This is a genomic window from Acetivibrio cellulolyticus CD2 (genome assembly GCF_000179595.2).
GTDB classification, from domain to species: Bacteria; Bacillota; Clostridia; order Acetivibrionales; family Acetivibrionaceae; genus Acetivibrio; species Acetivibrio cellulolyticus.
The window spans coordinates 795,905-911,247 of the sequence record NZ_JH556659.1; the positions used below are offsets into that span (position 1 = coordinate 795,905).

General features: G+C 35.9%; 104 protein-coding genes, 4 tRNA genes and 2 other annotated features. Of the genes, 96 read left to right on the forward strand and 12 right to left on the reverse strand.

The window, feature by feature from the left end; genetic code table 11:
* Window positions 1-1,956 (forward strand): cellulose binding domain-containing protein (locus ACECE_RS28730; RefSeq protein WP_010251721.1); only part of this gene is annotated, 1,956 nt, incomplete at its 5' end.
* 286 nt (window positions 1,957-2,242) lie between these two features.
* Here the strand turns inward: ACECE_RS28730 and ACECE_RS0223400 are convergent.
* The gene (locus tag ACECE_RS0223400; RefSeq protein WP_010251723.1) at window positions 2,243-3,955 is read right to left on the reverse strand and encodes an IS1634 family transposase; all 1,713 of its coding nucleotides are present in this window, start codon (window positions 3,953-3,955) and stop codon (window positions 2,243-2,245) included.
* A gap of 743 nt (window positions 3,956-4,698) precedes the next feature.
* Between ACECE_RS0223400 and ACECE_RS32010 the strand changes: the two genes are divergently transcribed.
* On the forward strand, window positions 4,699-5,934 hold the full coding sequence (locus ACECE_RS32010; RefSeq protein WP_010251727.1) for a cellulase family glycosylhydrolase: 1,236 nt from the start codon (window positions 4,699-4,701) through the stop codon (window positions 5,932-5,934).
* A gap of 110 nt (window positions 5,935-6,044) precedes the next feature.
* On the opposite strand, the gene ACECE_RS0223410 is transcribed toward ACECE_RS32010, so the two are convergent.
* The gene (locus ACECE_RS0223410) at window positions 6,045-7,142 is read right to left on the reverse strand and encodes a rhomboid family intramembrane serine protease (RefSeq protein WP_205410220.1); all 1,098 of its coding nucleotides are present in this window, start codon (window positions 7,140-7,142) and stop codon (window positions 6,045-6,047) included.
* Window positions 7,143-7,421: 279 nt separating this feature from the next.
* Here ACECE_RS0223410 and ACECE_RS0223415 point away from each other — a divergent pair, with 279 nt between their 5' ends.
* The 6 genes from ACECE_RS0223415 to ACECE_RS0223445 all read left to right on the forward strand — a co-directional run bounded on the left by ACECE_RS0223415 (window position 7,422) and on the right by ACECE_RS0223445 (window position 13,774).
* Entirely contained in the window at window positions 7,422-7,799 is a 378-nt protein-coding gene (locus tag ACECE_RS0223415) for a GntR family transcriptional regulator (protein WP_010251733.1), read from the forward strand.
* A 7-nt stretch (window positions 7,800-7,806) separates the two neighbouring features.
* Window positions 7,807-8,679: an ABC transporter ATP-binding protein gene (locus tag ACECE_RS0223420; RefSeq protein ID WP_026073974.1), complete on the forward strand. Its 873-nt coding sequence runs from the start codon at window positions 7,807-7,809 to the stop codon at window positions 8,677-8,679.
* Window positions 8,680-8,684: 5 nt separating this feature from the next.
* Window positions 8,685-9,743: an ABC-2 transporter permease gene (locus ACECE_RS0223425; protein WP_010251740.1), complete on the forward strand. Its 1,059-nt coding sequence runs from the start codon at window positions 8,685-8,687 to the stop codon at window positions 9,741-9,743.
* 75 nt (window positions 9,744-9,818) lie between these two features.
* Entirely contained in the window at window positions 9,819-10,994 is a 1,176-nt protein-coding gene (locus ACECE_RS0223430; protein ID WP_010251743.1) for an ankyrin repeat domain-containing protein, read from the forward strand.
* A gap of 531 nt (window positions 10,995-11,525) precedes the next feature.
* Window positions 11,526-12,938 carry a group II intron reverse transcriptase/maturase gene (gene ltrA / locus ACECE_RS0223440; RefSeq protein WP_010251745.1) on the forward strand — a complete coding sequence of 471 codons (1,413 nt, stop codon included), beginning with the start codon at window positions 11,526-11,528 and terminating at the stop codon, window positions 12,936-12,938.
* 326 nt (window positions 12,939-13,264) lie between these two features.
* Window positions 13,265-13,774 carry a DUF3189 family protein gene (locus tag ACECE_RS0223445; protein ID WP_010251749.1) on the forward strand — a complete coding sequence of 170 codons (510 nt, stop codon included), beginning with the start codon at window positions 13,265-13,267 and terminating at the stop codon, window positions 13,772-13,774.
* A 174-nt stretch (window positions 13,775-13,948) separates the two neighbouring features.
* On the opposite strand, the gene ACECE_RS0223450 is transcribed toward ACECE_RS0223445, so the two are convergent.
* Window positions 13,949-14,749, reverse strand: coding sequence for a hypothetical protein (locus ACECE_RS0223450; protein ID WP_010251752.1), 801 nt, complete (start codon window positions 14,747-14,749; stop codon window positions 13,949-13,951).
* 240 nt (window positions 14,750-14,989) lie between these two features.
* Here ACECE_RS0223450 and ACECE_RS0223455 point away from each other — a divergent pair, with 240 nt between their 5' ends.
* From ACECE_RS0223455 to recJ, 5 genes are all read left to right on the forward strand, one after another.
* On the forward strand, window positions 14,990-15,286 hold the full coding sequence (locus ACECE_RS0223455) for a DUF1294 domain-containing protein (protein ID WP_010251754.1): 297 nt from the start codon (window positions 14,990-14,992) through the stop codon (window positions 15,284-15,286).
* A gap of 220 nt (window positions 15,287-15,506) precedes the next feature.
* Window positions 15,507-17,522, forward strand: coding sequence for a UvrD-helicase domain-containing protein (locus tag ACECE_RS0223460; RefSeq protein ID WP_456049045.1), 2,016 nt, complete (start codon window positions 15,507-15,509; stop codon window positions 17,520-17,522).
* 82 nt (window positions 17,523-17,604) lie between these two features.
* Window positions 17,605-19,842 carry an ATP-dependent helicase gene (locus tag ACECE_RS0223465; protein ID WP_010251757.1) on the forward strand — a complete coding sequence of 746 codons (2,238 nt, stop codon included), beginning with the start codon at window positions 17,605-17,607 and terminating at the stop codon, window positions 19,840-19,842.
* A 69-nt stretch (window positions 19,843-19,911) separates the two neighbouring features.
* Entirely contained in the window at window positions 19,912-20,736 is an 825-nt protein-coding gene (locus ACECE_RS0223470; RefSeq protein WP_010251760.1) for a PD-(D/E)XK nuclease family protein, read from the forward strand.
* The gene (gene recJ, locus ACECE_RS0223475) at window positions 20,737-23,028 is read left to right on the forward strand and encodes a single-stranded-DNA-specific exonuclease RecJ (protein WP_010251763.1); all 2,292 of its coding nucleotides are present in this window, start codon (window positions 20,737-20,739) and stop codon (window positions 23,026-23,028) included.
* A gap of 6 nt (window positions 23,029-23,034) precedes the next feature.
* Here the strand turns inward: recJ and ACECE_RS0223480 are convergent, their stop codons facing one another.
* A complete protein-coding gene (locus tag ACECE_RS0223480) occupies window positions 23,035-23,874 on the reverse strand; it encodes a PP2C family protein-serine/threonine phosphatase (protein ID WP_010251766.1) in 840 nt (279 codons plus the stop codon).
* Between the two features lie 66 nt (window positions 23,875-23,940).
* On the reverse strand, window positions 23,941-25,872 hold the full coding sequence (locus ACECE_RS0223485) for a DUF5050 domain-containing protein (RefSeq protein ID WP_010251769.1): 1,932 nt from the start codon (window positions 25,870-25,872) through the stop codon (window positions 23,941-23,943).
* A 334-nt stretch (window positions 25,873-26,206) separates the two neighbouring features.
* Between ACECE_RS0223485 and ACECE_RS0223490 the strand changes: the two genes are divergently transcribed.
* The 19 genes from ACECE_RS0223490 (at window position 26,207) to ACECE_RS0223580 (ending at window position 49,530) form a co-directional block, all read left to right on the forward strand.
* A complete protein-coding gene (locus tag ACECE_RS0223490; protein WP_010251771.1) occupies window positions 26,207-27,328 on the forward strand; it encodes an SEC-C metal-binding domain-containing protein in 1,122 nt (373 codons plus the stop codon).
* Between the two features lie 235 nt (window positions 27,329-27,563).
* Complete coding sequence (locus ACECE_RS0223495; RefSeq protein WP_010251774.1) at window positions 27,564-28,205, forward strand: class II aldolase/adducin family protein; 642 nt, start codon at window positions 27,564-27,566, stop codon at window positions 28,203-28,205.
* A gap of 204 nt (window positions 28,206-28,409) precedes the next feature.
* Window positions 28,410-29,861 (forward strand): hypothetical protein, encoded by a 1,452-nt coding sequence (locus tag ACECE_RS0223500; protein ID WP_010251776.1) that lies wholly within the window; start codon window positions 28,410-28,412, stop codon window positions 29,859-29,861.
* Between the two features lie 35 nt (window positions 29,862-29,896).
* Entirely contained in the window at window positions 29,897-30,856 is a 960-nt protein-coding gene (locus tag ACECE_RS0223505) for a tetratricopeptide repeat protein (RefSeq protein WP_010251778.1), read from the forward strand.
* Between the two features lie 53 nt (window positions 30,857-30,909).
* Window positions 30,910-31,182: a binding site (T-box leader), on the forward strand.
* Between the two features lie 116 nt (window positions 31,183-31,298).
* Window positions 31,299-31,562: a hypothetical protein gene (locus ACECE_RS0223510; protein WP_407636678.1), complete on the forward strand. Its 264-nt coding sequence runs from the start codon at window positions 31,299-31,301 to the stop codon at window positions 31,560-31,562.
* Between the two features lie 51 nt (window positions 31,563-31,613).
* Window positions 31,614-34,265 (forward strand): valine--tRNA ligase, encoded by a 2,652-nt coding sequence (locus ACECE_RS0223515; RefSeq protein WP_010251782.1) that lies wholly within the window; start codon window positions 31,614-31,616, stop codon window positions 34,263-34,265.
* Between the two features lie 473 nt (window positions 34,266-34,738).
* A complete protein-coding gene (gene nifH / locus ACECE_RS0223520) occupies window positions 34,739-35,560 on the forward strand; it encodes a nitrogenase iron protein (RefSeq protein ID WP_010251784.1) in 822 nt (273 codons plus the stop codon).
* 48 nt (window positions 35,561-35,608) lie between these two features.
* Complete coding sequence (locus tag ACECE_RS0223525) at window positions 35,609-35,935, forward strand: P-II family nitrogen regulator (RefSeq protein WP_010251787.1); 327 nt, start codon at window positions 35,609-35,611, stop codon at window positions 35,933-35,935.
* Between the two features lie 12 nt (window positions 35,936-35,947).
* Window positions 35,948-36,331 (forward strand): P-II family nitrogen regulator, encoded by a 384-nt coding sequence (locus ACECE_RS0223530; RefSeq protein ID WP_010251790.1) that lies wholly within the window; start codon window positions 35,948-35,950, stop codon window positions 36,329-36,331.
* 31 nt (window positions 36,332-36,362) lie between these two features.
* Window positions 36,363-37,967, forward strand: coding sequence for a nitrogenase molybdenum-iron protein alpha chain (gene nifD, locus ACECE_RS0223535; protein ID WP_010251793.1), 1,605 nt, complete (start codon window positions 36,363-36,365; stop codon window positions 37,965-37,967).
* 1 nt (window position 37,968) lies between these two features.
* A complete protein-coding gene (gene nifK, locus ACECE_RS0223540; RefSeq protein ID WP_010251796.1) occupies window positions 37,969-39,330 on the forward strand; it encodes a nitrogenase molybdenum-iron protein subunit beta in 1,362 nt (453 codons plus the stop codon).
* Window positions 39,331-39,503: 173 nt separating this feature from the next.
* Entirely contained in the window at window positions 39,504-40,859 is a 1,356-nt protein-coding gene (gene nifE / locus ACECE_RS0223545; RefSeq protein ID WP_026073977.1) for a nitrogenase iron-molybdenum cofactor biosynthesis protein NifE, read from the forward strand.
* Window position 40,860: 1 nt separating this feature from the next.
* Window positions 40,861-43,548, forward strand: a complete 2,688-nt coding sequence (gene nifB, locus ACECE_RS0223550) for a nitrogenase cofactor biosynthesis protein NifB (protein WP_010251804.1) — start codon at window positions 40,861-40,863, stop codon at window positions 43,546-43,548.
* An 8-nt stretch (window positions 43,549-43,556) separates the two neighbouring features.
* Window positions 43,557-43,868 (forward strand): 2Fe-2S ferredoxin, encoded by a 312-nt coding sequence (locus ACECE_RS0223555; RefSeq protein WP_010251806.1) that lies wholly within the window; start codon window positions 43,557-43,559, stop codon window positions 43,866-43,868.
* Window positions 43,869-43,906: 38 nt separating this feature from the next.
* Window positions 43,907-44,707 (forward strand): molybdate ABC transporter substrate-binding protein, encoded by an 801-nt coding sequence (modA, locus tag ACECE_RS0223560; RefSeq protein WP_010251808.1) that lies wholly within the window; start codon window positions 43,907-43,909, stop codon window positions 44,705-44,707.
* A 31-nt stretch (window positions 44,708-44,738) separates the two neighbouring features.
* Complete coding sequence (locus ACECE_RS0223565; RefSeq protein ID WP_010251810.1) at window positions 44,739-45,623, forward strand: ABC transporter permease; 885 nt, start codon at window positions 44,739-44,741, stop codon at window positions 45,621-45,623.
* A gap of 4 nt (window positions 45,624-45,627) precedes the next feature.
* Entirely contained in the window at window positions 45,628-46,677 is a 1,050-nt protein-coding gene (locus tag ACECE_RS0223570; RefSeq protein ID WP_010251812.1) for a homocitrate synthase/isopropylmalate synthase family protein, read from the forward strand.
* Window positions 46,678-46,692: 15 nt separating this feature from the next.
* On the forward strand, window positions 46,693-47,511 hold the full coding sequence (locus tag ACECE_RS28740) for a beta/alpha barrel domain-containing protein (protein WP_010251814.1): 819 nt from the start codon (window positions 46,693-46,695) through the stop codon (window positions 47,509-47,511).
* A gap of 96 nt (window positions 47,512-47,607) precedes the next feature.
* Window positions 47,608-49,530, forward strand: a complete 1,923-nt coding sequence (locus ACECE_RS0223580) for an NAD(+) synthase (RefSeq protein ID WP_010251817.1) — start codon at window positions 47,608-47,610, stop codon at window positions 49,528-49,530.
* 61 nt (window positions 49,531-49,591) lie between these two features.
* Here ACECE_RS0223580 and ACECE_RS0223585 read toward each other — a convergent pair whose 3' ends face one another.
* The gene (locus ACECE_RS0223585; RefSeq protein WP_010251820.1) at window positions 49,592-49,798 is read right to left on the reverse strand and encodes a hypothetical protein; all 207 of its coding nucleotides are present in this window, start codon (window positions 49,796-49,798) and stop codon (window positions 49,592-49,594) included.
* A gap of 349 nt (window positions 49,799-50,147) precedes the next feature.
* Between ACECE_RS0223585 and ACECE_RS0223590 the strand changes: the two genes are divergently transcribed.
* The 33 genes from ACECE_RS0223590 (at window position 50,148) to ACECE_RS0223750 (ending at window position 76,854) form a co-directional block, all read left to right on the forward strand.
* Window positions 50,148-50,224 (forward strand) — tRNA-His (locus tag ACECE_RS0223590).
* A gap of 3 nt (window positions 50,225-50,227) precedes the next feature.
* A tRNA-Gln gene (locus ACECE_RS0223595) sits at window positions 50,228-50,304 on the forward strand.
* Window positions 50,305-50,307: 3 nt separating this feature from the next.
* Window positions 50,308-50,383, forward strand: a tRNA-Lys gene (locus tag ACECE_RS0223600).
* A 364-nt stretch (window positions 50,384-50,747) separates the two neighbouring features.
* Window positions 50,748-51,188, forward strand: coding sequence for a MarR family winged helix-turn-helix transcriptional regulator (locus ACECE_RS0223605; RefSeq protein ID WP_010251823.1), 441 nt, complete (start codon window positions 50,748-50,750; stop codon window positions 51,186-51,188).
* Window positions 51,189-51,223: 35 nt separating this feature from the next.
* Complete coding sequence (locus ACECE_RS0223610; RefSeq protein ID WP_010251827.1) at window positions 51,224-52,117, forward strand: permease; 894 nt, start codon at window positions 51,224-51,226, stop codon at window positions 52,115-52,117.
* Window positions 52,118-52,161: 44 nt separating this feature from the next.
* Window positions 52,162-52,335 (forward strand): hypothetical protein, encoded by a 174-nt coding sequence (locus tag ACECE_RS31365; RefSeq protein ID WP_162862627.1) that lies wholly within the window; start codon window positions 52,162-52,164, stop codon window positions 52,333-52,335.
* A gap of 153 nt (window positions 52,336-52,488) precedes the next feature.
* Window positions 52,489-52,794 carry an ArsR/SmtB family transcription factor gene (locus ACECE_RS0223620; RefSeq protein WP_010251830.1) on the forward strand — a complete coding sequence of 102 codons (306 nt, stop codon included), beginning with the start codon at window positions 52,489-52,491 and terminating at the stop codon, window positions 52,792-52,794.
* Window positions 52,795-52,830: 36 nt separating this feature from the next.
* Window positions 52,831-53,835 carry a permease gene (locus tag ACECE_RS0223625; protein WP_010251832.1) on the forward strand — a complete coding sequence of 335 codons (1,005 nt, stop codon included), beginning with the start codon at window positions 52,831-52,833 and terminating at the stop codon, window positions 53,833-53,835.
* A 45-nt stretch (window positions 53,836-53,880) separates the two neighbouring features.
* Window positions 53,881-54,141: a 4Fe-4S dicluster domain-containing protein gene (locus ACECE_RS0223630; protein ID WP_010251835.1), complete on the forward strand. Its 261-nt coding sequence runs from the start codon at window positions 53,881-53,883 to the stop codon at window positions 54,139-54,141.
* Window positions 54,141-54,704, forward strand: coding sequence for a thioredoxin family protein (locus tag ACECE_RS0223635; RefSeq protein WP_010251838.1), 564 nt, complete (start codon window positions 54,141-54,143; stop codon window positions 54,702-54,704). Before ACECE_RS0223630 ends, ACECE_RS0223635 begins: the two co-directional genes overlap by 1 nt.
* Window positions 54,704-55,405, forward strand: a complete 702-nt coding sequence (locus ACECE_RS0223640; RefSeq protein WP_010251842.1) for a cytochrome c biogenesis CcdA family protein — start codon at window positions 54,704-54,706, stop codon at window positions 55,403-55,405. The genes ACECE_RS0223635 and ACECE_RS0223640 overlap by 1 nt, the downstream gene beginning before the upstream one ends.
* A 92-nt stretch (window positions 55,406-55,497) precedes the next feature.
* Complete coding sequence (locus ACECE_RS0223645; RefSeq protein WP_010251846.1) at window positions 55,498-55,737, forward strand: thioredoxin family protein; 240 nt, start codon at window positions 55,498-55,500, stop codon at window positions 55,735-55,737.
* A 216-nt stretch (window positions 55,738-55,953) separates the two neighbouring features.
* A complete protein-coding gene (locus ACECE_RS0223650) occupies window positions 55,954-56,286 on the forward strand; it encodes an ArsR/SmtB family transcription factor (protein WP_010251849.1) in 333 nt (110 codons plus the stop codon).
* 231 nt (window positions 56,287-56,517) lie between these two features.
* Window positions 56,518-57,585 (forward strand): ACR3 family arsenite efflux transporter, encoded by a 1,068-nt coding sequence (arsB, locus tag ACECE_RS0223655; protein ID WP_010251855.1) that lies wholly within the window; start codon window positions 56,518-56,520, stop codon window positions 57,583-57,585.
* A gap of 71 nt (window positions 57,586-57,656) precedes the next feature.
* Complete coding sequence (locus ACECE_RS0223660; protein WP_010251857.1) at window positions 57,657-59,315, forward strand: FAD-dependent oxidoreductase; 1,659 nt, start codon at window positions 57,657-57,659, stop codon at window positions 59,313-59,315.
* A gap of 420 nt (window positions 59,316-59,735) precedes the next feature.
* Window positions 59,736-61,040, forward strand: a complete 1,305-nt coding sequence (locus tag ACECE_RS0223665) for an ATP-binding protein (protein WP_010251859.1) — start codon at window positions 59,736-59,738, stop codon at window positions 61,038-61,040.
* Window positions 61,041-61,481: 441 nt separating this feature from the next.
* Complete coding sequence (gene ymfI / locus ACECE_RS0223670) at window positions 61,482-62,231, forward strand: elongation factor P 5-aminopentanone reductase (protein WP_010251861.1); 750 nt, start codon at window positions 61,482-61,484, stop codon at window positions 62,229-62,231.
* Between the two features lie 102 nt (window positions 62,232-62,333).
* The gene (locus tag ACECE_RS0223675) at window positions 62,334-62,483 is read left to right on the forward strand and encodes a [Fe-Fe] hydrogenase large subunit C-terminal domain-containing protein (protein ID WP_235716013.1); all 150 of its coding nucleotides are present in this window, start codon (window positions 62,334-62,336) and stop codon (window positions 62,481-62,483) included.
* Between the two features lie 128 nt (window positions 62,484-62,611).
* Window positions 62,612-64,243, forward strand: a complete 1,632-nt coding sequence (locus tag ACECE_RS0223680; protein WP_010251867.1) for an ABC transporter substrate-binding protein — start codon at window positions 62,612-62,614, stop codon at window positions 64,241-64,243.
* Between the two features lie 13 nt (window positions 64,244-64,256).
* A complete protein-coding gene (locus ACECE_RS0223685; RefSeq protein ID WP_010251870.1) occupies window positions 64,257-65,246 on the forward strand; it encodes an ABC transporter permease in 990 nt (329 codons plus the stop codon).
* Window positions 65,243-66,115, forward strand: coding sequence for an ABC transporter permease (locus ACECE_RS0223690; protein ID WP_010251872.1), 873 nt, complete (start codon window positions 65,243-65,245; stop codon window positions 66,113-66,115). Before ACECE_RS0223685 ends, ACECE_RS0223690 begins: the two co-directional genes overlap by 4 nt.
* Window positions 66,116-66,130: 15 nt before the next feature.
* Window positions 66,131-67,045, forward strand: a complete 915-nt coding sequence (locus tag ACECE_RS0223695; RefSeq protein ID WP_010251874.1) for an ABC transporter ATP-binding protein — start codon at window positions 66,131-66,133, stop codon at window positions 67,043-67,045.
* Window positions 67,035-67,640, forward strand: a complete 606-nt coding sequence (locus ACECE_RS0223700) for an ABC transporter ATP-binding protein (protein ID WP_010251876.1) — start codon at window positions 67,035-67,037, stop codon at window positions 67,638-67,640. The genes ACECE_RS0223695 and ACECE_RS0223700 overlap by 11 nt, the downstream gene beginning before the upstream one ends.
* Window positions 67,641-67,699: 59 nt before the next feature.
* On the forward strand, window positions 67,700-68,743 hold the full coding sequence (locus tag ACECE_RS0223705) for an NAD-dependent epimerase/dehydratase family protein (protein ID WP_010251877.1): 1,044 nt from the start codon (window positions 67,700-67,702) through the stop codon (window positions 68,741-68,743).
* A 224-nt stretch (window positions 68,744-68,967) separates the two neighbouring features.
* Entirely contained in the window at window positions 68,968-70,026 is a 1,059-nt protein-coding gene (locus ACECE_RS0223710) for an energy-coupling factor ABC transporter permease (protein WP_010251879.1), read from the forward strand.
* Between the two features lie 195 nt (window positions 70,027-70,221).
* Window positions 70,222-71,223, forward strand: a complete 1,002-nt coding sequence (locus ACECE_RS0223715; RefSeq protein ID WP_010251882.1) for a tyrosine-type recombinase/integrase — start codon at window positions 70,222-70,224, stop codon at window positions 71,221-71,223.
* 609 nt (window positions 71,224-71,832) lie between these two features.
* Complete coding sequence (locus ACECE_RS0223720) at window positions 71,833-72,054, forward strand: helix-turn-helix domain-containing protein (RefSeq protein ID WP_010251886.1); 222 nt, start codon at window positions 71,833-71,835, stop codon at window positions 72,052-72,054.
* Window positions 72,041-72,886 carry a KilA-N domain-containing protein gene (locus tag ACECE_RS0223725; protein WP_010251889.1) on the forward strand — a complete coding sequence of 282 codons (846 nt, stop codon included), beginning with the start codon at window positions 72,041-72,043 and terminating at the stop codon, window positions 72,884-72,886. Before ACECE_RS0223720 ends, ACECE_RS0223725 begins: the two co-directional genes overlap by 14 nt.
* A gap of 469 nt (window positions 72,887-73,355) precedes the next feature.
* Window positions 73,356-73,634: a hypothetical protein gene (locus ACECE_RS0223730; RefSeq protein WP_010251892.1), complete on the forward strand. Its 279-nt coding sequence runs from the start codon at window positions 73,356-73,358 to the stop codon at window positions 73,632-73,634.
* Between the two features lie 119 nt (window positions 73,635-73,753).
* The gene (locus tag ACECE_RS0223735) at window positions 73,754-74,857 is read left to right on the forward strand and encodes an RCC1 domain-containing protein (RefSeq protein WP_010251895.1); all 1,104 of its coding nucleotides are present in this window, start codon (window positions 73,754-73,756) and stop codon (window positions 74,855-74,857) included.
* 370 nt (window positions 74,858-75,227) lie between these two features.
* Window positions 75,228-75,422, forward strand: a complete 195-nt coding sequence (locus ACECE_RS0223740) for a DUF4143 domain-containing protein (protein ID WP_010251898.1) — start codon at window positions 75,228-75,230, stop codon at window positions 75,420-75,422.
* Entirely contained in the window at window positions 75,413-75,586 is a 174-nt protein-coding gene (locus ACECE_RS31370; RefSeq protein ID WP_010251900.1) for a hypothetical protein, read from the forward strand. The genes ACECE_RS0223740 and ACECE_RS31370 overlap by 10 nt, the downstream gene beginning before the upstream one ends.
* 422 nt (window positions 75,587-76,008) lie before the next feature.
* Entirely contained in the window at window positions 76,009-76,854 is an 846-nt protein-coding gene (locus ACECE_RS0223750) for a KilA-N domain-containing protein (protein WP_010251902.1), read from the forward strand.
* Window positions 76,855-76,922: 68 nt separating this feature from the next.
* Here the strand turns inward: ACECE_RS0223750 and ACECE_RS31375 are convergent, their stop codons facing one another.
* On the reverse strand, window positions 76,923-77,072 hold the full coding sequence (locus tag ACECE_RS31375) for a hypothetical protein (protein ID WP_162862629.1): 150 nt from the start codon (window positions 77,070-77,072) through the stop codon (window positions 76,923-76,925).
* 119 nt (window positions 77,073-77,191) lie between these two features.
* Here ACECE_RS31375 and ACECE_RS0223760 point away from each other — a divergent pair, with 119 nt between their 5' ends.
* The 3 genes from ACECE_RS0223760 (at window position 77,192) to ACECE_RS0223770 (ending at window position 80,383) form a co-directional block, all read left to right on the forward strand.
* A complete protein-coding gene (locus ACECE_RS0223760; RefSeq protein WP_010251904.1) occupies window positions 77,192-77,662 on the forward strand; it encodes a metal-dependent transcriptional regulator in 471 nt (156 codons plus the stop codon).
* Window positions 77,663-77,885: 223 nt separating this feature from the next.
* A complete protein-coding gene (locus ACECE_RS0223765) occupies window positions 77,886-79,193 on the forward strand; it encodes an Nramp family divalent metal transporter (protein ID WP_010251906.1) in 1,308 nt (435 codons plus the stop codon).
* Window positions 79,194-79,369: 176 nt separating this feature from the next.
* Entirely contained in the window at window positions 79,370-80,383 is a 1,014-nt protein-coding gene (locus ACECE_RS0223770) for a DUF7309 domain-containing protein (RefSeq protein ID WP_010251908.1), read from the forward strand.
* A 178-nt stretch (window positions 80,384-80,561) separates the two neighbouring features.
* Here ACECE_RS0223770 and ACECE_RS0223775 read toward each other — a convergent pair whose 3' ends face one another.
* Window positions 80,562-82,166 (reverse strand): peptide chain release factor 3, encoded by a 1,605-nt coding sequence (locus ACECE_RS0223775; protein ID WP_010251910.1) that lies wholly within the window; start codon window positions 82,164-82,166, stop codon window positions 80,562-80,564.
* Between the two features lie 240 nt (window positions 82,167-82,406).
* Here ACECE_RS0223775 and ACECE_RS0223780 point away from each other — a divergent pair, with 240 nt between their 5' ends.
* The 15 genes from ACECE_RS0223780 to ACECE_RS0223850 all read left to right on the forward strand — a co-directional run bounded on the left by ACECE_RS0223780 (window position 82,407) and on the right by ACECE_RS0223850 (window position 96,413).
* A complete protein-coding gene (locus ACECE_RS0223780; protein ID WP_010251912.1) occupies window positions 82,407-84,080 on the forward strand; it encodes a nucleoside kinase in 1,674 nt (557 codons plus the stop codon).
* Between the two features lie 115 nt (window positions 84,081-84,195).
* Window positions 84,196-84,549 carry a DRTGG domain-containing protein gene (locus tag ACECE_RS0223785; RefSeq protein ID WP_010251914.1) on the forward strand — a complete coding sequence of 118 codons (354 nt, stop codon included), beginning with the start codon at window positions 84,196-84,198 and terminating at the stop codon, window positions 84,547-84,549.
* The gene (locus tag ACECE_RS0223790) at window positions 84,546-84,974 is read left to right on the forward strand and encodes an ATP-binding protein (RefSeq protein ID WP_026073981.1); all 429 of its coding nucleotides are present in this window, start codon (window positions 84,546-84,548) and stop codon (window positions 84,972-84,974) included. Before ACECE_RS0223785 ends, ACECE_RS0223790 begins: the two co-directional genes overlap by 4 nt.
* A gap of 103 nt (window positions 84,975-85,077) precedes the next feature.
* Window positions 85,078-86,418, forward strand: a complete 1,341-nt coding sequence (locus ACECE_RS0223795; protein WP_010251919.1) for a [Fe-Fe] hydrogenase large subunit C-terminal domain-containing protein — start codon at window positions 85,078-85,080, stop codon at window positions 86,416-86,418.
* A gap of 10 nt (window positions 86,419-86,428) precedes the next feature.
* Window positions 86,429-86,770: a DRTGG domain-containing protein gene (locus ACECE_RS0223800; RefSeq protein WP_010251921.1), complete on the forward strand. Its 342-nt coding sequence runs from the start codon at window positions 86,429-86,431 to the stop codon at window positions 86,768-86,770.
* Entirely contained in the window at window positions 86,767-87,477 is a 711-nt protein-coding gene (locus ACECE_RS0223805; RefSeq protein WP_010251925.1) for a PHP domain-containing protein, read from the forward strand. The genes ACECE_RS0223800 and ACECE_RS0223805 overlap by 4 nt, the downstream gene beginning before the upstream one ends.
* A 236-nt stretch (window positions 87,478-87,713) precedes the next feature.
* Window positions 87,714-88,724, forward strand: a complete 1,011-nt coding sequence (locus tag ACECE_RS0223810) for an SPFH domain-containing protein (protein WP_010251927.1) — start codon at window positions 87,714-87,716, stop codon at window positions 88,722-88,724.
* Window positions 88,725-88,730: 6 nt separating this feature from the next.
* Window positions 88,731-89,669, forward strand: coding sequence for a diacylglycerol kinase catalytic domain-containing protein (locus ACECE_RS0223815; RefSeq protein WP_010251929.1), 939 nt, complete (start codon window positions 88,731-88,733; stop codon window positions 89,667-89,669).
* A 499-nt stretch (window positions 89,670-90,168) separates the two neighbouring features.
* Complete coding sequence (nuoE, locus tag ACECE_RS0223820) at window positions 90,169-90,663, forward strand: NADH-quinone oxidoreductase subunit NuoE (RefSeq protein WP_010251933.1); 495 nt, start codon at window positions 90,169-90,171, stop codon at window positions 90,661-90,663.
* Window positions 90,663-91,229: an ATP-binding protein gene (locus ACECE_RS0223825; protein WP_010251937.1), complete on the forward strand. Its 567-nt coding sequence runs from the start codon at window positions 90,663-90,665 to the stop codon at window positions 91,227-91,229. The genes nuoE and ACECE_RS0223825 overlap by 1 nt, the downstream gene beginning before the upstream one ends.
* Window positions 91,213-91,581, forward strand: a complete 369-nt coding sequence (locus tag ACECE_RS0223830; protein ID WP_010251940.1) for a (2Fe-2S) ferredoxin domain-containing protein — start codon at window positions 91,213-91,215, stop codon at window positions 91,579-91,581. Before ACECE_RS0223825 ends, ACECE_RS0223830 begins: the two co-directional genes overlap by 17 nt.
* 46 nt (window positions 91,582-91,627) lie before the next feature.
* Window positions 91,628-93,424, forward strand: a complete 1,797-nt coding sequence (locus tag ACECE_RS0223835) for an NADH-ubiquinone oxidoreductase-F iron-sulfur binding region domain-containing protein (protein WP_010251942.1) — start codon at window positions 91,628-91,630, stop codon at window positions 93,422-93,424.
* A 20-nt stretch (window positions 93,425-93,444) separates the two neighbouring features.
* Window positions 93,445-95,193: an NADH-dependent [FeFe] hydrogenase, group A6 gene (locus ACECE_RS0223840; RefSeq protein ID WP_010251944.1), complete on the forward strand. Its 1,749-nt coding sequence runs from the start codon at window positions 93,445-93,447 to the stop codon at window positions 95,191-95,193.
* Window positions 95,194-95,291: 98 nt separating this feature from the next.
* Complete coding sequence (locus ACECE_RS0223845) at window positions 95,292-95,687, forward strand: (deoxy)nucleoside triphosphate pyrophosphohydrolase (protein ID WP_010251946.1); 396 nt, start codon at window positions 95,292-95,294, stop codon at window positions 95,685-95,687.
* A gap of 120 nt (window positions 95,688-95,807) precedes the next feature.
* Entirely contained in the window at window positions 95,808-96,413 is a 606-nt protein-coding gene (locus tag ACECE_RS0223850) for a flavin reductase family protein (protein WP_010251949.1), read from the forward strand.
* 141 nt (window positions 96,414-96,554) lie between these two features.
* Here ACECE_RS0223850 and ACECE_RS0223855 read toward each other — a convergent pair whose 3' ends face one another.
* The gene (locus tag ACECE_RS0223855) at window positions 96,555-97,895 is read right to left on the reverse strand and encodes a GH1 family beta-glucosidase (protein ID WP_010251951.1); all 1,341 of its coding nucleotides are present in this window, start codon (window positions 97,893-97,895) and stop codon (window positions 96,555-96,557) included.
* Between the two features lie 369 nt (window positions 97,896-98,264).
* Here ACECE_RS0223855 and ACECE_RS0223860 point away from each other — a divergent pair, with 369 nt between their 5' ends.
* Both ACECE_RS0223860 and ACECE_RS0223865 read left to right on the forward strand, forming a co-directional pair.
* On the forward strand, window positions 98,265-99,035 hold the full coding sequence (locus ACECE_RS0223860) for an AraC family transcriptional regulator (RefSeq protein ID WP_235716000.1): 771 nt from the start codon (window positions 98,265-98,267) through the stop codon (window positions 99,033-99,035).
* A 94-nt stretch (window positions 99,036-99,129) separates the two neighbouring features.
* A complete protein-coding gene (locus tag ACECE_RS0223865) occupies window positions 99,130-100,290 on the forward strand; it encodes an LL-diaminopimelate aminotransferase (protein ID WP_010251954.1) in 1,161 nt (386 codons plus the stop codon).
* A gap of 133 nt (window positions 100,291-100,423) precedes the next feature.
* Here the strand turns inward: ACECE_RS0223865 and ACECE_RS28745 are convergent, their stop codons facing one another.
* Complete coding sequence (locus ACECE_RS28745) at window positions 100,424-100,933, reverse strand: hypothetical protein (RefSeq protein WP_010251955.1); 510 nt, start codon at window positions 100,931-100,933, stop codon at window positions 100,424-100,426.
* Window positions 100,934-101,062: 129 nt separating this feature from the next.
* On the opposite strand from ACECE_RS28745, the gene ACECE_RS0223875 reads away from it, so the two are divergent.
* From ACECE_RS0223875 to pheT, 6 genes are all read left to right on the forward strand, one after another.
* Complete coding sequence (locus ACECE_RS0223875) at window positions 101,063-101,803, forward strand: DUF975 family protein (protein ID WP_010251956.1); 741 nt, start codon at window positions 101,063-101,065, stop codon at window positions 101,801-101,803.
* 334 nt (window positions 101,804-102,137) lie between these two features.
* On the forward strand, window positions 102,138-104,093 hold the full coding sequence (locus ACECE_RS0223880; protein ID WP_010251957.1) for a hypothetical protein: 1,956 nt from the start codon (window positions 102,138-102,140) through the stop codon (window positions 104,091-104,093).
* Between the two features lie 95 nt (window positions 104,094-104,188).
* Window positions 104,189-104,695 carry a hypothetical protein gene (locus ACECE_RS0223885; protein WP_010251958.1) on the forward strand — a complete coding sequence of 169 codons (507 nt, stop codon included), beginning with the start codon at window positions 104,189-104,191 and terminating at the stop codon, window positions 104,693-104,695.
* 17 nt (window positions 104,696-104,712) lie between these two features.
* Window positions 104,713-105,747, forward strand: a complete 1,035-nt coding sequence (locus ACECE_RS0223890; RefSeq protein WP_010251959.1) for a metallophosphoesterase family protein — start codon at window positions 104,713-104,715, stop codon at window positions 105,745-105,747.
* 82 nt (window positions 105,748-105,829) lie between these two features.
* Window positions 105,830-106,081: a binding site (T-box leader), on the forward strand.
* 125 nt (window positions 106,082-106,206) lie between these two features.
* Window positions 106,207-107,226: a phenylalanine--tRNA ligase subunit alpha gene (pheS, locus tag ACECE_RS0223900; RefSeq protein ID WP_010251962.1), complete on the forward strand. Its 1,020-nt coding sequence runs from the start codon at window positions 106,207-106,209 to the stop codon at window positions 107,224-107,226.
* Window positions 107,227-107,263: 37 nt separating this feature from the next.
* Entirely contained in the window at window positions 107,264-109,651 is a 2,388-nt protein-coding gene (gene pheT / locus ACECE_RS0223905) for a phenylalanine--tRNA ligase subunit beta (RefSeq protein WP_010251965.1), read from the forward strand.
* Window positions 109,652-109,820: 169 nt separating this feature from the next.
* Here pheT and ACECE_RS0223910 read toward each other — a convergent pair whose 3' ends face one another.
* Window positions 109,821-110,042 carry an alpha/beta-type small acid-soluble spore protein gene (locus ACECE_RS0223910; RefSeq protein ID WP_010251967.1) on the reverse strand — a complete coding sequence of 74 codons (222 nt, stop codon included), beginning with the start codon at window positions 110,040-110,042 and terminating at the stop codon, window positions 109,821-109,823.
* Between the two features lie 250 nt (window positions 110,043-110,292).
* Here ACECE_RS0223910 and ACECE_RS0223915 point away from each other — a divergent pair, with 250 nt between their 5' ends.
* On the forward strand, window positions 110,293-110,883 hold the full coding sequence (locus ACECE_RS0223915; RefSeq protein WP_010251970.1) for a protein-L-isoaspartate(D-aspartate) O-methyltransferase: 591 nt from the start codon (window positions 110,293-110,295) through the stop codon (window positions 110,881-110,883).
* Window positions 110,884-110,994: 111 nt separating this feature from the next.
* The gene (locus tag ACECE_RS0223920) at window positions 110,995-112,347 is read left to right on the forward strand and encodes a glucose-6-phosphate isomerase (RefSeq protein ID WP_010251971.1); all 1,353 of its coding nucleotides are present in this window, start codon (window positions 110,995-110,997) and stop codon (window positions 112,345-112,347) included.
* Between the two features lie 68 nt (window positions 112,348-112,415).
* Here the strand turns inward: ACECE_RS0223920 and ACECE_RS0223925 are convergent, their stop codons facing one another.
* Window positions 112,416-113,171, reverse strand: coding sequence for a metallophosphoesterase (locus ACECE_RS0223925; RefSeq protein WP_456049046.1), 756 nt, complete (start codon window positions 113,169-113,171; stop codon window positions 112,416-112,418).
* Between the two features lie 197 nt (window positions 113,172-113,368).
* On the opposite strand from ACECE_RS0223925, the gene ACECE_RS31380 reads away from it, so the two are divergent.
* The 3 genes from ACECE_RS31380 to ACECE_RS0223940 all read left to right on the forward strand — a co-directional run bounded on the left by ACECE_RS31380 (window position 113,369) and on the right by ACECE_RS0223940 (window position 115,287).
* A complete protein-coding gene (locus ACECE_RS31380) occupies window positions 113,369-113,530 on the forward strand; it encodes a hypothetical protein (protein WP_010251976.1) in 162 nt (53 codons plus the stop codon).
* Window positions 113,531-113,854: 324 nt separating this feature from the next.
* On the forward strand, window positions 113,855-115,114 hold the full coding sequence (locus tag ACECE_RS0223935) for a methyl-accepting chemotaxis protein (RefSeq protein WP_010251978.1): 1,260 nt from the start codon (window positions 113,855-113,857) through the stop codon (window positions 115,112-115,114).
* A gap of 89 nt (window positions 115,115-115,203) precedes the next feature.
* Window positions 115,204-115,287: transfer RNA gene (locus ACECE_RS0223940), tRNA-Leu, on the forward strand.
* Window positions 115,288-115,343 lie beyond the last annotated feature (56 nt).

Consider the following 115,343-nt stretch of genomic DNA (forward strand, 5'->3'; position numbering starts at 1 on the left):
GATACAAAAGTAATTACAATAGGCAAAAAGGTAAGTGCTTCAGCAACACAGAATACCTATGTTGCTGCCCCATACAACAAGGCATATCTTACTTTTGAACCTGGTTCTGTTAGTGAAGATATTGTTGTTACTATTGATTCGATAAAACTTGCAGATACACAAGTTCAATATAATCCTGATATGCCGATGCCTATAGGGCCACTTTACAGCATGAAGAAGACTCCTGAAAATGTTGAGTTCAATGATAACCACCATCCGAAACTTACTATTAACTTTACAGAAAATGAATTGATCGGAATTGATCCGGGTATGCTTTCGGTATATCATGTAAAAGATAATGGAGAAATAGAAGCTGTTACAGTTACAAATATTGATACCAATGCAACAGACCTTATGGGAAATAAAATTGTAAAAATTGAATGTGATGTTCCTGGATTCTCAAGCTATATGATAGTGCCTAAAATAGGAATTCCCGAGTTTGACACTCCTATAGACAGTATTGTATCAAGCTCTGTTGTAACACTAAACGGTAAAGCAGAGGCAGGTACAACTGTGACAATTTACAACGGTCAGGCAAAAGCGGGTGAAACAAAAGCAGATCAAAGCGGCAGATTTAGTATACAAATCTCACTTGCAGAAGGAATTAATAATATTACGGCTACAGAGACAAGATGGCTTAATGGCAATGCATTTACTGGTGCAAGTACTCAGGCTGTGTATATTGAATTGGACACATACGCACCGGAAGTTAAGAGCCTTATGGTTTCACCATCTGTAATAACACCTGATAATGACGGAATAGACGACTATACTAATATTTCTTTTGCGTTATCCGAAGAAGTTCATGTATTTGTAAGCATAATCGATGTAAATGGAAACACCGTAAAAGTATTGGAAAATGGTATTAAAAAACCCGCCGGAGCTTACAGTGTAAACTGGGATGGAAAAGACAGTAATACCAGAATTGTAAATAACGGAACATATGATATTTTTATTAAAATTGTCGATATGCTTGGAAATGTAGGAGTAGAAAAAACTCAAATAATTGTCGGGGACTTGATCCCACCTGTACTGACTATACCTCAGGATATGACAGTTGAAGCGAATGCAATACTTTCAACTGTTGATATCGGTACAGCCACAGCTACAGATAAAAGCAGCGTAACAATTACCAACGATGCACCTGTTGGATTCCCTCTAGGAACTACTATAGTTACATGGATAGCGACTGATGCAAACGGCAATAAAGCGACGGCAACACAGAAGATAACTGTGGTAGATACTACCAGTCCTGTATTGCTGATACCGGCAGACATTATTGCTGATGCAAATGGAATAACCAGCATAATTAGTCTTGGAGATGCAAATGCAACAGATATTTTCCCTGTAACAATAACAAACGATGCTCCGGGAACATTCCCTGATGGAATTACATTTGTGACATGGACAGCAACAGATGCAAATGGAAATGTTACAACAGCTGTTCAAAAAGTAACAGTCATCGAAAGGTTACGGGTTGAAATGTGGAATGTCCATAGAGATGCGCTTTCAAGCAATGTTTCCCCTAGGTTTATTATTACTAATAAGGGGACGACACCGGTTGATCTTTCTGGATTAAAGATAAGGTACTGCTATACAATAGATCAGGAAAAAACTCAGAATTTCTGGTGTGACTATGCAACTGTGGGGGAATACAACATTAATCACAATTTTGTGAAAATCGGCACACCTTCAAATTCTGCAGACTATTACCTTGAAGTAGGGTTTAAGACAGGTAGCGGAACTTTGGAGCCGGGAGCATTCACGGAAGTAGTAGTCAGATTTGCAACTCCTGATTGGTCAATATATAATCAATTAAATGATTACTCCTTTAACGGTGTATCAACAAGTTATGGTGAATGGGATAAGGTAAATGTTTATCAAAATAACAGCTTGATTTGGGGAGTAGAACCGTAAGTAAAGGTGATTATTAAATAAAATAAAAAAGTTACCAAGTCCAATCGGAGAAATATCAAAACAATCACTCTATCATATGTATGTTAGGGTGATTGTTTTATATATTTACCAAACACACTTTAATTTGTATTAAAAGTTTTATAATAGTATAAAAATATTTATTGAATATTTTAATAAAACTTAATATAATCTCATCTTTGACAGTTGAAGAGAAGAAAAAGCTTGAAACCTCTTGAATTTGGGCGGGTTCAAGCTTTTCTTGTTCTTTAAAAAATTGAGTACTTTTTTAGTTTTTTGTGTCTTTAAAAATTTTTTTAAGTTGTCTCATGTTAACGATTTGATAGTCTGTTCGGAAACCAAATTTTTCATGTAAATCATCGGTGAAATCCGTTCTTGTGTACGTCGGAACATAACCTTCGCCTTTGATTTCAATAAAATTCATACTTCTTAGCCCAGATATTATCTCTCCACAGGTATATTTTTCCGAAAGCTTTTTCTCTAACAGCCTGTATATCATTAGCGAAATGAAGCAAGTCGTAAAATGTGCCTTAATTCTATCATCCCTCTGCAAATAAACGGGTCTTGCCTTAAACTCTGACTTCATAATACGGAAGGACTCTTCAATTTCCCAACGTCTTCTATTAACTTTAATAATAGCTGAGGCGTCATCTTCGAGATTGGTGCATACCGCGTAGAAACCATCAAAAGCAGCCTCTTTTGTAATTAGATTTGTATCAATACCGATTAATTCTTTATCAGCTAATTCTCCATCGGATGTACAGTAGGACTTTGAGATAAAGCGTTTGTAATCATTGGCATTACATTTTTTAAGCTTTTTAGGATTTGTTTTAATAACTTTCTCTGCTCGCTCTACTTGACGATTTCGGATAGTCTGCTGATAATTTTTGTATTTAAGCGAGAAGGTCACAACAAGATTTTGCTCTAAGCCATCTTCGCTGAGCCAGCGCTGCTTGTAAAAAATCTTATCCATATCAGCTTTTTCATCAAGTTCAGTAATGTCATAAACCTTTTTAGAACCGGTAAGATACCATCCTTTTGTATCTAAAGCCCATTCCCTCAAATGAGCTTTCAACTTTTTAATGGACTGTGTAGTGATGAAAGCACGGTTTTGTATATTGTTGAATTTACGGTTAGCAGTAGATGCAAGACCAGCATCTGTGCAAACAATAAATTTTGAAAGACCGAAATCAGAAATGATTTTTTGCTCTAGAGGCTTCAATGTGGTTTGCTCATTGCTATTTCCTTTGTTAATGCAAAATGCAAGGGGTAAGCCGTCACCATCCATAAAAAGCCCCATCTGAACAATTGGGTTTGGCCTGTGCTCTTTTGATACGCCATACTGTTTAAGACCCTCTTCCTGCTCAATTTCAAAGAAGTAGTTTGTGCAATCATAATAGAGAATTCCTTTGTTGCGGCTACAAATACCGAGACTGTTCTTATATAACTCCGACTGTATATAGTCCGTTTCATCTGAAATAACCTCCAAAGCTCTGTAAACATGCTGGAGCTCAAAGTCTGGTTGTTCCAAAAAGTCTTTTGATAATTCACAAGTAGCAAGTTTGGAAGACGGGAAAATTATTCTTCCATAGACTAATCTGGAAAGAATAGAATTCAGGTTAAAGGAAAATTTATGCCTATCAGAAACTACCTTACAAATTTTGTGCAAGCCAAGAGAGTGATAAATTTGCTGAAGGAATAGATAACCGCCATTAAAAAAACGCTGTTCGTCCTTTACAATTTGTTTCGCAGGAGAGTATTTAACTAACACTTCTCGTTTTTCTTCTTTTTCTTTCTGATTAAGTTCTTCAATATATTTGTTTGCCCATTCAATAGGATCCTGACCGTTTAGTTGCTTCTGTAAATCAGCATAGGTCCCCAATTTTTCAACTATTTTAGTAGAATGGATACCATTAATCCAAGTTGATTTAATTATATAAAGAGATGCAGAATTCTTAGAACGTGATATTTTAAGTCTCATAAAATCCCTCCAATCTCTTATATTATAACATATGGCTCAATAGTACTCAATACATATATTGAAAAATTGACAAAAAAATAAGCCTATATCTTGGCTTTCAAGGATTTTTTATTTATTCAACTGTCAAAGACACGGGTGATTGTTTTATATATTTACCAAACACACTTTAATTTGTATTAAAAGTTTTATAATAGTATAAAAATATTTATTGAATATTTTAATAAAACTTAATATAATGTAAGAAATTCCTATTTACATTGAAATACTATGAACTGAAAAGAAGAGTTGTTCATTGTTTACAGCGAATCAGGGGATGGTAGAAGCCATACATGGTTTACTAACGAAACAATGAATAAAGAAAATTGAATATTAGTCTCAGTATTTTAACATGGTTTGCAAAATCGGATACAACATTTCATTTACCTCAAGATGTATCAAAGCCTTTTAAATATAGAATATATGTTCTATGGCTTATAGAATCGTTTATTACTTATCATTTATCTAATCATTATATTCATTTTAAAATTAATCATCCTCAAATTTTTTGTTAATATTTGAAGTATTTAAAGAAAGCCTTAAAAATTCAACATTTTCGGGCAAAATAGCAGCAAGTATGACTCATTTATTATGTAAATGCATGTTAATGCATAGTTTGTAAGCATAATATTAATTTCAAGATTCAGAGTTGCATTCTTAACTACAAGAGTTTGAACTAAAAAATTTAAATAAAAGGAGAGTTAAGTATGAAAAGAAAGCTATCAGTTGGTCTAGTTGTTTTGGTCCTAGTGATGACAGTGGTATCGTCATTAAACTTCCAGGCTTTGTATGCAGATACTCCGCAGACGTTTGTAGGCTACCATGGGCAGCTTAAGGTTCAAGGTAACCAAATTGTCGATGCCAGAGATCAGGTAATTACTTTGCGTGGTATGTCGTTGTATGCATGGAATACAAACGGACTTCAATTCTACAATGAAACAACAGTTAAACGCCTTGTAGAGGAATGGAAATGTACGGTTATACGTATTCCGATTCTCCCAAAACAGGTCTCATCTCAGGAAAGTTTGGTAAAAAAGGTTGTTGATGCTTGTATAGCCAATGGGGTATATGCCATTATTGATTGGCACTCAATGACTGGCGCTAATGCAGAAGCATGCTCAGACTTCATGAAGAGGATGGCAACTGCTTACGGAAATACTCCCAATGTTATGTATGAAACTTGGAATGAACCGGAGAGCAAGGATACCTGGTCAAATGTTAAGACTTACCATCAAAATGTAATAACAGCTATTAGATCTATTGATACAGATAATATCATTATATGCGGTACTCCACAATGGGCTCAAAAGCCACAGGAGGCAGCTGCAGATCCAATAACTACTTCCACCAATATTGCTTATTCAATGCATTTTTATGCTGCAACGCATAAGCAATGGTTGCGTGATGATACTACGACAGCATTGAACAAAGGGATTGCTATCTTTGCCTCAGAGTATGGTACAGGTGCAGCAGACGGCAATGGTTCTTTGGATGCTGCATCAACACAAGAATGGTGGAACTACATGGATGCTAACAACATTGGTTCCGCTAACTGGTCGATATCGGCACTTAGTGAAACAACTGCTGCATTTAATTCCGGCACAAGCGGGACGGACTGGAATGATTCTAACTTAAAACCATCCGGTATTTTAGTAAAAAATTATCTTGTAAAGATGAATACTCCTTTATGGGATGAAATAAATAATGTACAGCCGACCAGTATGCCTACACCAACTGGAACTCTGATTGTTAAGGGGGATATTGATGAGAACGGAAGCTTTAACTCAATAGATTTTGGTTATCTGAGAACACACTTGTTGGGTTCGAAAACTTTGTCAGAAACCCAACTCAAAGCTGCTGATGTTGATGGCAACAGTGCAGTTAATTCAATTGACTTTGGAATTATGAGACAGGTACTGCTTGGAATTAAAGCTGGTTTTTAAAATATAGTATTTATGTGGTTTGAGATTACAGTTTAATATAGATAGCCATATGTATTTGAAATCCGTATGGCTATTTTTTTAATGCCTAAGAAAGTGCATTCTTTCTGGCATCAAAAAAGTCTACCGAAGGGCTGTTTGCTGCAGAGAAATACTTTAAAACACAATACCAAAACACAAATCAAAAGAATAGTGTAAAGTTTCTTTTTTATTTTAGAGTCTGCGATATCGCTATCGAAACCTAAAATGCCGGAAACGCAAAAGCCTGGGATTATTCCCGTTATTGGAATTAAATAAAAAACGTTTCCAGCGAATAGATTATAACTGACTATAAATAAAAGATATAATAAAAGAATAGGTTTTGTAAATTTTGCCTTATCAAGTGTCTCGGGAATTCTATATCTCATATACATTAAAGCTCCAATGAGAGGAATAATAAAGGAATAAACAATGAAATAACCGAGGAAGATAGTGCTAAAAATTCCTCCAACCAGCATTATTGCTATCACTTTTCTGTTTCCGAAATTGTACTCCACCAAAATTCCTATGGTTAATAGAAAGACCGAATTGACTATTAAAAATAACGTATTGCTGTCAAAAAATTTAATATAACCACTAGTAAAAATATTAATAAGGCTTATCGCCATAAAAACCATAATATAAAAATATACTATCTTGAAAGAAAAAGTATCAAGTGTATTTATTCCTTCATTTTCAACGATAATTTGCGGTTTATTTCTAGCCTCATTTTCTGCTAATATCTTTATAATATCAAATTCAGCGTTTTTATCATCCACATCAAAGCAATTAGCAAAAACATCGTATATCATATGATTAGGATATACAATTCCTTTGGAAAAGAATATAGTCCTCTTTTTCTGACATAAGGCCATGCATGCAAAATTGTTTTTTTTTCTAGTTCTCTCATCATATGCATTTTTAAAAATACTCATTATTGTTTCAGGCGGCATTTCAGAAAAGATGAATACTTTTATATAGAATATATCGATATTTTTAGTCTTTGATTCATCGATTTCGTATGGATAAGAGAGCAACATTGATTTTATATCTTCAGTAGATAGTAAATCACTGTTATAAATCTCAAGCAGTTTTATTTTATTACCTGTAACCTTCTTTAGAATGCTATACTTTTCGTCAATTATAAATTCACCTTTATCGCTATCTTTTATTGGAATAAAATCGTTTTCCACAATTAACATTTCTATTGCGCTGTAAAGGTAACTTGACATTATTTTAAAATCCTTTCCCTATTTTCATAAGATATAGATTATGATTTTTAAATATATAATACCAGAATTTACACAAAGCAACAATACATATTAGTCTTTAGCATATTTTTATAGATGAGTGGATCTAAATTTTGTAAAAATCTTAGCATCCTATTTACAAATTTTATATAGTGTGATATTGTATTAAGTGTACTATAGTGAATAGTACACTTAATACAAAGAAAATGAGTTGATATTATTATGATTAATATTGATGCAAGGAGTAGTAAACCTATATTTGAACAAGTAGTTGACAAAATTAAAGAAAGTATAATAATTGGAGGGTTAAAGCCAGGAGAAAAAATGCCTTCCATAAGGGAGTTGTCAAAGATGCTTACAATCAATCCGAACACTGTCAGCAAAGCATATGCAGAACTTGAACGTCAAAGGCTTATCGAGACAATATCGGGAAAGGGAACTTTTGTATCGGCAAATTACAAGCCTAAGGTGGATGAAGATAGACTTCAGAAGCTTTTAGGAGTTTTAAGGGATGCAGTAATTGAGGCTCACTACATGGGGATTGATAAAAACAAAATAACCGAAATTATCAATGGGATATATAACGATATTGAAAGGTAGTGAAAATATGATTAACGTTTGTGGGGTTTATAAAGAAATAGAAGGCACGAAAATACTTAAAGATATAAATCTCAGTATTAAGAAGGGCACTATTTTAGGACTTATAGGTCCTAATGGTGCAGGCAAGACAACTCTTATAAAGATTCTTACAGGGATATGGCAGGCCGACGAGGGAAGTGTAACTTATAATGATTCTTCTATCTTTGACAACAAGGAGGTTAAAAGAAATATAGGCTATGTGCCTGATTTTTGCCATTATTATGAAAACTTCAAAGTTAAAGAACTTATAGAATTTTATAAATTAGCTTATGTAAGGTTTGATGAAAAAAGATTTGATGAATTAAACAATTTATTGGAAATCTCAAAAGCTAAAAGAGTAAGCAGCCTTTCAAAGGGAACAAAGGCAAAACTTATGCTTGCACTTAACCTTTCTATAAATCCAGAATACCTGATATTAGATGAGCCAACTTCCGGACTTGATCCTATTGCGAAAAGAAAATTTGTTGAAATAATATTAGATGAAGTATCCGAAAGGAATACTACGGTTTTGATATCTACTCATAATCTTGCAGATGTAGAGCAAATATGCGACAGTATAGCCATTATAAATAGCGGGCAGATAAAGTATAATGGAACGGTTGATGACATCAAGCAAAAGGTAACAAAGCTGCAGGTTGTATTTTTAAATGGGTTCTCGAGGGAAGCGTTTGGAGATGAAATTCTTGATGTAAAAAACGTAGGAAGTGTTTATTATATTGTAACTAAAGAACACTCAAAAGAATTTGAAGAGAAATTGAGAGCTAATGGTGCTACTTTGGTGGAAGAAGTAGATTTAAGCCTTGAAGAAATTTTTATATATTCTTATGGTAGGGGGGAATAATTATAATGAAATTAATTAACAAAGCACTTCTTTATAGGGATTGGAAATATTCAAAGTGGTTTATTCCAATACTCTTTTTAGAAATATTCAGGATTATTATTCCGAGTTTTTCTCGGGATGAATATGGAAGAATTGTGCTGGATATTTTTATGAATAAAAGTAATGGACTTGGTGGAACAGTCTTGACAGCTTTAACACTAGCGGTTATGGCTTCGGTTTTATTCTCCTTTGACAGAAATTTTACCAGTTACTCTTTTTCAGCAAGTATGCCTTTTAGTAGAAGAGAAATTGTAATTAGCAAATGGTTGGTAGGATTCTATAATGTGTTTTTTCCCAGTTTTTCTGTTTATGTGATAGAGAATATAATTTTAATACTTAATCATAATTGGGGCGAACATTTTTTAACTATTACATATAGCTATATTGCCTATTTGCTGTTTTTATTTTGTATACTTGGTTTTATTTTAATGGTTCAGTCTATGAATGGAACAGTATTTGTGGGAGGACTTATAAGTATTGTTTTTGCAGCTATTCCAATTACTATCATGCATATTATAGAAAATATTTACATGCGCTATAATGAAATGTTTATAGTACCTTCATTTATAAAAAATACACGTGAGCCAGTCTGGTTGATGCTTGATTTTTTGAAGAGCCTTTTTGGACTGGATATTACAACGGATGAGTCGGCGCTTCAATTTTTAGATGGAAGTGTAATTGCTGAAGTGGAGAATTATATGAGTTATATGCGTTATTGGGCTCCAGCAAAAATAATTATATACCTGGCGGCTATTGTTTTAATGTTTATATTTTCATTAAAGCTATTTAATAAGTCGAGGCTTGAACTAACCGGAAGAATAACAACGGTTGAAAGCTGCAATAAGTTATATAAAGCGATCATGGCATTTTACTTCGGTTTTCTATTACATACATTATACCTTGCAATAGCCGGGAGTATTGCTTTCAGGCTGGATATTGTAATTATATTCTGTGTTATAATTCCTATTCCGCTATACATTCTGATAGGCAGGGTTATAAAGATATATAATAGACGTTTTTCATAGTTGGGTTATTTTCTTAGATAAAAAGTCAGTGCCTTTAAAAATTGCGGGTTTTATATAAATTAGGAGATGATGAATGTGAAGAAGTTTGCTTTTGTTTTAACTATAATATATTTTATAGCTATCTCAAGTTCTATAGTGTATCCCTCTTTATCAACGGAAATAATAAGCATCGTAAAATCTGAAAATATAGAAAAACTTAAGTATCAGTTGCAAATAAACAAAGATAAAGAGTTAGTACGTACATCATTGTTCTATGCAATAGATAATCAAAAAGTTAATGCAGTTAAAATACTTATTGATCATGTGGATAACATTGATTATGAAGCTACTTTTGGCAGGTTGGGGACTCTTCTTGATGCGGCAATATCTGTTGGCAATATGGAAATTGTAAATATGTTAATTGATAAAGGGGCAAATATAAATAAAGTAGATAGTATGAAGGTGACTCCACTGCAAAAAGCGATTGCGGTAAGGAATTATACTTTGGCTTGTGAATTGGTTGACAGAGGTGCAGACCTTACTAAGGGAGAGTACAAATTTGAAGGAGTAAGTGACGTCTGGGAAAAGGAGGATAAAGAAAAGGCAGAGAGACTTGTAAGAATAGCTGTAGAAAATACAGATGTGAATAAAAGTGAAAACATAATAGGCTTTTACCAAATGGCAGTTTATATTAAGAACTATGAACTTCTTGATGTTCTCATTGAGAAATATCATGAACAAAGCTATTTGGAGAAAGCATTGAAGACAGCTGTAATTGGAAAGGATATTGAAATGATGGATTATATTATCGGTAAAGGAGGAAATGTAAATTCTGAAGAAATTTACAGTCTTTCATCCTGGTTGAGTAATACAGAAAATTTTGATATGTTAAAACATCTTATTATAAGATATGGTTATATTGACAATAAGATAGCTTCCCAAGTATTTATGAGAGCGTTGTGGAGTGATGATATAGATGCGGCCAGATTCCTTTTGGAAAATGGGCTTGATGTAAAAGAGTTACCTGTTGAAGGTCATTCACCTATTTTAGTTGCAATAAATAAATGTAAGCCTGAAGTTGTGAAACTTCTTCTTGAGTATAATGTTCCTATAGAGGTTAAGAGGGATGATGGAAAGGATGTATTTGAAGTTTTGAGTGAAATAAGGGAAAAAAATGTTGATTGGTTTGATTTTGAAAATAAGAAAAATATGGATAGTATTTACAATATGTTAAAGGAATACAGTGAAAACAAAAAGGAAAATTTGCTATAATGTTTCAAAAAAATTTTATTTGGTTGTTATATTTAATCAGTAAACGGTCAATAATTTAAATGACCTCACAAAATACATTTTAACCCCCTAAATAAACACCCCGGCAATGGCGCTGGGGTGTTTGCTTTTTGGTGTGCCCGGTGGGCACACGTTCTAACGGGTGAAAGTCCCCAATCCGCCCGACAGTGGGAAGGATACAGCCGAAGCCAAGGGTGTCCATCGTGAGATGGAATCTGAAGAAAGGATTAGGCAAAACTCTGGCTTGTTACATCTGAGGCTAACTGCATGGACTAGGTTGCCAAACAAACCAAAATCCGATAACTGTACAGAAATGTAGTTAGTAGTTATGGAATGAGTATAAGAGGGAAAGAGCGTGTGAGTACCCGGGGATATCTCATGGACATAGCCAATGCAATAAAATATTTGCGGCTATGGTTGAAAAAGATTTATCATGAGAAGTCAGCAGAAGTCATAGTACCACAAGGGCTTAAGACTGGGTGGGAAGGACTGAACTTTAGGAGATGTGAGTAAATGAAAGTAACCGATGATAGATTTAAGAACAGACAACTTCATATAGAAGACTATCTGCAAATGGTATCTGCGGAACAGAAAGAGAATGCAGGAGTGTTCACCTATCAGAGGATTGCTGAAAGCAACGACATCATTACAGATTTTTGGACGAACAATCTACTGGAATTGATTTTACGAAGAGATAATCTTAATAAAGCATATAAGAAAGTAAAATCAAATAAAGGAACAGGTGGAATTGATGGTATGCAGGTAGATGAAATTTTACCCTTCCTAAGAGAAAACCAAGATGAACTTATCCAGAAGATAAGAATGGGGAAGTACAAACCAAACCCAGTTCGAAGGGTAGAAATACCAAAAGAGGAAAAAGGCAAGGTTAGGAAACTAGGAATACCGACGGTGGTAGACCGTGTTATTCAACAAGCGATTGCACAGGAATTGACACTGATATATGAATGCCAGTTTTCGGAGAGCAGCTTCGGGTTTAGACCAAAGAGAAGCCAGCACGATGCATTGAAAAGATGTAAGGAATATGTTGATGAGGGATATGTGTATGTGGTAAGTATGGACTTAGAAAAATTCTTTGACACGGTGAACCACAGTAAGCTGATAGAAATACTATCAAGATCAATTAAAGATGGCAAAGTAATATCGCTGATACACAAATATCTAAATGCAGGTATAGCTGGGAAAGGATTCTTTGAGAGAACAGAAGAGGGTGTTCCACAAGGCGGACCACTGAGTCCACTTTTGGGGAATATAATGTTGAACGAACTGGATAAGGAACTGGAACGCAGAGGTCACAGATTTGTGAGATTTGCGGATGATGCAATCATTTTCTGCAAAAGTAGGAAAAGTGCAGAAAGAACATTGAAGAATATAGTGCCATACATAGAAGGGAAACTATTTCTGAAAATAAACCGAGCAAAGACAACAGTTTCGCATGTCAGCAAAATAAAGTATCTAGGATACGCATTTTACAGATACAAAGGTAAATGCAGGCTTAGAGTACATCCAAAGTCGGTAAAGAAAATGAAAGACAAACTTCGTCTACTAACCAACAGGAATAATGGATGGGGAAATGACTACCGAATACAAAAACTTAAAGAGTTTGCTAGAGGGTGGATTAACTACTTTAGTAAGGCGGAGATGAAGAAATTGATGGAAGAAACAGACGAATGGCTACGAAGAAGAATTAGGGCTATCTATTGGAAACAATGGAAGAAGGTCAAAACAAGATATCGTATGCTGAAAGCCTTAAAACTGCCTGAATGGAAGGTGCACGAAATGGCAAACTGTCGCAAGGGCTGTTGGAGAGCGGCAGTGATGCTAAACAGTGCACTAACAAACAAAATAATAGCCAGACTAGGATATATCTCCATGTCTGACTATTATCTAAAAATCTGTGAAAACTAAAGAACCGCCGTATACCGAACGGTACGTACGTGCGGTGTGGGAGGTCGGCTAATCAATTAATGGTTAGCCTCCTACCCGATTTCGAATTTGATGTAACCGGAGTATAAAATATTTTTTATTAAAAAATTTTTTAGTTAAGGTATATTTAATCAGTAAACGGTTAATAATTTAAATGACCTCACAAAATACATTTTAACCCCCTAATAAATGCCCCGGCAATTAAGCCGGGGTGTTTATTTATGCAGTGAATAATGAACAACGTAAAAGGTAAATACTAAGGAATAGCCGAAGTTATATTTTTAGCATTCTAAAATTGAGGTGAAGTTATGATTTATTTATACAACTGCTATGGCGGTACGCATTCTTCATCAATTGCTTCAGCAGTTCATTTAAACAAGTTACCTAAAGACCGTATTCCAACTAAAGAAGAAATATTAAATGTAGATTATTTTAATACATTAACGACTAAAGACTTTGGAAGAATAATTTTTCGTGGCATTGATGAAGATGGAAACAAGGTATATACTGTTGGAAGAGGTTCATCAAAGGTTTTGCTGCCTTGTATGGGCAACCTGCTGAGGCTTGCACATGATGAAATGGGCTTAAATCAAAGGATAATATTGTCAAATACGTCTCCTACCGTACCTTTTGCAATGACCATGGGAGGGTTATTTTCAAGAAGAATGGGAATAGACTTTTTAGGGGTTCCGCTATTGGTGAAAGGTGTCAAGCAATCATATGCGAAAGTAGTTGAACTTGTTGAAAAGACGAGAAAAAAAGCTCAAGAATCAAATGATCCGATTATGATTATCTATAATAAAGATAGCGAACACTAAAATTAACTCTATATAGCACTTAATGTTATCTACTATAGATGAAAAAACACCCTTAAATTCAGTTATTGAGTTTTTCGTCTATAGTAACTGATTATTTAGGATGTTAATTAATTCTATGCTTGGGCATATTCTTATGGGGCCAGGAAAAGCGGTAAATTAATCGCTAATTTCTATTTATTCCTCAGTTGAATATTCTATACCATTAGCGTCTAGTAAGCGAATAAATGAAAAAATTCCATAAACGCCACAATCGTTTATATATGTTTCATAATAATCTATAAAGCTTTCAAAATCACCTGAAAATGGTAGTGTGTCGAGACTACCCAGTACTTCTGTTATGCTGGCTGATATGAAAGGGTAATCTTCTAGTCTGTTAAGTTCGATTTCTGGACGATGGAACTTACTATACTTAAATGTTAGAAGCTTTTGGTCTGTTAAGGCGGCTACTTCATCGAATATCAGCAAAGTTTTTACCATAAACTTAATACCACGATCATCATTTTTATTACCTGTAAAATCGTAGTTGATTTTTGATTTTAGCTTATTTGTTAAAGTATGTGGTATTTCTACTCCATCAAATCCCGAATCTATTACAGACCAAAGACAGTATTGAGCTTTTGGAGTATAATCTAGGTAAGTAATTAATATTTTATTTAATTGCTTTACATCTTTTTTGGATTTCCATTTGCCATCTAAAAGGCATGAAAGGTTTTTTGATGTTTCAGATATGCTATCTTCAGTGCAGTTAGAAAGTTCTATGGCGATATCTTCATTATTTTTGCTATCCATGGCATCTAAAATAAAACTTTGCATAGGATTTATTGTTTTATTAGGCTTGGTTGTTTCTTTAAATGAATTTCCAAAAAAGAAGGAATCTTTACCGCTTGCTAATACAGCATTCGCAGACGATACGAAAACAAGGCTAAAACACAAAACAAAGCATGCTAATCTTCTAATAATATTATTCTTTCTCATAACGACCTCCCAAAGTCGGAATTATTAAACTTGCAACTTTCGAAGCTTATCCCGGCCCGCATAAAAAAATTGGACAAATTTCTCTGTCAAACATATTTTAACATAAAAAGTAAATAAAATACAACAAAAACGTAAATGTTTTTACAAAATTTTAGCAGAAGTTTTGGTTGTAATTTGGATTTTATATAATTTATAATTAGAAAAGAATTAAGCTGACTAAAGAATAGGGGGAAAAGTAAGTTGATCGATTTGGCAATAAAGTTGGATTTTTTTTATTTAGTATTAGGTTTGGTTTCAATAGTAAATATTATTGGTTTTAGTATAGTGGGAGCAGATAAATATAAGGCGAAAAAGAATTTATGGAGAATTCCTGAGAAGACATTTTTTTTAATTGCTGTCTTTGGAGGTGCAATTGGTGTATATGCCGGGATGCTTTTTTTTAGGCATAAGACCAGGCACTGGTATTTTATGTTTGGGATACCTGCAATATTAGTAACTGAAGCTATAATAGCATTCCTTCTGCTGAAGAATAGCTGAAGCATTGCTCCGGGTTTTTACACAGGCTCTTTGGAACAAAAGGGCAAGATAGTGAAAATACAGCCGAAGTTATATTTCAGCATCCCTATTCGCCGAAAATAAATTAAAACAGTGGATTATAAATTTTCATTAATATTCCCATAATGGTATAATATACTCAAGAAACTTTTTGGAGGGATATACCATTATTTTTGATGATTTTGCCAGAAAGATAATCGAAATGCCTTCACAAAACTCCAAATTTATAGTAAAAGGCCCGACAGGAAGTGGAAAGTCGACAATCCTCCTGGAAAGATACAGGTATATGGTAGACAAGCTCAGTGTGCCAAGTGAAAAGATCCTGATATTGCTCCTAAACAGGACGCAGTCATTAGAATGGAGGACGAAAACTGTACTTGTAGGTTCTGGTGCGGTTTTGAGAACTTCGTACTATGGGTTTATTCAAAGTGAAATCAAAACTTATTATCCTATTATTTCGAAGAAGTGTAATGAAATAGTTAACAAGGATATAAAGCCTGTGTTTCTTACCTTTGAAGCTGCACAGTTTCTTGTTGCTACTGTAATTGATTGGAGAAGGCAGAACCAGGGAGCGTTTGCAGGTGTTACTTCATATACTGACAGGCTTGCAATTGATCTTACCGGTAACCTTGTAAAGGCGGCTATATCTGATATTCCATATAACCAAATTGGGGACAGGCTTTATAACGCATTGGAAAAGAAGGATGATTTGAGAAGGCAGATATATAGGGAAGCTGATGATATTGTTTCTGCATACAGGAAAAAGTGTCTGGAGCTTGGAATATTTGATTTTGGAATGGCGGTTGACCTTTACAATAATTGCCTTCTGAATGATAAGTTATATAGAGAAAAGCTGTTTGGAAGGATTGAACATTTGATTGTAGATAATATTGAGGAGTGTGTTCCTACTGAAGCGGACTTTATTGACTTCCTTCTTCCGAATCTTAAAACCTGCCTTTTGGCGTATAACCATGAGGGAGGGTATGGGGAAGCTTTTGGTAGTAATCACAATTATGTAAAATCGGTATTAATCGATAAAGTTGATAAAATTGAGATGGATAAATCCTATACATGTCAGGATTTTATGTTTGAGTTCTCTGACATGTTATTTGATAATATTGAAAACCTTAACGTCAACAAGTGTGATAAGGGGCCCCATATAGAGAGGGTTGCTCCTTTTGAATTAAGAAGTGAGATGCTTGAAAATGTTGGTGAGAGAATAGTCAAGCTAATAAGCGAGGATGGCTATAAACCTTCGGATATAGTTGTAATATCCAGTTATGGAGATCCGGTAACTGAATTTGTAATTGCTAGAATACTTGAGAAGTATGGATATGAGGTCAAAAATCTTGCAAGAAAGAGCAGACTGATTGACAACCCATTTTCCCAGGCACTTATAACGTTGGCACAGCTCTGTCACCCGACATATGGGTCAATGCCCAATAGGGATGATGTAAGGGCATTGCTTAGAATGGTACTTAAAGTTGACCCTGTCAGAAGCTCAATTCTAGCAGGTGAGATTGTAAGCCAGAGGCCATTTGCACAATTTCCGGATATAGAATTCCCAGGACTGGTTGAACGAATAGGCTATTATAATATTGAAAAGTATGAATACATAAGAAACTGGATAAGTGATTATAAATCGAGGGAGAAGCCACTTAAAATAAATGAATTTTTTCAGAAGGTTTTTTTGGAAATCCTTATTTCAAAGGAAGTATCTGAAAAGGATATTCTTGAAGCTAAAAATCTTATTGATAGTGCGCAGACCTTTGTTGAGGTAGTATCAAGGTATAAAAGGAATGCTAGTAAAGATTTTCTGGAAGTTGTAAGAAGGGGGATTAAATCTGCTGAGAGCATTTTTGAACTCGAGGAGAAGCTGAGTGGAGATTTTGTTCTCATATCCACTCCGGTAGCATATCTTGCCAGTTCACTAAAGAGCAAGGTGACTATAATTACAAGCCTTAGCAGTAACAATTGGACACCTAGAAGTATTAAGGAGATAACAAACCTGCATGTACTTACGAAGACCTGGGACGAAAATGATATTTATACCGAAGAGCTTGAGGAGAAAAACCAAAAACATTATCTGGCTACTCTAATGAGAGCTGTTTTTAAAAGATGTGGAGAGAAGCTGATAACTTTTGAGTCTATGCTATCTGCCAATGGATATGAGAATGATGGGATTTTAGCGGACTACTTTGATGAAATATTGACATAGATTGTGCTTTGGGAATTTGCGAAGCAAATGTTCTAAAATCGGGTGCTGATTAATGCACCTGTGATTTTTCGTGGAGGCTTAAATGGGGCTTAGAAAAGGTCAAAGAGAACTTGTAGAACAATATAGAGGTGGATACTGTGCTATTCCTGCAATTCCGGGAGGTGGAAAAACTCACTGTTTGTCTTTATGGGCGGCAGAGATGATTGCCAATGGACTTCACAAACCGGGAAAGATTCTTATTGTAACTTATATGAATAGTGCGGTAAATAATTTCAAACAGCGTATAGCCTCAGAACTAAAAAACAGGGGCATAATAAGCGGTAAAGATTATTTTGTATCTACCATACATGGGTTATGCCTCCAGATAATAAAGGAAAAACCTGATCTTGTTATAACTAATGAAGAGTTTGAAATTATTGATGGTGTATCGAAAATTCACCTGATTTCTAGCAGCATTGATGAATGGAAAAGGCACAATGAGAAGAAATTCAGGCTCTACATTGATGATTCGAATTTAAACGCCAATAAAATCAGTGACACATATAAGAATTGGCAGGACAAACTCTGTAATATAATGCTTTCGGCAATTGGTGATTTCAAATGCAGGGGTATTAATTCCAAAGAGGCAATGGAACGCTGCAGGGGACTTGGGGAGGATTCCATATTGTCCTGGGCAAGCGAGATATATGAGATATACGATAAGAAGCTTAAAATTGGTGGTTTTCTCGATTTTGACGATATGTTGTACAATGCAAAGAAGATGCTTAAGGAAGATCAACTATTGCTGGAAAAGTATCAAAAAAAATATTCTTTTGTATGTGAGGATGAAGCACAGGACTCAAACCTTATACAGAGTGAAATACTTGACCTGATATCAAACGGAAATCTCCTGAGGGTTGGGGATAGTAACCAGGCAATATGCGGGAGCTTTAGTAATAGTGACTTTACACTATTTAAGAATTTTTGCGACAACCCATCAACTACTGTATATAAGATTACACAGTCCAGCAGAAACACTGTTGACATAATTAACCTTGCTAACTATTTTGTGAAATATGTAAGGGAAAGCCACCCCGTGGCTGAATGCAGGGATAGTCTTTTAGCTCAGTTTATTGAGCCTGTTGGTGAGGATGACTCAAGGCCAAATCCTAAAATTGATAAGTATGGCATAAAGGCTGGGATATTCACATCGTGGGAAGATGAAGCCAGGTCAGTTGTGGTCAAGGCTCAGGAAATGATAAGGAAATATCCTGGAAAGACTATAGCTATACTTGTTCCTACCTCATGGAGAATGAATGTGGTTTTGAACTTTCTGGAAGCGAGAAAAATCCCATATGAACTCCTTGACAATACTTCAGGTGAAAAGAACAAGACAATAAGAAAGCTGGGAAGGATTATTGATTTTATTGCGCAGCCTGAGAGTGGTCTGAAGTTCTATGATATGATGAATGAGTGCTTTCTTCTGGATTCTTACGATAGTGAATCTGCTGACGAGGAACAGAATGAAGAGAAGAAAACCGTAGGTCAAAGAGTGATTTTGTGTGAGTTCCTAAAGCTGTATCCGGTTGAAAAGCTCCTCTACCCAATTGGGGGAGAGATTGAGAGAGTTGACATACCAAAGGACTTGCTTGCAAGTGATATATGGTCTGATTTTACGGAAAAATTAGAACTTGTGAGGGAGCTTTTAGAGTTTCCTAGTACTATAGTTGAAAAGCTGATCTTGTTTATTTCTGAAAAATTGGGATTTGAAAGGGAAGAAAGGGCTATAGCGCAGAAAGTGGCAGGGGATGTGAGATATTTGATGAGTCAGGATCCTCATTGGAAACTTGCCGATTTGGCGTTAGAACTTTTAAGTCCCAAAAATATATTCAACTTTTTTGCGGGTATAGTATGGGATTTGAAGGGCTATGAACCAAAACCCGGAGTAGTCACACTAGCTACATATCACAAGTCAAAAGGACTTGAGTGGGATATTGTTTTTTTGACAAGTTTAACCAGCACTGATTTTCCGGTGAGTCTTGATGATAAATTCATAGGAGAGTACTGGTTTTTGAAGGAAGAGTATAAAAATCCCCAGGCTATAGTAAAGGCCGATTTGGAAAAGTTATTGGACGGAAAAAGCACTGGGAATTCAATAGTGAGGTCGAAGATTGAGACGATATCAGAGAGGGCAAGGCTTTTATACGTGGGAATAACAAGGGCGAAAGAGTATCTCTTTTTAACTTCTTTTGAAACAAACAGAGGAAAAAAGAACGAAACTTTGGCTTCAAAATATATCTTGGAATTTAGAAAATATATTGAAGCATCGAAGCATAATTAACCTTAAAATATGAAGTGCATTATTGTAGATAGTTGGTAATGTTAAAAAGCACCAGGAGGCATCAAAAGAATGAGCGATTTACGATTTGCTGAATATTTTTTATTCACACAGCAGTCACTGGCGACCTTTGACAGGTGCCCTTTGAAGTTTAAGAAAAGATATCTTGAAAACCTCAAGTGGGATAATTTCCCTGATGAAGAGATAAAGAAAAGACTTGAAATGGGGAATGATTTTCACCTTCTTGCATATAGGTATTTTCTGGGAGTTGAGACTGGATTAAGTGAGAAGACAGAAGGATTTGAAGAACTAAACAGCTGGATGAAAAGCCTTGAGAGCAAGTTCCAGAAGAAGGAGACCCGAAAGTACCTTCCGGAGTATAAGTTGCGAATGGCAAAAGGGCCTTTAAGGTTGGAGGCTAATTTTGACCTTTTAATAGTTGATGGAGACAAACTGGAAATATGGGATTGGAAAACCCATGGTAAGGAAAATAAACCGGACAGAAAAGGCAGTAAGGGGAACAAGTATAAGAAAAGTCTCCAGTCAATGGTTTATCTGTTTGTGCTCAAGGAGCAATGTGAGAAAATAACCGGGAAACAGGTTAGAGCTGAAAACATAAGTATGTTTTATTGGCAGCCTGAACCTCCGGAAGTACTGACAGATATAAGGTATAGTGATGAAATGCACAATACCTATAGAGAAATTTTACAAAACAAGATAAACGGCATACTTGAATATGACTTTTCAAAATTCGAAAAGTCTTTATATGAGAAAAACTGTAAGTACTGCGAATTTAACTGGTTTTGCAACAACCAGAGGATTGATTTCAATGTAATTGAGGAAGATGAGGATTTTTTAGACGAGCTTGAATGGGAGAGCATTGAGGAGTTGACATAGGTGAAGGTTAAGTTAAATATTTTAAATGGAGATGTCCAGATTCCGAAGGAAATTATTGAGGCAACAGACGGAGATGAATTGGTTGCCAGAATATTTTATAACAGAGGATATAAAAATCCTTTAACCATTCGTCAGATGCTGAAGGATGAATTTTACACTCCAACTGATGTAAATGAATTTACTAATATTAAGAAGGCCGTTGACAGGATTTTAAATGCTGCTGACAGAGATGAGAAAATCTGCGTTTATGGTGACTATGATGTTGATGGTGTGACTAGTACAGTTACGCTTGTGGAGTGTTTGAGTCTATTTATAGATAAAGTGGTATACCATGTCCCGGACCGTTTCACAGAAGGCTATGGAATGAATATTGAGGTGATAGAGAAACTTGCCGGTGAAGGAGTGTCTTTGGTTATTACCTGCGACTGCGGAATATCAAATATTAATGAGATAAAACGTGCAAAAGAATTGGGGATGGATGTAATACTTACTGACCACCATAATATTCCATCAGAGCTTCCGAATGCAGATGTGATCCTAAATCCAAAGCTTCTTGAAGAGGGGCATAAGGCCAGAAATTTGTCGGGTTGTGCAATGGCATTTTTTCTGTGTCTGGCTTTGCTGAAACATAAAGGTATGGAGGAAAAAGCTGAAGATTATCTGGATATGCTTGCCTTATCCCTGATTGCAGATGTTGTAAGCCTTAACGGAGAAAACAGATATCTTCTAAAAAAAGCCCTTCCCAAACTGTTTAATACAAAAAGAGAGGGGCTTATAAAACTTCTGGGGATAGCAAGTAAGACCAGCGAACTCAGCACAGAAGAGAATATAGCCTTTCAAATAGCACCAAGGATTAATGCAGCAGGTAGAATGGAATCTGCAAGGCTTCCTGTAGAATTGTTATTGTGCAAAGACCCATATATGGCAGATGAGATGGCTCAAAAGATTGATTTTCTAAATACTGAGAGGAAAAGAGTTCAGCAGGAAATAATCGACCAGGCTATAGAACAGGTTGAGACAAAAAAGAAAAATAAGACGGTACTGGTGCTTTACAACGACTTCTGGCATCATGGAATAATTGGAATTGCGGCAGGCAGAATATGCGAATTGTATAGAAAACCTGCAATACTTCTTTCTTTAAAGGAGGATGGAAAAACTGTTGTAGGTTCGGCAAGGTCTGTTGATGATATTAATATCTATGAGTTAATCAAGGAGTGTAGCGAAAGACTATTGAAATTTGGAGGACATTCTCAGGCGGCTGGGCTTTCACTTTTGAAAGATGATCTTCAGGGGTTTGTGGGTGAAATTGAACTTCTTGCAGAGAAGAAACACTTTATCAATGAAACCATTAAAGTTGATATTGATATGGAGCTTGAGGTTGATAATGTAACAGATGAACTCTATGACAGGCTTCAGTTGGCTGGTCCTTACGGAGAAGGTTTTGAAGCGCCAATGTTTGTATCATACGGGTTAAAGGTTTTAAGTGATAGAAAGACCGAAAAAAATCACCATATAATGGTGCTGGAAGGAAAAAATAATACCAGAATATCTGCTGTCAAGTGGTTTGGCAGTGGCAAGTCTCTTCAGGGCAAGGTTTTTGATCTGACGTATAAGATAAGCAAAAATACCTATAAGGGCAACTCCAGCATTCAGCTAACTCTAGGCCATACAGTTGAAAGTGAGGGAGAAGTACAGAAAGTCTTTAACGGCAGTATAATAGATGAAAGAGGCAGTGATATTAATTTATTGGCAGATAAATATGCACAACCTTTGTTTTTCTATGAGGGTTTGAATTCAACATGCCCTGTGGCTTCAGCTGTAGATCGCTTCGGAATTAGAAAAACGGATAATGTGGTGTTTTTGTCTCCTCCTGCTAATACATCAATTTTCAGGGAAATTATAGCTTTAAGCAATCCACAGAATATCATTATCAACTTCAATGTTTTGCAGGATTACTCTTTCAAAGGTTTTGTTATAAATCTTTTAGGACTAATCAAGCATATTGTGAGTCAAGATAAGGGAAGGGGTTATATTGAAGCTATTTCGATAAAGCTAGGTGTAGAGGAGGCGGTTGTTAAATCAGGGCTTAGATTTTTAAAAGCTGCAGGCAAGGTTAATTACCTCTTGAGTGAAGATGACAGAAGAGTTTTTATATTGAAAGGTGATGGTTCGCAAACCATAGATATGGTTTCGGCAGAAAAACGCTTAAGGAATGCACTCATGGAAAAGATGGCGTATCAGCAGTTTATATTAAAAACGGAAGTAGATAATTTCAGAGAATATTTGAAATAATTCAATTTACGTCGTTTTTATAAAATCATTTATATCGGTAATTCTAATAATCATAGCAGTAACGTTGTCTATTCCTTTTTTTTCGAAAGCCAAATCAACGAGATTTTTGCTTAGTGCAGCACTGTCATTTGAGCTTGAAAGGGAATTTTTAAGTTCTTCGTAAGTGATAGTATTTGAAAGTCCGTCACTGCAGATAAGATAGGTATCTCCCTTGAGGACATTAAACTCATCAGAATAATCAGCTTCCATCCTGCCTTTTTGAGGGTCTATGCCAAGATGCCTTGTCAGGATATTATTGCTTTTGTGAAATCTGGCGACCTCTTTATCTAAAAGCCCGAGCCGGATAAGCCTTTCTGACTCGGTATGGTCGTTTGTTAACTTTATAAGATTTGAGTCTCTGAAAAGGTATACTCTGCTATCACCGATGTTTAGGGCTATTGCTTTGTTCTCGAAGAATAAAATAGATGCAAGAGTTGTACCCATTCTTTTGCCGGCAGATAAAGAGTTCTCAAAAATTAAGGCATTGGACTTTTCAATATAGCTGCTCATAAAATCCCTCAAATCAGCTATGTTGCTAAGTATTTTTGATTCTGAAGATTTAAGCATTAGGGAGAGTGATTGAACTGCCAGAAAGGAAGCTTCTTCGCCAAGTTCTTCACCACCCATACCGTCACAAACAGCAAAAACAAACTGATGGCCAAGAGAGTTCAATGAATGTTTACAGAAATCACTATTATCAGACTTTTGCATAAAAAGGCCGTCTAAAAAGAAATTATCCTCGTTTTTCGTTCGGACATTACCTTTTTCTGTTATTACAGAAGCATCGATTTTTAACATTTTATCCATAAGTTCTACCTCTTGTGGCTTGAAATCGTATTCTAGTGAAATTCTATATGAATAATTTATGGTGCATTAAATGTATATCCATTCATCATCAATATCTTCTGGAATAGATATTTCAGTTCTGTTAAGGCCATTGGGGCAAATTTTGAAAATTTTATTTCCAGCACTTTTATTACAATAATAAATCCAGTTATAAACTATATTGATATAATCTGAATAGTCATCATTGAGTTTAGTCTTTTCAGAACCGTCAATACGGATTCTATATAGCTTACTGATATCACTTTTGTTGCAGTAATAAACCCATCCGTCATAAATATTTATATTAGTTGATATATCGTTATTGAGTTTTTCCACTATTGTTCCATCAAGGTTGGTTTTATAAAGTTTCATGCCATCGTTCTTGTTGCTAAAGTAGATCCATCCGTCAGCGATACAAAAATAGCTTGCTTCATCATAGGACACTCTGATTTTTTCATTTCCATCTGTATCTATCTTGTATATTTTTCCTCCATCACTTTTGTTGGAGTAATAAATCCAACCTTCATATAAGCTGATATTAAAAGATTTATCGTTATTTAGCTTTGTCTTGCTATTCCCATCTGTGCTGATTTTATAGAGCTTATAATCATCAGTTTCGTTGCTATAATAGATCCAATCTTTAGAAACATTGAGATACCAGCAACTGTCGTTGGAGATTTTTTCTTTTTTGGTACCGTCAATACTCAAACGGTATATGTTTTCTCTAGAAGCGGAATTGCTGTAGTAAATCCAATTTTCTACAATGTTGATAAACCAGGACTCATCGGAATTTAGTTTTATTACCTGATTTTCATCAGTATTGATCTTATAGATATTGTTATGGTGGTTTGGACTGGATAGATATATCCATGCTCCCTGAACACAGGTTAGTCCTCCATTTATTATGTTGCCAGCTGTATTACCATTACTATTCACATAATTATTACATAAAAGGACTGTATCTGGAATGATGTTTAAGGAGTCCAAACATACTTTTTTGCTTACTGCCCTGTTGTTTGATAAAACAATTTGATTCCTGTCTTCGCAAGACATTTGGTGATATGTTTCAATTAAAGCTTCTTTTGCAACTGCGGGCGAAGTAAATCTATTTTCCGGTTTGTATTGGCACATTTTTAGGATGATCTCGCCAAGTGTCTGATTTGCATTACATGGAGGAGGGATAGCATTACCTAAAAAACGCTTTTCTACAGCAGATTCACTGTCTTTAATTCGAAGTTCCATAGGAGATGGAGGCATAAAAGGAAATCTTCCGTTATTAAGAAGCTTATAGAGCAAAATACCCAGAGAATAGAGATCTGCTCTGGTGTCATATGCTTCGCCTTTATATACTTCAGGAGCCATATAGAGTGGGGTGCCGCGAATAGACGCAGAGAGACCTTTTGCGAGTTCCCGTGCAATTCCGAAATCACCTAATTTAAAGCATTTGTCTTTAGATACAAAGATATTTTCATCCTTTATATCTCTGTGAACTATGCTCTTTTTTGAACAGAGCTCCAGTGCGGTGCATATATCAAGGCCGATATTTACTATATCATCTATGGAAATGTCCTTTTCAGTCAGATATTTATTTAGCGGTGTCAAATATTCCATTCTGATTAAGATGTCCCACGCGAGTTTTCCATCATGTTTTTCTACCTTGTGATCTTCATAGCTTACTATATTACTGTTCCCACGGAGGTTGTACAACATTATAATTTCATTTATGATGTTTTTTACCGCATCTTCAAAATATAGTTTTAGAAGTTTTTCATCATTTCCTAAAGTAGCTATTGCTTCACGATACTGGTCATTTGAAGGAAGGCTAATGACTTTCAAAGCGGATTCATATTTGTAGCCCCATTCTTCTTTGGAGAGTTTATAAACTTTTCCAAAGCTGCCCTGGCCTAAAAATTTTTCTATATACCAACTTTCCCAGAAAGGTTCATATCTTTTTACATAATCATCATTTTGGTAATTCATTTTAGAAACATACCTCCAAATATGCTTATAGATAAGCTCTGAGATTGTTTAATAAAGTCATCTGATGTTTAGTTATTATGGATTGTCAAAATAAAATCGGAGAGTTCTTGGGCGGTTTACAAAATATATACATGACATATATATTTTAGCATATCCGCTTTGTTTGCGTCAATTATAGTTAAAAAGAGCTTTTTTTTAGCTTATATTAAAAACAATGCTTTTGTTTTGTGATTTTTTTTTGTATAATAACATGTGTACATGATTTGTCTTTAACGTCTTACGACTTAAAAAGAATAGTTGTAAGAACTGAATTTGATTTAAAGGAGAAATATTGATGGACAGAATAACTTTGTTCGATTGTTTTGAAGGTGAGCCAAAGAGAGGCTTAGGAGAATGCTTGCAATATTATTGGGGATATAGGCTGCTCGAACTTGCTCAAGCGCACGGTTTGCAAGTTGTTGAAGAAACCCCGGATGCTGAGATTATGGACAAATTAATACCACAGATGCTGAAAAACTTTGCAAACGATTTAGTATATTTGAACGAAGATGAACTGTTATTTTTGAATAAAGTAAAAGAAAACCCCAATAAGGAAATGGACGATGCTGAAAACGGACAGTATACTACTTTGAAATGGTTGGGTTATGTCTATTTGTTTAATTTTGACGGTCATATATACCCAGTGATTCCAAACGAGTTATTGCAATTGATTCCGGATATGAATGCTGAAGAATTTAAACATAAGGTTGAGCGCAACCAAAAGCTGCTTTCATATACATTGGCTTTAACAAACATATATGGGGTTTATAGAGTTGAACAGTTGGTAGATGTATGGAATATGCTCAACAAGGAGAAAATGGATGTCGATGAGGTTAGAGAATATATTGACATAATGTCTGCTCGACAGACCAATTTTTGGTGTGACAGAGGGCATATTGTTTCAACCTTATTGGGAGATGTTAACGAATACTATGATTTAATGAAAAAAGCTTCACGCAGCCCTTATTTCGTACCTACAAAAACTGATATTGGATTTTATTCCGATAGTAAGAATGTATATTCATCAACTTACTGCAAGAAAATTGAAGATTTTATAAGGAACAAGAATGTTATTGATGAAAGTCAATTAGGCGATTTAATTTCAGAAATAGCAGATGCTTGTAAAATGGACAAGCATCCAAATGAGATTATTGCTATGGTAAATGAAGGTGGAATTGAATTTAGTGATGAAGAAGAAACAAGCGAATTTTTGAGGTTGCTAATGACCCTGTCAAATAGTACTAGAAAATGGGTGTTGCGTGGGTACATGCCTTCAGAATTAGTCCAAAACCCTTCAAGACCGGCTGTAAGACCATTGCCAAACAAACCTGTGCAGAGTGTACAGAAAAAAGTTGGACGAAATGATCCATGTGTTTGTGGTAGCGGAAAGAAATACAAGCACTGCTGCGGTAAGTAGTAATACTGAATTGATTTTCAGGTATTTGTATAGAAGTCAAACAACTTTGTGGTTAATAGAACACAAAGTCGTTTGACTTTTGTGTTATTGTTGGGGGGTGACATCTGTTATTTAGAACTTTGCAGATTATAAAATTTATACAATGATAGTTTGCCTAGTTTGCTTTTATATGTTAAAATTTAGTATACATATAAGAAATATATAGGATTCAATACATTTCATGGGGGTATTTAGTATGGAGGATTTGATAAGAAAGAATATTGTAAAAGTGTCAAAGCTTATGTATGATAAAGAATTGGTAAATCCGTATGAAGGTAATGTATCGATACTGCATGAAGAACAGGTATACATTACTCCCGCTGGGATTTGCAAAGGCTATTTAACTGAAGATATGATAGTTGTTACCGATTTAAATGGGAATGTGTTGGAAGGTATGTATAAACCATCTTCAGAAATTAAACTGCATCTTGCTTCATACAAGCTAAGAAGCGATATAAGATCTGTAGTACATGCTCATCCACCATTTTCGACTGCATATGCTGTTGCAAACAAGCCCATCGAGACAAAAGCATATACCGAAATGATAGCGTTATTTGATAAAATCCCTGTGGCTAAATACGGAACACCATCTACTGATCAAATAACTGATGGTATCAAAGACTATATAGATAATTATGACATTATTCTTCTTGCCAATCATGGCATAATTTCTGTAGGTACAGACATTTTTAATGCTTTTTTTAAGCTTGAGGCGGCAGAGAGTATGGCAAAAACCCTTCTTTTAACAAAGATGCTAGGAGGGGAGAAAGAACTGCCGGACGTTGAGTTGGAAAAATTATATGAAATGAATAAAAAGCATAGTGCAATTAAATTGTGATTTTATGTAAAGTGATCCATTGGCAAAAAATCTTTCTATTTTTCACTGGAAATGTATGTTTTATATATGTTTTTTATAGAATATATGATATTCTATAAATAGGGTTGGACCTTGATTTCTAAGTCCTTCTGTTTTGCTCGCCAATTAAGTTTTTTATAATTAACTGAAAGTAAATAAATATTAAAAACTGGGAGTGGTATTTTTATGCATTTAGCATTAGGTATTGTAGACGGAGCTGCTGCGTTCTGGGGTGTAATAGAGAGTTTTCTTTTAGTAGTTCTTGTTATTTCTGTCTTAGCAGTTCTTTTAGTTCTATTAAAGAAACGTCCAGAGCAGAAGGAACCGGAAAATAACTACACTATGATGAGTAAGATCTTACAGGATACTTTAAGTGAATTTGGGGATAAGATAGAAAATTCACTAAAGGATACAATTGATTCCTTTGGAAACAAGCTGACCGGTGTAGTTATGGAAGTCAATTTGTCTTCTAAGGTATTGGATGATACTGTGGATAAATTCGATCAAACTATTAAGAATTTTGCTGAGAATGTAAAAAATATTACCGAGTTTAACAGTAAACTGGGCGATAACATTGAAAAGATGGACTCCAGTTATAAAAATTTAACAGAGACATTAGCTTCAACATCTAAAACTGTTGTTGATAATTATGGTTCGGTTGAGACTCTATCAAAAGATATAAAATATGCAGCTGATGAAATGACTTCATACAGCAAGCAGGTTGTACAGGATTTAGGAAGCATAGTCGCCGAAGTCAAAGGATCAGTTTCATCAATAAAAGATTTGGGTGAAGTGTTAAAGAATGATTTAAGTGCCCGCAGTCAGGAAGCTAAGGATTATCAGGAAAATATAAACCAGCTTATAGAAAAAGTAAGCGGAGATATATCAATATTAGGACATACTACTGTCACTGCTTTTTCAAAGAGTATTGACGAAAGCGTGCAGGCTACTTCCCAGAAAGTTGCACAGGATTTTGGTAAAATAGCAGGCGAAGTTGAAGGTGCAGTTACGTCAATAAAAGACTTGAGTGAAGTTTTAAAGAATGATTTTAGTGTACGCAGTCAGGAAGCAAAGGAATATCAAGAAAATATAAAGAAGCTTATGGAAAAGATGAATGATGAAATATCAATTTTAGGACAAAAAACTGTAACTGCTTTCTCACAGGGTATAGAGGAAGGTGTACAGGCTACATCACAAAAAGCTGTACAGGATTTCACTAAAATAGCAGCTGAAATCGAAGCATCAGTTACGTCAATAAAAGATTTGAGTGAAGTATTGAAAAATGATTTGGGTGTGCGCAGTAAGGAAGCAAAGGAATATCAGGAAAATATAACTAAACTGATGCTAAAGGTAAGTGGTGAAATGTCAGTTTTAGGACAAAACACTACCAATGCTTTTTCACAGAGTTTAGAGGACAGTGGGCAGGCTATATCACAGAAAGTTGCACAGAGTATGGATGATGTATTTAAGGGAATATTTACTCTGCTTGATGACTTAAAGGAAAATGAAAAACTACTTGCCAAGACTATTGTAATGCTGCCAAATCAGGTCATAACATATAATGAAACTGCCGCAAATAAGGTTGGAATACAGCTTGATGAGATCAAGAGACTTTTTCGCAACAATAACGGATTTTAATTAAGTTATGTAAAATTGCTGATAGGGTGAATTTGATGAATAAAGATTTAGAAAAGTTAAATATCTTTGTTTCAAAATATGAGAATTATGTAAAGAAAAATCCTAAACAGGCGCATGGATATTACTGTCTTGGCTGGCTTAACTTGAATTTGGCTAAATATAAGGATGCCCAGGAGCATTTTGAAAAGGCTATTTCAATTGATTCAACTCATACTCTGTCTAAAGTGGGACTGATTGTGACAAATGTGTTCAGAAGAAAGTTTGTTCAGGCAGTAAATTTGTATAGCCAGTATCGTAACGATATAAACAGAAAAAATATATTCAAGATAAAAATGATCCGTGGAGTTAGCGAATTTTATTCTAAGGATAGTTTTTTTAGCAAGAAGAGTAAAGAGACATCTAATCCATTATTCTATAAGCTTACAATACAGCCTTTACTGGCCAGGCTAACAGAGGAAACGGATAATTTTGTGCTTATTTTGTTACTTGCCATGTATTATATGAGTGTGGATGAAAGAAGCCTTGATATTATGTACATTTTAAAGGTTTGTGTATATGTTGAGGCTATTGATGACAATATGAGATGGGCACTGATTAGGGCTATAGCTGACTGTGGTGAGAAGCTTTACTATGACTTGGATATAGCATCAAAATTTACAAGTATACCTGAAACTGATTGTCCTGATGAATATGTAAAAACCATATACAATACCGCTCTATTAGGCAGGAATAAGTATAAAGTCAAAAATATAATTAATTCCATGAACAAATCAGGGAAGGATATGACTTTGAGTATGGCGTGGAAATATGTTGATTGGTCGTGGAATGTTGAACTGTACGATTTATCGGTATATGAGTGCTGCAACAGGCTTTTGATGTCAGGTTGGGTCGATATAGTGTTACTTGAGATGATGGCAAAGTTGGAAAAGCAAAATATCATCACATTCACTGATGAAGAACTAAGTGTGTTGAAAATTTATGATTATTGTACATGATACCTTGACAACAGCCGGTGATTACATTATCATTTAACTTAACTGTAATGATGTAAAAAGTGATGATCAAGAGGAGTAGGCAGTAAGTCTTGATAGAGATGGGAAACCGTTGGCTGAAAGTTTCCCTTAAGATCAAACTGTTGAAGGTAGCTTGGGAATTCTGCAGTTGAAAACACATTATATATCGTGTGTGAGTAAGTTGCGGCGGCAAAGGACCGTTATTTCCGGATCTTTTGATGAGCTGTATGGCTTTTAAAGGAGTTAAGCTGCCCTGTATATTGAGGGAATTTTGGTGGTACCGCGAAATAATGCCTTTCGTCCAATTGTGGATGAAAGGCTTTTTTATTTGGGGATTTGCGTAGCAAATGATTCTAAAATGAATGGGGCTTTATTTTAAGTATCATTTGGATTGTATGCATGTGAGGGAATTTATTATTTAGGAGTGAGCAATTTGTTATATTTAAAAGTACTTGCGTTAATATTTATGATATCTGGTTTTGCTTCTGTTTATCTGGCAAAGTATATTGTGAATAAATATAATCTAAAAGAAAGAGCAGTTTGTTCTTTTGAAGCTGATCTGACAGAGGAAGAACTAGAGGAATACAAGTATAATAAGGCAATCGTAAACGTTAAGATATTTGGTGCGCTGGTTGCATTACCAGGAGTGATTTTGATCCTTATTGTTTTTAGCAAGGGAATGAGTTAAAGAGTGGTTTTTTATTATTCAAAATGAATTTATTAAATGGAGGTTATATAAATGAGTGAAGAAAAGAATATTGCAAAAACCTATGACCCCAAACAGGTTGAGGACAGGCTTTACAAGGAGTGGATGGATAAAGATTACTTTCATGCAGTTGTAGATAAGAATAAGACGCCGTATACCATTGTTATCCCTCCGCCAAATATCACAGGTCAGCTCCATATGGGACATGCATTAGACAACACCCTTCAGGATATTTTAATCAGGTGGAAAAGGATGCAGGGCTTTTCTGCTCTGTGGCTGCCAGGTACAGACCATGCCAGCATAGCTACCGAAGCTAAAATTGTTGAAGCAATGGCTAAGGAAGGTATAAAGAAGGAAGATCTCGGAAGAGAGAAGTTTTTAGATAGAGCATGGGACTGGAAGAAGGTTTATGGAGGAAGAATAGTTGAACAGCTTAAAAAACTTGGAAGCTCCTGTGACTGGAAACGTGAACGTTTTACCATGGACGAAGGTCTTTCTGAGGCTGTTAAAGAGGTATTTATAAGACTTTACAAAAAGGACCTGATATATAGGGGTGAAAGAATTATCAACTGGTGCCCTAAATGTAATACGTCCATTTCCGATGCAGAAGTTGAGTACGAAGAAAAGGCAGGGCACTTCTGGCATATAAAATATCCTATTAAGGACAGCAATGAATACGTTGTGGTAGCTACAACAAGACCAGAAACAATGCTCGGAGACACAGCTGTTGCAGTACATCCAGATGATGAGAGATACCAGCATCTCATAGGGAAGATGGTAATTCTGCCTTTGGTGAACAGAGAAATTCCTGTAATTGCGGATGAGTATGTTGAAAAGGATTTTGGTACAGGTGTTGTTAAAATTACTCCTGCTCACGATCCAAATGACTTTGAAGTAGGGTTAAGGCATAATCTACCCCAGATCAGGGTTATGGATGATAAGGCTTCAATGAACGAATATGCAGGCCAGTATCAGGGAATGGATAGATATGAGGCTAGAAAGCAGATTATAGATGACTTAAAGAATCTGGATCTTTTGGTTAAAATTCAGGATCACACACATAATGTAGGTACTTGCTACAGGTGTTCTACTGTTATTGAGCCTATTATTTCAAAACAGTGGTTTGTAAAAATGAAGCCTTTAGCGGAACCGGCTATTGAAGTTGTTAAAAACGGTACAATCAAGTTTGTTCCAGAAAGGTTTTCGAAGATATACTTTAACTGGATGGAGAATATTCAGGACTGGTGTATTTCCAGACAGCTCTGGTGGGGACACAGGATACCGGCATATTACTGCAAAGAGTGCGGTAACATGATGGTAGACAATGATATGCCAGATGTTTGTCCAAAGTGTGGAAGTTCAAGAATTGAACAGGACCCTGATACTTTGGATACATGGTTTAGTTCTGCTCTATGGCCGTTTTCAACTCTTGGCTGGCCTCAGCAGACTGAAGACCTTAAATACTTCTACCCTACAGATGTGTTAGTTACAGGTTATGATATAATATTCTTCTGGGTTGCAAGGATGATCTTCTCCGGTTTGGAGCACATGGAAAAAGAGCCGTTTAAGTATGTTTTCATTCATGGAATTGTAAGGGATTCTCAAGGAAGAAAGATGAGTAAGTCATTAGGAAACGGTATTGATCCGCTTGAAGTAATTGAACAATATGGCACTGATGCTTTAAGGTTTGCGCTTACAATCGGTACTTCACCTGGAAATGACTTGAGATTTTCAAGCGAAAAGGTTGAGTCCAGCAGAAATTTTGCCAATAAGATATGGAATGCTTCGAGATTTGTGCTCATGAACTTTGATGAAAACATCGATTTCTCAAAAGTGGATTCAACCAAGTTTAATTCAGCTGACAAATGGATCTTAAGCAGGGTAAACAGCCTTACAAAAGAAGTAACAGAGAATATGGATAAATTTGAGCTGGGGATAGCCCTCCAGAAGATATATGAATTCATATGGGAAGAATTCTGTGATTGGTACATTGAACTTGTAAAACCAAGACTTTATGACAGGGAAGACAGCTCAAGGCTTGAAGCTCAGTATGTGTTGAACTATGTACTGGGATCAGCTATGAAGCTTTTACATCCATATATGCCATTTATTACAGAAGAGATTTACACACATTTAATTAATGATGACGATAGCATCATGATTTCAAAATGGCCGCAATACAAGGAAGAATACTGCTTTACAGCAGAAGAAGAAAAGATGAATCTGATAATGAACGCTATAAAGAATATCAGAAATATTAGAGCAGAAATGAATGTTCCACCTTCAAAGAAGGCAAAAACGATATTTGTTGCTTCAAAGCCTGAGGATCAGGAAATTATTAAAGAGGGTAAGGTGTTCTTTGAAAGATTAGCATCAAGTTCTGAGGTTTTAGTAAAATCCTCAAAAACCGATATTCCTTCAGATGCTGTTGCTTCAATGCTTCCAAGTGTTGAAATCTATATTCCTTTAGAAGACCTGATAGATATTGAAAAAGAGCTGGAAAGGCTTGAAAAGGAAAAGGCAAATCTTCAAAAGGAACTAGACAGGGTTAATGCAAAACTTGGAAATGAAGGATTTGTTGCAAAGGCTCCAGCTAATGTTATTGAAGAGGAAAAGTCTAAAAAAGTAAAATATCAGGAAATGTATGATAAGGTTATTGAAAGGCTTAATGGGTTAAAAAAATAGTTTGATTAGGCAATATGTATAACAATAACGAGATGATGCAAGTTGTAATTGTGAAAATTGCAAAAAGTGATAAAATTTAAATAAAAGTATTGCAATTATGCAAGAAGCATGTTAATATAGTTTCATAAATTAAATATTGAGAAGGAAATATAAAATCTTAAAAGCGAGTTTTATACCTTTAAGGCTTAGGTGCCACAAATTATAGTGATATATAGTTTGTGGCCCTTTTTGAATAATTTTGCTAACTAATGTTCTGGTCTATAGTCAAAGTATTTAAAAGTAGCTTGATAAATATATATTTCCTGTAGTAAATAAAGAATTAGTAGTTTAAAGAATGCAGTAGCGGATATTTAATTCACTGTATGGATTTGATATCGCAAGGCCACGGGTGCTGAAATTGGAAATTTTCGGCGCCCTTTTTATATCAAAAAATCAATACAAAAATCGACACGAAAAGGATGGAGGTAATTATTATGAGACAGGTAGCTATTTATGGAAAAGGTGGAATAGGAAAATCGACAACAACTCAGAATTTAACTGCTGGCCTAGGTGAAATGGGCAAGAAGGTTATGATAGTTGGATGTGATCCTAAAGCAGATTCAACAAGACTTGTTTTAGGTGGATTGGCACAAAAGAGTGTTCTTGATACTTTAAGAGAAGAAGGAGAAGAAGTTGAACTGGAAAACATTATGAAAGATGGTGTGTTTGGAATTAAATGTGTTGAATCAGGAGGGCCTGAACCGGGAGTTGGATGTGCAGGCAGAGGTATTATTACCTCAATAAATATGCTTGAGAGCCTTGGAGCATATACACCTGATTTGGACTATGTTTTCTATGATGTATTGGGAGACGTTGTTTGCGGTGGTTTTGCGATGCCTATAAGAGAAGGAAAAGCTCAGGAAATTTACATTGTTGCAAGCGGAGAGATGATGGCCTTATATGCTGCAAACAACATTTGTAAAGGTATTCAGAAATATGCAACTACCGGTGGATGTCGCCTAGGTGGAATAATTTGCAACAGTAGAAAAGTTGACGGCGAAAAGGAACTTTTGGAGGCCTTTGCAAAAGAATTGGGTAGTCAGTTAATTTACTTTGTACCTAGGGAAAATCAGGTTCAAAGAGCAGAAATCAATAGAAAAACAGTAATTGAATTCAGTCCTGAGCATGAACAGGCAGAAGCATACAGAGGACTTGCAAGAGCAGTAGACAGCAATGAAATGTTTGTTATTCCAAAGCCGATGGTACAGGACAGATTGGAAGAAATTCTTATGGAGCATGGAATATTGGATATCTAGAAATGCCTTGTGAAACCAATAATCAAAAGAATCTGGAGGGTTAAAATTATGTTTATGATAAGAGCTATTTTAAGACCTGAAAAAGTGGGATTAGTATTGTCTGAATTATGTGATGCCGGTTTTCCAGCCGTAACAAAAATGGATGTTATGGGTCGTGGAAAGCAAAGAGGTGTAAAAGTAGGAGAAGTATTCTACGACGAAATACCAAAAGAGATGTTAATGATGGTAGTAAAAGATGAAGATAAGGACGATGTAATCAAAATAGTGGTCAAGAATGCTAAAACCGGTGAAAAGGGAGCATTTGGAGATGGAAAGATATTTGTAAGTCCTGTTGAAGAAGCATACACCATTAGTTCTGGAGAAAACGGGCTATAAGGGGGAATAGAGATGAAGGAAGTACTTGCAGTTATAAGGATGGAAATGATAAGTAAGACAAAAGAAGCTCTGTTAAATGGCGGATTCCCAGCATTAAATTGCCGTAAAGTATTAGGACGCGGTAAGAAAAAGGTTGATTTTTCAATTATAGAAAATATGATTAACGGTGCAGAAATACCTTCTCCGGCTATAGCTCAAGCATTATCCGAAGGTCACAGGCTTGTACCTAAAAGACTTCTGTCATTAGTTGTCAAAGATGATGAAGTATCGAGTGTTGTCGACACAATTATTAAAGTAAACAGTAAGGGTAAAGCTGGAGATGGGAAAATATTTATAATGCCGGTTAGTGAGGTAATAAGAGTTAGGACCGGTGAAAATGGTGAAGAAGCAATTTAGTTTGTGAAACCAATGATGTGGGGTGATTATTATGAATCAAAATTTTGATAAGGTAATTGAAAAATATCCGGCAGCGGTGTTTAAAAATAGGAAAAAACACATTGTAGTGAAGGACGAAACAAGTGCTGAACCTCAAGAAGTAGCATCAAATGTCAGAACCATTCCGGGGATAATAACAAACAGAGGATGCTGTTATGCAGGTTGTAAAGGGGTTGTATTAGGGCCGCTTAGAGATGCAGTTATAATTACTCACGGTCCGATAGGATGTGGGTATTATACTTGGGGAACCAGAAGAAATAAAGGAAGAACAAAGGATGATGAACTCAATCTTTTAGCCTACAGTTTTTCAACAGACCTTCAGGAAAGTGACATAGTATTTGGAGGAGAAAAAAAGCTGGTTCAGGCAATAAAAGAAGCCGTAGAGATTTTTAAACCTAAAACTATTTTTATCTGTTCTACATGTCCTGTTGGTTTGATTGGTGACGATATTCACGCAGTTGCAGCAAAAGCAGAGAAAGAGTATGGAATAAAGGTTACAGCTTTTAGCTGTGAAGGTTACAAGGGTGTTAGCCAATCTGGAGGACACCACATTGCAAACAATGGTTTGATAAAACACATAATAGGTACTGGGGATAAAGTCGTCGGAAAATACTCAATCAATATGCTTGGTGAATACAACATTGGAGGTGACGGATGGGAAATCGAAAGAATTTTAAAAAAGATAGGCTATGATATTGTGGCTACGATACCTGGAAATGGTACTGTGGAGGAAATGAAAAGTGCTCATATGGCAACCTTGAATGTTATCCAATGCCATCGTTCCATCAACTACATTGGAGAGATGATGAAGACTAAGTATGGACAGGATTGGCTTAAGGTAAACTTTATTGGCATAAACAGCACTATAAAGAGCCTTAGAGATTTGGCAAAATATTTCGATGACCCTGAACTTACTGCAAGAACTGAAGCTGTAATAGCTGAAGAACTTGAGGAGATAATGCCTCAGCTTGAAGAATTTAAGGAAGTTTGTAAAGGAAAGACTGCTGCATTGTTTGTTGGAGGTTCAAGAGCCCACCATTATCAACACTTATTAAAAGATATAGGAGTTGAAACAATTCTTGCAGGTTATGAATTCGCACATAGAGATGATTATGAGGGTAGAGAGGTAATACCCAATATTAAGGAAGACGGAGACAGCAAAAATATTGAAAGTATTGAAGTTGAAGCTGATCCTAAGTACTATAAGGTTTTCCTGTCAGAGGAAAGATATGAAAAGCTTAAGGATGAAATACCTCTTAATTATTACTCCGGAATGATAAAAGATATGAAAAATGGAAGTTATATCATTGATGATTTAAACCATTATGAAACTGAAGAATTTCTAAATATTTTGAAACCGGATATTTTCTGTTCAGGAATAAAGGATAAATATGTTTCACATAAAGCCGGAGTCTTTTCAAAGCAGCTGCATTCTTATGATTATAGCGGTCCATATGCAGGGTTTAAAGGAGCAGTAATTTTTGCAAGAGACATTGCTATGGGACTGAAAACACCTTCGTGGAAACTTATTAATCCCCCATGGAAGACGCAGCCGATGCTTGAAGGAAGCTATGCAGAAATTGAAGGAGGGACTTGAAATGTTAGATTTTACACCTAAAGAATATGTTGATAGGAAAGGTTTGGTTATAAATCCTGCGAAAACATGTCAGCCAGTTGGAGCAATGTATGCAGCACTGGGAATACATAAGTGCCTTCCACACAGCCATGGCTCACAAGGGTGTTGTGCATATCACAGAAAGCTTTTAACCAGGAATTTCAGAGATCCTGTAATGGCGTCCACAAGTTCGTTTACTGAAGGAGCAGCTGTTTTTGGTGGTGGCACAAACTTAAAAACCGCAATAAAGAATGTATTTTCAATATATAACCCGGATATTATTGCAATTCATACAACATGTCTCTCAGAGACAATTGGAGATGATATACCTGCATTCGTAATAGATGCACAAGTTCCAGAAGGGAAATATGTAATACACGCAAATACACCAAGTTATGTTGGATCTCATATCACAGGCTTTTCAAATATGGTAAAAGGTATGGTGAAATACCTGTCAAAAAATAGTGGAGAGCCTAATGGTAAGATAAATGTTATACCGGGATTTGTAAATCCTTCCGATATGCGGGAGATGAAGAGGCTTATGAAGGCTATGGGGATAGAGTATATAATGTTCCCGGATACAAGTGGAGTTTTGGATACGGCTATAACAGGCAAGTATGAGATGTACCCAAAGGGTGGTACAAAAATTGAGGATCTGATAGATGCTGGTAATTCAAAAGCAACAATTGCATTAGGAAGCTTTGCCTCAGCAGATGCATCATATGAATTGGATAAAAAATGTAAAGTGCCTTCAAGTGTTCTAAAAACTCCAATTGGCATTGAGGCTACAGATAAGTTCTTAATGGAGTTGTCAAGAATTACTGGAATGGAAATACCCTATGAATTGGAGGAAGAGAGAGGTCAGGTTGTGGATGTAATGGTTGACTGCCATTATCATTATCATGGCAAAAAGGTAGCTATTCATGGCGATCCTGACCTGGTAATTGCACTTACTGAGTTTGTATTAAGTCTTGGAATGATTCCTAAATATGTATTGACAGGAACTCCTGGTGAGTTCTTTGAAAAGGAAGTTAATGCAATGCTTAGAGATGCTCAGGTGGAGGGCAAAGTTAAAGCAGCAGGTGACCTGTTTACTTTGCATCAATGGATTAAGGAAGAGCCTGTAGATCTTATCATTGGTAATACTCATGGAAAGTATATTGCCAGAGCTGAGGATATCCCTTTTGTACGTGTAGGTTTTCCTATATTAGATAGAAGTGTACATTCTTATATGCCTGTCGTTGGCTATAAGGGAGCTTTAAGGCTGATAGAAATGATAAGTAATACCTTGCTTGACAGAAAAGAAAGAGATTCTGCTGATGAAGATGTTGAACTTATAATGTAGTAATTTGTTTAATCCTTAGCTCCATCTGTTTTACACTCCAATGGTGGCTGTAAATGAAAATTGGTTTTTTATCCAGGGGACTGGTTTTCGGGATGGGGCTTCTTTATATAAACCTCTTAGGGTTTTCCTAATGCATTTATGGAAAGCCCTGGAGGATGAAAGGTATGATCAATATGTCAAATAAAGTTCAAAGTGGAGTTCTTGAAGAAAGAAAAGACTTTATCTGTTTTAAATCAAAGGATAAAAGCGGAAATGTGAAATGTGAAAAAGACAGTGTGGCTGGAAGCGTTAGTCAGAGGGCCTGTGTATACTGTGGTGCAAGGGTTGTATTAAATCCTATTACCGATGCTTTTCATATAGTGCATGGACCAATAGGCTGTGCAAGTTATACGTGGGATATAAGAGGAAGCCTTTCAAGTGGCCCTGAAAGTTATAGGAACAGTTTTTCGACAGATCTTAGGGAACATGATGTGGTTTTTGGAGGAGAAAAAAAGCTGGCTTTGGCCATTGATGAAATATATGAGAAGTACTCACCCAAACTGATTTTTGTTTATGCAACATGTATAGTTGGTGTTATTGGTGACGATATTGATGCCGTTTGTAAAAAGGCAGAAGAAAAATATAAAATCCGTGTTATACCTGTGAAGTCAAGCGGGTTTGCAGGAAATAAGTCAATGGGGTATAAGGCGGCCTGCCACGCATTACTTAAGGTTATGGAAGAAAATGACGCACAAAAAAAGAGTAACGGTATAAATATTCTTGGTGATTTTAATCTTGCCGGTGAAATGTGGATTGTGACAGAATACTTAAAGAAAATTGGGGTTAATATTTTAGCCAAGATCACAGGGGATGGACGTTATAAGGAAATAGTAAAAGCACCGGAGGCATCTCTTAATATAGTTCAATGTGCAGGTTCTATGACTTATCTTGCAAAGGAAATGGAGAAAAAGTACAATATTCCGTTTGTAAAGGTTAGTTTCTTTGGAATTGAAGACACAAGTATTTCTATTATGAGAGTTGCAGAAGCGGTTGGAGGTAAAGAGGCTATAGAAAAAGCAAAACAGTTGATTAGTGAAGAAAAGAGTAAGGTGGAACCGTTGCTGGATTATTATAGGAAAAGACTTGAGGGGAAAAAAGCTGCAATTTATGTTGGCGGTGGGTTTAAAGCGATTTCACTAATAAAGCAGTTTAATGCCATCGGAATGAAGACTGTAATGGTTGGGACACAGACTGGTAGGCCTGAGGAGTACGAAGTTTTAAGAAGTATGGCGGATGATGGAACGGTAATATTGGATGATGCGAATCCTGCAGAGCTTGAAAAGTTTATGATGGAAAAGGGTGCGGATATCCTTGTGGGGGGAGTCAAGGAAAGGCCTTTGGCATATAAACTGGGAATAGCATTTTGTGATCATAATCATGAAAGGAAGCATCCGCTATGCGGTTTTGAGGGGGCTTTAAACTTCGCAAAAGAGGTTGATATGTCAATAAATAGTCCAGTATGGAACGTAATACGCCAAGGGGGTGATTAAAGTGGAAAACAGAAACTTTGTAAACTTAAATATAAATCCGTGTAAAATGTGTATGCCATTAGGAGCGGTAATGGCCTTTAAAGGTATCGAAAACAGCATGTTTGTGCTGCATGGTTCTCAAGGATGCAGCACTTATATAAGACGTCATATGTCGAGCCACTTTAATGAACCTATAGATGTGGCATCGTCTTCGCTAAATGAAGAGGGAACTGTATATGGTGGAGCAAGCAATCTGAAAAAGGGTCTTGCAAATGTTATAAAACTTTATGATCCTGATGTTATAGGGGTAGCAACTACATGTCTTGCTGAGACAATTGGAGAGGATATTAAAAGGATTGTACAGGAGTTTTATACGGAGGAAGAAAGCAAGAGGGAAGTAAATATTGACAAAGTTAAGATTGTTCCCATATCCACACCGGGTTATGGAGGTACAAATTCCGAAGGCTATAATGCAGCACTGTTAAGTATTGTAAAGGAATTGTGTACAGACAGTAAAGCCAATAATAAAGTTAATGTTGTAACATGCAGTATGAATCCGGGGGATATAAGAAATGTAAAGAAAATGTTGGAGAGTTTTGGAATAGATTATATTTTGCTTCCTGATGTTTCAAATACTTTAGATGCACCTTACGAGAAGGAGTATAGAAGAATTCCGAAGGGAGGAACGAAAGTCTCCGATATTGTAAAAATGGGGGGAGCAGCTGCAACTATTGAAATCGGGTTGACTGTTTCAGAGGAAGCATCAGTGGGCGAATTGCTTAAGAAAAAGTTTGATATTCCTCTATACAAATGTGCTATGCCTGTTGGAATCTCTAGTACAGATGCTTTTTTGGAAATACTTGAAAAAATTTCGGGAAAAGAGGTTCCAAAGGATCTTAAAGAACAAAGGGGTAGACTTGTAGACGGTATGATTGATTCGCACAAGTTTAATGCAGAAGGTCGGGCTGTTATCTTTGGGGAACCTGAATTAAGTTATGCAATGGGAATGCTTTGCATGGAAAACGGTATAAAGCCGGTTCTCATATCAACAGGAGCAGAAAATAAAAAGCTAAAAGAACTAATAGGAAAAGCTTGTAATGGAGAAAACCCAACAGTTTTGGATGATACGAATTTTGATACGATTAGAGACTATGCAGTTAAGCTTAATGCAAATATATTATTGGGAAATTCCGACGGAAAGGTAATAACTGAAAAAGAGGGCATTCCGTTGGTAAGAGTTGGGTTCCCGGTACATGACAGGGTTGGGGGACAGAGGAAAGTTATCACGGGATATAATGGTTCATTAGAATTGCTGGACAACATTACAAATACACTTCTTGAGGTCAAGTATTCTAATTATAGAGAAAATATGTACAACAACTACTTTAAGGGAAAGGATGTGAGTGCTGTGACTTCCACAGATTTAATTAAAAGCGAGATTAATAATGATAAAGAAAGAAAGCTTCAAAATACAGCAAAAACAGCAGAACATCCTTGTTATTCAGGCGGTGCCTGCAAAATCGCAAGAATGCACATACCTGTAGCACCAGCCTGTAATATTCAGTGCAACTACTGCAACAGAAAATATGATTGTCAGAATGAAAGCCGTCCAGGGGTTACGAGCGAAGTCCTGTCGCCTGAAGAGGCACGGGTAAAGTTCCTTAAAGTAAAAGAAAAGTTGGGTAACCTGAAAGTAGTTGGAATAGCAGGACCGGGTGATGCACTTGCAAATTTTGAAAATACAAAAAAATCAATAGAGCTTATTAAAGGTGAAGACCCTGAGATAATTATTTGTCTTTCAACTAACGGCTTGATGCTTCCGTATTATGCCGATGACATCATTGAGTCAGGAGTATCACATGTGACCATTACAATTAATGCAATTGATCCTGAAATTGGTGCTAAAATATACAAGTATATAAATTTTAGAGGCAAAAAGCTTTCAGGGGTACAAGGTGCTGAAATTCTTATAAGAAATCAGCTTTCAGGACTTAGATATCTTTCTGAAAGAGGAGTGGTCTGCAAGGTTAATATAGTTATGATTAAGGGGATTAATGATGAGCATATTGAGGAAGTTGTAAAAAAGGTAAAGGAAAATGGTGCCTTTATAACCAATATAATGCCGCTTATTCCTGCTGAAGGAAGTGCTTTTGAGGATATGCAGCAGACAAATAATAAAGAACTCAATGAATTAAGAAAAAAGTGCGGTGAACATATCAAACAGATGTACCACTGTAAACAATGCAGGGCGGACGCGATAGGTACTTTGGATCAGGATGTATCACCGGAATTCAGAAGGAGCAACAGTTGCATGAGCTCACAAGCAGAGGCTAAAAAGGAAATTTCCAAGCCGTATACTTTTGCAGTCGCAACTAGTTCAGGGATGTATATTGATCAGCACTTTGGCCATGTTGGAGAATTTTATATTTTTAGTTACTGGCTTAACTCAATTAGTTTTTTAGAAAAGAGAAGTGTAAGTAAATACTGCAACGGTTCAGACGACTGTGAAAATGAAGAATCAAAAATTGAGAGGATTATCAACACAATAGCTGATTGTGATGGAGTTGTGACCTTGAGAATTGGATACAATCCTCAGAAAAAGCTTGAAGATGTGGGGATAAAGGTATTCCAGACTTGTGGGACTATAGAAGAAGGAATACGGTATGCTGTAAAAGAGCTTAGTCAGAATAGAGAAGAGATTAAGGGGTGAATTTAGTTATGAGAAAGCCAAAGTATCATGTATTTGTGTGCACAAGTTCAAGAATTAATGGACAGCAGAAGGGATACTGTTTTTCTAAAGATGCAGTATCCATTATTCAAAGATTTATGGAAGAAATAGAAGCGAATGAACTGACGGATGAGGTTATGGTGACAAACACTGGTTGTTTTGGTATTTGCAGTTCAGGACCAGTAGTTGTAGTTTACCCTGAAGGTGTTTGGTATAAGGAGGTTACACCTGATGATGTTTCTGAGATTGTTGAGTTGCATTTTATAAATGGTAAAAAGGTAGAAAGACTCGAGATAAAGTAGTTTGTGCGTATTTTGTTATTGGGGGAGGAGGGGTTGAAATGAAGAAAATTGTTGTTCTGGCAGCTTTAACTGTTGGACTTCTGCTATGGGTGTTTCTGGAAAGTGGGACCTCGCCTGATAAAGAGGATAAACAAGAGATAACTGTATTCGCAGCATCAAGTCTTACTGAAAGCTTTGAAGAAATAAAAAGTGTATATGAAATGAACAATGAAAGCATCAAAATCAACTTGAATTTTGCAGGAAGTCAAGCTCTTAAAACCTCACTTGAAAATGGCGGGAAAGCTGACATATTTGTTAGTGCAAACCTAAAGTATATGGACGAACTGAGAGACGAGGGTTTTATAAATCAATATAAAGTATTTCTGCGAAACAGACTGATACTTGTGAAAAATATGAACAGCACTTTTTCTGTGGAAGATTTGAAGGATCTATCGAATGATGGTATTAGCTTGGCAGTGGGTGATAAGAGTGTTCCTGTTGGCAGTTACTGGCAAAAAGTATTGGACAGTAGTGTAGAAGATGGATTAATATCACCTGGCATAAAAGCTAAGATAGACTCAAATATCAAAACTAGAGAGCTAAATGTAAAAGATGTGTTAAGCAAAGTACTCCTTGGAGAAGTTGATTTTGGAGTCGTTTATAAAAGTGATATAACAAAGGGAAATGAGGGTAAGCTTGAGGAGATAGATTTGGATGCTTTTTCAAAGTGTGAAGCAGATTATCCTTTGGCAATTTTGAAGAATTCTGAGAAAAATACAGAGGTGCAAAAGTTCTATAACTTTCTCATCTCTAAAGAGGGTAAGGATATTCTGAAAAAATACAAGTTTATAACTGATTAGTTGATTAATGTTAGCTAGAGGAGGTGATAATATGCAAAAGACAGGAGTAGAGACTATAGAACTAAATAGAAATCAAAAGTTTGAAAGAACAATCCTCAATAAAACCATCTCGAAAAAAAAGTACTTCTTCAGTACGGATTCTTTACTCCTGAGTTTTGCTGCAATTGCCGTATTGATATACTTTACACTGATAATTTTACCTATATTTTCGCTATTGAAAGTAACTGGTGTGGTTAGCCTGATTGAGGCAATAACATGTACGGAAAATATTTTTGCACTTAAGTTGAGTTTCTTGACTACTTTAGTATCATTATTTCTTACATTTATTTTTGGTACACCTGTTGTATATTATCTTTCATGTACAAAGAACAACTTTTTTAAAAAAGTTTCAGGTATCATTGTAAGCTTGCCATCAGTTCTTCCTCCAGCAGTAGCAGGTATTGGCCTTTTATTAAGCTTTGGAAGAAATGGTATGCTGGGAATGTTTTTAGCGAAGTTTAATATTGAAGTGGTTTTTACTCCAACAGCAGTTATTTTAGCACAGTTCTTTGTATCGTCAACTTTCTATATTCAGGTTTTGAAAAACGGGGTTGATGGCGTTTGCCCTGAGATATACGAAGCGTCATATGTTTTTGGAGCGGGCAAGGCTGAGACTTTTTTTAGGGTTATAATACCCATGCTGAAGAAAAATGTGATTGCCGGGCTTGTTGTATCATGGACAAGGGCATTAGGAGAGTTTGGAGCAACAATTATGTTTGCTGGTAATGTTTTTTGTAAAACCCGTACTATGCCTTTGCAGATTTATACACTTATGCAAACTGATATAAAGCTGGCAGCATCGGTATCGGTAGTATTATTTATTATATCTTTTGTTATGCTTTGGACTGTTAATTCTTTATTGAAAGATGAGGTGTAATTTTATGGCATTGTCTTTAGGAAAGAATAATAAGGTTACTGTAATTGATAGAACTATTCCTGAAATTCTATCGAAAAAGGGCAGTTTAAAGAGGCTTGAGATAATTTATTTTTGTTGGATGCTGAAGGATATTGGCGTTGACTTAATTGAGATAGATACTGAGTTTTTGAGATCAATTCCAAAGCTTCCGATTGGTTTGGATTTTTTATTGAGGATAAGGTCGAAAGAAGATGTTTCTAAGTGCATCATCAGCAGCGTAAAAAGTTGTGTTTTGACTGAAGAGTTATTGACTGATGATATAGTTGATAGTCTTAAAAACCAGGGCATAAAAATAATGGTTGAGGTCGATATTGAAAGACTTGGACAGATAAAAAAAGTTAGAAAGCTATGTTGCTTAGGTATGATAGATGAAGTGAGACTGACCGGGATGGATTTGCTTTTTTCTCCACTGTGGATTTCAAAGGTAAAGGAAATGAAAAAAGTACTCAATAAAAGCATTAATATATGCCCTAGAAATATGTTTTACAATGCTACTGCTTTGTGTGTAGAAGGAGTTATGAATGGAATGGACTCAATTACGGTATCATTTTTGGGATATGGTCAAAACAACGGATTTGCTGCACTCGAAGAAGTGCTGGCTGCTGTAAAAGTATTACTTAAGGTAGATTTAAAGCTTGACTTGAGTAAACTGCCTGAGGTTGCAGAATATTTTACATCAATTGCAGGAATAAGAATTCCGGATAATAAACCGGTTGTTGGAAAGGGAATATTTAATTATCAGGCAGGTATACATGCAGATGGAATTGAAAAAAATCCTATAACCTATGAACCTTTCGATCCTTCATTGGTAGGCTTAAAAAGAGTATTGACCATTGGAAAGCATTCAGGAAAAAGAGCTGTACAAAAGAAGCTTAAGGAGTTGGGGATTATCTGCAAAATTGACGATGTTGCAAAAATACTCAAATCCATTCGGGAAAAGAGTACACAATGCAAAAGGGACCTATTTGATGAAGAAATACTGGATATCTATAGGAGTTCGGAGTTTAGCAGATAAGGGGATGAGATGCTTATGAAAATAAATATTGTAGATACTACACTTAGGGACGGTGAGCAAAGGCCTGGAATAGCTTTTCGTTCATCTGAAAAGATTTATATAGCTAAAATGTTAAGTAATATCGGGACCTATCAGATTGAGGCAGGTATTCCTGCTATGGGTGGGGATGAAAAGAATTATATCATGAAATTAATGGAGCTTGGTTTAAAAAGCAGAATATCTGCATGGAACAGGATGAACATAAACGATATCAAGGACTCCATAGATTGCACGCCTGACATAATACATATTTCGATTCCGTCATCAGATATTCAGATAAATAAAAAATTGCAAAAGAACAGAATTTGGGTAGAAGAGAATATGAAAAGATGTATATCCTTTGCAAAGGATAAAGGTTATGAAGTGACAATTGGATTGGAAGATGCATCAAGAGCGGATCCGGAGTTTTTGATGAGAATTATTGGAGTGGCATGTGCAATGGGAATTAAGAGGATAAGATATGCCGATACTGTTGGAGTTCTCTACCGGCAGGGCATATATAACCAAATGATTAGAATAAAGCGCCAGTTTAGCAGCATTGAATTGGAAATTCATGCCCATAACGACCTTGGCATGGCTGTATCAAACTCAATTTCAGCTGTAAAGGCAGGAGCATTATATGTTGACTGCACATTGGGAGGTATTGGCGAAAGGGCAGGGAATTGTGACTATTTGAAGTTTGTAACTGCAGCAAAAGCTATTCACGGATTTTGCAGTGATATAAATTTAAAAAAAGTAGCCAGGGTTCAAAAAAGCTTTTTGGGTATGGTCAAAGCGGTAGAGTTTGTTAGTTGATAATAAAATTATACCTATAAATATTTTTTTGTGAAAATTGTACGGATATGTTAAACTTGTTTTATATTTAAGATTCTAATATATTCGGGTGATGATATGAAATATGGTTTTGTAAGGGTAGGTGCTGCAGTTCCAAAGCTCAAAGTAGCAAATTGCGAGTACAATGCAGCTCAGATAGTTGAATTAATTAAAAAAGCAGATAAGGAATATGTAAAGTTTTTGGTTTTCCCGGAGCTTTGCATAACTGCTTACAGCTGTGGTGATCTGTTTCATCAGGATGCACTTTTAAAGGAAGCTTCAAAACAGCTGGAAAATATACTGGAAAATACGAAAAACACGGATTTGGTTGCGATAATTGGAATACCGCTTAGTCTTAACAATCAGTTATTCAATTGTGCTGTTGTAATTCAATCAGGCAAGATCCTTGGAGCAGTACCAAAAACGTTTATTCCAAATTACAGTGAGTTTTATGAAGAGAGATGGTTTGCAACTGGAAATAAAGCATTATCTGATACTATCAATATTTGTGGACACAATGTACCTTTTGGGGTAGATATTCTTTTCGAAAACAGGGAAAATAGTGATTTGTGTTTTGGTATAGAGATATGCGAGGATTTGTGGGTTCCCATTCCCCCAAGCTCATACCAGTGCATGTATGGTTCAACTCTTGTTTTTAATACTTCTGCAAGCAATGAATTGATTGGTAAATATGAATATAGACGGGAGCTTGTGAGACAGCAGTCTGCAAGGTGTATAGCCGGCTATGTGTATACCTCTTCAAACACTAATGAGTCTACAACGGATGTAGTTTTTGGAGGCCACGCTTTAATTTCGGAGTATGGTTCTATTCTCTCTGAGTCTCAAAGATTTGTAGATGATGAACAGCTTATCTATTCAGAGATAGATATTCAAAAGCTGATAAATGACAGGAGAAAGAATACAAGTTTTATGGAAGGCGTTGTAGAGAAAAAGTACAGGAGGATTCTCTTTGAACAAAGTGAAAGCCAGTCGCTTGCACTTGTAAGACATGTACCGCCGCATCCTTTTGTGCCTTCTGATACAGGCAACAGGGATGTTAGGTGTAAAGAAATCTTTTCTATCCAGACCAGTGCCCTCGCAAAAAGGATTAAGCATACAGGACTAAAACATGCTGTTATCGGTATTTCAGGAGGCTTGGATTCTACTTTGGCTCTGCTTGTTACTGCTAAGACCTATGAACTCCTGGGAATACCGGCGGATAATATTATCGCAATTACGATGCCTGGATTTGGAACAACTAACGCTACGTACACCAATGCTATGGAACTTATGAAGGCTATGAATGTCAATATAAGGGAAATAAATATTAACGATGCATGCCTTCAGCATTTTAAGGACATTGGCCATGATGCAAATATACATGATGTTACTTATGAAAATGTTCAGGCAAGAGAGCGTACACAGATTCTTATGGATCTTGCCAACAAGCTTGGAGGTCTGGTTATAGGAACAGGTGATCTTTCAGAGCTTGCTTTGGGATGGTGCACCTATAATGGAGATCATATGTCCATGTACTCGGTAAACTGCAGTATTCCAAAGACACTGGTTAAGTTCCTTGTTAAGTGGGTTGCTGAAAATATGGTTGATAAGAATGTTAAGGAGATTTTAGACAGAATACTTGACACTCCGATTTCACCTGAGTTGCTTCCACCAAGTGCAGAAGGGGAAATTAATCAAAAAACAGAGGATATTGTCGGGCCATATGAGCTTCATGACTTCTTTCTGTATCATATGATAAGATACGGTGCTTCACCAAAAAAGATTGTGTATCTTGCAGAAAAAGCTTTTGATAGCAAGTATTCAAATGAGGAGATTAAACATTGGTTAAAGATTTTTATAAAGAGATTTTTTATCCAACAGTTTAAAAGATCATGTCTTCCAGATGGGCCTAAAGTGGGAACGATAAGTCTATCACCAAGAGGTGACTGGCGTATGCCTAGTGATGCCGAAGCAAATGTATGGCTTAGGGAGCTTGACTGACGATGTAAAAATAATAAAAGAGACCCATTTGAGGTCTCTTTTGTTTTTAGTTGGATTCTTATTAACCTACATCCTTGAATTTAGAATATAAAAAGTTAATATCTTTGGCTAATTTGTTTTCTTCATCCATTTTTTTCTTTTGAAGTTCTTTTCTTTTTAGTATATTTAGCGCACGCAAACCAAGCATTGTTCCAACAATCCCGACTAATAATCCTAGTATTAATCCAATTAGTGTTCCAAGTATTAATGCAAGAATAACATTTAACATATTTATCACCATTTATCGTTAGTATAGTAAATAATTAATAACACAATATTATATATCGGCATTACCGAAGATTATTTTACATTATTTTGTATTTTATTGCAAGTTTATTTTTTACAAGAAAGTGGCGCTTTTTATCCATAATTCAATAATAGTATAAAATGTAAGGATTTAGGTTAAAATATCTCTAAATATGATACAGGATTGTACTGCTTAGTTAAAAAGTGTAAACGTTATTTAACTAAACATGTGATACCATAAAATACATTAAATATTTTTGAAAAATGTGCTTGACTTTTAGCTCTATCTATCTTAAAATAGCGTTGTGCCTTTTTTAAGGGGCATAAATGTGGTGGATGTAGCTCAGTTGGTTAGAGCGCCAGATTGTGGCTCTGGAGGCCGTGGGTTCGACCCCCATCATTCACCCCACGTAGGGATGTAGCCAAGTCGGTAAGGCACCAGACTTTGACTCTGGCATTTCGTAGGTTCGAGTCCTGCCATCCCTGCCATACGGGCCATTAGCTCAGTTGGCAGAGCACTTGACTTTTAATCAAGGTGTCCCGCGTTCGAGTCGCGGATGGCTCACCAAAGTACCTGTAACCGTAAGGTTGCAGGTATTTTTATGTGTGTAGAAATAGATACTATGATTTTTTTACTCCCTAAATTCCTGGGTTATTATACAATACATTGGGTAGTGGGAGCTCTTATCCTGTTGCTGTAGAAAAATTTTATACTGATCAATCATAAGTTATTCTCCATAAAATATATTTCGCTGATAAAGTGGCGGTCTGATATAAATTATTTTTCACTCGCCAATTAAATTAATACCTTTAAAAACATCGCAGGTACAATATAATTTATCTTATATCGCACTTAATAAATAGGAACATATAATTGTGAAGCGAATATAATAGTTGACGTTGGAAACTAAATTTATTAAAGAAGGTGAGTAATGAGTAATAAGAACATCAAAGATATTTATAACCTTATCCAAGAAATATCCTGGCACTTTGGTAGTCATGGATTTAATGGAGAATGTTGTGGTGACCTGTCTCTGGTTGAGTTTATGGCACTAAAAAAGATATATGAGAGGGAAAATATTACGATTCAAGAAGTAGGTAATGCTTTGAACTTTACTAAAAGTGGGGCGAGTAAAATTATTGATCGTATTGAAGCTAAAGGTTATATTTCTCGTATGACTTCCCCGGATGATGGGCGTGTATGCTGTGTTAAGGTAAAAGAAAAAGGCACTGAAGTAATAACAGGTATCATGGAGAGGTATTCAACTTATGTTGATAATATGCTAAAAGAATTTGATTCTGAAATGGTACAGAATATCAAGACAGTTCTTGAGATTTTAGTGAATTCCGCTCACAAGCAAGGAAAGGTATAGCGGAATTAAATAGATTGAAAGTGGGGTTTATATTAATGAACACTCTTGTTGAAACTATCAAGTATTTTCTGTTTATTATGGGAGAGCTCACATTGCTCTTTATTGGAATTAGTACTGCTGTGCAATTAGTATTAATGTACATACCTCAGGACAAATTAAAAAACTGGATGGCAGGCAAGGGCATTCTGGGAAATATTATGGGGGTGCTTTTTGGAGCAGTAACACCATTTTGTGCATGTTCGACAGTTCCTATAACACTAGGACTTATAGAGGCTGGAGTACCATTTGGAACCGTTATTTCATTTGTTATATCATCACCGCTTATGGACCCTTTAGTTTTCTTAATGCTTGGAGCATTTTTAGGTTGGAAGGCAGCAGTTGGATTCTTAATTTTGACATCTGCTTTTGCAGTTATTTTTGGTATCATACTCGATAAACTTGGGTGGGCTGACCAGATTAAAAAGGTGCGGCTTAAAGGAGGCGGACATCTGCAGAATAATGAAGTCCCTCTAGGATTCAAAAAAAGATTAAAACAATCTTTTTTAAAAGCCTTGGGAGATTTCAAGGGAGTATTAGTTTATATGATAATTGGTGTCGGCATAGGTGCAGCCATTTATGGGTATTTACCTGAAGATCTTCTGGCAAAGGTTGCCGGACCTAATAACCCGTTTGCAGTTATTGTAGTTGCTTTAATTGGTATGCCTTTATATATTCGTGTTGAATCAGCTATCCCAATAGGTATGGCATTAATTGATAAAGGTGCGAGTATTGGAGCTGTAATTGCATTGATTATTAGCGGAGCGGGTATAGCAATTCCTGAGTTGACAATGCTTGCAAGTATATTTAAGAAAAAAATAATTGTTGCGTTTATAGTGATAGTATTTGTTACTGCAATTGCATCTGGATTGATTTTCAACATGCTCATATAATAACAATAGTAAAAGCTAATTCAAAATGAAAGGTGGAAAGAATCATGAGTAATGAAAATGAAAAAAAGGGTTTATTTGAACGTTTGACAGGCGGAAAAAAGGAAAAGAAAAAACCATGTTGCTGCGGTTTTGAAGTTGAAGAGATTTCAGAGGAAAATGGTGACAACAAGGAAAAGCAAGAACCAAAAGAAGGAAAAGGGAATTCATGCTGTAAATAAAGAAGAAATGAATAATTCGATTCTTAACTCTCAGTAAAAATCTGAGAGTTTTTTCTTTCTCTAGCATTGACAACTGTATAAGCATATTATATAATCATATTAACATATTAGAAAATTCTAATATTATAAAATCGAGGTGATAATGTGTCTAACATGGGTAATCAACTTATTTCAAATTTATTTAAAGCGTTGGCTCATCCTACTCGGATTCAGATAGTTAAGCTGTTAAGAAATGGTGAGATGTGCGTTTGCGAGATTATGCCTAATCTTGATTCCGAGCAATCCAATACCTCTCAGCATCTCACGGTATTAAAAAATCAGGGTATTGTTGAAAGCAGAAAAGATGGATCTAAGGTCATTTATTCAATAAAAAACAAAGAAGTATATGAAATGATTGATCTTTGCGAAGCAATAATTCTTCGTCAGATAGAAGATACTAAGAGTTCATTGCTAAAATAATAATTAAAATAGACAAGTATCAAGGGAGGTAATCTTTTGTTTATATTTGAATGGTTAAATAATCAATTACTAAAAATGGAGTGGCTTTCGAATTTAATAAAGCTTCTTGTAGAAAACGTTTTTGGACTAAGTGTCCAGGAACAGTTAGGTGGAAGTATACACTTCTTTATTTATGACGTAATAAAAATATTCATATTGCTATCAGTCCTGATATTTACGATTTCATATATTCAAAGCTTTTTTCCACCTGAAAGAACCAGGAAGATATTAGGCGGATATAATGGAATTTCAGCAAATATATTAGGTGCTTTGTTAGGAACGGTTACACCTTTTTGTTCCTGCTCCTCCATTCCGTTGTTTATAGGTTTTACAAGTGCAGGGCTACCAATAGGAGTTACATTTTCATTTTTAATATCCTCACCTCTTGTGGATTTGGCGTCTGTTCTTCTATTGGCCAGCATCTTCAACTGGAAAATTGCAATAGCGTATGTTGTTGTAGGTATCATACTTGCGGTTATTGGAGGAACTATTATTAGCAAATTAAAGCTTGAAAAGTACGTAGAGCCTTTTGTATTTAACAACAAGGTATTTGAATCAGCACAAGAAGAACTGACAATACGTGAAAGAATAGAGTTTTCCAAAGATCAGGTTTTAAGCATAATAAAAAAAGTGTGGCCGTATATTCTTATTGGTGTTGGAATCGGAGCAGGTATCCATAATTGGGTCCCACAATCAATAATATCGGCAGTACTTGGTGTGGATAAATGGTATTCTGTGCCGTTAGCAACAATTGTCGGTGTACCCATGTATGCTGATATTTTTGGAACTCTTCCAATTGCTGAAGCGTTAGTTAGAAAAGGAGTGGGTATTGGTACCGCATTGTCCTTCATGATGGCTGTTACAGCACTATCACTTCCTTCTATGATTATGCTGAAGAAAGTGGTTAAAACAAAGTTGCTTGTAATATTTGCGGGTATCGTAACTATAGGTATTATTATAATAGGTTATATATTTAATGCATTTGGTTATCTTTTAATTTAAGATAAATCTTTTAAAATTATTATTCACTAAAAGGAGGTCAATTTTATGTCAAAAATCTGGTATCCTGTTATTGATTACGAGAAATGTATTGAGTGTGGTGCATGTACACAAAAATGCACGCATGGGGTGTACGATCTTAAGAAAGCCCCTACTCCGGTTGTAGTTAAACCAGAGGAATGTGTCCATGGATGTCATGGGTGCGGAAATCTTTGCCCGTCAGGAGCAATTAGCTATGTGGGGGAGGTAAAACAAAAAAGTGAAAACTGTGGCTGCTCATGTGGTGAGGGTAATGGAGGATGCTGCTAATGAATGATGAGAATGTTGAGTCTAAAAAAGGGATAGCACTCAAGATTATTATACCTGTTTTGATTATATGTGCTATAGCTGGTATATGGATTGTTAAGGATAAGAAATACAAATCAGGCTTAGAAGGAACTGATAAATCAAGTAAAGTTATAACCGATAGCACTGATTTTGAGCTTCATGTAACAGAACAAATAGATCTTGAAAAACTTAAGTCATATAGACTTCCTATAGTCATTGACTTCGGATCTGATTCTTGTATTCCATGTAAAGAAATGGCACCGGTATTAAATGAATTAAACGCTGAACTCCGTGGAAAAGCTATTATAAGATTTGTTGATGTATGGAAGTATCAGCAGTTTGCGGATGGTTATCCTATAAGCGTAATACCTACACAGATTTTTATTGATGCAAATGGCAAGCCATATAATCCTAAAGACCCGCAAGCCATGCAAATGAGGATGTATTCGTCAAAAGATAATGGTGAGCATGTTTTTACTGCACATGAGGGTGGAATGACAAAAGACCAAATGTTAAGCGTATTGAAGGAAATGGGGTTGGAATAATGGACAGTGTTATCAACCAATGGCTTGAAGCACTTTCAGCTGCTATTTCAGCAAATATTTGGCTTGCACCGTTATTAGCATTACTTGCAGGCATACTTACTTCTTTTACACCATGTGCTCTTACAAGTGTACCTCTTGTTATAGGCTATGTAGGTGGCACAGGACAACGTGATACTAAAAGAGCCTTTTGTCTGTCTGCTGTGTTTTCTATAGGTATGGCTGTCACTTTTACCATTTTAGGTACAGCGGCTTCTCTTCTTGGAAGACTTATGCAGGGAACAGGCTCATGGTGGTATATATTGCTTGGAATACTTATGATTTTAATGGCTTTACAGACATGGGAGATATATAACTTTATCCCAGCTTCTTATGCTATTAGTAAAAATACTAAACGTGGTTTTTTAGGTGCATTTTTAGCTGGCGTTTTAGGTGGATTATTTTCTTCCCCTTGTGCAACACCAGTATTGATTGTATTGCTTGCAATGGTGGCGAAGGAAGGAAGCCTGCTGTGGGGAATACTACTTTTAATGTTGTATTCTATAGGCCATAGCTTTCTAGTAATGATTGCAGGAACATCTGTAGGTTTTGTACATAAGCTGTCATCAAGTGAGAAGTATGGCGGGGCAAGTAAAGTGCTAAGAATCGTAATGGGGTCACTTATTATGTTAATAGCCTTCTATATGTTATATTTGGGTTTTTGATGATATTGTTAATATGGGGTCTATTTATTTAACCAATTTGCGTAGTATTAGTTTTTTTAAGGCTTGTAAAATAAAGTTAAGGAGAGATTATTATGGTAATCAAGATTTTAGGTTCCGGATGTAAGAATTGTGTAACCTTAAAGGAAAATACTGAATTAGCACTAAAAGAGACAGGTGTTGAAGCAGAAATTATAAAGGTGACAGATTTTAAGGATATTATGGCATACGGAGTTATGTCAACGCCAGCGTTGGTTATTGACGAGAAGGTTGTTTCTTTTGGAAAGGTTTTAAAGCCAAAAGAAATAGCAAAAATTCTTGAAAACTTGAAGTAAATATTTTGCGGGCAATTGTAAAAATTAAAATGAAAAGCTAAAGTATAACAAGGTATTATAAAACCATCCTAAAGTAAAGACTTGGATGGTTTTGATTTTTTATATAAACTAAGTGCATAAACATATTGACAACTTTCGATATGATTGATAATATTATTTTAGCATATCGAGAACTTTCGATGATATCGAGGCATATAAATATTAGGAGGTAATTTTATGAAGTATTCTCATGCAGAATATGTAGCTGCATTTAAGACATTATCAGATGAAACACGGCTAAAGATAATTGATATGCTGTCATGCGGGGAAATGTGTGCATGTGATATACTTGAAAAGTTTAGTATTTCACAGTCAACTTTAAGTTATCATATGAAAACACTTGTAGATAGTGGACTTGTAAATGGTGTTCGTGATGGAGCATGGATGAGGTATACCCTTAACAAGGAAAGAACAAATTCAGTCCTTTCGTTTTTAACCGAGATAACAAGTGAAAAGGAAGATTGTATTTGCAACAGCATTGAAAAAAAGGATTGTAAACAAGAATCATGACATTAAATTAAAGGAGGAGTTCATTATGAAGACAATTGAAATTTTTGATCCTGCAATGTGCTGTTCCATTAGCAAATTCATAATATAGGGGATTGAAATGGATAATGTAAAAAACAGATTATCATTTTTAGTATGTCGGAAGAAGTAAAAGCGAAAATCAAAGAAAGCTCTTGCGTTTTAAAGTTTTGAATTAAAAATACTTTATGAATTGACTTGAAAGGCTGTGACGATATGGAAAAGGCAAAACCAGCATCAGGCATTGGTTTTTTTGAAAAGTATCTGACAATATGGGTGCTTCTCTGCATGGCAGCAGGAATTCTTATCGGTAAGTTTTTGCCAGGCATCCCTGCGTTTCTAGAACAGTTTGAATATGCAAAAATATCTCTTCCCATTGCAATACTAATATGGATTATGATTTATCCTATGATGATGAAGGTGGATTTTCAATCTATCAAAAATGTACGCAAGAATCCGTTGGGTCTGATTATATCAAGTGGAACAAGCTGGTTGATCAAGCCATTCCTTATGTTTGGCCTTGCAGCGTTTTTCTTTTATGTGGTTTTTAAAGCATTCATTCCAGTTGAATTAGCTAGGGATTATGTCGCAGGTGCTGTACTTTTAGGAGCAGCTCCTTGTACTGCTATGGTTTTTGTCTGGAGTAACCTGACAAAGGGTGATCCAGCCCATACCCTTGTTCAGGTTTCGGTAAATGACCTGATTATCCTTGTTCTTTTTGTGCCGATTGTATCATTCCTGCTGGGTGTTACAAATATACAGGTGCCGTGGGATACACTGTTCCTGTCGATCGTAATGTTTGTTGTGATCCCATTGGTTGCCGGTATACTTACACGTACATTAATGATAAAGAAAAAGGGTGAGGAATATTTCACACAAAAATTTGTATCTAAGTTTGACGGTATAACTACAGTGGGTCTGCTGTTAACACTTGTTATCATTTTTTCATTCCAGGGAAATGCAATACTTAATAGTCCGTTAAACGTTTTGATGATTGCTGTGCCACTTGTTCTCCAAAATGTATTAACCTCTGCTTTTGCATATTGGGCATGTAAAAAGTGTAAGCAGCCTCATAATATAGCCGCTCCTGCAGCACTCATTGGAGCATCGGATTTTTTTGAGTTATCAGTGGCTGTTGCAATTACACTTTTCGGTGCAGATTCACCGGTGGTACTTGTTACAACTGTTGGAGTGCTTACAGAGGTTCCCGTTATGCTTACACTTGTCAAGTTTGTTAATAACACCAGGCATTGGTTTCCGCAGCCAGCATCTGTTAACAAGTAATTATTATTATTGTTAGATATAATGTCAGTATTAAGGAAGGGATATTAGTTCTAATTGGAGGATAAATGTATATGAAAATACTAATAATTGGTGCTGTTGCTGCTGGAACCTCGGCAGCAGCTAAAGCAAGAAGAAACAGTGAAGATGCACAGATAAAAATATTTGAAATGGATTCGGATATTTCATATTCAGGTTGTGGCTTACCCTATTACATAGGGAATGAAATAGAAGGTCGGGATAAGCTAGTTCCAAGGAATGCAGCATTCTTTAAAAGCAAATACAATGTAGATATTTTGACAAAACATAAGGTTTTAGGCATTAATACTGATGAAAAAAGCCTAAAAGTAATAAACCTTGAAACATCTGAAGTCTTCGTAGAAAAGTATGATAAATTAGTTATCGCAACAGGAGCAAGACCTATCTTGCCTCCCATCAAAGGAATTGATAAAGCTAATGTATTTACATTAAGAAATGTTGAAAGTGCAGACAATATAAAAAGCTATATACAGAATAATAATCCAAAAAGGGCTCTAGTTATTGGTTCGGGGTTTATTGGCCTTGAAATGGTTGAAAACTTAGAAAATCTAGGGATTGAGGTATCAGTTGTTGAAATGGAAGACCACCTGATGAAGCCTCTGGATATCGATGTTTCTGTGTATTTAAAGGATGCACTCCTTAAAAAAGGCGTAAAAATATATCTTGATAGCACTGTAGTTGAGCTTCAAGGAGATATGCGTACAAATACAGCACTTCTTAAAGATGGGGCAAAAATAGACACTGATTTGGTTATAGTGGCTACAGGCATAAAGCCAAATGTAGAGCTTGCAAAAGAAGCAGGAATTGAGCTTGGTGTGACAGGGGCTATAAAGGTTAATGAAAAAATGGAAACCAGCATAAAAGGCATATATGCTTGTGGGGATTGTGCTGAAAGCTATTCACTTATCACAGGAAAGCCTATTTATCGTCCTCTCGGTTCTACCGCAAATAAAATGGGTAGAATTGCAGGTGACAGTTTAACGGGATACGATTTGAATTTCAGGGGAATTCTCGGCACAGGCATATTTAAGATATTTGATTATACCATAGCTCAGACTGGACTTACAGAAAGAGAAGCACTAGAAGAAGGTTTTAATGTATCAGTTTGTCACAACATCAAGCCTGATAAGCCAGAGTATTTTCATGGAGAAGAAATGGTTATAAAGGCTGTTGCTGATAGACATAACGGAAGGCTATTGGGTGTACAGATTTTTGGTAAATCAGGAGTAGATAAGCGTATAGATGTTTTTGCTACGGCATTAACCTTTGGTGCAAAAGTCCAAGATCTTTTTCACTTAGACCTTGCCTATGCTCCGCCATTTTCAACTACAAAAGACCCTGTAATGTACACTGGAATGATTCTTACCAACGACATTGAAAGGGATAGAAATCTTATTTCGGCATCGGAATTGAGTAAAAAGATAAACAACAACGAGGAAATAACAATTATAGATGCAAGAGTGGCTAAGCAGTATAACGAATCTCATGTCGAAGGTGCTATAAATGTGCCTCATGAAAGATTAAGAGACACTTTGGAAAGTCTTGATAAGGATAAGTCTATTGTAACCTACTGTAACAAAGGGGTTACCGGTAATGCAGCTCAAAATATACTTATAAACAGTGGCTTTAAAAAGGTTTACAACCTTTCGGGAGGGTATAAGAACTATTCAAAAACAGTAAAAAATCAAAGTTAGTCAAGTCTCAATCTGATTCCATGCCTTTTGGGTTCCCACTACCCATGTAGGTAAAAAGCTAACCCTATTATGAGATTTTCAAGTAGACGGGGCAGTAGAGCTTGTAACACTTATGCTTCCGCTACCCCTAATAGAACAATCACTTCCATATTATAATAATACAAAAATTCCAATTCTTTGTGGTGAATATTTTAATTTAATCCTAAATTCCCGATCTTTATATCACATACAAAAACTATAAAAATCGTAAAACATCTTTAAATAGAGCGGTTCGGTTTGTATGTGATATTTTCTACGGGAATTTAGGTTTAATTGTAACTGTTACCTATATCATTGACAATTGTAATTATTAAGACTATTATAAGTATGAATAATGCAAAATAAATTGCAAATAACATATTTAAAATGGTGGTGAATTTAATGAAGCGTTTAATTATAAATGATCTTATAAAGTGGAAAAACCGTAAAGATAGGAAACCACTAATATTAAAAGGTGTACGTCAATGTGGGAAAACCTATATATTAAAACTTTTCGGAAAAGAAAATTATAAGGATGTAGCATATTTTAATTTTGAAGGTAATCCAGCTTTAGCCAAGCATTTCGAACAAGATCTCGATCCAAAGCGAATCATAATAGAGTTGGGAGTATTGAACGGTAAGAAAATTAATCCTCAATCAACTTTAATTATTTTTGATGAAATTCAGTTTAGTAATGCAGCAATAACTTCCCTTAAATATTTTTATGAGCAAATACCTGAATATCATATTGTATGTGCAGGTTCATTATTAGGAATTACCCTTTCAAGACCATTATCCTTCCCAGTTGGAAAGGTTGATTTTCTGAACCTTAGACCTATGTGCTTTTATGAATTTGTCCTTGCTAATGGAGAAGAAATGTTGCTTGAATATATTGAAAAGATTGATGCAAAGGTACAAATACCTCAGATGTTTGCAGATAAGTTTAGTACCCTTTTTAAAACCTATCTTGTCACAGGTGGTATGCCAGAAGTAGTTGCTTCATGGGTTGAGAATAAGGACGTGTCAGAAGTTGAAAGAATACAAGATGTAATTTTGAATTCATATGAACTTGATTTTGCAAAGCATGCACCGAAAACTGAATTTCCAAAGTTGTCGCTTATATGGAAAAGCATACCGGATCAATTGGCGAAAGAAAATGGCAAGTTTATTTATGGACATGTTAAACCTGGAGCAAGGGCAAAGGATCTAGAAGATGCTCTTCAATGGCTTGTTAGTGCTGGTATGGTTTATAAGGTTCATAAGATAGAAAAACCTGCTATTCCATTGTCAGCATATTCAAGTCCGACTTTTTTTAAAGTATATCTGGCCGATGTTGGGCTTTTGAGAAGAATGTCGAAGCTTCCGGCTTCATCTATTTTTGAAGAAACTCATCTTTATACAGAATTCAAAGGGGCTATGACTGAGAACTATGTATTGAATGAACTTGTAAATTTGCATGGAGATATGCCGTATTATTGGAAATCAGGGAATACAGCAGAAGTTGATTTTATTGCTCAATTTGAGGAAAAGATTGTGCCGATAGAGGTAAAAGCTTCTATCAATGTTAAATCCCGCAGTCTTGGAGTATATCGGGACAAATACAAGCCAAAGGTTTCGGTCAGGGCGTCCCTTCTTAATCTTAAAGTGGATGAAGAATTGTTGAATGTACCGTTGTACATGTTTTGGAATGTTGAAAAGCTAATTTGAGTGATAGGGAAAACTTTACTGATTAATTATTGGGCGTGGTTACGGGTTTTAATACGTCAAAAAAGTGCAAAAATAAGCACTATGACTTTTAATCAAGGTGTCCCGCGTTCGAGTCGCGGATGGCTCACCAAAGTACCTGTAACCGTAAGGTTGCAGGTATTTTTATGTGTGCCCGGTGGGCACACGTTCTAAAATGGAATTTATAATAAAAGAATCACGTTTAAAAATATATTGACATGATTTTATTACTGTGGTAAACTTCACGAGGAATATAAAGTCAAGAAGGCTTTAGCTTATGTAATTATGTAATATCAACTTTGGAAATAAACCATGAAGGGACGCTATTTGAAATAGCACTTTTTGTGGTTTTTTATTTTTCTTGAAAAGAGGTGTAAATTATGTATGGTGTAAACATTAAAAGCCTTGAGCATAATTACTATCATGAACACAGGTAATATTGGAAAAGTAGCCGTAATAACTGGAGCTTCAAAGGGAATCGGGCATGCTGCTGCTTTATTGTTTGCTGGAAATGGCTATAAAATAGTTGTTAACTATTGCAAGTCACATGAAAAAGCTTTAGAATTGCATTCTACCCTTACTCAAAAGGGATTTGAAGCTATAATGTACCAAGCGGATGTTTCTGAGCGTGCACAGGTTGAAAATATGATACATCAATGTCTATGCTGCTTTGGAAGAATTGATGTTCTTGTGAATAATGCTGGAATAGCACAACAAAAGCTGTTTCAGGATATCTCTGAATGTGACTGGGATAATATGCTGAACGTAAATGTAAAGGGAATGTTCAATTGCTGTCAAGCTGTTATTCCCCATATGATTAAAGAAAAAAGAGGAAAAATCATAAATATATCATCTATCTGGGGTATGATTGGTGCTTCATGTGAAGTTCATTACTCAACTGCAAAGGCCGCAGTTATTGGGTTTACAAAAGCACTTGCAAAGGAGCTTGGTCCTTCAAACATTAATGTAAATTGCATTGCTCCAGGAGTTATTGATACTGATATGTTATGCTCACTATATGAAGATGAAAAAGCTTATTTGAAGGATATGACTCCGCTTTCAAGGCTTGGTAAAGCTATTGATGTTGCAAGTCTGTGTTTATTTCTAGCTTCAGAACAGGCTGATTTTATTACAGGTCAGGTCATAAGCCCTAATGGAGGATTTGTTATATAAAAGTAGATATGTTAAATTTTTAGCCACGAAGGTTAAGGTTAATCGTAGAAACGGTTAATTTTGAATTCGTGGCTTTATTATTTTCAAGCACCGATTACAAAAGTGAGTATAGCAAATGCAAAAAAAAATAAATCCAATTTCATAGAAGGAATGGATTGCAAAGGTGGATGTATTGGGGGAGCATTTTGTATAACTTCAGCAGACAGAGCAAAGAAGAACTTAAATATGAACGGAGAGATGAAAAATGTGTGAAGTAGATGTGTATCTTATTTCTTACCCATTTGAATTTATCTGAAAAAATTCTGTTAATTTTATAGAACAGCTGAAGTCTTAGCTGTCTAAATAAAAATATATTTAACTTATTAGGAGGCTTTAAAAAAATGTTAAAAAGATTTGTTACAATTGCAGTAATTTCTGCATTGACTCTCAGTACAATGATGTTTTCAGGGTGCTCTGACACTGCACCAAAAACAACTGAAGTAAAAGATGAAGCACCAAATTCTGGAAACGCAAACAAAGAAGAACTGATAATGGCTGCAGGAAGCGAGCCTGATGGAGGGTTTGACCCCACAACAGGCTGGGGGAGGTATGGTTCACCCCTATTTCAAAGTACGCTTTTAAAACGCGACAGTGACATGAAAATAATTAATGACCTGGCTACTGAATATTCTGTAAGCAGTGATGGTCTTGTCTGGACTGTAAAGCTTCGCAAGGATGTTAAATTTTCAGATGGGAAACCTCTTACAGCCGCTGATGTTGTATTTACATATGAGACTACCGCAAAAAGCATTTCTGTTGTGGACCTTTCTATAATGAAAAGTGTTGAAGCTGTAGATGATTATACAGTAAAGTATACCTTAAAAAATAAACAATCCACATTTATAAATATACTTACAAACACAGGTATAGTGCCAAAACATGCATACAGTCAGGATTATTCCCAAAAGCCTATAGGCTCGGGACCTTTCAAATTTATTCAATGGGACAAGGGTCAGCAGCTTATTGTTGAGGCCAATCCTGAATACTATGGTGAAAAACCTTACTTTAAAAAGATAACATTTCTCTATCTAAGTGAAGAAGCTGCCTTTGCAGCAGCACAAGCTGGTGAGGTGGATATAGCTGCTGTAGTTCCTGCCTATGCAAAGCAAAAGGTTAACGGCATGAGGCTTGAAGCTGTTCAAAGCGTAGATAATCGCGGAATTATGTTTCCGTATGTCAAATCTGGCAGTAAAACAAAGGATGGTTATCCAATTGGTAACGATGTAACGTCAGATATATCAATTCGTAAAGCTATAAATATTGCTGTTGACAGAAAAGCACTCCTGGATGGCATATTAAACGGTTATGGTTCACCGGCTTACACAATCTGTGATAAAATGCCATGGTGGAACCCTGATACAGTGATAAAAGATGCTGATGAAGAGGGTGCTAAAAAAATATTAGCAGAAGGCGGCTGGAAAGATACTAATGGAGATGGTGTACTTGAAAAGGATAATTTGGCTGCTGAGTTTAAGCTTGTCTATCCTTCAGGTGATCAAACCCGTCAGTCTTTGGCAATAGCCGTTGCCGATAAAGTAAAATCCATAGGAATTAAAATTAATGTTGACGGTAAGAGTTGGGATGAAATTAAAACATTGATGTATTCCAACGCCATTCTCTTCGGATGGGGAAGTCATGATCCGTTAGAAATGTACAACCTTTACAGCAGTAGGTTAAAGGGTCAGGATTATTACAATTCAGGCTATTATGAAAATCCAACTGTTGATGAATACTTGAATAAAGCAATGGCAGCACAAAATGAAGCGGAAGCAAATGAGTACTGGAAAAAAGCTCAATGGGACGGCAAAACAGGCTTTTCTGCCAAAGGTGATGCTCCATATGCCTGGCTTGTTAACCTGAACCATCTTTATCTTGTAAATGAAAAGCTGAACATCGGAAAACAGAAAATTCACCCACATGGACATGGATGGCCGCTTACAGACAATATTGAAGAATGGCACTGGGAAAATTAAAGGAGCATAATTTATGGATAATGGTATATTAAAATTTATTGCCGGAAAGAGCATTAGGATTTTATCCTTGCTTGCTGCCTTGTGTGTCGTGTCTTTTGCATTGGTAAGCCATTCGCCGATTGATCCTGTACAGGCTTATATAGGTGCAGATATGATGAAGGTAAGTCCTGAACAGAGGGAAAAAATTGCAGAACATTGGGGGCTTAATAAGCCCCCTGTTGAAAGGTTTATGCAGTGGGGTAAATCTGTGATTCATGGTGATTTTGGAACTTCAATGATTTATAGGAGTCCTGTCTTAAAGGTTATAAAAGACAGGTTTATAGCATCCCTTGCCCTTATGGGAATTGCTTGGGTTTTATCGGGAGTTCTTGGCTTTTTAATGGGAATTTTAGCTGCTATGAATAGGGGAAAACTCATAGATAGGTGCATTAAGTGGTACAGTCTGACCCTTGCCTCAACACCGACTTTTTGGCTGGGACTTTTACTTTTAATAGTTTTTTCGGTATGGCTTGGATGGTTTCCTATTGGTATGGGTGTTCCGGCCGGGGTTTTGTCTAAGGATGTAACGTTGGCAAACCGTATCAGCCATATTATTCTTCCTGCATTGACCTTAAGCATCGTAGGAGTTGCAAATATAGCACTTCATACAAGACAAAAGCTTATGGATGTATTGGACAGCGATTATGTACTTTTTGCACGTGCAAAGGGAGAGCATGGTGTAAAGCTTCTTATGAGGCATGGACTTCGCAATATTGCAATTCCTGCCATAACTCTTCAGTTCGCTTCCTTAAGCGAACTTTTTGGAGGTTCGGTTCTTGCAGAGCAGGTGTTTTCCTATCCGGGTCTTGGACAAGCTACAGTGCAGGCTGGTCTTAGAGGAGATGTGCCCTTGCTTTTAGGAATTGTTCTTTTTAGTGCAGTATTTGTATTCACCGGTAATTTATTAGCAGATATTATATACAGGGTGGTAGACCCAAGAATAAAGGGGGTAAAAGCAGCATGAGCACTCTAGCTTCAGATATCGGGCTAAAAAAGCACATAGAGCTATTACCAAAGTTAAACAGAAGGCAAAAAACTTTTATGATGATAATTTTCTCATCTATGGTTTTAGTGCTGATAATGGCTTTAAGCTTAATTTTGGGGGATGAAAGAATTGCTACTCATTTAGATTCCAAAAATCTTGCTCCATCCCTGTCACATCCATTTGGAACAGATTGGCTTGGGCGGGATATGTTTACCCGAACAGTGAAAGGTTTATCACTAAGCATCTATATAGGGATTATTGCATCTTTTATAAGTGTTGTAGTGGCCTTGGTACTTGGCCTTGCTTCTGCAACCATGGGTAAAGCAGTTGATGCAATAATAACCTGGTTTGTCGATTTGTTTATGGGAATGCCTCACCTTGTGGCAATTTTGCTCATTGCGTTTGCTTTGGGTGGAGGTGCTAAAGGAGTAATAATAGGTGTAGCTTGTACCCATTGGACTAGCCTCACACGTGTAATACGTGCAGAGATATTGCAGCTAAAACAGGCAGAGTATATACAGGTTTCAAAGCATATGGGTAAAAGCCCTGTATGGACTGCAATACATCATATGCTTCCACACTTGATACCTCAGATTTTTGTGGGGTTTTTGTTGCTCTTTCCTCATGCAATACTTCATGAAGCTTCAATAACTTTTTTGGGTTTCGGTTTATCTCCACACAAACCGGCAATTGGGGTAATCCTTTCAGAATCCATGAAGTATCTCTCAACCGGAATGTGGTGGTTGGCGTTTTTTCCCGGTCTTTCATTATTGATTATAGTAAGGGCCTTTGACATAATAGGTGAAAACCTGAGACTACTAATAGATCCTCATAATGCACAAGAATAGAAGGGGGCGTTTACATTGCTTACAGTTAAGGATCTTTCCATTTCCTTTACACAATATGAAAAAGGTATGAGACAAAAAAACATGAGGGTTATCTCAAATCTTAATATAACAATAAAACCTGGTAAAATACTTGCCATAGTTGGTTCAAGCGGTTCGGGAAAGAGCCTTCTTGCTCATGCCATACTTGGAATTTTACCTCAAAATGCAAAAGTTACAGGTTCAATAAAATATAAGGGTGAGGAACTTACACAAAAGCTGCAAAATAAGCTGAGGGGAAATGAAATCACATTGATTCCTCAATCGGTAAATTATCTTGACCCACTTATGAAGGTTGGTGCTCAAGTTCGTAGTTCAAGGGATAAGGATGCTTTGGAAAAACAGAGCAGTGTCTTTAATAGGTACTCTCTTCACAGCAAAGTCGGAAGCCTTTTTCCGTTTCAGCTTTCAGGCGGTATGGCAAGACGTGTACTTGTAGCTTCAGCAGTAGTTGGCGGAGCAAAGCTCATTATTGCAGATGAACCTACACCAGGACTTCATCCCGATGTAGTAAAAGAGACACTTGGGCATCTACGTGAACTGGCTGATGAAGGCTGCGGGGTTATGCTTATTACCCATGATATAGGCACTGCTGTTAATGTTGCCGATGATATTGCTGTTTTTTACGCAGGTACCACAATAGAGGTTGCTCCTGTAAGTAATTTTACTGAAAAAGGTGAACTATTGCGTCATCCATATACAAAGGCTCTCTGGAATGCTTTGCCTCAGAATGAATTTACAGCAATAACAGGCTTCCAGCCATCTCATAGTAAAATCCATGGAGGATGCCTTTTCCATCCTAGGTGTACAACAAAAAGCCAGGAATGTATGGAAAAGCAGCCTGAAATGAGAGAACTGCGCAATGGAAGAGTGAGGTGTAATCATGCTACTTAATGCAAAAAATATTTGCTTCAGATATGGAAAAGGTTTATGGATACTGAAGGGTTTTAACCTACAGCTAAAGTCTGGTGAGGTTGTTGGTTTATCAGGTCCTAGTGGCTGCGGCAAAACTTCTCTTTCAAGAATACTTTCGGGGTATATGTCTCCTGATGAAGGCAGCGTGACCTTGGATGGAGAACCTTTACCAAGGAAAGGTTTTAGCCCTGTACAACTTGTTTTTCAGCATCCTGAAAAGGCAATCAACCCTAGATGGCAGATGTATAAAACATTAAACGAAGGCTGGTCACCCGACGGAGAGCTTTTGGAATCCTTGGGGATAGAGGAGAACTGGTTTAAAAGATGGCCAAACGAGCTTTCAGGTGGTGAACTGCAAAGGTTCTGTGTAGCTCGTGCCCTAAGCACTGATACAAGATTTCTGATTGCAGACGAAATGACCACGATGCTTGATGCCATTACCCAAGCACAAATATGGAAGGTGGTTTTGGATACAGCAAAAAGAAATAATATGGGAGTGCTTGTAGTAAGCCATGAAGAGCATTTGATTAATCGGTTGTGTGATAGAGTAGTTAAGATGGATACTTGTTTATAATATACTTTTTTAATACTGGTAAAGATTAGTGTGAATAAACCAATTAAAAGGAGCTTTGTATGGGAAAAAGATATCTAATTACCGGAGGGGCAGGCTTTTTGGGGATCAATCTTATAAGATTTTTACTAAAAAAGGGTTGTTCAGTAATTTCTCTGGATACGGCAGACTTTGAATATGATGATGTTAAAAACGATATCAGAATTATCAAGGGTGACATCAGGGATAGAAAAATTGTTGATAAGTCAATGGAACAGATAGATATTGTTGTTCATACTGCTGCCGCATTGCCATTATATAAAAAAGAAGATATTTTCTCCACGGATATCGATGGCACAAGAAATATAGTTGATTCAGCATTTAATCATGGAGTGGAAAGGGTAATTCACATTTCTTCAACAGCTGTTTATGGGATTCCTGACCATCATCCGTTAATGGAAAACGATAGACTTGATGGGGTTGGGTATTATGGTGAAGCAAAGATAAAGGCGGAAGAAGTATGCCAGGAATATAGGAAAAAAGGGATGTGCATTCCGGTATTGCGCCCAAAATCTTTTATAGGGCCGGAAAGGCTTGGTGTTTTTGCTCTCTTCTATGATTGGGCAAAGGACGGAAAGGGTTTTCCAATGATAGGAAACGGAAGAAACCGCTATCAGTTTCTCGATGTTGAGGATTTATGTGAAGCAATCTATCTTGCTGCTGAAGGAGATAAGGATAAGGTAAATGATACTTTTAATATTGGTGCTAAAGAATTTACTACCATGAGAGAAGATTATCAAGCAGTACTTGACTATGCTGGCTTTGGTAAAAAAATTAAAGGCTTTCCAGCAAAACCAATGATACTTACACTAAGATTTCTGGAGTTTTTAAAGTTGTCTCCACTATATAAATGGGTATATGAGACAGCCTGCGAAGATTCATTCGTTTCTATAGAAAAAGCTGAAAAAATTCTTGGATACAAACCGAAATATTCAAATAAGGATGCCTTGTTGCGAAACTATAAATGGTATTTGGAAAATCTCGCGGAATTCGAGAACAAAACTGGAATTTCCCATAGAGTACCATGGAAGCAAGGTGTGCTTAAGCTGGTTAAGGTCTTCTTTTAAGCAGAAAGTTGTATATGTTTATAACACAGGACACAGGACTATATTGTATTGGAAAAACTCATTGACTAATAATTATGGTTTATGTTATATTAGTCAATGATATGAAATGAAGCCACGAAGGCTTTTTAAACTAATTTTACTTTTTAACTTTGGGATGAACCCAAAAAAGTAGCTATGGGTAGTAGCTCTTTTTTGGGCTTTTATATTTTTAAGGAGGGATTTACATGCATATGGCTGATGCCTTGATTTCACCTGCCGTAGGTGGAATTATGATGGCAGCAACTGTTGGTGTTGCTGCTTACTCAATAAAAAAAATAAAGAATGATCTGGATGAAAAGAAAATTCCATTAATGGGAGTAATGGGAGCATTTATATTTGCATCTCAGATGATAAACTTTTCTATACCTGGAACAGGTTCAAGCGGTCATCTTGGGGGAGGTATGCTTCTTGCAATATTGCTTGGCCCATATGAAGGGTTTCTTGCTATGGCATCAATATTATTAATTCAGGCATTGTTTTTTGGAGACGGAGGATTACTTGCTTATGGCTGTAATGTTTTTAATTTAGGCTTTTATACTTGCTTTATTGCGTATCCTTTTATTTATAAATTTTTTACAAGAAAAGGAGTTAATCCTAAGCGAATTTTTGGGGCATCAATGATATCAGCAGTGATTGGACTTCAAATGGGTGCATTTAGTGTTGTAATGGAGACATTTTTGTCTGGAAAAACAGAATTACCTTTTGGAACTTTTGTTCTGCTTATGCAGCCTATTCACTTGGCAATTGGAGTGGTTGAGGGCTTAGTAACAGCAGCAGTTGTTACTTTTGTATGGAAGGCAAGACCTGAAATATTAGAAAGATCAGCTAGTGGAGAGGCACTTGGCAATATATCTATGAAGAAAGTTTTGACTGGGCTTTTAGTTGCTGTTATAGTAGTTGGTGGAGTTTTTTCGTGGTTTGCATCAGCAAATCCAGATGGTCTGGAATGGTCTATGTTTAGGACTGCTGGAAAAGAAGAACTTGAAGAGCCAAATGGAATCCATAAAACATTATCTGAAATACAGAGTAAGACAGCATTTTTACCGGATTACGGTTTTAAAGGAAATGAGAGCGAAAATGCAGAAGAACCTGCCAACAAAGAAACTGAAGAAGTTTGGCCTGCTGTTAGTGCCGGAACAAGTGTTTCAGGTGTTGTTGGAGGTGTATTGACACTTACATTGGCGACAATCACTGGGCTGATTATTGGTATGGTCAAAAAAATGAAAAGAAGAAAAATTGCTTAATCAAAGCACTTGCTAATGATTATCAAGAGCAAATAATTTCTGAGGAATTATTTGGTCAACTCAGATGATTCTTAAAAGAGAAGCTCAAAGCATAATAATAAAGTAGTAAGACGTGCTCGAACATGTAAACTATATACACATAACTTTGAAGCCCCTATAATTAAAGTATAGTAATTATGAAAGGGGCTTTTTGCTTTGAAAAACACAAATGTTAAAATTAGTTTAAGGGATAGTTTCGAATTATTTCTGGATAGGTGCGAAAGAGAAAATTTGTCACCTTCAACTATTAAGTTCTACGAAGACAACATGAAACGCTTTATTAAGTATCTATCTATTGAGCATAATTTACAAAATCCTTTAATACCCGATTTTAACTCTGTGCATATTAACAAATACCTTGCTAAAATTAAGAAGAGTAAAAAATGGAATGGACACACGCATATAAAAGCAAGAGAAGAAAAGGTGGGAAGCCAATCGATAAAAACCTATGCAAGAGCACTAAGGGCTATTGGTAATTGGTTTTTCACAGAAGATTATATATCTGAAAATATAATTGAAACTGTAGATTTGCCAAAGGCAGCAAAATCTGACAAAGAAGTTCTTTGCGATGATGAGATTAAAGCTATTATCACTAAATTTGATACAAAAACAAAATTAGGACTTAGGAATTCTATTATCTTTCTACTTGCGTTTGATGCAGGTATTAGGCAGGGAGGGATTGCAAACTTAAAAATTGGAGATGTGGACCTAAAAGCAAAAACTTTACGTGTACGACTAAAAGGAGGCAACATTACTGTGCTGCCTTTGGGTAATACTGTTCTGTGGCAGATAAAAGAGTATATTGTAAAATACAGAGGAATAGATAATCTGAATGAGCCGCTTTTAACTAATATTAATGGCTCAAAACTTACCGAAAATGCAATAAAGAAAATGTTTTCAAAGTTAAAAAAGAAATCTGGTGTAATAAGGGTCAACTGCCATCTTGGCAGACATACCTTTGCTACAAATTATATTAGCGAAGGTCATACTCAACAAGAATTACAGCTTGCACTAGCACATGAATCCGATACAATGTCAAAGGAATATGTTCACTTGGACGAAAAAATCAACTATGTTCGCAGGGGTGCAGATTCACATATGGATAAAATGCTTAATGATTCAAAAAGTACTAAAAGGACTGCTGCTAATTTCCGATAGGAGTGCCTTTACTTGTTCAGTTTTTAATTTATGTATTTATGCATATGATATATTGTGGTTGATTAATGAACTATTCTATTGGAGTTCTCCATAAGGAATAGTTTTTTTAGTAGATGGGGATGAAAGGTTTTATACAATATAGAAAAGAGATAAGAGTACTATTGCAATTATAGAAAAAAAGATGTTAAAATTAACATAACATGAGTAAGATATCAGACACCATGATTTTCAGGTAGGGTTCAAAAGACACCATGACTTCCAAGAAAATTCAAAAGCAGTCTCAAAGCCTTGCAGATCATGGCTGGGTTACGGGTTTTAATACGTCAAAAAAGTGCAAAAATAAGCACTATGACTTTTAATCAAGGTGTCCCGCGTTCGAGTCGCGGATGGCTCACCAAAGTACCTGTAACCGTAAGGTTGCAGGTATTTTTATGTGTGTAGAAGTAGATATTGTGATTTGAATTGAAATGCAATGCAAGTTAAATTATTAATATTAAATTAAAGTAAAGACATGTTAAAAATATGTAAATACACGTTGTGTACTTGTGGCTTTTTTTGATATGATTTACACATAGTATAATTGCCGACAGATTTGATGTGGGGATAAATATGGAAGCGACAGAATGTCAACAGAGAATAAAGGAACTTCGAGAGCAGACAGGTATGAATCGCAAGGAATTTTGTGAAGCATTTGATATTCCTTATAGAACAGTGACAGAGTGGGAACGAGGTAATAGGAATGCTCCAAGATATGTTTTAAGATTTTTGGAATACTATATTCGCATGGAGAAGAAGATTGAGGAAAAGGTGAAGTCAGATGGCGAAAAATAGAATTATTACAGTCCAAGATATACCAATTACAATATCGCAGGCAGATTTAGATGATTATATTTGTATTACAGATATGGCAGCAGCAAAGTTAGATAATTCCAGAGCGGCGGATGTCGTTAGAAACTGGCTCAGAAACAGGACAACACTCGAATTTTTATCAACTTGGGAAGGAATTTATAATCCGAATTTTAAAGTGTTCGAATCTGAACACTTTAAAAAGCAAGCGGGACTTTTGACATTTACACCAAGTGTATCGGAGTGGGTTGAACAAACCAATGCAATAGGTTTGTTTGCGAAGAAAGGCCGATATGGAGGCACTTTTGCACATAAAGATATAGCATTTGAATTTGCATCGGCGATTAGTCCTGTGTTCAAATTATACTTGATTAAAGAATTTCAGCGTTTAAAGGAAGAAGAAAATAACCTTCAAAAGATAGAATGGGATGCAAAGAGATTTTTATCAAAAAATAATTATATGATACAGACAGATGCTGTAAAGAATTATATATTACCAAATTGTAATTATCGTGAGGATCTTAAATGGCTTCCATATGTTGAGGAGGCAGATTTATTGAATGTAGCATTGTTTGGCTTTACCGCTAAGGCATGGAGAGAGGCCAACCCAGAACTTGCTAGGACAAGTAATGTTAGGGATTATGCAACGATTAACGAGTTAACAGTATTATCCAACTTGGAAACACATAATGCACAGATGATTCGTGAGGGAAAGACAAAAGAAGAAAGATTCGAGGTGCTTAAGGATATAGCAGAATATCAGATTGGTATACTAAATGCAGCTGAAAGCATTGGTGTTAATTTATTGGAAAAATAATAAAAACTGAAATACTTCAAAATGGAAAAGTGGAGTACGGAACACAGACAGTTGAAAGGCTGAGGATATAGTGTAAGAAATTTGTTCAATATGATAAAGTTTTATGAAGATTTTAATAACACGTTAGTTTTGCACACAGTGTGTGCTTTAAGCCGGAACAACTTGTTAATAAATGAGATATTACTATTTACTTAAGAATCAAAAATAAACCTATAATAAAGCTATAGATTCTGCATACCCCAATAAATTTAAGTAATGGGAATTTAGATCTACACCGAATACCTATTGGAATGAAGATACTGCAATTCTAGCGACAAAATGGCTGAAATGGAGTATAAAGAATTATATGGTTCTACATATAATATTGAAGAATCTCAATTCCTAATCATATCCACATATTCTTTAGATTCTGTTTCATCAGGACAACCTTCTTCAACCCAATTTTTCCTTTTTTTATGAAGATGAAAATATGGAAACAGGTATGAAACTTTTGGGAAGTGATAAAGGAGGCAATCTATACTTTTGGATTATTGAGCCTAAAGGAACTGGTACTAAAGACTTTGTTGTTAAAGTGAATATTGAAGATAATACCATATCTATAATGAAGATTGATGATATGAATTGGACAATGCAAAATTCGTCAGCAAATAGCAGCAATAGATTCTTAAGAATTGATAGACTTGGTAATGTAAATCAACTTGAAATGGATTATGATGGATTCAGAATTAAAAAATATTCATTCGAATAATTAAATTAAATTTTAATAGAATAGTGGTAAAATAATACAAAGGAGTATAAGATTGTATTAATACATTATTAATAATAGTAAGTTTTTGGTTGTTAAGATATTTAAGTGAGGAGTGGACTATGAGAAAAGTACATGGATTTGTCATGTTTTTAGTTATATTTACTTTTTTGTGTTCTTCATGTTCAAGTAATAAACTTAATATAGTATCAGTTTTCTGTGCAGATCAATCAACTTATTTGATTGATAAAGGTGGCAAGGTAATAACTTTTGATCAAAGTTTGAATGGAAATGCAGGTGATATAAATAGACCCGGTTTTATTAATGATTTAAATGGGATTAAATCTATCGCAGCTTCAAAAACAAGCGTTCTTGCTTTAAAAGGAAATGGATCGGTATTTGTGTGGGGCAGTAACTATAATGGTATTTATGGCAGTTTAAGTATTAAAGAGTCACAAAAGCCTGTTAAGATTGAAAGTCTTAAAGATATAACCAATGTATCAATAAACGAAAGCCAAGCTCTAGCGGTTGATAAAGAAGGGAATTTATATAATTGGGGAGTTGGCATTGAAGAAATAACAAAAAGAACTGAGTTGAAAAATGTAAAAAAGGCTGTTTGTGGAGGATGGCATTATTTAGCATTACTTGATAATGGAGATGTTTATGTTTGGGGAACAAATCCAGCTGGGCAATTTGGTAATGGAAAATATTCGTCTGAAGAAACTTCTAAACCTCAAAAAATAGATTCGCTTAAAGATATTGTGGATATAGATGCTTCAACTGAGCATAGTATAGCTTTAGATAAAAGTGGAAATGTGTATACTTGGGGTGGAAATTCTGAAGATCAGTTAGGATATGCAACCCAAATAGAGTATTCAAACGAAATAAAAAAGGTTTCTGGCTTGAGTTCAATAAAAAAGGTTTATGCTGGACCATCTAACTCTTATGCTTTAGATTCTGACGGTACATTATGGGCTTGGGGAAATAATATAAGAGGGCAAATAGGTATAGGCAGTGAAAGTAGTGAAGTAAAATTACCAGTTAAAGTAGAAATTGAAGAAGTTAAGGACTTTTCTTGTGGTTTTGAGCACTGTATAGCAGTAAAAAAAGATGGATCAGTTTGGGCATGGGGAGATATAAAATATTCAAAAATAAGTATCGATGCTAAAGGAAGAGAATTTATATCAAAACCAGAGAAAGTTGATCTGGATAATTTAATTAAATAGATGCTTCAGGAGAAAATATTAAAGTCACCAATAATAAGAAATTAACCATTGAAAAACTTATAGCGTATTATAGCAGAAACAACAGAACTCCCGCTTGTAATTATCCAAAAACTTGCAGAAGAACTTGAAAATTAGAATTTAATAATGGATATTTTTTCATGATTACGCCTAATAAAACAGCTCTTTCTATGGTGGTAACACCCAATTGGGTTATTTTCTTTTACAGCAGCTGTATAAACTACCAGATCGCATTGTGAAATAATTATCTTAACTGTTTTGTTTCATTGATATATTTTTTTAGAAACTGTCAGCATATTCAAGTCCGACATTTTTTAAAGTATATCTGGCCGATGTTGGGCTTTTGAGAAGAATGTCGAAGCTTCCGGCTTCATCTATTTTTGAAGAAACTCATCTTTATACAGAATTCAAAGGGGCTATGACTGAGAACTATGTATTGAATGAACTTGTAAATTTGCATGGAGATATGCCGTATTATTGGAAATCAGGGAATACAGCAGAAGTTGATTTTATATTGCTCAATTTGAGGAAAAGATTGTGCCGATAGAGGTAAAAGCTTCTATCAATGTTAAATCCCGCAGTCTTGGAGTATATCGGGACAAATACAAGCCAAAGGTTTCGGTCAGGGCGTCCCTTCTTAATCTTAAAGTGGATGAAGAATTGTTGAATGTACCGTTGTACATGTTTTGGAATGTTGAAAAGCTAATTTGAGTGATAGGAAAAACTTTAGTGATTAATTATTGGGCGTGGTTACGGGTTTTAATACGTCAAAAAAGTGCAAAAATAAGCACTATGACTTTTAATCAAGGTGTCCCGCGTTCGAGTCGCGGATGGCTCACCAAATTTTTATATGTGCGTTGAAGTTGATACTATACTAGCCTAAATTCCCATTATATTAAATTTGAATACCTTTTGGCAGAATAACTTTTTATAATATCAATATCAAGTAAAAAATATGGTATACTTTGAAATATGGATTGTTTACCAATGAAATGGAAATAAAACCTCAAAAGAACACTTGTTCTCATATCGAATGTTTGATATAATATTGGTATCGATTCGATTTGCAGATGTTAATATTATAATTACTCGCTGTAGTTATGAGGATTCGCAAGTATGGGAGGTTCTGTGAAATGACAAAGAAACCTGTTAAAGAAACAATTCAGGCAAAAGGTATAGATATTACAATCTATACTGAAGACTTTCAAAATGAGTTTATTTCGCTTACTGATATTGCAAGATATAAGAGTGATGAACCTAAGGATGTAGTTAAGAACTGGATGAGAAGTAAAGATACTATTGAGTTTTTAGGTCTATGGGAGAAACTACATAATGACAAATTTAAAGGGGTCGAATTCGACTCCTTTAGAAATCAAGCTGGATCAAATGCTTTTACACTATCACCACAAAAATGGATAGAAAAGACGAATGCAATTGGTCTTGTTTCAAAATCGGGACGTTATGGCGGTACATTTGCTCACTCTGATATCGCTTTTGAATTTGCATCATGGATATCAGCTGAGTTTAAGCTCTATATTATTAAGGATTATAAAAGATTAAAGAGCGATGAAAGTAGCAGATTTTCTTTAGGTTGGAATTTGAATAGAGAAATTTCCAAATTGAACTATAGAATTCATACTGATGCTATAAAGGAAAAATTACTACCACCGGAATTGATGCCATTTCAGATTTCTATGACATATGCCAGTGAAGCAGATGTGTTGAATGTTGCTTTGTTCGGAATTACGGCTAAGCAGTGGAGAGAGAAGAATTCTGATAAAGGAGGAAATATTAGAGATTATTCTACGCTAAACCAATTGCTGGTTTTAGCCAACATGGAGAGTTATAATTCCATATTAATAGAACAAGGTAAACAACAATCAGAAAGGCTTAAATTGCTGAATCAATTAGCCATTCGTCAGTTGAAAGCAATTCAGGAGCTTGATACGGATACAATAAAAAAACTTGAAGGCAAATAGAAATTGCGTTTAAAAAAATACATAGACATGAATTTATTACTGTGGTAAATTTCACGAGGAATATAAAGTCAATATGCAAGAGCAATAAGAGCTATTGGTAATTGGTTTTTCACAGAAGAGTATATATCTGAAAATATAATTGAAACTGTTGTTTTGCCCAAGGCATCACAAGCAGACAAAGAAGTTCTTTGTGATGATGAGATTACAACTTGTTTCAAAATAGTAACCTTCCTTAAAGAGTTATGAAAAATAATATATGTAAAATAAAATCAGTATGCTCCGAATATAATTAATATAGAGAATAGCTATTCCTTGGTTTTAAAAAGGTTGTGATTGAATGGATGAAGTATCTAAATTTCATACTGTTCGCGGTTACCAGCTGCTTGAGCAAAACAAAAAGCTTTTAACCTCAGCAATGGAAGACTATCTGGAGATGATATACAGGAACAGCCTTGTAGAAGGTTATATGCGCATAAATACACTTTCTGAGCTCTTAAATGTTGCAGCATCATCAGCCACAAAAATGGTTCAAAAGCTAAGTGCATTAGGACTGCTTAACTATAAAAAATATGGAATTATACTTTTAACCGAAGATGGTAAGGAAGTTGGGAAATTCCTTTTGCAACGGCATCATGTTATTGAGTCGTTCTTGAAAAGTTTGGGAGTCTGTGAAGATGTCTTAACAGAAACAGAGCTGATTGAACATACTGTATCAGCTTCAACACTACAAAAGATCAACACCTTTAATAAGTTCCTTGAGCAAAATCCTGATATTTTCGAAAAATATGAGCAGTTTTCTAAAGAATAAATTTCATAAATTCTCACTTATAGGAACTTGACGGGTTCCTTTTTCATTTCTGCAATTCCTGTCGTTATTTGATTTCAAAAATGCTGTTATGTAAATGTAACACATTCTATTTATTACTCATATTGTAGATTAAGTAAACAAAATTAGACTGGACTAAAGTAATTAGTCGCCCAAAATCTTTGGGGCAATTAAAGTAAACAAGTGTGCAAGAGAGGTGCTTAAGGTGCTTGAAGAAAGCTATGCTCAAACAGTTGAATCCCAAGGGGAACAATTAATAGTGGGAAGGGTTGCAACTAGAAGCAGTGGAAAGTTTATAAGTAAAGTTAAAACATTACTTAAGTTTCTTGGCCCAGCTTTTATTGTTAGTGTTGCATATATTGATCCTGGAAATTTTGCAACAAACATTAGTGGGGGATCAAAATTTAATTATAATCTGATCTGGGTTATACTTTGGAGTAATCTTATGGCTATTTTCCTGCAATCCATGTCAGCAAAACTTGGAATAGCAACTGGTCAAAACCTCCCTCAGATGTGCAGTAAGGTATTTTCAAAAAGAACCAACTGGTGCTTCTGGGTGGTTGCTGAGCTGGCAGCGATGGCAACTGATTTGGCAGAATTTCTTGGCGGCACTTTGGGATTTTACTTATTGTTCCGCATTCCTATGGTATATGCTGCCTTGATAACTGCAATTCTAACCTTTTTTATTGTTTACATAGGCAAATATGGTCAACGTATTGTAGAGGTTATCATTTCAATTCTTGTAGCAGTTATTTGTATATCCTATACTATGGAGTTGTTTTTAGCCAAGCCCGATTTTACATTAGCAGGTCTTCATCTTTTAGTTCCATCGCTGCCAAATGGCAATGCAATACTAATTGCAGTTGGTATGCTTGGCGCAACAGTTATGCCGCATGTAATCTATTTACATTCTCAGCTTGTACAGCATAGAAACAAAGATTTAACAGAGCAAGATAAGATAAAGCATTTGAAAATGGAGAGGATAGATATAACAATTGCGATGAATATAGCATTTATTGTCAATGCAGCAATGGTTATTGTATCAGCAGCTGTTTTTTTTCGAAACGGAATAGCTGTAGACTCAATTGAGCAGGCACATCAGTCTTTGTCGCCTTTATTGGGTGCAGCATCAAGCGGTGCTTTCGGGTTGGCCCTCATCGCATCCGGCCTTTCTTCATCAGCAGTAGGAACTATGGCAGGACAGACTATAATGCAGGGTTTTGTCGGACTCAATATAAATGATAATGTAACCAGGCTCGTAACCATGTTTCCCGGGATGCTTATCATTGCACTAGGCATCAATCCAATGCAAGCACTTGTTTTAAGCCAGGTTACATTAAGCTTTGTTCTTCCTGTTGCCATCATTCCAATGTTGCTTATTACCAGACGTAAAGATCTTATGGGATCATTGGTAAATAAACCTTTAACAAATATGATAGGGTGGCTGATAACAAGTATAATAATAGCTGCAAATGTGGTCTTACTGTTATTTACATTTACAGGGCAAGTATAGCAGCATGATTTGAAAATCGCTAATGAACTTCCTTTTGATAAGGACAACTTGGATTGCTATAGAATAAAAATAATAAGATATTTTTGGTAAAGTATTTTTAAACTACAAAGTATATGATATATTACAGGATGGGACAAAACTTTACTTTGTACTTAATTATAAAGGTGGTAAGAATTTTGAAAAGTGAAAAGATAGAACTGGATGAGTGGAAACGTTTATATGAGGCAGCTGTCAGGTTTAAAGAGACCGAATGCTGGAACTGGATAGCTGATATTGATATTTTTGGAGTAGAGAATATAGATACACATGAGATAGGGTATTGCTGTGTTATGGGTAATGCTGGTCAGGTATTTGGAATAAGTATTTATGTTGGAGATGACGGATTAAAGTCTTATATGGACACTTTGTATCCTAATGTTCCTTTTGATGATTTGGGATATATACAAAATTGTATAACAATGTATTTTGAGGATAGAGAGAGTCTAAATAGAGAAGATTTAAATATAATTAAGCAGTTAGGGCTGAAATTTAGGGGGAAGAAACAGTGGCCTCAATTTAGAAATTATAAGCCAAATTACTTTCCATCCCAGATTAGCAAAAGTGAAGTCAAATATATGGCTTATGCATTAGAACAGATTGTAAATGTCGCTTTAAGATGCAGGGAAGACGAAGAATTGCTAAAACCTGAAGACGAAAATAAAATTCTGGTAAGGGCCTCCAGGGTTGAAAATAAAAAAGTGTTATGGGAAGATAAGTATATAAACCTTGACCTGGAAGAAAACAATAATGAATATGAAAAAGTTAATGAAATTGCACTTAAAAGGATTAAAGATAATAGGCTTAGAAAAACCGGAGTATGGGAAGTTGACTTTTTTAATGCGCCTGCTATGGTTAAAGAAAGCGGGAGACCTTTTTACCCGTTGATGTTCATGATTGCTGAAGCTGAAAGTGGAGTAATGCTGGATATGAAAATGACTTCTGATTTTGAGGGGTATATTGGAGAATTCCGTGATGAATTTATTGACCTGCTAGCAAGGAATAAGCAGATACCAGAGGTTATTGTTGTCCAGAGGAAAAAGGCATTTCAAATGCTTGAGCCTATATCGTTAAAACTTGGCATAGAATTGCAGACTGTTGAGGAATTGTATAGTATTCAGGAATTTAGAAAAGGATTGGAACAATTTCTCTAATATCATGGATAAATGTCGTTGAAAAAAAGAGATTTCCCGGGAAATATAGTCAGTTTTCTTGTCGAAAAAATAATAAATGCAATAAAATAGAAAACTCGGGGGCATTCACCTTTTAGCCACCGAGTTTTAATTATTTTAATATGCTGATTTTTAATCAAAGAGAACTTTAATATTTGTTCTATCCATTTTTTGCGATATCGTAAAGCTTTAATGAACTATTCTTTTCTTCAGCCCAACGTATTGACCACTCATTTTCAAAGAGAAGCACGTATCTTTCATTTTCATCCTCTGCTATCATTGTAGAACTGGTAAGTGTAAAGCTCCTTGGATCAATTCCCGAACCATCAATCCACCTGGCATGTTTAAATGGCAAGTGTTGAATTCTTAAATCGACACCATATTCATTTTTTAGTCTGTATTCAAGAACTTCAAACTGGAGTGCTCCTACGGTACCGATAATTAATGCTTCAATACCTATATCTACTTGCTTGAATACCTGTATGGCGCCTTCTTCAGACAGCTGGTTAATTCCTTTTATAAACTGCTTGCGCTTCATTGTATCTGTGGACATGACTCTTGCAAAATGTTCGGCTGGGAAGATAGGTATACCTTCAAATTTTAGGTCACCATTTGCCTCGCAAAGGGTATCTCCAATGTTGAAAATACCAGGATCAAAAACGCCTATTATATCACCGGCATACGCCTCTTCAATAATTGTACGTTCCTGAGCCATAAATTGCTGAGGTTGTGAAAGCTTTATTTGCTTACCCTGTTGCACGTGGTTTACTTCCATTCCTCTTGAGAAACGTCCTGAACATATTCTCATAAAGGCTATCCTGTCTCTGTGAGCAGGATTCATATTTGCCTGTATCTTGAAGACAAAAGCTGTGAATTTGTCCCAATCCGGATCAACTTCGCCAGCAGTTGAGTTTTTTATACCAGGCTTTGGTGCAAGAGCAAGAAACTCTTCAAGGAAAGGCTGAACACCAAAATTGGTCATGGCACTTCCAAAGAATATAGGCGTTAATTCACCTTTAAGTAATTTTTTCTTGTCAAATTCGTCTCCTGCCATATCTAAAAGCTCTATATCTTCGCATAACTTATTATGATAATGATCACCTAAAAGGTCGGCAAAAATTTTGTCGTCTACGTTTCCTTTACTTGATGAAACAGCAGTTTGCCCATGGTCTCCACCTTCGAATAATTCGATCTGACCAAGCTTCCTATTGTAGACGCCTTTAAAGTCACCATCTATACCAATTGGCCAGTTCATTGGATATGAATGAATCCCAAGCACATTTTCGATCTCTTCCATAAGCTCAAAAGGATCTTTAGCAGCTCTGTCCATCTTGTTGACAAAAGTGAATATTGGGATACCTCTCATCTTACAAACGTGGAATAGCTTTATGGTTTGTGCTTCGACACCTTTTGCGCCGTCAATTAGCATTACTGCACTATCGGCTGCCATAAGCGTCCTGTAAGTATCTTCACTAAAGTCCTGGTGACCAGGTGTATCGAGAATGTTTATACAAAAATTATTGTAATCAAACTGCATAACGCTTGATGTAACAGATATACCCCTCTGTTTTTCGATTTCCATCCAGTCGGAAACCGCATGTTTATTGGCTTTTCTGGCCTTAACCGAACCCGCAAGCCTAATAGCACCACCATATAATAGAAGCTTTTCTGTTAAAGTGGTTTTTCCGGCATCAGGGTGTGATATGATAGCGAAGGTCCTTCTTCTATCTACTTCTTTAGAAATAATTTCCTTAATATTTGACATTTATTAATACCTCTTATAACATCAGTTTTTTAGCAAGTTTTATTGTATATTATAGCAATACATGATGTCAATTCATAAAAAGTAATACCACATTGTATAATCGACACCTTTTATATTTTAAAATGCACATATATTGGAATTTTATAAACGGAAAGAGGAATTTTTCTTAATTTATAGAATAATTGTAGTTATATAAACTAAATTAGGGATATTAAATATTAAATACGAGGGGTCTTTAATATGAGAGAAAGCAATTTAAATTTGATAAAAGTTACTTTACCGGATGGTAGTGAGAAAGAAGTAGTTGAAGGAATTTCATTGCTAGAACTAAGTAAAGACTGTAAAAATGATTATAAGTCTACAATTGTTGCAGCAAAAGTTGAAAATGATATTAAAGAATTAAGTTTTCATTTATATAATAGTGCTCATATAGAGTTTATTGACCTGACAAATGATGACGGTATGAGGATATACAGGAGAAGTCTCAGCTTTGTTTTAATAAAGGCGGTTCATGATCTTTTTCCTGACAGGAAAGTTACGATAAGCCACTCTATAAGTAAGGGGATATTTTGTGAAATAAATGGAGCTACGCAGCTTACAGCTGAGGAAGTATCCAAAATCGAAGAAAGAATGAAGGAACTGATAAATCAGAAGATACCTTTTATTAAAAGGATTATGTCTATAGACGAAGCAAAGGAGATATTCAGTAAAACAGGCAGGATTGATAGATTTCGTGCTATAGAGTATAGAAAGAAACCATATGTGACTATTTATAATTGTGACGGTTATGAAGATTATTTTTATGGATACATGACACCTGATACAGGATATTTGAATAAATTTGCACTGAAGTTTTATGCACCCGGTTTGATACTGATGTATCCCGAAAAGACAAACCCTGATGTTATTCCGAAGTTTAAGGAGCAAAAGAAGCTCTTTACTATCTTCAAGGAGTATAAGAACTGGGGGCGTATACTTGGGGTTGCAAATGCCGGACAACTTAACACCATTGTTAAGGAAGGCAATGTAAATGAATTAATTAGAGTGGGAGAAGCGCTTCATGAGAAGAAAATTGCGCAAATAGCCGATATGATAGCGTTCAACAAGAACAAGAAGAGAGTGGTATTGATTGCAGGCCCTTCCTCTTCAGGTAAGACTACATTTGCGCATAGGCTGGCTATCCAATTGAAAGTTAATGGGTTAAGACCTGTTACGATTTCTCTTGATGATTATTTTGTGGATAGAGATCATACCCCAAAGGATGAAAATGGGGAATTTGATTTTGAAGCCTTGGAAGCAATAGACATTCTTCTGTTTAACCAGCATCTGGCTAGCTTGATAAAAGGTGAAGAAGTCGGAATACCTATTTTTAATTTTCCAAACGGTTGCCGGGAAAGCTATTGCAGGAAAATGAAAATTGATGATGATCAGCTGCTTATAATTGAAGGTATTCACGGATTGAATGAAAAACTTACTTCATCAATACCAAAGGAAAGCAAGTTTAAGATATATGTAAGTGCTATTACTTCAATGAGTATTGATGACCATAATAGAATACCAACAACCGATTCAAGGATGCTCAGAAGAATTGTTAGGGACTTTCAGTTCAGGGGTTGTAGCGCCGTTAATACAATTAACAGGTGGCCATCTGTAAGACGCGGTGAAGAAAAGAATATATTTCCGTTTCAGGAAGAAGCGGATATTATGTTTAACTCCGCCCTTCCATTTGAATTGGGTGTTTTAAAAGTGCTAGCTGAGCCGCTTTTAAGAGACGTAAACAGCTCGCAGGTTGAATACTCTGAAGCAAGAAGATTAATTGAGTTTCTGACAAATTTTGTGTCGATAGAGTCAAAGGAGGTTCCAATGAATTCGATAATCAGAGAATTTATTGGGGGAAGCTGCTTTTACGGATAAGTTTTGGTTGGAGTTATATTTTGGACGTTCCTAAGTGCTATTGTTACAGCACTAACAATAGGTTATAATTAGAATAATAAAATACAAAAAATGAAAAGATAAAGGCAGGGATTATATGAAAGTTAGTGAAATTGCCGGTATTCTTGAAGCGGAACTTTTAACAGGCAGCGAAAACCTGGATATGGAGGTTTATTCTGCTTGTGGAGCTGACCTTATGAGTGATGTTATGGCATATGTTAAGGAGAATGTTGTTTTACTAACAGGACTCGTTAATCCTCAGGTTGTTAGAACTGCGGAAATGATGGATATAAAGGTTATTGTCTTTGTCAGAGGGAAGAAGCCTGATGAAAAGATAATTGAGTTTGCAAGGGAGAAAGGTATAACAGTCTTTATTACCAATCATCCAATGTTTATTGCTTGCGGCAAGCTTTATAGTTCCGGAATTACAGGAAGAGGTGTATGGGATTGAGCGACAACATAATAAGACAATATTATGTTATCCCTTCCGACGATTTCTCTTTAGCCGGAGAAGCATCCAGCAGTGTAAAAAAAATACTGAATCAATTGGGAGTTAACCCTCAGACCGTCAAAAAAGTTTCCATTGCCATGTATGAAGCTGAGATAAACGCAGTTATTCATGCCAGAGGCGGAACTGCAGATGTGGAAATAGGTAAGGGTAAGGTATTAGTCAGAATTAATGATGAGGGTCCGGGCATTCCTGATCTTGACTTGGCAATGCAGGAAGGTTATTCAACTGCTCCTGACAGTGTAAGGGAATTAGGATTCGGAGCTGGTATGGGTTTACCCAACATTAAAAGATATGCGGACAAACTTGACATAAAGACTGAGGTCGGTAAGGGAACCAGCGTTGAAATAACTGTGTTTTTACAGTAGTAACCTATAATATAATAGTAATAGTGTAATGGATTTGTCGAGACTCATATTTTTTGAAATATAAGTATGAGTTTCTCATAGGTCTATTTTAGGGGGGAGTAGAATGAAGGAATACTTTCATTCGGTTACTTTAGATGAGGAAAAGTGCAAAGGATGTACGAACTGTATCAAAAGATGCCCTACAGAAGCTATTAGAGTAAGAAAAGGAAAGGCTAGAATTATAGCTGAAAGGTGTATTGACTGTGGAGAATGCATAAGGGTATGCCCTTATCATGCGAAAAAAGCTATTACGGATCAATTTGACATTATTAATAATTTCAAGTTTAAGGTTGCAATACCTGCACCTACAATATATGGCCAGTTTAAATCTGCCAGATCAACAAATCATTTGCTTACCGCGTTAAAATTAATAGGTTTTGATCATGTATATGAGGTGGCAAAGGCTGCTGAAATTGTAAGCAGGGCTACAAGAGAAGTTATGAAAAAAAATAACTTGCCAAAACCTTTGATTTCTTCTGCTTGCCCTGCTGTTGTCAAATTAATTCAGGTTAGATTTCCAAGCCTTATAGATAATATATTAAAACTTGAGTCTCCAATGGAGCTTGCTGCAAAGATTGTAAAAGATGAGCTCGTAAAAAACAATAATATTCCTTTAGAGGATATTGGTGTGTTTTTTATTACACCATGTGCTGCTAAAGCTACAAGTATAAAAGCACCTTATGAAAGAGAAAAATCCTGCGTAGATGGGGCAATATCCATTAAAGATATATATTTAAAATTATTTACTGTACTTGGCGATGTAAAGAATGAAGAGGACCTTGGGAGAGCAGGATTTACAGGTATAAGGTGGGCGAATTCCGGTGGGGAAAGTCTGGCACTTGGAACGGATAAATTTCTTGCTGTTGACGGTATTCATAATGTAATTTCAATTCTCGAGGAGATAGAAAATGATAAGCTTGAGGACATAGAATTTATTGAGGCTCTTGCTTGTCAGGGAGGATGTCTTGGAGGTCCTTTGACTGTGGAGAATCTTTTCGTTGCTAAAACTAGAATCAAGAGATTTATTGATATGGCAAAGAAAAATAAAAATGATATAGATGAAAAGCCAGATGAAGCCTATGATTATGATTTGCTATGGACGGGTAACGTTGAACATAAGCCGATCATGAAACTAGATGAAGACTTTGAAATTGCAATGAAAAAGCTTGAGACACTCCAAACAATCAGTGAGGAATTGCCAGGCTTGGACTGCGGGGCTTGCGGTGCTCCAAATTGCCGCGCTCTTGCAGAAGATATTGTCAGAGGCAATGCGAACGAAACGGATTGTGTATTCAAACTGAGAGAAAAGGTGAGAGACCTTGCTGTTCAAATGATGGAACTTGAGTCAAAGATGCCTCCGGTTTTGGATAATGGTAATTCTCATAAAGAAGGCAACAGAGATTAGGGGGATAAAAATGAAGATTGGTGAGTTTTCGGATTTATTGCACATGAAAGTATTGACAGATGCGAAGGGTTTGGATAGAGATATAGCAGGGGTATACATTGGTGATTTGCTCAGCTGGGTTATGTCGCATGCCAACAAGGGTGATGTTTGGATTACAGTTCACACGCATTTGAACATTGTAGCTGTTGCACTATTAGTTGAACTGGCATGTATAGTGATACCGGAAGGTATACAGGTAGAAGAGGCTACAATAAAGAAGGCTAACGAAGAAGGAATTGTAATTTTAAGCTCGGGAAAGACTGCCTATCAGTTAGCTGTAGAAGCCGGCCATCTTATTGGAGAGAGAACATGAAAGCATTTTATGATCTTCACATACATTCAGCTCTTTCGCCTTGTGCAGAAAATGAAATGACGCCGAATAATATTGTGAATATGGCATACATTAAGGGACTTGATATTATTGCAGTTACCGACCACAATGTTGCCCTTAACTGTGAAGCAGTATTAAAATGTGCAAAGCACCGCGGGATCCTTGCAGTACCCGGCATGGAGCTTGAGACTAGGGAAGAGGTTCACTTGGTGTGCTTATTTCCCGGGCTCGAAGAAGTGCTGAAAATGCAGAATATAGTTAATAATGCACTTCCTGACCTTGAAAATAGAGAGGATATTTTCGGACAGCAAATCATAATGGATGAAGATGACAATACTATAGGGAATTATAAGCAAATGCTTCTTACGGCCGTAGATTTAAGTATTGACGAAGTGTTTGAAAAGGTAGGTTCGCTTGGTGGTATTGTTGTTCCTGCTCACATCGACAGAGATTCTTATAGCATAATCTCAAACCTTGGGATTGTTCCGGACTATTTAGATATAAAGTACCTTGAATTTTCAAAAGACTGTGTAGCCAATGAGTTTATCAGTAGAAACTCATATCTTTCAGCATACAAGTTCTTAAAATCATCTGATGCTCATAACCTCGGGAATTTGCTCGAAAAGGAAAGTAGTTTTGAAGTTGAAGAAATAAGTATAGAATGTCTTTTTGAATTTTTAAGGAAGTAGAATTGAACGATAGAACGAATAGCGTGCAATTATATTTGAATATAGATATTATTAAATAAGTTATAATTAAACGGTAAAACTCTCGGTGAACTTGAACTGAGAGTTTTATTTTTTTATATAACCTTAAGAGGTGTTGACAGAAGTAAAATAAAGTTATAAAATGATAATAACACATTGATAAGAACAAAAGGCAAATAACACACAAACTAATAATTTATTATAAGGAGGGTCATGACATGTTAGGATTCAGGTTTATAAAGTTTCAGCCAAGTGAATACGTACTTATGTATAGGAATGGCAGGGTAGTTAAAGAGGGTTCAGGGATATCATTTTATTACTATGCTCCAACTACGTCTATTGTTGTCCTTCCAGTAGGGAGTATAGATGCACCTTTCATTTTTGAAGAGGTGACCTCAGACTTCCAAACGGTTACTGTCCAAGGTCAAATTACATTCAGAATAGTTGATCAAAAGAAAATAGCTGAACTTCTTAACTATACCCTTGATATGAAAGGCAAGAGCTATGCATCAGATGATCCACAAAAGCTTCCGCAAAGGGTCATAAATATTGTCAGAGTTCTGACTAAGAAAACACTTGAGGGATTGCAGCTGAAGGATGCAATAAAATCCAGTGAGGCATTAGCTAAGGGAATATTGAATGAAATTAGACAAAATGGAGAGATAGAGCTTCTGGGGATTGAAATATTAGGTCTTTCAATACTTGCTATACTGCCCAATAAAGAAACTGCAAGAGCATTAGAAGCTGAAACCAGGGAGCAAATTCTAAGGAAAGCCGACGAAGCTGTTTATGAAAGGCGAAATTCATCTATTGAGCAAGAGCGGCGTGTTAAAGAAAATGAATATAATACTGAGATTGCAGTAGAAAACAAGAAAAGGCAGGTTAAGGAAACTCAACTTGAGGCTGAAAGAGCTGTGCAGCAGAAAAAACACCAGCTTACAGAGGAACAGATAAACTTTGAAACCACGCTTGAGGAGAAAAAGAAGGGGCTTATTGAACTTGCTGTCGAGAATTCTAATGCACAAGCCGATGCAAAAGCATATGAATTATCAGCGGTAATGAAAGCTCTAGAAGGCATAGATCCTAACGTGATACAATCTCTTGCAAGCATTGGAATGCAGCCTAATAAGCTTATTGCAATGGCTTTCCAGGAACTGGCTGAAAAGGCAGGGCAGATAGGTCAGCTTAATATAACACCTGATTTACTTCAGGAATTAATGAGGGAATGATAATTTATGAACAGACTGACTGAAAATAAGATAGTGCTTATTAAAAGAAGAACGCGACTTGAAGAATTGATTACAAGGTATAATACTATAGAGCAGGCAAAGTTTTATATTGAACATCTGGGCAGTGATTTTTCAGATTATATTGTTGAAGATGAGACTTATAGGAAGGCAATATCTGAGGCATATGCGCAACTAGAGCTGCTTGGAAGAGTTCAGATTGTTGACAGGGAATACGTGCCAAACTATATATTCGGTGATAATGATATCGTAGTGGTGGTAGGTCAGGATGGACTTGTAGCAAATATAATGAAATACCTTACAAACCAGGCTATAGTTGGTGTGAATCCCGATCCTGCCAGATGGGATGGCGTGCTGCTTCCATTTAAGGTTTGTGATCTTAAGTTGGTTGTTAATGATGTTTTCAATTCGAGAAGACAGGTAAAAGAGGTATCTATAGCAAAGGCAGCATTAAATGATGGCCAGGTTATTTACGCAGTTAACGACTTATTTATTGGACAAAGGACGCATGTGTCATCTAAATATCAACTCCAATTTGGTGAACGGTGTGAACAGCAATCATCAAGTGGAATTATAGTATCAACAGGGCTCGGTTCAACCGGTTGGCTTAAAAGTATATTAACGGGTGCTGCTAATATAGTAAATGGCATTTCAGATAAGAAGATCAATATCAAAAGAGAAAGTAGACTACAATGGGATATAGATTATTTGTATTTTTCTGTACGTGAACCCTTTCCAAGCCGGACTTCAAGTACAAATATTGTATTTGGAAAGATAGACAAAAATTGTCCGTTGAAAATATTATCTAAAATGCCCGAAAATGGAGTGATATTTAGTGATGGCATTGAAAGTGATTATATTCAGTTTAATTCCGGTATAGAGGCAACGATTTCTGTTGCTGAAAAGAAAGGTCATTTAGTAGCATAATTATGTGGTTTGGTTAGTGCATTTTAATGTTTTGAGTTACCAAGTATTTCCTAAACACTAAAATGCACTTTTGTTTTGCTTTATACAACTAGGAAAGTATTAACATTGCATTATATTAATGGTTGGTTTTATAATACAGTTTGTTCTATAATTGCAAGTTGTATGGATATTACATTCACTGTACTAGATTTTTCGCCACAGGCTGGCTTATCTTTTCATTCTTATGTTTGAGAAATTTTAAAAATTGGCTGTATTTTATTTGCCAGGAATACTGTATACAATGTGAAGGTGCAATTTCCACAACAATAAGTTGCAAAAAACCTTGAAAAAGGCACTTTTCAAACTATTGAACTTTCAGCTTGGGAAATAATTATTTGTAAATTTTATTGAATCTTATAGTGAAATTTGCTATAATTATTGAGGATATTGTTAATTTGTTAACATACGCTAGTTTAAAACGTAATACAAAAATGTATAGTGTTAGGGGGTTTTTAAACAAATGAGCGCAAACAATTGTTGCTGCTGCGGTGGAGTTGATTCAAGAGATCAGAAACTGCAGGAAATCATTTCGAAGTACAAGGATACACGTGGAGCATTAATTCCTGTATTGCATGAGGCACAGGAAGTATATGGGTATTTGCCTATTGAAGTTCAAAAGAAAATATCCGAAGGATTAAATGTTCCATTAGCTGAAGTTTATGGAGTTGTTACTTTTTACACACAATTTTCGTTAAATCCAAAGGGAAAGTACAAAATCTCAGTATGTATGGGTACTGCATGCTATGTTAAGGGATCAGGCCAAATATTGGACAAATTTAAAGAAAAACTTGGTCTCGAGGTTGGACAGTGTTCAGAAGATGGAATGTTTTCGCTGGACGCATGCAGATGTATTGGTGCATGTGGTTTGGCACCTGTAGTTATGATTAATGACGATGTATATGGCAGACTTGTACCTGATGATATAGAAGGTATTATTAAAAAGTATAAAGAATAATGAGAGATCTATCATTACATCTTATGGATATTGTGCAGAATTCTATTTCTGCGAAAGCAAGTAGGGTTTGCATTTCAATAACTGCAGACAGTGAAAAGGATCTCTTGGTTATGAAAATAGTCGACAATGGTGAAGGTATTGAAGAGAGTTTGTTAAAAGATATAACCAGTCCGTTTACTACTACAAGAAAGACAAGGAAAGTCGGCATGGGAATATCTCTACTGAAGGCTTCTTCCAATATGTCAGGCGGTGACCTTGCAATCTATTCAAAAAGATTCGAGGGTACTACATTGGAAGCAACTTTTAAGATATCTCACATTGATAGGCTGCCACTTGGCGATATAGCTGAGACAATAGTTACTTTAATAATTGCAAGCCCTCATATTGAATTTGGGCTGGATATTAGCAATAAAGCAGATTGTTTCGAGTTTGATACAGCCCAGGTAAAGGAGCAGCTTAAAGAAGTCCCGATTACGCAGTTTGAAGTATTAACTTGGATACGTGAATATATAAATGGTGGAATAAAGATTATTTTTGGAGGGGTGTTAAATGAAATCCTTAGCTGAATTGGAAGAAATCAGAAAGAAAACCCTTGATCAAATGAGTCTTAGAAAAAGCAATGATGGTATGAGGGTAATCGTTGGTATGGCAACTTGCGGTATAGCTGCTGGTGCCAGACCTGTAATGAGCGCATTCGTTGAAGAACTAAATAAAAGAAATATTACCGATGTAACTGTTACAATGACAGGTTGTATAGGTGTATGCAGACTTGAGCCTGTTGTCGAAATTATCGATAAAGATGGAAATAAAGTTACCTATGTGAAGATGACACCAGAAAAGGCAGCACGTATTGTTGCAGAACACATAGTTAACGGAAGAGTTTGTATGGATTATACAATTGGAGAGGTTGACAAATAGATCAAAAGAGATGTTTATGGTTTATTATGTATAAGGAGGGTTATAAATGCAATTATATAGATCGCATGTTCTGGTTTGCGGTGGTACGGGTTGTACCTCTTCAAATTCAGAGAAGATAATAAGTGAGTTCAATGTACAGCTTGCAAATAACAATCTTCAAAATGAAGTAAAGATAGTAAAGACAGGATGTTTCGGTCTTTGTGCTCAGGGACCAATTGTTGTTGTATACCCTGAAGGTGCTATGTATACAATGGTGAAGGTTGAAGATATTAAGGAAATTACCGAAGAGCACCTCTTAAAAGGTAGAATAGTTAAGAGATTGCTTCATAATGAAACACATGATGAGGGTGAAGCAAAATCCTTAGATGGCGTTGAGTTTTTCAAAAGGCAGATGAGAATTGCATTAAGAAACTGTGGTATTATAAACCCTGAAAATATTGACGAGTATATAGCATATGACGGATATAAGGCTCTTGCTAAAGTGTTGACAGAGTTAAAACCTACAGATGTTGTTGATACACTTAAAAAATCAGGACTTCGTGGAAGAGGGGGCGGAGGATTCCCAACCGGACTTAAATGGGAATTTGCTGCAAAACAGCCTGAAGGACAGAAATATGTATGCTGTAATGCTGACGAAGGAGATCCAGGTGCGTTCATGGACAGAAGTGTTCTTGAAGGGGACCCACACTCCGTTATTGAAGCAATGGCTATAGCAGGATATGCAATTGGATCAAACCAAGGTTATATATATGTAAGAGCTGAGTACCCTATAGCAGTAAAAAGACTTCAAATAGCTATAGAGCAAGCTAAAGAATATGGCCTTTTAGGAAAAAATATATTTGGAACAGATTTTAGCTTTGATCTTGAAATCAGACTTGGTGCAGGAGCTTTCGTTTGTGGTGAGGAAACAGCTCTTATGACTTCTATTGAAGGTCATAGAGGTGAGCCAAGACCAAGGCCTCCATTCCCTGCTGTTAAGGGTTTGTGGGAAAAGCCTACTATACTCAATAATGTTGAAACCTATGCAAATATACCAATGATTATATTAAAGGGTGCTGAATGGTTCTCTAGCATAGGAACTGAAAAGAGTAAGGGAACAAAAGTTTTTGCAGTAGGTGGAAAGATAAATAATACAGGACTTGTTGAAATTCCTATGGGTACTACCTTAAGGGAAGTATTATATGATATCGGCGGGGGAATACCTAATGGTAAGAAGTTTAAAGCTGCTCAGACAGGTGGACCTTCAGGCGGATGTATCCCTGCAAGCCATATAGATACACCTATTGATTACGATTCATTAATTCAGTTGGGATCTATGATGGGTTCCGGTGGACTTATAGTTATGGATGAAGACAACTGTATGGTTGATATCGCTAAGTTCTTCCTTGAGTTTACTGTTGATGAATCCTGTGGTAAATGTCCTCCATGCCGTATCGGAACTAAGAGGATGTTGGAAATCCTTGAAAGAATAACTGAAGGAAAGGGAGAAATTGGAGATATTGAAAAGCTTGAAATTCTTGCAAAGAATATCAAGGCTTCAGCTCTCTGCGGACTTGGGCAGACTGCTCCAAACCCTGTTCTTAGCACATTGAAATACTTCAAGGATGAATATATGGCTCATGTTATAGACAAGAAATGTCCTGCAGGAGTATGTAAGTCAATGATGAAGTATGTTATAAATGCTGAAACCTGTAAGAGCTGCGGTATCTGTGCAAAACAGTGTCCTGTTGGCGCTATCAGTGGAGAAAAGAAAGTACCTTATGTTATTGATCAAAACAAATGTGTTAAATGTGGAGTTTGTATGGAAAAATGTCCATTCAAAGCCATATCTAAAAACGTTTAAAGAAAGGAGTGCATAAGATAATGGAAATGGTTAATATTACTATAGATTCCCGTAAGCTTCAAGTTCCTAAAAACTATACCGTGTTGGAAGCTGCTAGATCTGCCAACATTGAAATACCAACTCTTTGCTTCTTGAAGGATATAAATGAGATTGGTGCTTGTCGTATGTGTGTTGTTGAAATCAAGGGTGCAAGAAGTCTTCAGGCTGCTTGTGTTTATCCTGTTTCAGAAGGACTTGAAATATATACTCAATCTCCTGCAGTTAGGGAGGCAAGAAAAGTTACACTTGAACTTATATTGTCAAATCATGACAAGAAGTGTCTAACTTGTGTAAGAAGCAAAAACTGCGAACTTCAAACATTGGCTGAAGAACTTAACATAAAGGACATCAGGTTCGAAGGTGAGTCATGTAATTTGCCACTGGACGATTTTTCTCCTTCAATAGTAAGAGATCCTAATAAATGCGTACTGTGTAGAAGATGCGTAAGCATGTGTAAAAATGTACAGCAGGTATCCGTAATTGATACAAATGAAAGAGGATTTAAGTCTATAGTGTCATCAGCATTTAACAAGTCATTGAATGAAGTGCCTTGTACAATATGCGGACAGTGTATAAATGTTTGCCCTGTTGGCGCTTTAAAGGAAAAGGATGATACTGATAAAGTTTGGAGCGCATTGGCTAATCCTGACTTGCATGTTGTAGTTCAGACTGCACCAGCTGTAAGGGTAGCTTTGGGTGAAGAATTCGGTATGCCTATAGGCTCAAGGGTAACAAGCAATATGGTTGCTGCATTGAGACGTTTAGGTTTTAGTAAGGTATTTGACACTGATACAGCTGCAGACCTTACAATTATGGAAGAGGGAACAGAAGTAATTAACAGGATAAAGAACGGTGGAAAGCTCCCTGTTATAACTTCATGCAGTCCGGGTTGGATTAAATTCTGCGAACACAATTATCCTGAGTTTTTGGAAAACTTGTCAACCTGTAAGTCACCGCATGAAATGTTTGGTGCAGTTCTGAAATCTTATTATGCACAAAAAGAAGGTATAGATCCTGCAAAGGTTTTTGTTGTATCCATCATGCCATGTACAGCTAAGAAATTTGAGGCTGCTAGACCAGAGCTTGCTGCAACAGGTTATGCCGATGTTGATGTAGTTCTTACAACAAGAGAACTTGCTAGAATGATCAAAGAAGCAGGTATTGACTTTACAAACGTTTCTGAAGAACATTTTGATGATCCTATGGGAGATGCTTCCGGTGCAGGTGTTATTTTCGGTGCAACCGGTGGTGTTATGGAAGCAGCGCTCAGAACTGTTGCTGAGGTATTAAGCGGACAGTCTATTGAGAATGTTGAATACGAACAAGTTAGAGGCGTAGAGGGTATTAAGGAAGCTTCTGTAAAGGTTGGAGATTTGACACTTAAGGCTGCTGTTGCTCATGGGCTTGGTAATGCAAGGAAGCTTCTTGATAAAATAAAAGCTGGAGAAGCAGATTATCACTTTGTTGAAATAATGGCTTGTCCAGGCGGATGTGTTAACGGCGGAGGTCAGCCTATACAGCCTTCAAATGTTAGAAGCTGGACTGATTTAAGAACTGAAAGAGCAAAAGCAATTTATGAAGAAGATAGGGAACTTCCGATTAGAAAGTCCCATGAAAATCCAAAGGTTAAGGCTCTTTACGAGGAGTATCTTGGAGAACCAGGTGGACATAAGTCACATGAACTCCTGCATACTCACTATGCGAAGAGAGATAATTATCCTGTTGAATAGGTCATATTTTTAGCATTAATAAATATATAAAAATGAGGTCAGGTTTATAAATAACCTGACCTTATTTGATGCATAATGTAGTTAGAGGAGGCTTGACTATGAAGGAAATAGATGTGGTAGGGGCTGCAATTAAAAATGGCAGCAAAGTGCTTGCTGCTCAGCGGTCGGAAATAATGAAGTCGCCATTAAAATGGGAGTTTGTAGGTGGAAAAGTAGAAAAAGATGAAACTCACCAAGCAGCTCTAAAAAGGGAATTAAGGGAGGAACTGGGCATAGATATAAGTGTAGGGGATTTTATTGCAAAGGGCTCATCAATTGTAGAAGATAAGAAAATAAACCTATATGTTTATGATGCACAAATACTTGAAGGATTACCCCAGAAAAGAGAGCACGCCCAAATTATATGGGTTGATATAGAAAGAATAATGGATCTGGATTGGGCCGAGGCGGATATACCTGCATGTGAACAGCTGTTAAGACAGCTTGGGAACTAGTGCTCTTTATTTTATATGAATATAATGCATGTTTTTCGTTAGTTTCAAATATGGTATCGGTTCTAATTTTTAGGTATTATAAATTAGTGGACAATAAAAATGAATAAAAGAGGTATGAAAATGGCAAAACAACAGTGGAAGCCTACAACTATATTGAATCCTGTTCCAGCGGTTATGGTAACCTGTTCAGACAGGGAGGATAAGCCCAATATAATTACTGTGGCGTGGGCGGGGACAATAAACTCAAAACCACCGATGGTTTCAATTTCAGTAAGAAAAGAACGTTATTCATATAACTTGATAAAAGAAAGAGGACAGTTTGCGATAAATCTTACAACAAGAAGACTTGCTTTTGCAGCTGATTTTTGCGGAGTTAAGTCAGGAAAGGATGTAGACAAGTTTGATGCCTTAAAGCTTACACCGGAAAAGGCATCAAAGATAGAAATTCCCTTAATTAAGGAGAGCCCTGTAAATATTGAATGTGTTGTGAAGGATATTATTGAGCTTGGATCCCATGATATGTTCATTGCTGAGATAGTTGCAGTAGATATTGATGAAAAGCTTTTGGATAAGGATGGTAAACTTTGTATGGAGAGAGCAGAGCTAATATGCTATTCACATGGAGAATACTGGACTTTAGATAAGTCATTAGGCTATTTTGGCTATTCGGTTACAAAAAAAAGCAACTTAAAAAGAAATATAAAAGATAAGGCTTTTAAAAGATAAAATAAAACAGGACACAAAGGCTAAGAATGTATTGTTTTTAATACATACTAGCCTTTGTGTGGGTTTTCTGCAAAGTCTATCGTAATCAATGTATACCCATATAAATACAAAAAGTAACAAAAATTAACTTAAAGAATATTATTATATTCCGTTGTTTTCTATGACATTTTTATACCAGTAACCGCTTTGTTTAATAGTCCTTTTCAAAGTGTCAAAATCCACGTGGATTAATCCGAATCTTTTTGAGTAACCAAAGCCCCATTCAAAGTTGTCCATCAATGACCATACATAATAGCCTTTTAAATTTACGCCTTCCTCAATTGCTCTATGGGATGATGCTAAATGCTCATAAATGTAATTGATTCTTCGGTCATCCCTGATGTTTCCATCACCATCGATCACATCTTTGAAAGCAGCACCGTTTTCGCTTATAATAAGATTTGGTTTTCCATAGTCTTTGTCAAGACGTTTGAGTAAATCATATAAACCTTGAGGATAAACTATCCAACCCATTTCCGTTTTTTCCAAATTATCAAGCTCACTATTTATTCCAACAAACTCAGTTTCTTCATTGTATTTAACAAATTCTGGCTCATAGGTGTTAAAAGCCAGGAAATCTATCGGCTGTTTAATTATTTTTAAATCTTCCTCTGAACATGTGAAATTGATATTTCTTCTGGAATAATGTTCTATGACATCCTTAGGGTAACTGCCCTTGAATAATGGATCAAGGTACCATCTATTCAGAATGCCGTCTGATAACCATGCAGCTTTTACGTCTTCTTCCTTTTGGGACGCTGGGTATTTATGAGATAAGTTAAGAGCAATGCCGATTTTGCCATTATAATTCATGTCTCTGTAAAGTGATATAACCTTACCATGTGATACCAATATATTGTGCGCAACATCAAGTGACATTGCGGTGTCGGTTTCGCCAGGTGCATGAGAGCCAAGCGCATGCCCAAGGAATGCCACAACAAATGGTTCATTATGAGTAAACCACATAGGAACAACATCTCCTAAATTTTTAAAAACAAAGGATGAATACTCCTGAAAATATTCTATAGTATCCCGGTTTGTCCATCCGCCTTTATCTTGAAGCTTTTGAGGCAGATCCCAATGATAAAGAGTTGCTGCAGGTGTTATTCCGTTTTCGAGAAGTAGATTGGTGAGTCTTTTGTAAAAATCCATTCCTTTAGGGTTTGGTTTTCCATTTCCGTCAGGAAATATTCTTGGCCAAGCAATAGAGTATCTATATGACTTTAGTCCCAGTTCCTTTATTAACTTTATATCGTCTTCATACCGATGATAGTGGTCGCAGGCAACGTCTCCAGTATCATTGTTTTCGATTTTGCCAGGGGTGTGGCTGAAACGATCCCAAATTGATTCTCCTTTACCATCTTTGTCATATGCGCCTTCAACTTGATAAGATGCTGTTGCAGATCCCCATATGAAATCTTTTGGAAATTCTATTTTCTTCATAATTTTCCCACCCTTAGTAAAGTTATTTTTTATCATTATTTTATTTTATTATAGCTAAAAAACGTAACTAATTCCATTCAGAATATTATTTATTATTTCAAAATCTTATGATAATATTATTGTGTAATTTTTGACTAGGTGACGTAGTAGCAGAACGGATAAAACAGTACTTTTGACTGTATTTTTGGAAAGCAACAAGTAAGAATTTGGTTATGTCAGAAAAGCATAATAGTGAGGTGAGATTTGTTGAAATTTAATCAAACTAAAATAGATATATCCATTGACCAATTTTCCCCCAAAGTCCTAAAGAGTTTTCTTTTTACGCAAGGATTAAATTTTCAAGAAGGATTCAGGCTGAAGGAGCGATATGTGTACGATTATGAGCTTGAGTTTTTTGTCTATAGTAAAGGCAGTATGATTATCGAAGATAAAGAGTATAACATCAGTAAAGGTGATGTTGTTTTTAGGAAACCAGGTCAATTTACACAGGGGATTATGCCTTATTCATGTTATCTCATATGTTTCGATCTTCTGGACAATACAAAGAAAGAGCCGGAAACATATGACTTTACTAAAGAACAGGAATTTCAAAACAATTATTGTAATCCCGTTCTTGATGGAATTCCTCCTGTATTTAAACCTTCAAATTTTCTTAAGTACCAAGAACTGTTTGATGGGGTTTTAAAAGAATTTATTAATCCGGGAGATTACTCAGGAATACTTCTAAAGTCTAGTGTGCTAAGGATTATATATGAGATATGTTCTGATATAAAAAATCCGTTTGTAAATACCGAAAACATTAATTCGGCACACTACATGGCTGTTAAAAGAGCTACGGAGTATATAGAAGTTAATTTTAAGCAAAAGATTACCCTTGAAAAGTTGGCTTTAATTGCAAATCTCAGTCCGACATATTTCCATAAAGTTTTTACTGATACCTTGGGTATAACCCCAACAGAATATGTAACAAAGGTAAGGATTGACAAGGCAAAGGAGCTACTGGTCAAGACAAACCTTCCGGTATATGAAATTGCATTTGAATGCGGATATGAAAATATTCCATACTTTAGCTATACATTTAAGAACAGGATTAATTTGGCACCTAGTGAATTTAGAAAGCGCTACAGTTATTTTATGTAGAATGAAGTATTGCTATAAAACAAAAAAGGTTGGCAAAAAGTACAAGATAGTTTCATATGCTAAATAACAGGAAGTTTTTTATTATGGAGGCTATATGAAACAAGCTAGGCGACTTGATAATGCACCACCATACCTGTTTGTTGAAATTGAAGAGAATATAAAAAAGGCTTTGGCAAATGGAGTAGATGTAATAAACTTAGGTATCGGGGATCCGGATATGCCAACCCCTGATTTTGTTGTACAGAAAATGACAGAAGCCTTAAAGAATCCAGCCTATCATTCGTATCCGGAATATGACGGAGCATTGGAGTTTAGATGCGCAGTGGCTCGATTCTACAAAAAAAGATTTGGGGTAGATTTGGATTCTGAAACTGAGGTGGTTGCTCTATTAGGATCAAAGGAAGGAATAGCACATATTTTCTTTGCCCTGGTTAATGAAGGAGATTTTACCCTTGTTCCAGATCCGCAATATCCTGTTTATGAGCTCGCTACAGCACTTACCGGTGGAGTGGCCTACCCTATGCCGCTTCTAAAAGAGAATGGATTCTTTCCTGATCTTTCAATAATCCCTAAAGAAGTTATAAAAAGGACCAAGATATTATTTGTTAATTATCCTAATAATCCGACAGGTGCAGTTGCAGATATGGAACAATTTCAAAGTATAGTTGATTTTGCTCTTAAACATGATATTGTAGTCTGCAACGACAATGCATATTCTGAATTTACATATGATGGAATAAAAGCTCCAAGCATTCTAATGGCTAAGAATGCAAAGAATATAGCTGTAGAATTTCATTCCTTTTCAAAGTCATATAATATGACAGGCTGGCGACTGGGATTTGCTGTTGGAAATAGGGATGCTATATGCAAATTGAAAAAAATGAAGAACAATATAGACTCGGGAGTTTTTACAGCTATACAGATTGCTGGTGTAGAGGCGCTGGAAAGCGGTGATAAATCTGTTGAGAATATGCAAAAAATTTATGCAAGGAGAAGAAATATTGCTATTACAGAGCTTAAAAAGCTTGGTTTTGAATTTGTTGTTCCGAAAGGAGCATTCTATTTTTGGGTTAAAGTTCCTGATGGGTTTACTTCAAAGAGCTTTACAGCTATGCTATTGGATAAGACTGGAGTGGCAGTTGCACCTGGAAACGGGTATGGTCAATATGGTGAGGGTTATATAAGAATATCGCTAACAATTAGTGATATCAGGCTAAAGGAAGCCTTTGAAAGAATTGAAAAACTTGGATTATAACATATAACATATTTTTGAAGCTGTTTACAATAATTGCAAACAAAATCTCCGGGACATTTTGCCTCGGAGATTTTAGATAATTTTGATAAATTTTGCTTAGGAATGCTGAGAATATAACTTCTTTATTTCTATATCAAACTTTTAAGTCAATTTCTTTTCCAAAGAAACCAGACATTTTCTTTTCATAGTTGTTTTTAAAGTAATCACTTTTATCGGAGGATGATTTTGAGACTGTGGTGGTAGTACCGCCTGATACATATGATCTTCCGCATTCAGGACAGATGCTGGTATCAAGTTTAACTGATTGAGATATTATCTCACGGTTTTTACCGGTGGCGTCTGCAATCGCATTACTGACATGCTCCATTTCGTGTGACTTAACTTTTGCAGCAGAGTTTTGAGGGGCTATGTGGCCCGGAGTCTTGAAAGATACACCAGGGTCATTAGAACCATCAACATACTTGCGACTTTTGCATGTCTGGCATTCAACTTTTCCTGTAGTTGATTTTGCATCAACTTTTGAATTTTCACATTGAGGAGCATTTATTGAACTGTTTGCACGATTCATGGAACCATAAGCCGAGATGTTATTTGGTGCATTATTGTAATAACCGTTATTTTGATAGTTTAGCGAGATGTTCATAGTTATCACCTCTACATTACAATTATATCACAGCTGCCAATTTTTTAAAAGGTATAAAAGTACTGTTCCAAAAGTGCTTTTTTATGATAAAATAAGATTTATTACTTTATTATTATATGGGAGGTTAACATGGAATTTTCGATAACTGGTATAAAAAGAAAAGCCAAAGCACAAATTGGGGGTAATGCCTTTAATGCTTTGTTTTTAGCGATGATATTTATCTTTGCATTTGTACTCATTCCTTTTGTTTTTAAAGGTATTGGTTGTGCTATTGCATTTTTACTTATGGGACCTATATTTCTTGGCTTTTGTATAATATTTCTTTGTATTTCCAGAGTTGATAAAACTCCAACTGAGGAGATGAAGAAAGGGAAAGTATTCGCACCACTCGGTTTGGATTTTATTCATGCATTAAAGTCTATTGAGAATGGGAATCCGTACCAGGCTAGCTTGTCGTTGGCATTTTGCGGGTTTAAACACTTCTTTAAGGCTCTTGGACTACTATTATGGAACACGTTGTTAGTTTTTCTATGGTCTTTTATCCTTGTTGTACCTGGTGTAATCAAGGCAATTAGCTTGAGTATGAGCTTCTTTATTTTAGCAGATGATCCTTCAGTTAGTTTGTCAAAAGCCATGGTGCTTAGTGAAAAAATGACACAAGGGCACAAAAAGGAGTTATTTTTATTTGGATTAAGCTTCATACTATGGATACTGTTTACAATAGTTTCTTTAGGGCTGGCTAGCTTTGTTACATTGCCTTATATTATGACTTCATATGCCATAGTTTATGATAACTTAAAAAAAGAAAGTATAAGTAAGGGAATTATAGCAGAAGATGATATTGTATCTCTAAAGGCTTGGGAATATTAATTTTTATGAAGCAAACTGATGTTGCCTCTTAAGCAGCATCCTGAACGTATTACACCTGTTGGTGTCATATAACAAGTAGGATATGCCGGTTTATAGCCGTTATATGCGGATATAGGTGGTACCGCAGAGAATGCTTTCGTTCCTTTTTGGGAACGAAGGCTTTTATTTTGACTCTTTTGGGCGTTGCATTTCATCCCATCAAACGAGCATTTCGTCAGAAAGTGTTGTGTTTTATCCCAGTATTAGGTAAAATAATTAAAACAATTAAAACAATATGAAAAATTTAAGAGACACATTTTAGATGACTTATTATTAAAGAACGTGGGGTAATTGAATGGGAAATACATCAGTTGAAATCAGGGTGTTGAACGAAAGTGAGAAAAGAGTTAGAGACCTTGTAAGGAAATTGGATAACGTGCATGCACAACTACAAAATATAAGAAATGTTTTAGATTTGGATATAAGAAATACTCAAAGAATAGACAATTGTATGTGTAGTCTCATAAAAGAACTGGAAAACAACTGCAATAACCTTAACAAATTTGCATCTTTTATTAAAGGTGCGTCAAAAGATTATGAGGATTCAGAAAAAAGCGTTAAGGGTCTTCTAAATAATATTGAGAATAAGACTAAAACTATACGCAGGGAAATATCAGATTTTTGGGATGCAGGCAAATCTAAATTAGATGAGCAAACAGTTAAAATGGATGGGGTAAAAGAGTTTGCCCAGAAAGTGATTGACTGGGGAGGAAATTTTGACATTCTGAATAAAGTTGATGAGACAGTCGACTATCTTACAAATTTGGTAGACACGAATATGGAGGATATGTTCGAATATTTAAATAAAAAAGCAGATGAATGCTTTAATGAGTTTGAAGATTTCACAGGGATTAGCGAGAAAAATATGGTCTACAACTTTATAAAGGACAAGATGAAGGAGAATATAGGTATCCTTGAAGGAGGAGTTGACGAGGTAGTTGACATGGTTGTAGGAATAGTAGCATTAGCAGTGAAATTCGATCCAAAGTTTTTAAGCTTAAGAATAAGTAACGGAATTCAAGATATAATTATTAATCCTGACAAATATATTAATAAGGCTAAGGAACTAAAAAATACAATAGAATATTTGGTGAAACACAGGGGTGAAGTTGTTCAATTGATTCTTGAAGAGGCAGAGAATTATGGTAAGGAGTTAGGAGATGATCCTTATAAGAGGGGACAAGTAATTGGACATATTGCTGTTTTTATAGCGTCACTATTTATTGGTGGAGGAGAAGCAAAAGTAGCATCTAAAGCAGAGGATACAATAACTGTGGGTAGTAAAATCGAAAGACTTTTATCTAAGGCAGAACTGAAAAGGCTTACAGTTGGCAAGTCACCGGAGGAAATTGCCGAGATTATGGAATGTATCGGTAAATATGGTGATGATGTTTTGAAAGTGATTAAAAAGGGAATTGATCCTGAACTTATAAAAAAACTTGATGATATCGGTATAAAGCCAGGAGACTATGAAAAGTTAGGCATTATAAGCAGAGAAAGTGCAGAGGCTTTATTAAAAAAAGAGAAAGAAATTCTAGAGTCTTTAAATAGTATTTCAAAAAACTTGAAAAGACGAATTGAAGCTGAGGCCGATTTTGTGCTAAGATATTCAGATAGTGAATTAGAAGATATAGTTAGGAAGGGTAAGAATTTAGGACTTGACGATAAAACAATAGAAGATTTTTTGTTTACAGGATCAAGACAGAAAAAAAGTATTGATTCAGTTGAATTAATGACACAGATGGAAAACTATGTTACTCTTATTTCTAAAAGAGGCTTCCCTTATAAGTTTGGATCACATGAGGAGTTTGTAGAGTTTAGTAAAAGTTTAAAAAAATTACTTGAAAAATATAATATACCTGGAGATGACATATATATCCAAGGTTCAAGTTTGAGAACTGCAGCTTCAAAAGATGTTGATTTGGCAATATTTGTGGATGAGAAGAAATTTAATCAATTATATGATGAGATGGTAGAGGGTATAAAATTAAGGACTAAACCGGGTTCAAAAGTTCGAGCTAATCTTTTGAAAAGTCTTGAGAAAGGAAAGGCAGATGGTAGGATAAACTCGTATTATTTTAATAAGGTAAATGGGAAAAACGGGCCTTCTTTTGGACAGGAATTATTTGAACTTGTCGACTTTACAGATATGGGGCGGAATTGGGAAAAGGGTACAGGACCCTTTGATATTTCGTTAATAGTTAAGGGAAAAGGGTTTGATGTTGGGCCGTTTATGAAATGTCCCGATTAAAAACTTACCTCAATAAAGGATGCAAATGGTTGGTCGAAAATGCGCCTAGGGTTTTAATTTAGTTCAAGAAACCCTTTGTGGAAGGAGAATACAAAATGGGGAATTATTCTAAAATACAATATGAACTTTTTGGAGAGAAAATCAGCAAAGAGGAGGCTGATAATAACGAGTACTACGAAATAGCATATTATAATGAAGCCGAGAAAAGAGTAAAAGTAGAATTGTTTGAAAATAAACAGCTTAGTCAACTTGTTTATCCGGACAAAGAACCTCCTTTTGAAGAAATAATCAGGGAGCATTTAGAATGCTACCCGAATATGAAAATGGAAATAGAGACACCAAAGGTATTTTTAGATGATGGAGGATATAAGTATACTTCATATATATACCTGCTACACAAAAATTTTGAGTTAGTAAAGGAGTGTTATTTCGATAAGGATGATAATTTGCTAAGAGAAGTCGAGCTGGATGAAAATAATAAACCTATTGTGATAAGTACTTATGTATATGATGAAAGTGGTGAACTTATAGAGGTAATAGAAGAAAGTCCTCAAGGAAATACAGTTGGGGGCTTGGATTTTGGAAATCCTCAGAAATTTTAAATTGGGGGCTTGAGACAATGCGAAGACAGGTCATTATTGGAGATATACATGGCTGTTATGATGAAGTGCAGTCTTTACTCGATAAAGTCGGATTGAATAAGGATGATGAAATAATTACAGTTGGAGATTTCTTGGACAGAGGGCCTAAATCTCTAGAAGTTGTAGAATTTTTAAGGAACAATGCAAATTTTTATTCAATTGTAGGAAATCATGAGAGAAAACATTTAAACAAAATTTATAATTACGCTCAGGAAATTACTAAACTAAAGCTTGGTCAGTATTATGAGGGAACAATTAATTGGATTAAAAACTTACCATACTACTATGAAAATAATGACGTGATAGTAGTTCATGCAGCATTAATTCCAGGTGTAAAGATGGAAAAGCAGCCACAAGAAGTATTATGTGGCTCTACTTCCGGCGAAAGGTATTTAGAACAAATACTGAAGGGGAAATACTGGTATGAAGTATATGAGGGAGATAAACCTGTAGTGTTTGGGCATCATTGTGTTGATAACCCGCTAATTTATAATGATCTTGTTTACGGCATTGATACTGGCGCATGTCATGGAGGATTTTTAACTGCAATTACTGTACCTGATTTTAAAGTATATTCGGTAAAGGCAAAAGAGGATTATTGGGAAGCTGAGAAGAAGAAATGGCAGAAATCGGTTGTGGTTAATCGACCTTGGAAAAGTATGAAATGGGAGCAGATTGAAAATGAGATTGAGCGATTTAAGAAATGTGAGGAAGAAGATATAAAAAAATATGCCAATGTATTGGAATTGTGGGTGAAGGAGCTAAAAAATTCTATTCCTAAAATAGTTAAAGCTATAGAGCAAATTACTAAACAAATATTAATGGATTATGGAGAAACTGGTTTTGGCGAGGTTTCCAAAAAGCATATTCTATCCTCATTTCTTTTTACATGTTATCATGGAAGACTAAATCTTGATGTTGTATCAAAGAAGTGTATATCACCTGAAAAGACACTGGAAATGGCTAAAATCCTAGATATACTGGTAGCAGAAAATCCCGAAGATTTGTCTTAAATTCTTCCACTATAAAAATATAAAAAAACACTTATTGCAGTTGAAGGGAATTTGTGTTACAATATTCCGTAATATTCATTAATTGAATGCGATGATAGAGATGAGTAAACGGTTGAAGCTGATATAAGAGAGAAGATATCATCGGCTGAGAGTATCTTTATAAAGCAAACTGTTGAAGTTCCCTCTTAAGCAGCATCCTGAACGTATTGTACCTGTTGGTGTTATATAACAAGTAGGAGATGCCGGTTTGCAGCCGTTATATGCAATGAGAGCTTATATGCTATTGGCGTATAAGAACATGGGTGGTACCGCGGAGAATGCTTTCGTCCCTTTTTGGGAATGAAGGCTTTTTATTTTGCCTCTTTTGGGCGAGACTAAATAGGCAAAATACTAAAAAGCAAAAGAGCCTTGATTGGATTGATAAAATTATAAATACGGATTAAAGGAGGAGTCTAAAGCATGAAAGAGCAGTTGAATAATATTAGAGTTCAGGCTGAAAATGAACTGGCTGCTGCCGAAACAATACAGGATATGGAGAATATCAGAGTAAAGTTCTTAGGAAAGAAGGGTGAACTCACTTCTGTGTTAAGAGGTATGGGAGCACTTTCAGCAGAAGAAAGACCTGTAATTGGGCAGATTGCCAACGAAGTAAGGGAAGCTCTCGAAAGCAAAATAGAGGACATTAAGAAGAAGCTTTTAGCAAATGAAAGAAATGCAAAGCTTGCACAGGAAGTTATTGATGTAACTATTCCTGGAAAAAGGAAAGTTTTAGGAAAGAAGCATCCGCTTACAATGGTAATGGATGAAATTAAAGATGTTTTTATTGGTATGGGCTATGAGATAGCGGAGGGTCCTGAAGTTGAAAAGGATTACTACAACTTTGAGGCTTTAAATTTGCCAAAGAATCACCCTGCAAGAGATACGCAGGACACATTCTATATTAATGAAAATATACTTTTAAGGACGCAGACTTCACCTGTACAGATAAGGGTTATGGAGAGCAAAAAGCCACCTATAAAGATTATCTGTCCTGGACGTGTTTACCGTTCTGATGCTGTTGACGCAACGCATTCACCGATATTCCATCAGGTAGAAGGTCTTGTTGTTGATAAGGGCGTGACAATGGGAGACCTTATCGGGACTTTAAAGATTTTCGCAAAGAGTCTGTTTGGTGAGAAGACTGATATTAGGCTTAGACCACATCACTTCCCATTTACCGAACCAAGTGCCGAGGTTGATGTTTCCTGCTGGACTTGTGGAGGAAAAGGCTGCAGAGTTTGTAAGAATGAGGGTTGGATTGAGATCCTCGGAGCGGGAATGGTTCATCCAAAAGTACTTGAAATATGTGGTATAGACCCTGAAATATACAGTGGATTTGCTTTTGGACTTGGAGCTGAGAGAACTGCAATGGGAAGATTTAATATTGACGATATGAGATTATTGTATGAAAACGATATAAGGTTTTTGAAACAGTTCTAAGCTTGATAATTAAAATTGCGAAAGGAGTAAAAAGGTTATGAAGGCACCGCTTAAATGGTTAAAAGACTACGTTGACATAAATGTGACCCCTAAGGAATTTGCTGATGCAATGACTCTGTCGGGATCAAAGGTTGAAGGAATAGAGGTACAGGGAGAAGAAATCAGTAAGATAGTTGTAGGAAAAATTATAGAAATTGAAAAGCACCCCGATGCAGATAAACTACAAGTTACAAAGGTTGATATAGGAAGTGAAGTAATTCAGGTTGTTACAGGGGCCCAGAATATAAAGCTCAATGACTATATTCCGGTAGCGCTCGTTGGGGCAACTCTTCCGGGTGACAAGAAAATATCAAAGGGGAAGCTTAGAGGAATTGAGTCAAACGGTATGATGTGCTCAATTGAAGAACTGAACCTCTCGAGAGAAGACTATCCTGATGCACCTGAGCATGGTATCTATATACTTGAGCCTGGACTTGAGCTTGGCAGTGATGTAAAAGAGGTAATGGGAATTAATGAAACTACCATAGATTTCGAAATTACTTCAAACAGACCGGATTGTCTAAGTATAATAGGCCTTGCAAGAGAAGCAGCTGTTACTTTAAAGAAGGAATTTAAAAAGCCTCAGGTTAAAGTGTTGGAAAAGGGCGACGAAGCGAAAAATTATGTTTCCGTTGAAATTAAAGACCCTGATTTGTGTCCAAGATATGCAGCTAGAGTTGTTAAGGATGTTAAGATAGGACCTTCACCTAAGTGGATGAAGGAAAGACTTAGAGCTGCAGGAGTAAGACCTATTAACAATATTGTTGATATAACCAACTATGTAATGTTAGAGTATGGACAGCCAATGCATGCTTTTGACTTAAAGGATGTTCAGGGAAACAAGATAATTGTAAGAAGAGCATTTGATGGAGAAACTCTTAAGACTCTTGATGATCAGGACAGAAATTTAGATTCATCCATGCTTGTTATTGCCGATGAAAGCAGAGCTATAGCTGTAGCAGGAGTTATGGGTGGAGCGAATTCCGAAATTTCAGATAATGCAAAGGCTATCCTGTTTGAATCTGCAAACTTCGAAGGAACCGCTGTAAGACTTGCTGCAAAGAAACTAGGACTGAGAACAGAAGCTTCAGGCCGTTTTGAAAAAGGTCTCGATGTGGAAAATGTTATACCGGCTGTTGACAGAGCAGTACAGTTAGTTGAAGAGCTAGGAGCAGGTACTGTTTGCAAGGGTATTGTAGACTGCTATGTGAAAAAGACTGAGCAGGTGACAATAACATTAAGACCTGACAAGATCAACGCTTTCCTTGGTACAAACATTTCAAAAGAAGAAATGGTAAGTATTTTGAAAGCTTTAGAATTTGAAGTAGATGGAAGCGGCATAGTAAAAGTACCAAGCTTCAGACCGGATGTTGAGAGAGAAGCGGATATAGCTGAAGAGATTGCAAGATTTTATGGATACAACAATATAGAGGCAACATTGCTATCGGGCAAGGCTGCAACTCTTGGTAAAAAGACATATAAGCAGAGTATAGAGGATTTGATTAAGGATACAATGATTTCTTGTGGTTTATATGAAGCCTTCACCTATTCATTCACCAGCCCTAAGGACTTCGATATGATAAATCTGCCTGAGGATAGTGCTCTTAGAAATGCTGTAGTAATATCAAATCCTTTAGGTGAGGACTTCAGCATTATGAGGACAACAACTATTCCTGATATGCTGACAGTAATTAGTACAAATTATAACAGAAGAATAGAAGAAGCAAGACTCTTTGAAATGTCATTCGTCTATTTGCCTGAAAGCTTACCAATAAAAGAACTTCCAAAGGAGAAACCTATACTTACTCTTGGAATGTATGGAGAAACCGATTTTTATGATTTAAAGGGAACTGTGGAAGAACTCCTTTCAAGGCTTGGAATAAAGGAATACGAATTTGCACCGGTTAAGGATAATTCTTCCTTCCACCCGGGAAGAACTGCAAGTTTAATGATTAAAGGCGAATATGCTGGAATAATTGGTGAGGTTCACCCTCAGGTATCAGAAAAGTTCGAGTGTCCTGAAAGGACGTATCTAGGAGTAATTGAGGTGGAGAGCCTTGTTAAAAATTCTGCATTGGAATCTCAATATAAGCCGCTCCCAAAATTCCCGGCGGTTTCAAGAGATATTGCAATGCTTGTTAAAGACGAGATAATGGTAAAACAGATAGAAGATATTATAAAACAAAGGTCAGGCAAGATACTTGAAGATATCAAATTATTTGATGTATACAAGGGTAAACAGGTGCCGGAAGGTATGAAGAGTGTAGCCTATTCCATAACCTTCAGAGCCTCAGATAGGACGCTTACGGACGAAGAAGTGGGTAAGACTATGACAAAGATCCTTGAGGGATTAAGAACTAACCTTGAGGCACAGCTTAGAGAGTAATTAAGGTGGCGAGTGGAAATAAAAAATGCCGGTATCTATGATCAGATACCGGTATTTTTTTATTCTACCTCTTTCGAACGAAGTGAAAGAGGCAAAATCGACGGGGCTAAATGCCCCCGAGATTTTGTTAGAAGGGGCTCTGTGTTGAAGTGTATTAGCTTTTTTCTTACTAAACCATTTGGTTTTCTGCCATCTGTATCATTTTTTTTACCATCTGTCCACCTATTGGTCCACCTTCTGAACCGTTGACTTTTGCGGAAACATCACCCTTGTAGTGATCATTGTTTTCCTTTACAAACTGTAGATGCCCTATTTCCTGTGCGCATTCCATCTTAAATTTTGTCAAAGCGTCCCTGCTTTCAGGAACTAAAGGAGTCTTTGGTCTAGACATATTATTCACCAACCTTAATTTTAATTTGGTTTACAATAATATTTTTTACGTATATTTAAAAATCTTGCATAGTAATTTTAGGATTTGTTATTAAATCTTTATGTTTTTCTCTGAAATTCGAATAATTGTAAGAGGTGTTATGTTATGAAACAAATTTACAATTAGTACTCCTGAGAAGGTACTACATAACACAGATATATTTACACATAATAAGGATAGTTGAAAGGATTTCAAGATATGGAGGCGGAAAATGCAAAAAGAAAATGAAGTATATAAATTTTATGAAAATTTAGATCGTTCAATATTTTTAGACAATGAATATAAAGAATATGCCGATTATGACAGTCCACTTCCAATTGGCTATGAGCAGACGATTTCTCAGCCGAGTCTTGTTTGTGAAATGACTTTAATATTAGGAATTGATAATAATAAAAAAGTTTTAGAAATAGGTACCGGTTCGGGATATCAAACAGCTTTTTTAGCCAATTTTGCAAAGGAAGTATATACAGTAGAAAAAATTGGGGAGTTATCTGAAAAAGCCCAAAAAAGGCTTAAGAATTTAGGCTACAATAACGTCAAATTCAATATAGGTGATGGAAGTAAAGGCTGGAATGAATATGCGCCATTTGATCGGATAATTGTTACTGCAGGTGCCGGAGCAATGCCACAGGAGTTGATCATGCAGCTTGACTCAAATGGAAGACTGTTGGTGCCTGTGGGGAAAAGAGGGTCGCAAAAGTTAATGCTTGTTGAAAAAGACATGCACGGAAACATTAAGGAGACTTCTCTTGGAAAAGTGACCTTTGTAGAACTTAAAGGGGATTATGGATGGAAAAATTAGAATACTCTATTGCTTTGAAACAAATCATTTGTTAATATATAGTCAATGTGTGACAAGTATTCATGGACATAGAAATGTCTCAAAATCAATTATATATTGGAGGTTTTATAAATGGAAAGAATTAAGTTTGACTATTCAAAAGCCAGTGAGTTTGTACAGGAAAGTGAAGTATGCTGTCTTGACAGCTTTATAAAATCAGCTCACGATATGCTCCACAATAAGACTGGAGCAGGTAATGATTTTGTAGGTTGGGTTGACCATCCACTAAATTATGACAAGGAAGAGTTTGCTAGAATAAAAAAAGCTGCAGAAAAAATAAAATCAGACTCTGACGCTTTGATCGTAATAGGTATTGGCGGATCATATCTTGGAGCTAAAGCTGCAATCGATATGCTTTCACATTCATTCCACAACGTAATGCCAAAATCAAAAAGAAAAACTCCAGAAATCTATTTTGTAGGAAATAATATTAGCTCTACATATATTGCTGATCTATTGGAAGTAATAGAAGGCAAAGAGATATCAGTAAATATTATTTCAAAATCCGGTACTACTACAGAGCCAGCCATTGGATTCAGGATTTTTAAGGAGTACATGGAGAACAAGTACGGAAAAGAAGGAGCAACAAAGAGAATTTATGCAACAACGGATAAAGCTAAGGGAGCATTGAAAAAGCTCGCAACAGAAGAAGGCTATGAGACTTTTGTTGTACCGGATGATATCGGAGGAAGATTCTCAGTATTGACAGCTGTTGGATTACTTCCAATAGCAGTATCAGGTGCAGATATTGACAGCATGATGAAAGGTGCATATGATGCTTATCAGCTTTATAACAACACAAACCTTGCTGAAAATGATTGCTACAAATATGCAGCAGTAAGAAATGCTTTATATAGAAAAGGTAAGTCAATTGAAATTATGGTAAACTACGAACCATCACTTCATTTCTTTACAGAATGGTGGAAGCAGCTGTATGGTGAAAGTGAAGGAAAAGACCAAAAAGGTATATTCCCTGCAGGTGTAGATTTCACAACTGATTTACATTCCATGGGCCAATATATTCAGGACGGACTCAGAAACCTTTTCGAGACTGTAGTTAAGGTTGAGAAACCAAGAAAGAATATTACAATCAAACAGGATAAGGATAATCTCGATGGTTTGAACTTCATTGCAGGAAAGGATATTGATTTTGTTAATAAGAAGGCTATGGAAGGAACTTTACTTGCTCACAATGATGGAGGAGTTCCAAACCTTATGATTACTATACCAGAGCTCAATGAATATTACTTTGGAAACATGGTATATTTCTTCGAGAAGGCATGTGGAATAAGCGGATACTTGCTAGGCGTAAATCCATTTGATCAACCTGGAGTTGAGGCATATAAGAAAAATATGTTTGCACTGTTAGGTAAGCCTGGATTTGAAGATGCTAAGAAGAAACTCGAAGAACGTCTTTCGAAGTAAAAATAGAACTTAGGCTATTCCTTAATAAAATGGGGCATACTTTTGAGGTTTGCCCCGTTTTTGTTGCCTTATGGAAAGTACAAGACTGTAATTTCGGGCCGTGATAAAAATCGTAGAGGAAATAAAACATTTCCAAGACCGCTGTTTATATATATGATCATATTGTTTAGCTTGTTAAGGCCCTTTTTTATACCCATTTTGCATATTTTCTCGCCCCTTAACAACTTGAACTCAAGGTCAAATGGCATCCAGATCTGCCCGCCATGAAAATGGCCGCATAATAGAAAGTCAACTCTACCAACAGGAAGTTGTAGAGCTATGTCAGGATTATGAGAAAAGGCTATATTTGCTGTTACATTGCTCTTACAATGCTCAAGGGCTCTTTTTATGTCATGGCGTTTAGATCGTAAGTCTTCTATACCAATTATATTATAAGCGCTTGATCCTTTCTCGAAATACAAAGAATCATTAAGAAGTACATTAATACCTCTTTTCTCTATTTCAGATATAAACATCAAAAGCCCGGCTTCATTTTTATAGAAAGCTTTATAATCATGATTTCCAAAGCATAGAAACACTTTATGATTACCTTTTATCTTTTCGAGAAAACTAAGAAAAGTAGGTATTTGTTTGACGTTGTCGATATAATCTCCTGTTAAAATAATAAAATCAGGCTTTTCTTCATCTACGGCATTAAGGATTTTTTCTATGCTAACTTTCAGAAATTTTATATGAATATCGGAAAGCTGAATGACCTTAAGATGTTTGGCACTTTTGGTTAAATATACTTTTTTAACTTTTAACATGGTTGTTTCAATACGCATATATATAAGAACAATAAAAATAATTGCTAAAATTATATACAAAAAACTCATCATATTTCTCCAGACATTATTTATAGATTCTACTATACATACTAATATACCAGCTAGTGCTTTTTAAAACAACAGATTTCTGGTTTTAATATCCTGTAGATTTGCCTGTGGTCAGAGTTATATAATTTTATTTGGGGGTGTGTATTATGTTTTTTGAAAAAGATTATGATTTGCTTCCTAGAACTTATTCTGTTAAAAGCTACAGGAGAAAAGAGTCAAAACTACTCAAAAGGTTGGCAAGTTTGAGTATGTTTCTATTGATTTTGTCCATAGCTGTTTTTGTGTTTATTCTATTTGTAGTAAAGTAATTAAATCGAAATATATTCATATCTCTATTCAGACTGTCTCTAAATTTGTATCGCAGCGGTAAGTGAAAGCAAAGTAATAATAGCATAATAATAGCCGCTGCGATAACTACAAATCATATACTTTTCTATAAATCTTTTAATATTGGATTTAAAATTTTTAATAATATACTAAAGTTAAGAAGGATTTTTGGAATAAATATAGAAATAATAATATGTAGTTTCTTTGATTTTTTATATCTCAGTTCAGGTAATATATTTATTCAAATAATTGTTTCCAATTTAGACTCAAATTAAAAGAAACCTAAATGTACCAGGAGGTGCTGTATGAAAAGTCGGTTAAAAAGATTTTTAAGTCCTTTGGGTATTGCTTACATCATTGTTGTTTGTATAACATTATTTGCTGCAATATTTATCTATGTAATGTCGGGTGGAAATATTAAATCGAGTATTTCTATGACAATCATTTGCTGTACAATTGCGGTTGTAATAAATGTAGCAACAAATATGACTTTTAAAAGAGTAATTAAAAATGTGAATACAGATATTGAAAAGGCAAGTCAGGGTGATTTTGTACATATGATTGCTACAGAAAATACAGGTATTATTAAGACGATATCTGTTGCTGTTAATTCTATAATAACTGAAATGCGTGCACTTGTTGAAAAGTTTTTTTCTATGTCCTCGCTTATTATGGAATCTACAGGTAAAGTGAGTACAGCTTCAGAAATGGCATCAAAGGCCATGAGCGAAATAGCTGTAACGGTGGACGAAATAGCTAAAGGAGCATCTTCGCAAGCGAGCGAAGCTCAGCAGGGTGTTTTTTTAGTGGATAAATTATCAGAGCAGATTAGTTTAGTATATCAAAGCTACAGCAGTGTTACTGAAGATACGAGGAAGATAAATGAGTTAAATAGCATTGGCCTTCAATCGGTTAAAGTGTTAAGGGATAAATCGAAAGAAAACTATGATACTACTGAAAAGATATTTTCAGTAGTCGAAAAGTTGACAAATAGTGCAAAAGATATTGGAAGCTTTGTTGAATCTATTGAGAATATAGCCGAGCAGACAAATCTCCTTGCTTTGAACGCGGCAATAGAAGCAGCTAGAGCTGGTGAGGCTGGAAGAGGATTTGCTGTTGTTGCTGATGAAGTCAGAAAACTTGCAGACCAAAGCAGACAATCAACCGAAGAGATTAATACATTAATGAATAGTATACAGGAAGAGTCTATGTTGGCAATTGAATCTATGGGAATTATGAAGAAAGTATCAGCTGATCAGAATACAGCTGTAAATAAAACAGACAGCGCATTTAGCGACATTGCTAATGCAATAGATTCAATAGTTCTTAAAATCAACGATGTTAATCAGGCAGTTGCAAAAATGCAAAATGATAAAACTGAGGTAATATCAGCGATTGAAAACATCTCTGCCGTATCTGAACAAACAGCAGCATTTAGTGAAGAGGTGGCAGCTACTTCAGAGCAGCAATTAAAATATATAGAAGATATGAGGGATGCTTCCGGAAGACTTGATAATTTGGTTAATGAACTTGCTGATAAATTAAGTAAGTATAAGATAGGTTAGATAAATTACTGATAAAAATACTAAATTTGACTGTTGACAAAAGGACTTTTCACAAGTATAATAGGTTTTGTCGTCAAATTGATATGCTTGCGGATGTGGCGGAATTGGCAGACGCGCTAGACTTAGGATCTAGTGTCGACGACGTGGGGGTTCAAGTCCCTTCATCCGCACCAAAGGGTTTGAGGGATTTTTAAATCTTTCAAACCTTTTAATTTTCCTCATTTTCTAA

Excerpts from the sequence above, each read along its gene's own strand:
- ACECE_RS0223935 (WP_010251978.1), top strand. The coding sequence starts at position 113,855 with ATGAAAAGTCGGTTAAAAAGATTTTTAAGTCCTTTGGGTATTGCTTAC.
- ACECE_RS0223700 (WP_010251876.1), top strand. The coding sequence starts at position 67,035 with ATGCTACTTAATGCAAAAAATATTTGCTTCAGATATGGAAAAGGTTTA.
- ACECE_RS0223565 (WP_010251810.1), top strand. The coding sequence starts at position 44,739 with ATGCAAAAGACAGGAGTAGAGACTATAGAACTAAATAGAAATCAAAAG.
- ACECE_RS0223635 (WP_010251838.1), top strand. The coding sequence starts at position 54,141 with ATGAATGATGAGAATGTTGAGTCTAAAAAAGGGATAGCACTCAAGATT.
- ACECE_RS0223795 (WP_010251919.1), top strand. The coding sequence starts at position 85,078 with ATGAAGGAATACTTTCATTCGGTTACTTTAGATGAGGAAAAGTGCAAA.
- ACECE_RS0223465 (WP_010251757.1), top strand. The coding sequence starts at position 17,605 with ATGGGGCTTAGAAAAGGTCAAAGAGAACTTGTAGAACAATATAGAGGT.
- ACECE_RS0223880 (WP_010251957.1), top strand. The coding sequence starts at position 102,138 with ATGGGAAATACATCAGTTGAAATCAGGGTGTTGAACGAAAGTGAGAAA.
- ymfI (WP_010251861.1), top strand. The coding sequence starts at position 61,482 with ATGAACACAGGTAATATTGGAAAAGTAGCCGTAATAACTGGAGCTTCA.
- ACECE_RS0223875 (WP_010251956.1), top strand. The coding sequence starts at position 101,063 with ATGGAATTTTCGATAACTGGTATAAAAAGAAAAGCCAAAGCACAAATT.
- ACECE_RS0223705 (WP_010251877.1), top strand. The coding sequence starts at position 67,700 with ATGGGAAAAAGATATCTAATTACCGGAGGGGCAGGCTTTTTGGGGATC.
- ACECE_RS0223665 (WP_010251859.1), top strand. The coding sequence starts at position 59,736 with ATGAAGCGTTTAATTATAAATGATCTTATAAAGTGGAAAAACCGTAAA.
- nifD (WP_010251793.1), top strand. The coding sequence starts at position 36,363 with ATGAATCAAAATTTTGATAAGGTAATTGAAAAATATCCGGCAGCGGTG.
- ACECE_RS0223800 (WP_010251921.1), top strand. The coding sequence starts at position 86,429 with ATGAAGATTGGTGAGTTTTCGGATTTATTGCACATGAAAGTATTGACA.
- ACECE_RS0223750 (WP_010251902.1), top strand. The coding sequence starts at position 76,009 with ATGACAAAGAAACCTGTTAAAGAAACAATTCAGGCAAAAGGTATAGAT.
- ACECE_RS0223630 (WP_010251835.1), top strand. The coding sequence starts at position 53,881 with ATGTCAAAAATCTGGTATCCTGTTATTGATTACGAGAAATGTATTGAG.
- ACECE_RS0223685 (WP_010251870.1), top strand. The coding sequence starts at position 64,257 with ATGGATAATGGTATATTAAAATTTATTGCCGGAAAGAGCATTAGGATT.
- ACECE_RS0223605 (WP_010251823.1), top strand. The coding sequence starts at position 50,748 with ATGAGTAATAAGAACATCAAAGATATTTATAACCTTATCCAAGAAATA.
- ACECE_RS0223910 (WP_010251967.1), bottom strand. The coding sequence starts at position 110,042 with ATGTCTAGACCAAAGACTCCTTTAGTTCCTGAAAGCAGGGACGCTTTG.
- ACECE_RS0223815 (WP_010251929.1), top strand. The coding sequence starts at position 88,731 with ATGAACAGACTGACTGAAAATAAGATAGTGCTTATTAAAAGAAGAACG.
- ACECE_RS0223835 (WP_010251942.1), top strand. The coding sequence starts at position 91,628 with ATGCAATTATATAGATCGCATGTTCTGGTTTGCGGTGGTACGGGTTGT.
- ACECE_RS0223710 (WP_010251879.1), top strand. The coding sequence starts at position 68,968 with ATGCATATGGCTGATGCCTTGATTTCACCTGCCGTAGGTGGAATTATG.
- ACECE_RS0223680 (WP_010251867.1), top strand. The coding sequence starts at position 62,612 with ATGTTAAAAAGATTTGTTACAATTGCAGTAATTTCTGCATTGACTCTC.
- ACECE_RS0223740 (WP_010251898.1), top strand. The coding sequence starts at position 75,228 with ATGTCGAAGCTTCCGGCTTCATCTATTTTTGAAGAAACTCATCTTTAT.
- ACECE_RS0223580 (WP_010251817.1), top strand. The coding sequence starts at position 47,608 with ATGAAATATGGTTTTGTAAGGGTAGGTGCTGCAGTTCCAAAGCTCAAA.
- ACECE_RS0223845 (WP_010251946.1), top strand. The coding sequence starts at position 95,292 with ATGAAGGAAATAGATGTGGTAGGGGCTGCAATTAAAAATGGCAGCAAA.
- arsB (WP_010251855.1), top strand. The coding sequence starts at position 56,518 with ATGGAAAAGGCAAAACCAGCATCAGGCATTGGTTTTTTTGAAAAGTAT.
- ACECE_RS0223495 (WP_010251774.1), top strand. The coding sequence starts at position 27,564 with ATGGAGGATTTGATAAGAAAGAATATTGTAAAAGTGTCAAAGCTTATG.
- ACECE_RS31365 (WP_162862627.1), top strand. The coding sequence starts at position 52,162 with ATGAGTAATGAAAATGAAAAAAAGGGTTTATTTGAACGTTTGACAGGC.
- ACECE_RS0223450 (WP_010251752.1), bottom strand. The coding sequence starts at position 14,749 with ATGAGAAAGAATAATATTATTAGAAGATTAGCATGCTTTGTTTTGTGT.
- ACECE_RS0223735 (WP_010251895.1), top strand. The coding sequence starts at position 73,754 with ATGAGAAAAGTACATGGATTTGTCATGTTTTTAGTTATATTTACTTTT.
- ACECE_RS28745 (WP_010251955.1), bottom strand. The coding sequence starts at position 100,933 with ATGAACATCTCGCTAAACTATCAAAATAACGGTTATTACAATAATGCA.
- nifH (WP_010251784.1), top strand. The coding sequence starts at position 34,739 with ATGAGACAGGTAGCTATTTATGGAAAAGGTGGAATAGGAAAATCGACA.
- ACECE_RS0223425 (WP_010251740.1), top strand. The coding sequence starts at position 8,685 with ATGAAATTAATTAACAAAGCACTTCTTTATAGGGATTGGAAATATTCA.
- ACECE_RS0223855 (WP_010251951.1), bottom strand. The coding sequence starts at position 97,895 with ATGAAGAAAATAGAATTTCCAAAAGATTTCATATGGGGATCTGCAACA.
- ACECE_RS0223505 (WP_010251778.1), top strand. The coding sequence starts at position 29,897 with ATGAATAAAGATTTAGAAAAGTTAAATATCTTTGTTTCAAAATATGAG.
- ACECE_RS0223780 (WP_010251912.1), top strand. The coding sequence starts at position 82,407 with ATGAGAGAAAGCAATTTAAATTTGATAAAAGTTACTTTACCGGATGGT.
- ACECE_RS0223460 (WP_456049045.1), top strand. The coding sequence starts at position 15,507 with ATGCCTTCACAAAACTCCAAATTTATAGTAAAAGGCCCGACAGGAAGT.
- ACECE_RS0223585 (WP_010251820.1), bottom strand. The coding sequence starts at position 49,798 with ATGTTAAATGTTATTCTTGCATTAATACTTGGAACACTAATTGGATTA.
- ACECE_RS0223485 (WP_010251769.1), bottom strand. The coding sequence starts at position 25,872 with ATGAATTACCAAAATGATGATTATGTAAAAAGATATGAACCTTTCTGG.
- ACECE_RS0223620 (WP_010251830.1), top strand. The coding sequence starts at position 52,489 with ATGGGTAATCAACTTATTTCAAATTTATTTAAAGCGTTGGCTCATCCT.
- ACECE_RS0223500 (WP_010251776.1), top strand. The coding sequence starts at position 28,410 with ATGCATTTAGCATTAGGTATTGTAGACGGAGCTGCTGCGTTCTGGGGT.
- ACECE_RS0223650 (WP_010251849.1), top strand. The coding sequence starts at position 55,954 with ATGAAGTATTCTCATGCAGAATATGTAGCTGCATTTAAGACATTATCA.
- ACECE_RS0223610 (WP_010251827.1), top strand. The coding sequence starts at position 51,224 with ATGAACACTCTTGTTGAAACTATCAAGTATTTTCTGTTTATTATGGGA.
- ACECE_RS0223480 (WP_010251766.1), bottom strand. The coding sequence starts at position 23,874 with ATGGATAAAATGTTAAAAATCGATGCTTCTGTAATAACAGAAAAAGGT.
- ACECE_RS0223810 (WP_010251927.1), top strand. The coding sequence starts at position 87,714 with ATGTTAGGATTCAGGTTTATAAAGTTTCAGCCAAGTGAATACGTACTT.
- nifK (WP_010251796.1), top strand. The coding sequence starts at position 37,969 with ATGTTAGATTTTACACCTAAAGAATATGTTGATAGGAAAGGTTTGGTT.
- ACECE_RS0223760 (WP_010251904.1), top strand. The coding sequence starts at position 77,192 with ATGGATGAAGTATCTAAATTTCATACTGTTCGCGGTTACCAGCTGCTT.
- ACECE_RS0223830 (WP_010251940.1), top strand. The coding sequence starts at position 91,213 with ATGAAATCCTTAGCTGAATTGGAAGAAATCAGAAAGAAAACCCTTGAT.
- ACECE_RS0223920 (WP_010251971.1), top strand. The coding sequence starts at position 110,995 with ATGGAAAGAATTAAGTTTGACTATTCAAAAGCCAGTGAGTTTGTACAG.
- ACECE_RS0223720 (WP_010251886.1), top strand. The coding sequence starts at position 71,833 with ATGGAAGCGACAGAATGTCAACAGAGAATAAAGGAACTTCGAGAGCAG.
- ACECE_RS32010 (WP_010251727.1), top strand. The coding sequence starts at position 4,699 with ATGAAAAGAAAGCTATCAGTTGGTCTAGTTGTTTTGGTCCTAGTGATG.
- ACECE_RS0223640 (WP_010251842.1), top strand. The coding sequence starts at position 54,704 with ATGGACAGTGTTATCAACCAATGGCTTGAAGCACTTTCAGCTGCTATT.
- ACECE_RS31380 (WP_010251976.1), top strand. The coding sequence starts at position 113,369 with ATGTTTTTTGAAAAAGATTATGATTTGCTTCCTAGAACTTATTCTGTT.
- ACECE_RS0223840 (WP_010251944.1), top strand. The coding sequence starts at position 93,445 with ATGGAAATGGTTAATATTACTATAGATTCCCGTAAGCTTCAAGTTCCT.
- ACECE_RS0223725 (WP_010251889.1), top strand. The coding sequence starts at position 72,041 with ATGGCGAAAAATAGAATTATTACAGTCCAAGATATACCAATTACAATA.
- ACECE_RS0223925 (WP_456049046.1), bottom strand. The coding sequence starts at position 113,171 with ATGCGTATTGAAACAACCATGTTAAAAGTTAAAAAAGTATATTTAACC.
- ACECE_RS0223805 (WP_010251925.1), top strand. The coding sequence starts at position 86,767 with ATGAAAGCATTTTATGATCTTCACATACATTCAGCTCTTTCGCCTTGT.
- ltrA (WP_010251745.1), top strand. The coding sequence starts at position 11,526 with ATGAAAGTAACCGATGATAGATTTAAGAACAGACAACTTCATATAGAA.
- ACECE_RS0223400 (WP_010251723.1), bottom strand. The coding sequence starts at position 3,955 with ATGAGACTTAAAATATCACGTTCTAAGAATTCTGCATCTCTTTATATA.
- ACECE_RS0223885 (WP_010251958.1), top strand. The coding sequence starts at position 104,189 with ATGGGGAATTATTCTAAAATACAATATGAACTTTTTGGAGAGAAAATC.
- nifE (WP_026073977.1), top strand. The coding sequence starts at position 39,504 with ATGTCAAATAAAGTTCAAAGTGGAGTTCTTGAAGAAAGAAAAGACTTT.
- nuoE (WP_010251933.1), top strand. The coding sequence starts at position 90,169 with ATGAGCGCAAACAATTGTTGCTGCTGCGGTGGAGTTGATTCAAGAGAT.
- modA (WP_010251808.1), top strand. The coding sequence starts at position 43,907 with ATGAAGAAAATTGTTGTTCTGGCAGCTTTAACTGTTGGACTTCTGCTA.
- ACECE_RS28740 (WP_010251814.1), top strand. The coding sequence starts at position 46,693 with ATGAAAATAAATATTGTAGATACTACACTTAGGGACGGTGAGCAAAGG.
- ACECE_RS0223690 (WP_010251872.1), top strand. The coding sequence starts at position 65,243 with ATGAGCACTCTAGCTTCAGATATCGGGCTAAAAAAGCACATAGAGCTA.
- ACECE_RS0223825 (WP_010251937.1), top strand. The coding sequence starts at position 90,663 with ATGAGAGATCTATCATTACATCTTATGGATATTGTGCAGAATTCTATT.
- ACECE_RS0223515 (WP_010251782.1), top strand. The coding sequence starts at position 31,614 with ATGAGTGAAGAAAAGAATATTGCAAAAACCTATGACCCCAAACAGGTT.
- pheT (WP_010251965.1), top strand. The coding sequence starts at position 107,264 with ATGAAGGCACCGCTTAAATGGTTAAAAGACTACGTTGACATAAATGTG.
- ACECE_RS0223660 (WP_010251857.1), top strand. The coding sequence starts at position 57,657 with ATGAAAATACTAATAATTGGTGCTGTTGCTGCTGGAACCTCGGCAGCA.
- ACECE_RS0223865 (WP_010251954.1), top strand. The coding sequence starts at position 99,130 with ATGAAACAAGCTAGGCGACTTGATAATGCACCACCATACCTGTTTGTT.
- ACECE_RS0223890 (WP_010251959.1), top strand. The coding sequence starts at position 104,713 with ATGCGAAGACAGGTCATTATTGGAGATATACATGGCTGTTATGATGAA.
- ACECE_RS0223555 (WP_010251806.1), top strand. The coding sequence starts at position 43,557 with ATGAGAAAGCCAAAGTATCATGTATTTGTGTGCACAAGTTCAAGAATT.
- ACECE_RS0223470 (WP_010251760.1), top strand. The coding sequence starts at position 19,912 with ATGAGCGATTTACGATTTGCTGAATATTTTTTATTCACACAGCAGTCA.
- ACECE_RS0223415 (WP_010251733.1), top strand. The coding sequence starts at position 7,422 with ATGATTAATATTGATGCAAGGAGTAGTAAACCTATATTTGAACAAGTA.
- ACECE_RS0223530 (WP_010251790.1), top strand. The coding sequence starts at position 35,948 with ATGAAGGAAGTACTTGCAGTTATAAGGATGGAAATGATAAGTAAGACA.
- ACECE_RS0223645 (WP_010251846.1), top strand. The coding sequence starts at position 55,498 with ATGGTAATCAAGATTTTAGGTTCCGGATGTAAGAATTGTGTAACCTTA.
- ACECE_RS0223775 (WP_010251910.1), bottom strand. The coding sequence starts at position 82,166 with ATGTCAAATATTAAGGAAATTATTTCTAAAGAAGTAGATAGAAGAAGG.
- ACECE_RS0223490 (WP_010251771.1), top strand. The coding sequence starts at position 26,207 with ATGGACAGAATAACTTTGTTCGATTGTTTTGAAGGTGAGCCAAAGAGA.
- ACECE_RS0223420 (WP_026073974.1), top strand. The coding sequence starts at position 7,807 with ATGATTAACGTTTGTGGGGTTTATAAAGAAATAGAAGGCACGAAAATA.
- ACECE_RS0223570 (WP_010251812.1), top strand. The coding sequence starts at position 45,628 with ATGGCATTGTCTTTAGGAAAGAATAATAAGGTTACTGTAATTGATAGA.
- pheS (WP_010251962.1), top strand. The coding sequence starts at position 106,207 with ATGAAAGAGCAGTTGAATAATATTAGAGTTCAGGCTGAAAATGAACTG.
- ACECE_RS0223915 (WP_010251970.1), top strand. The coding sequence starts at position 110,293 with ATGCAAAAAGAAAATGAAGTATATAAATTTTATGAAAATTTAGATCGT.
- ACECE_RS0223445 (WP_010251749.1), top strand. The coding sequence starts at position 13,265 with ATGATTTATTTATACAACTGCTATGGCGGTACGCATTCTTCATCAATT.
- ACECE_RS0223850 (WP_010251949.1), top strand. The coding sequence starts at position 95,808 with ATGGCAAAACAACAGTGGAAGCCTACAACTATATTGAATCCTGTTCCA.
- ACECE_RS0223730 (WP_010251892.1), top strand. The coding sequence starts at position 73,356 with ATGGAAACAGGTATGAAACTTTTGGGAAGTGATAAAGGAGGCAATCTA.
- ACECE_RS0223525 (WP_010251787.1), top strand. The coding sequence starts at position 35,609 with ATGTTTATGATAAGAGCTATTTTAAGACCTGAAAAAGTGGGATTAGTA.
- ACECE_RS0223785 (WP_010251914.1), top strand. The coding sequence starts at position 84,196 with ATGAAAGTTAGTGAAATTGCCGGTATTCTTGAAGCGGAACTTTTAACA.